Origin of the sequence: Agromyces soli, from assembly GCF_022811605.1 — a bacterium.
In the GTDB taxonomy this organism is placed as follows: Bacteria; Actinomycetota; Actinomycetes; order Actinomycetales; family Microbacteriaceae; genus Agromyces; species Agromyces soli.
This window is the reverse complement of the sequence record NZ_CP094533.1, coordinates 1,676,018-1,787,704: the sequence shown is the minus strand read 5'-3', so window position 1 is coordinate 1,787,704 and position 111,687 is coordinate 1,676,018. Positions and strand designations below refer to the sequence as shown.

Here is a 111,687-nt window from a genome sequence, read left to right as displayed (position 1 = left end):
CGCCGCTCACGCCACTCGGATTACTGGAACAGCGTGGCGTCCGCCGCGAGTCGAGTGATCTTGACCGTCGCCGTGTTCGACGACGGCGCCTGGATCCGGAGGAACACGCGGCGCGTCGAGGCGAGACCGAGCTGGAAGGTCGGGTTCGCGAAGATGCGCCCGTCGGGGCCGGCGACGGCCCGCTCCACGAAGTGCGGCGACTCCGCACCGGTCGAGACGTCGGAGAGGATGAACCAGATGTCGAGTGCCTGACCCGCCGCGGCCTGGGCGTACACGTGGCCTGTGACGAACAGACGGCCGACGTCGGGCGTCGCCGCGATGTTCGCGTCGGTGCCGTTCGCGTTCTTCAGCTGGGTGGCCTGGTTGATGGCGAGGGTGAAGTCGCCTCGGTAGTCGTCGCGGGTCGGGTAGCTCTTGGCCATGTCGTCTCCTGTTTCTGGTGCGTTGAGTCGCTGATCGATGTACGGGATGGGATCGAAGTGGTCGCTCCAGTAGGAGCCGGAGCCGCGGGTCGCGGCCGAGCTCCAGCCCATCGTGAGGTGGAGGTGGGGTGCGTAGCTGAAATCGCTCGTCGCAGTCCCGCCCACGCGACCGACGATCGCGCCGCGAGCGATGGTCTGCCCGACGCTCACGTTGCGGTCGGTGAGGTGGCAGTAGCCGCTGTAGGCGCCGTCGGCGTGTTTGATGGTGACGACGTTGCCGAGCCCCTCATACCAGGCGCTCCAGTCGACGACGCCCTCGGCGATCGCCGGCACCGGGGCGAGGTTCTGCGCCGCCGGCCCGTTGTAGTCGGCCCCTCGGTGCGGCGCCCCATTGCGGAACGGGGGCGGCGGCTCCATGCCGTACGGATCGGACGCGTCGTAGTTGGCGGCCTTGGGGAACGGATGCTGATAGCGAACCATGCGCCCTCCTTTCATTCGTGTTCGTGTTTCGTACTGTTGGGATGAATTCGGGCCCCGCGTCCGGAACCCTGTTCTTCGAAGACATGTTCGAAACTACGGAGCGGGGCGACGGCGCGCATACCCGACACGCCGCCGCGATATCCGCCCGTAGAATCGGATTCGTGCCCGCACCGCAGCAGCCCTCGACGGCATCGAAGCCCGAGCAGGCGCCGAAGCCCTCGAAGGCCGCGTCGACACGTGCCGCGATCCTCGGGGCGGCGACGGAGCTGCTGAGCGAGCACGGCGTGCGCGGGGTGACGGTCGAGGCGGTCGCCGAGTCCGCCGACGTCTCGCTCGGGCTGCTCTACTACCACTTCGAGAACCGGCAGGACCTGGTGCGGGCGGCGCTCGCGGAGGCGCTCGACCACTATGCGTACCGGCGCCCGCCGCAGGAGCTGCCGCCGGCCGAGCGGCTGCGCACGGCGCTCAGCCAGCACATCGGCGTCGACGCCGAGGCTGCCCGCCAGGACCGGGTATATGCCGAGGCGATGCGGGCGGCGGCGTTCGACCCGGCCATCCGCCCGGCCCTCGCGAGGACGCTCGAAGGCTGGAACGGCGGGATGACCCGGCTCGTTACGGCGGCGGTGCCGCAGCTCGCCGAGACGCACCCGGAGGCGCCGGCCGAGACGGCGACGGCGCTCACGGCGCTCGTCGACGGGCTGCAGCAGCGGGTGCGCTCCTCACTGCTGCCCGCCGAGCGCGGGCTCGAGCTGCTCGCCCTGGCCACGGGCGCGGTCCTCGCAGACGGGGCGACGGATGCCGACTGACGCGAAGGCGCAGAAGCCCGCCTCCAAGCGCGACCGCATCCTCGCCGCCGCGGCGCAGGTGATCGGCGAGCGCGGCCTCGACGCGTTCGTGGTCAAGGACATCACGGCGCGCGCCGGCGTCACCTCGCAGCTGACGTACTACCACTTCCCCAACCGGCAGGCGCTCGTGCGCGGGGTGTTCCAGTACGCCGCAGAGAGGGCGCCCTCGGTGAACCTGCTGCACCGCGACCGCGAGGCGAGCGGCTACGAGGCGCTGCGCGGTGCGCTGCACGCGGAGTTCGACGACTCCCCCGAGGTGCGCGACCTCAACCTCATCTGGAACGAGGTGACCGCGCTGCCCATCGAGGACCCCGAGCTCGCCGAGGCGGTGCGGCGGGCGACCGAGCGGTGGAACGAGCAGGTCACCATCGGCATCCTGCGCGGCCTCGCCGACGGCTCGATCGAGACGGCCGCGGCACCGCAGGCCGTGGCCGAGCTCCTGACGGCCCTGGTCGAGGGGCTCAGCCAGCGCTGGCTCGCCGGCCTCATCGGCCCGGACGACGCCCGCCGGACCCTCGACGTGGTGCTGTCGACGATCCGGCGGGCGTGATCAGGGCGTAAGCCGGCGAGAACCGCTCAGAGCTCGCCGTAGACCGCCTTCCCGCCGAGCAGGGTGAGCTCGACCTTGGTGTCGACGATCTCGTCGACCGGCACCTCGGTGAGGTTCTGGTCGAGCACGATGAGGTCCGCGTACTTGCCGACCTCGATCGAGCCGCTCGTGGCATCGCCGTGCATGATGCGGGCCGGGTTGATCGTCATCGCGCGGATCGCCTCCTCGATGGTGAGCCCGCGGTCCTCGCCGAGCTTGCCGGGGAAGCGGTCACCGCCCTCGGGGTTCTCACGCGTCATCGAGATCTGCAGCGAGGCGAAGGGGTTCAGCGGGTCGACCGGCCAGTCGCTGCCGTTCGCGACCTGCGCACCCGCGTCGGCGAGGCTGCCGATCGGCTCGGTGCGGGCGAAGCGCTCCGGGCCGAGAGTGTCCTGGGCGGCGTCGATCGAGTCGAACGCGGGCTTCGCCCACTGCAGCCCCATGGCGGGCAGCACGTCGAGCTCCGCGAAACGCGCCAGGTCGTCGGGGTGCACCGACTCCGCGTGGGCGATGGCGAGGGGCGTGTCCGAGTCGGACTCGGCGCGGGCGATCTCGAAGGCGTCGAGCGCGGTGCGCACCGCGCGGTCGCCGATGGCGTGCGGCTCCGGCGTGATGTCCTCGTCGAGGAGCAGCGCGACGATCGCGCCCATCTGCTCGGCCGTGTACTCCGGCTCGGGGCCGGCGTCCGTGCCGGGCTGCCAGTCGGGCGCGTCCTCGGTGCCGACGTTCACGTAGTACGGCTCGAGGAACGACGCGGTCAGCGCGGGGGCCTGCAGCACGCCGTCGAGGCCGAACTCGGCGACGTTGTTCACCGCGATGCCCGGCTCCTCGGCCGAGGCATCCGTCGCCCACTGCTCGCGGTACGCGAGCACCTCGTCGACCGCGGCGCGCGGATCGGTCTTGCCGAGCTCGGCGGAGACGTTCGGCGCGAGGAACACGCGCGTCGTGAGCTCACCGCGCTCGCGCAGCTCGGTCATGGCGGAGGCGACGTCGTCGCCCGAGAGCTGGTCCATGTACGCCGTGACGCCCACGGCGGAGAGCGCCGACATCGCGGCGGAAGCCGAGGCGACGCTCTCGTCGAGCGTGCGCGGCGGCACGATCTTGCCGCGCGCCATGAACGCCGCGCCCTCCTCGAGGATGCCGTTCGGCACCCCGTTCGCGTCGACCTCGATGTGCGGCGGGCCGGAGTGCTCCGAGGTGATGTCCGCGACCTCGAGCGCCTTGGAGTTCAGCAGCACCGAGTGCCCGTCGGTCGTGTACACGAGCACCGCGCGGTCGGTGTCGAGCGCGTCGAGCACCGTCTTGTCGACGGTGACGCCCTGCGGCTGCATCGCCTGGCGGTACCAGGTCTCGACGATGAGCGGCTTGTCGGTGTCGCCCTCCTCGTCGAGGCAGGCCTGGATCTTCTCCTGGAACTGCGGGATGGTGAGCGACTCGAAGTTGAGGTTGCAGGCCGTCAGCTTGTCGCCGCCGAGGAAGGTGTGCACGTGGGCGTCCTGCATGCCCGGCATCAGCATCTTGCCGTCGAGGTCGATCACCTCGGTGCGCTCGCCGATGAGCTGCTTCGCGCCGGCGTCGTCGCCGACGTAGACGATCTCGCCGTCGGTGATGGCGACGGCCTGCTGCACGCTGTTCTCGGCGTCGACGGTCCAGACGAAGCCGTTCGTCAGCACCGTGTCGGCGGCGTCCGCGTCGGAGGCCGGCGTCGCCGGGCTGCATGCGGCGAGGAGCCCGGTGACGACGGCGGCGGTGCCGATCGCCATGAGGCGCCTGGTGCGAGTGGGGTTGCGCATTCGCGTTCCTTTCTGGGGGTGGTTCGGGGGTCGGGGAGCGGCCGGGCGGGCTAGCGCGTCGGCACGGTGGGCGTCTCGTCGGGCGCGGATGCCTCGTCGGCATCGGACCCGTCGGCGCCGTCGGCCTCGTCGATGCCGAGCTCGGCGACGGGGCGGCGGAAGCCGCGGGTGACGGCGAACAGGATGACGAGGCCGACGGCGGTCCAGACGGAGCCGAGGATCATCGCGTCGGCGCTCAGGTGCACCCACAGCAGGCCGGTGCCGGCAGCCCCGAGGAGCGGCAGCACGATGAAGCGCACGACGTCGGCGGGGGTGCGTCGGCGGCCCTGGCGGATCGCGTAGTGGGCGATGACGGCGAGGTTCACGAAGGTGAAGGCGATGAGCGCGCCGAAGTTGATGACCGAGGAGATGAGGTCGAGCGTGGGCGTGATCGCGAGCAGCACGACGAGCCCGGCGAGCACCGTCGTGAACACCGGGGTGCGGAAGCGCGGGCTCACCGCGCCGAACCAGCGCTTCGGGGCGAGCACGCCGTTGCGTCCCATCACGTACAGCAGCCGCGAGACGCTCGCGTGCGAGGAGAGCCCCGAGGCGACGGCAGCCGCGAAGGCGACGGCCACGAAGAGGAGCTGGAAGGCCTGGCCGCCGACGAAGAGCGCGAGTTCGGGCAGCGTGTCGTCGGTGTACTCGAACCCGTCGAGCGTCGGGAACGCGGACTGCGCGAACCACGCCCCCGCGAAGAAGATCGCGCCGCCGATCAGCACGGTCAGCATCACGGCCCGCGGCACCGCGTTCGGGTTCTTCGCCTCCTCGGCGTACATGGTGACCGCGTCGAAGCCGATGAACGAGAAGGCGACGATCGTGGTGCCCGCGAGCACGGCCGTCAGCTGCACGCCGTCGTGCCAGATGGGCTGCAGCGAGAACAGCGTGCCCGTGCCCAGGCCCTTCGAGATCTGCAGCCCGGCGAGCACCAGGAACGCCGCGATGCCGGCGAGCGCGGCGATGAGCAGCACGCCGTTCACCCGCGAGGTCGCCTTGACGCTCACGACGTTGAGGCCGATGAGGAGGGCCGCGACGCCGACCACCCAGACCCACCCCGGCACCTCGGGGAAGAACTGCTCCATGTAGAGCCGGATGATGACCGCGTTCACGACGGGCAGCAGCAGGTAGTCGAGCAGCGAGGCCCAGCCGACGAGGAAGCCGAGCGCGGGGTGGATCGCCTCGCGCGTGTAGGTGTAGGCGGAGCCCGCGGCCGGGAACGCGCGCACCATCGCGCCGTAGCTGACCGCGGTGAACAGCAGCACCACGAGGCCGACGAGGTAGGCCATCGGCACCACGCCGTCGGTCTCCTCGCTCACGATGCCGAAGGTGTCGAACACGGTCACCGGGGCCATGTACCCGAGACCGAGTCCGACGATGGCCCACATGCCGAGCGAGCGCTTGAGGGTCGGTGCTGCCACTGCGCACATCCTTGTGTCACCGAGGCATCCGTCGCCCCGTCGCGGGTGCCGCGGCGGAGCCGTCGGCGTGAACGTCTGCGAGCCTAGGGTGAGTTATTGAAACGCACAACACCATTTCCTAGTGACGTTTTCAAACCGTTACGTGCGGCAACGCGAACGCCCCCGCATCCGAGCGGATGCGGGGGCGTCGGGGTCGCGCGGCGGCCTAGTAGCTCGTCATCGGCATGGTGCGCACGAACTCGAAGATCTCGGTCATGAACCACACGGTCCAGATCATCACGACGATGAAGCTCGTCACGTTGACGGCGATCACCGCCCACAGGGGCGCCAGGCCGCGGCCGGACTCCCGGCGCACGAAGACGCTGCGCCCGATGACGTAGACGAGCGCGGAGAGGAAGGTCCACGCCCAGTGGAAGCGGCGCGCGTAGCCGAGCCGCGCAAGCGCCGCGGAATCGAGGTACGCGAACCAGACGGACAGGCCGTACACGACCCAGCCGAGGATCATGAGCGTCAGATACCAGGGGTCGAAGAAGATCCCGGTGCTCGCCGCATAGGGGTTCGCGATCGAGGCCTCGAGGTAGCCGCGCACGTCCCAGAAGAAGAGCATGACGAGCGGCAGCAGCGGCAGGAACACCACGAGCCAGATCCACACCGTGCCGGTCGGCGTCCCCTCGGGCACGCGATGGGCGGGCGTCCCGTACGGCTGGTACGGCGCGGGCCCCGAGGCCGGCGCAGCCGCGGCCGGCGCGACCGGCGCCGCCGCTGCGACCGGTGCCGCCGCCGGCGCGACGTGCTCGGTCCAGCCGATCCCGTCCCACCAGCGCTGCCCGCCGCTTCCGGCGGGGTCGGGGTACCACCCAGGGGCGATCTGCTGGCCGTGCGCGTCCGTCATCGAGGCTCCCGTCTCTCTCCCGCCCATGCTAACGACGTCACGCGGCTTGACGCGGCCGCCACGCTCCACTATATCTATACCCCCTAGGGGTATTAACAACCAGATGCCCCGAGCCTCATCCGAAACGGAGCAGCACCATGTCACCCACCAGCAGATCCGGCGGCCGCCGCGGCCTCGGCCTCGCGCTCATCGCCGCGGCCCAGTTCGTCGTCATCATGGACACCTCGATCATCGGGGTCGCCCTGCCCGACATGCAGGCCGCCCTCGGCTTCTCCCCCGAGTCGCTGTCGTGGGTGTTCAACGCCTACGTCGTCGCCTTCGGCGGGCTCCTGCTTCTCGGCGGACGCCTCGCCGACGTGCTCGGCGCCCGCCGCGTGTTCATCGCCGGCTGGGCGATCCTCGCGCTCGGCTCGATCGTCGCGGGCGCCGCGCCCGACGCGGTGACCGAGATCGTCGGCCGCGCGGTGCAGGGCGGCGGCGCAGCCCTCATCGCCCCGGCGGCGCTCTCCCTGCTGATGGTGCTCTTCGGCGGCACCGCGGAGCTCCCCCGCGCCTTCGCCGTCTACGGCGCAGCCGCCCCGATCGGCGGCACCGCCGGCGTCTTCCTCGGCGGCGTGCTCACGGAGTACGCGAGCTGGCCGTGGGTCCTCTACGTCACGGTGCCGATCGCCGTCCTCGTCATCGTGCTGACCCCGGCGGCCCTGCCCGCGGTCCCCGGCGGCCGCGGCTCGGTCGATCTCGGCGGGGCGATCACCGCGACGCTCGGCCTCGCCGCCATCGTGTACGCGGTCGTCCGCGCGCCCGAGGCGGGCTGGGGCGGGCCCGAAACGGTCATCGGCCTCGTCGTCGGCGCCGTGCTCCTCGCCCTCTTCTTCGTCATCCAGGCGCGGCGGCGCACGCCGCTCCTCCGCCTCGGTCTCTTCCGCGCCCCGCAGCTGGGCGGCGCGAACCTCGCGCAGCTCCTGCTCGGCGCCGCGTGGGTGCCGATGTGGTTCTTCCTGAACCTGTACCTGCAGCAGGTGCTCGGCGCCGGCGCGTTCGCCTCGGGCGCGGCGCTCCTGCCGATGACCGCCCTCATCGTCGTCGTCATGGTGGCGCTCGCGCCCAGGCTGCAGGCGCGGTTCGGGGCGAAGCCGCTCATCGCGTGGGGCTTCGTGCTGCTCGCGGCGGGGCTCGGCTGGCTCGCCCTCGTGCGTCCGGACGGCGCGTACGCGGTCGACGTGCTGCCGGCCTCGCTCGTCGCGGCGTTCGGCATGGCGCTCGCCTTCGTGCCGTCGCTCGGCACCGCGATCAGCGCCGCCCGGCCGGAGGAGGCCGGCGTCGCCTCGGGCCTCGTGAACACGAGCTACCAGATCGGCTCGGCGGTGGGACTCGCGATCCTCACCGCGGTCGGCGCGGCGGCGACGAGCGGGACGGATGCCGCAGGGCTGACGCCCGGCTACGCGGCCGCGTTCCTCGGGGCCGCGATCGTCGCGGCGGTGGGCTTCCTCGCGGCGGTGCTGTTCCTGCGCGGCCGGGGCCGGGGCCCGGCGAGCGCGGAGCAGCCGGAGGCGGCGGAGCTCAGCTCCGGCGCCTGACCCGCTTCACCTCGATCTCGGAGGCCGCGCCGAACCGGCGGCGGTGCCAGAAGCCGATCCCCTCGATCAGCACCCAGGCGGCTGGCACCGTCCAGGCCATCGCGGTGAGCGTGTCGCGCCCCGGCATGGCGAGCTCCAGGAACTCCTGCGCGATCGGCACGACGAGCACGAGCGCGAGCCCCGCGACCATCGCGAGCACCACGCCCGCCTTGATCCAGGTGAACGGCCGCGACAGGACGCCGAGGATCCACAGCCCGATGAGCGCGAGCGTCACCATCGACGCCGTGCGCACGGCGTCCTCGGCGTCCCCCGTCGCCCGGGCGATCCCGGAGACCACGGTGATCGCCGCCGCGACCACGAGCCCCGCCGGGATCGCGAACGACAGCGAGCGGCGCAGGAAGCCGGGCACGTAGCGGCGGGAGTTCGGCAGCAGCGCGAGCAGGAACGCGGGGATGCCGATGGTCAGGCCGTCGGTCACGGAGAGCTGGCGCGGCAGCAGCGGGAACGCCCAGAGCAGGATGCCGAACAGCACCGACATCGTGATCGCGTACGAGGTCTTCGAGAGGAAGAGCATCGACACCCGTTCGATGTTCGCGATCACCCGCCGCCCCTCGGCGACCACGCCCGGCAGGTGCGAGAAGCGGTTGTCGAGGAGCACGATGCGGGCGACCGCCTTCGTCGCGGCCGAGCCCGACTCCATCGCGATGCCCATGTCGGCGTCCTTGATCGCGAGCGCGTCGTTCACCCCGTCGCCGGTCATCGCGACGGTGTGCCCGCGCTCCTTGAGCGCGTGCACCATCGCTCGCTTCTGCACCGGGGTGACCCGGCCGAAGACGCGGTGCTCGTCGAGCACCCGGCCGAGCTCGACGGCGTCGTCCGGCAGTTCGCGGGCGTCGAAGCCCTCGCCGGCGTCGAGGCCGACCTCGCGGGCGACGGCGGCGACGGTGAGCGGGCTGTCGCCGGAGATCACGCGGACCTCGACGCCCTCCTTCGCGAAGTAGCGGAGCGTGGATGCCGCGTCGTCGCGCACCACCTCGCGGAAGGTGAGCAGGGCCACCGGCACGAGCCCGCCCGGCAGCGCGGCGCGCTCGACGAGGTCCGCGTCGAGGGGCGCCGGCGCGTGCGCGAGCAGCAGCGTGCGCCGCCCGCTCGCGGCGAGCTCGCGGCCCTGCTCGAGCGCGGCGCCGGCTGCGGCGTCACGGCCGGCCGGTTCTGCCGCGAGCACGAACTCCGGAGCGCCGAACACCCACGTGCCCGCGGCGCCGTCGGCGAAGGACACCGCGCTCCACTTGCGCCCGGAGGAGAACTCGATGCGCTCCGCCGGCGCGAGGCCCTCGTCGTCGGGGAAGCGCTCGGCGAGGCATCGGGCGGTCGCGTTCGCCTCCGGCTCGGCGCCGTGCCAGGCGAGCACCCGCTCCCAGTGCGCGGGCCGGGCCTCGCCGAGCTCGTGCACCCCGTCGAAGCGCACGTCGCCCGTCGTGATGGTGCCCGTCTTGTCGAGGCAGATCAGGTCGACCCGGGCGAGCCCCTCGACGGCGGGCAGCTCCTGCACGAGCACCTTGTGCGAGCCGAGCTTCACGGCGCCCACCGCGAAGGCGATGCTCGTCATGAGCACGAGGCCGAGCGGGATCATCGCGATCACCGCCGCGACCGAGGCGGTCGCGGCATCCCGCCAGGCGCCGCTCTCGATCGCGTGCTGCCAGCCGCCCGCGGCCTGCATGTTCGCGTTCACGACGACGATCATGATCGGGAAGATCGCCCAGGTGATCCACTTCAGGATGCGGTCGACGGAGCTGCGCAGCTCGGACGCGACGAGGGAGAATCGCTTCGCCTCGGCGGTCAGCGTCGCCGCGAACGCCTGGTCGCCGACCGCCGTGACCTCGACCGAGCCCTGGCCGGCGACGACGATGGAGCCCGAGAGCACCCGGTCGCCCGGCAGTTTGTCGACGGGGTCGGACTCGCCGGTCAGCAGCGACTCGTCGGCCTCGAGGCGGAGCCCGTCGAGCACGACGCCGTCGGCGGTGACCTGGTCGCCGGCGCGGAGCACGAGCAGGTCGCCGAGCACGACCTCGCGCACGGCGAGCTCCTGCTCCTCGCCGTCGCGGACGACGCGGGCCTTCGGGGCGTGCAGGAGGGCGAGCCGGTCGAGCGCCCGCTTGGCGCGGTACTCCTGGGTGACGCCGATCGCGGCGTTCGCGATCGCGGCGAAGCCGAACAGCGCGTCCTGCCAGCGGCCGAGCGCGAACAGCAGGGCGAAGCCGCCGACGACGATGCCGTTGAAGAGGGTGAAGACGTTCGCGCGGAGGATGCTCCACAGGCTCCGGCTCGAGGCATCCGTCGCGATGTTCGCGAGCCCGGCCGCGGCGCGTCGCGCGGCTTCGGCGCGGCTCAGACCCGCGACGGGGTCGGTGGCCTCGAGGTGCCTGGCGGCGAGGTGCGTCGCGTCGTCCACCGCATCCCCCGATCCCCCGGCCGTCGGGCCCCGTCCGACGGGGTCGAGTCTGGCACAGCGCCGCCGTGCGGCGCGAGCGCCGTCGGGCGCGTGTCAAGGCCCTGTGGGCGAGCCGGCGCGGATGCGACCATCGGGCCATGGACGCAGGAAACGAGCAGCCCACCCAGTCCGAACCGATCCAGGAGGGTCACGACGACGCCGATCGCGGCCGGAAGCTCGAGGGCGTGATCGAGCAGGTGCGCGGCGACGCGCTCCTCGGCAACGTCGACGACGTGCGCCGGATGGTGGCCGAGCGCCTCGAGCAGGCCGGCCTGCCCGCGAGCGAGCACGACGTGGACGCGGTCATCACCGCGGTCGGCGACGCCCCCTCGGGCGGCTGAGGTTCGGGCTCGCCGCGCCCGGAGGATTGTGTAACAATATGCCCGGGCGACGGGACGGCGCGGCCGGGACACCGTCCCGTCCCGCCGCCCGACGATCAGACGTGCGCTGCGGTTTCGCGCACCGGTTCGGGTTCGGGCTCCACGGTGCCGAGCAGCTCCTCGGCCGTCAGCGCCGGGGCGCCGATCGGCGCGCCGTACCAGTGGTCGGCCGCCCGCGTGCAGGTGCACAGGCAGGCGATGACCTCCTCGGAATTCATGGCCCGGAAGAACTCCCGGTGCTGCACCGGTGGCGTGCGTCGTCGCATGTCCCATCCCAATCGCTCACGCTGACGGCCCGTCGGCCGTCATGGCTTCATGGAAGAGACGCGGGCGGGGCCGGATCATGACGCGGATCGCCCGAAATCCGCGACGCGGCCTCCCTAGAGCGAGCCGCCGGCGACGTCGAAGGTGTTGCAGGCGCCGGCACCGCCGTCGAAGCCCGTCTCGAACCAGCGGATGCGCTGCTCGCTCGTGCCGTGGGTGAAGGTGTGCGGCATGACCTGGCCCTGCATCGACTGCTGGATGTGGTCGTCACCGACGGCGGCCGCCGCATCGAGCGCGGAGCGGTACTCGGCGGGCGTGATCGGCTTCAGGAACGCGACGCCGTCGCCGTCCCTCGTGCTCGACGCCGCCGCGGCCCACGCGCCCGCGAAGCAGTCGGCCTGCAGCTCGACGCGGACGGCGTTCGAGCTCGGCCCGGTCTGCCCGTCGCGGGTCGACTCGAGCACGCCGGCGAGGTTCTGCACGTGGTGACCCCACTCGTGCGCGATCACGTACATCTCGGCCAGCGGGCCGCCCTGCGCGCCGAAGCGGGTGCGCAGCTCGTCGTAGAAGCTGACGTCGAGGTAGATCGTCTCGTCGGGCGGGCAGTAGAACGGGCCCGTCGCCGAGGAGGCCTGGCCGCATCCGGTCGAGGTCGCCTGGTCGAACATGACGAAGTCGTTCGGCGCGCGATAGGCGACGCCGATCTCGGGGGCCTCCGTCTCCCAGTAGGTCTCGAGCGAGGCCGAGGCGCCCTTCATCCGGCACTCCACCCGCTCGTTCGCGTCCTGCCCGGTGAGGCAGGTGTCGAGGCTCGAGTCCTCGACGACCTCCTGCTGCTGACCGGTGCCGCCGGCGAGGCCGGTGAGGTCGACCCCGAGCAGTTGCGAGACGAGGAAGAGCACGATGAGCACGCCGCCGCCGCCCGCGACCGCGATGCCGGTGGTCCGGCCCCGCTTGGAGGCCTTGCCGCCGCTGATGTCGGCGTTCGGATCGAAGGTCATGCTGCGACGCTACTCCGCCTCGGGGCGGCCCGTCTCGATGTCCGGGTCGTCGAGCTCGCTGCTGTCGTCGGGCTCGCCGCCCTCGGGCTCGATCCCGGCCGCGAAGCGGTCCGTCGCCTCGATGAGCGCGTCGAGGATGCCCGGCTCGTCGAAGGCGTGGCCGGCGTCGTCGATGATCCGCAGCTCCGCCTCGGGCCACGCGACGTGCAGGTCCCACGCGGTCATCATGGGCGTGCACAGGTCGTAGCGCCCCTGCACGATCACGGCGGGGATGTCCCGCAGGCGCACCGCGTCGCGGATGAGCTGCCCCTCCTCCCACCAGCCGCCGTGCCGGAAGTAGTGGTTCTCGATCCGGGCGAAGGCGGTCGCGAACTCCGGCGAGCCGTACGCCTCGAGGTTCTCGGGCTGCGGCAGCAGGGTGATCGCGGCGGCCTCCCAGCGCGCCCAGGCGATCGCTGCGGGCTGGTGCACGGCGGGGTCCGGGTCGCTGAGCAGCCGGCCGTACGCCTCGACGAGGTGCGAGCGCTCGCCGAACGGCACGGGCTCGACGAACTCGCGCCAGCGGTCGGGCAGCAGCGCCGCCGCGCCGCCCTCGTAGAACCAGTCGAGCTCCGCCCGGCGGAGCGTGAAGATGCCGCGCAGCACGAGCTCGGTCACCCGCTCGGGGTGGGTCTCGGCGTACGCGAGGCCGAGCGCGCTCCCCCAGGAACCGCCGAAGACCTGCCAGCGATCGATGCCGAGATGCGCGCGCAGGCGCTCGATGTCGGCGATGAGGTGCCAGGTGGTGTTCGTCGCGAGGCTCGCGCCGGGCTCGGAAGCGTGCGGGATCGACAGCCCGCAACCGCGCTGGTCGAACAGCACGATGCGGTACTTCTCGGGGTCGAAGAGGCGCCGCTGCGCGGGCTTCGTCGCGCCGCCCGGCCCGCCGTGCAGGAACACCACGGGCTTGCCGGTCCGGTTGCCCGAGACCTCCCAGTAGATGTGATGACCGTCGCCGACGTCCAGCATGCCGGTCTCGAGCGGTTCGATCTCCGGGTACAACTCGCGCATGGGGCCACGGTATCCGCGTCGGGATGCCTCGACCGCGCGCCGCGCCGATTGGTCTGACCGATTGCCCGGGCCCGAGATCGAGCGTTGCTCAGGATGCCAGCCGCGCCGCGGGCGTAGGCTCGGGGCATGGCAGCGAAGAAGCCGGTCACCGTCACCCTCACCGGGGCCGGCGGCCAGATCGGATACGCCCTCCTGTTCCGCATCGCCTCGGGCGCCCTGCTCGGGCCCGAGACGCCGGTGCGGCTGCACCTGCTCGAGATCCCGCAGGGGCTCAGAGCGGCCGAGGGCGCCGCCCTCGAACTGCAGGACTCCGCGTTCCCGCTGCTCGCCGGCGTCGAGGTCACCGACGACGCGCACACCGCCTTCTCGGGCGCGAACATCGGCCTGCTCGTCGGCGCCAGGCCGCGGACGGCGGGCATGGAGCGCGCCGAGCTGCTGCAGGCGAACGGCGGCATCTTCGGGCCGCAGGGCGCGGCCATCAACGCGGCGGCGGCGGACGACATCCGCGTCGTCGTGGTCGGCAACCCGGCCAACACGAACGCCCTCATCGCCTCGGCGCACGCGCCCGACGTGCCGGCCGAACGCTTCACGGCCCTCACCCGGCTCGACCACAACCGCGCGCTCGGCCAGCTGTCGGTCGCGACCGACACGCCGGTCGCCGAGATCCGCGGCGTCACCATCTGGGGCAACCACTCGGCCTCGCAGTTCCCCGACCTCGCGCACGCCACGGCGGCGGGCGACGCGGTCCCGGCGCTGCTCTCCGCCCGGCTCGGCCACGAGGCGTACCGGGAGTGGCTCGTCGGCGAGTTCATCCCGCGGGTCGCCAAGCGCGGCGCGGAGATCATCGAGGTGCGCGGCTCCTCCTCGGTCGCCTCGGCCGCGGCGGCCACCATCGACCACGTCCGCGACTGGGTGCAGGGCACCCCCGACGGCTGGACGAGCGCCGCGGTCGTGTCCGACGGCTCCTACGGCGTGCCGGAGGGGCTCGTCTCCTCGTTCCCGGTGGAGTCGGTCGACGGGGCGTGGCGCATCGTGCAGGGCCTCGCGATCGACGAGTTCGCCCGGCACCGCATCGATGCCTCGGTCGCCGAGCTCGTCGACGAGCGCGAACAGGTGCGCTCGCTCGGCCTGATCTGACGCCCGCGCCGCCTAGGCTGGCAGCATGGCCGATCGCGCTCCGCTCTCCCCCGCCCGCCGCAAGCAGCTCATCGTCGGCATCATCGTGGGGGCGCTCGTCGGCGTCGGGGTGAGCCTCTGGACCGGCTTCTGGCTGTGGCTGCCCGCGGGCCTGCTCGTCGGCCTCGCCACCGGCGCGATCATGCGCCCGCCGAACGACTGAACGCCGCCACGGCCTCGGCGATCTCGCGCCGCACCTCCGCGTCGTCGACCGTCGACTCGCCGTCGCCCGGCTGCACGCCGTAGTCGCCGAAGTCGGCGTGGTTGACCCCCTCGAGCTCGACGAACTCGGCGCCGGGCGGCAGCAGCCCGCTCGCCGCTTCGATCTTCGCGGGCGTCGACAGGCCGTCGTTCGAGCCCGAGACGCTGAGCGCGGCGAGCTCGGAGCCCGAGAGGTCGTTCGCGCAGTACGAGCCGAACAGCATGACGCCGAGCACCTCGGCGTCGCCCGAGGCATCCGCGTCCCCGGCCAACTGGCAGGCGCGCACACCGCCGAGCGAGTGCCCGCCCACCCACCAGGCGTCGACGTCGGGCGCGAGCGCCGTGAAGGCGGCGAGCGGCCGGGTGTCGAAGAAGGCGAGGTTCAGCGTCGGCTTCGTGATCACGACCGTGAGCCCCGTCTCCTCGACGACGCCGGAGAGCTTGAACAGGTACGCGTAGGGGTCGACCTTCGCGCCGGGGATGAAGACGAGGCCCTGGCCGCTCGCGGGCCCGGTGCCCGGATCGGCCGGCGCGATCACGATGCCCGCGTCGGCGGAGGTGATCGTCACGGCGTCGTCCTGCCAGGCCGCGAGCGCGGCGGGGCGCTCGCCCTGCATCACCGTGTGCGCGTAGGCGAGGAACAGCACGGCGAGCAGGGCGAGAACGCCCACGATCGAGACGAGGATCCGGAGCAGTCGGCGCATGCCCGAAGCCTACGTCTCGAGCGCTACTTCTTGGCGGACTTCTCCGGCACGGGCAGGGTGCCGGCCCGGCGCTGCTCGTCGAACCACGCGCGGGCCTCGTCCTGCCGCTCCTGCTCGATGCCCGTGGCGATCGTGGCGCGCAGGTGCTCCGGGCGGAAGCCGAAGGCGTCGACGAGGTCCTGCGCATACGGGCGGAGGCGCTCCACGAGGCGGTCGATGTAGGCGCCGACCGCCTGCGCCCGCTGCGGCGAGAGCCGGCCGTGCATCAGGTACCAGGCGAGGTGCTTCTCCAGCAGGCCGAGGCCGAACAGGTCGCGCACCCAGGTGAGCACCTGCTTCGTGCCCTCGTCCTCGACGCGGGCGAGCGCCCGGGTGAACGCCTCCCACTGCAGCAGCTCGCCGTGCGCGCGGGCCGCCTCGATGAGCTCGTTCTGGTTGCGGTTGAACGCGGCGGCCGCGTCGGCCTTCGGCAGCTTGCGCGCGTCGCGCAGGCGGCCGGCGATCTCGGCGATCATCGTCTCGACGCGGTCGGTGAGGAGCTCGCGCTGGGATGCCTCGTCGCGGAGCTCGCTCACCGAGCGCGCGGTCGAGCCGAAGTCCGCGATGGTCTGGCCGAGGCGGCGCAGGCCGGTGCCGTGGTAGGCGCGCTCGGCCGTCTGCGAGACGACGTAGCGGGCCATGGCGCCGGCGTCGGCGTTCTTGAACTGCTTCGAGAAGTCGGTGAGCAGGCGCTTCGCGACGAGCTGCAGCAGCACGTTGTTGTCGCCCTCGAAGGTGACGTAGATGTCGAGGTCGTGGCGGAGGCCCGTGATGCGGTTCTCGGCGATGAAACCGGCGCCGCCGCAGGCCTCGCGCGCCTCCTGCAGGGTGTCGAGGGCGTGCCAGGTGGACAGCGGCTTCAGCGCGGCCGCGATGGTCTCGAGGTCCTGGCGGTCGTCGTCGCTGTCGGCGGCGCCGCTGAACACGGCGTCGAACTTCACGAGGAACTCGTCGTGCGCGAAGTACTGCGCGTACGTCGTCGCGAGCCGCGGCAGCAGCCGGCGCTGGTGGCGCTGGTAGTCGAGCAGCACCTCTTCCTCGGTGTCGCTCGAGGCGGTGAACTGGCGGCGCTGGTTGCCGTAGGTGATCGCGATGGTGAGCCCCATCGCGCTCGCGACGGTCGCGGCGCCGTCGAGCGAGACCCGGCCCTGCACGAGGGTGCCGAGCATCGTGAAGAAGCGCCGGCCCGGGCTCTGGATGGGCGAGGAGTAGGTGCCGTCGGCGGCCACGTCGCCGTAGCGGTTCAGCAGGTTCTCGCGCGGGATGCGCACGTTCGTGAAGTGCAGCCGGCCGTTGTCGATGCCGTTGAGGCCGCCCTTCAGCCCGTCGTCCTCGCCGCCGACGCCGGGCAGGAAGTCGCCCTCGTCGTCGCGGATCGGCACGTAGAAGCAGTGCACGCCGTGGTTCACGCCGTTCGTGATGAGCTGCGCGAACACGGTCGCATGCTTGCCGTGGAGGCCGGCGTTGCCGAGGTACTCCTTCCACGCCGCGCGGAACGGCGTGTGGATGACGAACTCCTCGGTCTCCGGGTCGTAGGTGGCGGTCGTCGCGATCGCCGCGACGTCGGAGCCGTGGCCGATCTCGGTCATCGCGAAGGCGCCGGGCACCTCGAGCGACATGATCGCCGGCAGGAACTTCTCGTGGTGCGGCTTCGTGCCGAGGTGCAGCACGGCGGCGCCGAAGAGGCCCCACTGCACGCCCGACTTGATCTGGAGGCTCGGGTCGGCGATGACGAGCTCCTCGAAGGCGGCGATGTTGCCGCCGTGGTCGTCCTCGCCGCCGAGCGAGGTCGGGAAGGCGCGGTGCACGGCGCCCTGCTCGACGAGCAGCTTCAGCTGCCCCAGCACGCGCTCGCGGTGCTCGGCCATCGTCTGGCCCTCGATGCGCTGCAGCTCGGGCATCGCCGCGCGCTCGCGGGAGGCGAGGCGGATGTCGGCCCAAGTGCCGAGCAGCTGCCGGCCGAGCGCGGCGACGTCGACCTTCGGCCCCCCGGTGGAACGGGCGGCAGGGGTGGCGGGCTTCGCCTCGGTGCGCGCTGCAGTGTCAACCATCTTCGGTCTCGCCTCCGACTTCGCTTCGTGGGTGTCCCCTCACGCTACGACCGGCCCCGCGGCACCCGAAACGCTCGGTCGACCGGCGACAAGCGGGCCCGGCCGAGCGTCGTCGGCTGCTGTGCGGTGTCTACAAACGAGGCATCCGCGCCCGTTGGATGTTCGACAAGCGCGGCGGTGCCGACTCGCTCAGCCGCGGAAGAAGGCGTTCGCCCGCCCGGTCCAGAGCAGCGCGATGACGATCAGCGCGATCGCCGCCGAGAAGTACTCGCCGATGGCCCCCGCCGGGTAGGCGATCGCGAAGAAGATCGACGCGATGATCGAGAGCACCTCGATCACCGTGATCACCATGCGCGAGACCGCGCTGCCGCGCAGCAGCCCGTTCGCGACGACGATCACGATGGCGCCGATCAGGATCGACACGATCGCCGAGGCGACGAGGCCGCTCGCGCCGCCGAAGGCCTCGGCGGTCGAGACCACGCTCGTCTGGAAGAGCAGCAGGGTGCCGCCGATGATGTCGAGCAAGCCCGAGATCCACGTCAGCACCGCGACGAGCGTGACCCCGCCGGGCCGTTTGACCTGTCCCATGTCGATCCCCCCGGATCCCGCCGCCCGATGCGGCGCCTGGCCCCGATCGTAGCGACGAGTCCGGTCAGTAGGCGAGACCGTGGCCGTGCCGGAACAGCGGATCGGCCGTGTCGAAGGGCACGTCGGGCCGGTTCGCGTCGACCGCCGCCATGCTCGACGGCAGGTCGAACGGGAGCCGGCCCTTGGGCTCGGCGGCCCCCGTCAGCACGTCGAGCACGGCGCGCGGGCTCGCGCCCCAGTTGCCGGTGAGCGCCGCGAGCTCGTCCACGAAGGGGGTGAGGATCGCCGGCCGGTCGAGGAAGACGTCGACGACCGTCGGCACCGCGGCCGCGACCTCGCGCACGTGGGCGACGACGTCGGCGGGGAAGTCGAGCGAGCCGGAGTGGAAGAAGTTCTCGAAGAAGGTCGGCCGCTCCTCGTAGGGCGCCTGCAGGCGGAGCACCGCGACGTCGGCCTCGGCGGGGCTTCCCACGACCGTGCCGTACTCCCCCGCGATCTCGGCGTCGATGCCCTCGACGTAGAGCTTCAGCCCGCGGGCGAAGGGCAGCACGGGGGCGGCCGGCGCCCCGGCGACCTCGCGCTCGCGGTTCACGAGCAGCGCGATGGCCGCCCGCTGGGCCGCCTCGCCCGCCGCGACGAAGTCGGCGCGGCCGACGAGTTCGCGGGCCCGGTCGACGTCGACGAACGGCCGGTCGAAGAGGCCGAGCACGAACTTCTCGCGCAGCAGGCGGCGGGCCGAGGCATCCAGCCGCGCCTCGCTGAGCTCGCCGTCGCGCACGAGCGCGACGAGGAGCTCGGGCACCGCCTCGCCGCCGAACTGGTCGCAGCCGGCGTCGATGACCTTCTTCATCCGCTCGCGCGGCGCGAGGTGCTCGACGCCCCAGGCGCGCGCCGGGAACGGCGCGCCCATGATCTCGGAGTCGCTGATGAGGCCCCAGTCGGTGCAGACGATGCCGTCGAAGCCGTAGCGCTCGCGCAGCAGGCCCGTGATGACGGACTTGTTGAAGCCGAAGCCCACCTCTTCGTACTCGGTGCCGACGGGCATGCCATAGTACGGCATGATCTGGCTCGTGCCCGCCTCGAAGGCCGCCTCGAAGGGCTTCAGGTGCAGCTCGAACTGGCCGCCCGGGTAGACCTGCTCGCGGCCGTGCGCGAAGTGCGGGTCCTCGCCGCCGAGCTGCGGGCCGCCGCCCGGGAAGTGCTTCGTCATCGTCGCGACCGAGTCGGGCCCGAGCGTCTCGCCCTGGAAGCCGCGGATGTACGCGGCGCCGAGACGGCTGGCGAGCTCGACGTCCTCGCCGAAGGTCTGCAGGGCGCGCGACCAGCGCGGCTCGGTCGCGAGGTCGATCTGCGGGTGCAGGGCGACGCGGATGCCGACGGCCGTGTACTCCTGGCGGGCGATGTCGCCGAAGCGCTCGACGAGCTCCTCGTCGCCGATCGCCGCGAGTCCCATGGTCTCGGGCCAGACCGAGAAGGCGCCCGCGAGGAGGCCGGCGAGCGGGTTGTCGGTGTACGAGTGGCGGGGGTCCGTCGAGATGGTGACGGGGATGCCGAGGCGCGTCGAGGCGGCGAGCTCCTGCAGGCGGTTGTGCCACTCGGCGATCTGGCCGGCGTCGGCGGGCGCCTGCAGCACGTTGAAGTGGGTCAGGTGGCGGTCGAGCACGTAGTCGGTGGTGGCCGGCAGGCCGAAGGTCGCGTCGCCCTCGGAGAGCGTGCCGCCCTCGCCGATGCCGATCATCGTCTGGAAGAAGAGGCCCGCCTTCTCTTCCAGCGTCATCTGCGCGAGGAGGATCTCGACCCGTTCGGCGACCGGGAGGCTCGCGTCTCGGTAGCGGGTGTCGACGGTCGTCTGCTGCTGGTCGGTCATGCCTGCACTCCTTCATGCTCGGGCTCGGTGGAGCCAGCATAAACCGAATGCCGCTAGGTTTTCGAGTGCCGGGTCGTCACGCCGCCTGGACGACCTGGATAAGCCCCTCCCCGTAGGCCTCGCGCTTCTTGGCGCCGATGCCCGTGATGCCGTCGAGCTCGGCCAGACTGCCGGGCCGCGCGACGGCGACCGCCCGGAGCGTGGCGTCGCCGAACACGATGTACGCGGGGACGCCCTGCTCGCGCGCCACCCCGGCGCGCCACGCGCGGAGCGCCTCGAACAGCTCGGCCTGCGCGGGCTCGAGGTCGGCGGCCGCCGGGGCCGCCCGGCGTTCGCCGCGACTGCGGCCCGGGCGCTCGGGCTCGGCGCGGAAATGCACCTGGCGCGCACCCGCGAGCACCTCGGCGGACGCCTCGCTCAAGCCGATCACGCCGTACTCGCCGACGGTCTGCGCGAGCCCCTGCGCGAGGAGCTGGCGCACCACGCCCCGCCACTGCTGCTCGCCGAGCTCCTGCCCGATGCCCCAGGTCGCGAGCGAGTCGTGACCGTACTGCGCGACCCGCGGGGTGCGCTTGCCGCGCAGGATGTCGATGAGGTGCCCGGCGCCGTAGCGCTGACCGCGCTCGCGCTGCAGACGCACCACGGTGGAGAGGAACTTCTGGGCGACGACCGTGCCGTCCCAGGAGGCGGGCGGCTCGAGGCAGGTGTCGCAGTTGCGGCACGGCTCGCTCTGCTCGCCGAAGTAGGCGAGCAGGTTCTGCCGGCGGCACTGCACCGTCTCGCAGAGCGCGAGCATCGCGTCGAGGTGCGAGGCGAGGCGACGCCGATGGGCGAGGTCGCCCGGGCTCTCGTCGATCATGCGGCGCTGCTGCACCACGTCTTGCAGGCCGTAGGCGAGCCAGGTCGTCGACGGCAGCCCGTCGCGGCCGGCGCGGCCGGTCTCCTGGTAGTACCCCTCGACCGACTTCGGCAGGTCGACGTGCGCGACGAAGCGCACGTCGGGCTTGTCGATGCCCATGCCGAAGGCGATCGTCGCCACCACGACGACGCCATCCTCGCGGAGGAAGCGGTCCTGCGTGCGGCGGCGCAGCTCCGGGTCGAGGCCCGCGTGGTACGGCATGGCGTCGACGCCGTTCGCCGCGAGGAAAGCGGCGATCTTCTCGGTGCTCGCCCGGCTCAGCGCGTAGACGATGCCCGCGACCGGGCGGCCGTCGGCGTCGACGCCCTCGGTGCGGACGAAGTCGAGCAGCTGCTTGCGCAGCTCGAGCTTCGGGGCGATGCGGTACTGGATGTTGGGCCGGTCGAAGCTCGCGACGAAGTGCTTCGCGTCGCCGAGCGACAGCCGCTCGGTGATCTCGCGGTGCGTCGCCTCGGTCGCGGTGGCCGTGAGCGCGATGCGCGGCACCTCGGGCCAGCGCTCGGCGAGTTCGGCAAGGGCGAGGTAGTCGGGGCGGAAGTCGTGGCCCCACTGGGCGACGCAGTGCGCCTCGTCGATCGCGAAGAGCGAGATGCTGCCGCGCGCGAGGAAGCGCTTGGCCCCCTCGCTGTTCAGCCGCTCGGGGGCGATGTAGAGCAGGTCGAGCTCGCCCGCGAGATAGGCGCGCTCGACCTCGGCGCGCTCGGCCGGCGCCTGGCTCGAGTTGAGGTAGGCGGCCCGGACGCCGTTGCGCAGGAGCGCGTCGACCTGGTCGTGCATGAGCGCGATGAGCGGCGATACGACGACGCCGGTGCCCTCGCGCAGGAGCGCCGGGATCTGGTAGCAGAGGCTCTTGCCGCCACCGGTGGGCATCAGCACCACGGCGTCGCCGCCGCCCGCGAGCTGCTCGATGATCGCCGCCTGGTCGCCGCGGAAGTCGTCGTAGCCGAAGACCGTGCGGAGCGCGTCGAGCGCCGAGCCGAACTTCGCGGGCGCGGCGCGGCGACTCGCCGGCTCAGCGCGGGGTGCGCCGGTCGGCGGGGCGTCGGCCGGGGGCGGCGGGGCCCACTCGTCGTCGGGCGGGAGGAACTCGTCGGGGTCCCAGGGGACCTCCTCGATCCCGTCGGGCGCGCCGTGCTGAGTCATCGCATGGAGTCTACCGGCGGCCGCCGACGCCGGCCCCGGGCCATCCACCGCCCGCCCGGGCGGTCAGTACCCGAGGCGCGAGCGCAGGACGGTGAGCGCGTGCGAAGTCTCGACGGCGAGCTCGGGCGACATCGCCGAGACCACCTGGGCGAGCACGTCGCCGACGAGGATCGAGGCGAGCACCTCGGCGGTGAGGCCGGTCGGGGTGTGCGGCGCGTGCAGCGAGACGGCGACCTTCGGGGCGAGCCGCTCGTGCAGCTCGTCGGTGACGAGGACGCACTGCGCGCCGACCTCCCGGCAGCGACCGATGATCGTCTCGACCTCGGGGTTCACCCGGCCTGGGGCGAAGATCACGGCCACGTCCCCGGCGCGGAGCGGCAGCAGCCCGTCGGCGAGCCGGAAGCCGTCGGCGTCGAGGTGCGTTGCGGCGCGGCCGGCGCGGCCGAGCCGGAGCACGAGGTGAGCGGCGGCGACCGAGGAGGCGCCGACGCCGTAGCAGTAGATGCGCCCCGCCCGGGCGAGGAGCGAGGCCGCCGCGGTGACCTCCTCGACCTCGAGCGCGTGGCGGGCGAGCTCGAGCTGGTCGCTCGCCTCGTTCCAGACGCTGCCGACGATGCGCCCGACGTCCTCGCCCGCGCGGTCCAGCCGCTGCCGGACGCGCTCCTCGGGCGCGACCTCCTCGGTGAACGGCGCGGCGACCTGGCGCTTCACCTCGGCGAGCCCCGCGTAGCCGAGCTTCTGCAGGGTGCGGATGACCGTGGCGTTGCTCGTGCCGGTCTCGCTGCCGAGCTCGGCGGCGGTCGCGAAGAGGATGCGCTCGGCGGTGCTCCCGGCGAGGAGCCCGCTGACCGCGCGTTCCGCCTTGGACAGGCCGTCCCACGCGTCGCGGACGCGCGAGCGCAGCTCGATCACGCCAGGGTTGCGCGTATCACTTGTTACGAACTGCGGGTTGTGTGTATCGTTCATTCCGCGAGCATCCTAACTCGTAACACCCATTCCAAGACTGACGCCGGTGCCATGGTATCCGGCACGGGAGGACGACGCCGTCCATGACGAGCACCAGCATCCGCACCCTCGAGATCAGCGGCACCCCCGCGGAGCGGGGACGCCAGTACGGCGAGGGGGCCGCCGACCTCATCGACGCGGCCGTCGCGTACTACGAGGAGGCGTTCGGACAGCAGGCGGGGCTCGGCTGGGCCGAGGCCAGGCGCCGCGCCGCGGCCTGGGTGCCGCGCTGCACCGAGGCGGCGCCCGAGCTCGTCGCCGAGCTCGAGGGGATCGCCGCGGGCGCCGGCCGGGACCTGCTCGACCTCATGGTGCTGAACCTGCGCGGCGAGATCATCTACGACCAGGGCGGCGCCCGCCGGGCGCGCACCGAGGACCCCAGCGAGGAGCGCGACGCGAGCGACGGCTGCACCAGCTTCTCCCTCACCGCCGGCGCCTCCGGCGACGGCCACCAGTACGCCGGCCAGAACTGGGACTGGCGCACCGGCACCCGCGACACCGTCGTCATCGTGCGGGTCGTGCAGGACCCGCTGCCGACGCTCATCATGCAGCTCGAGGCCGGGCAGATCGGCCGGCACGGCGTGAACTCCGCCGGGCTCGCGCTCAACGCGAACGGCCTCGGCGGCCGCTTCGACGGCGCCGTCGGGCTGCCGCAGACCTTCATCCGCCGGATGACGCTGAACCAGAGCGAGCTGCCCGACGCGATCAACACGCTCGTGCGCACGCCGGCGCACATCGCGAGCAACGCGCTGCTCACGGACCGCTCGGGCTTCTCGATCGACCTCGAGATCACCCCGAGCGGCGTCGACTGGGTCTACCCGGTCGACGGGCTCCTCGTGCACGGCAACCACTATCAGGCGCAGGTGCCGCCCCAGCTCGCGGGCCGGTACCGGCCGGTCTCGGCGGACTCGCTGTTCCGGGTGCCGCAGGCCCGGGCCGGGCTGGAGCGCGTGCGGCACGCCGCCGACCGCGAAGCCGCGCTCGCCGGCATCCACGCCGCCATGAGCGACCACCTCGGCTACCCGGAGTCCGTGTGCACGCACCCGGACGAGCGGCGCCCCGCCGTGCGGCAGTGGTCGACGCTGCTGTCGAGCTGCGTCGACCTCACCACCGGCGACTACTTCGTCACCGCCGGCACGCCGTGCGACCACCCCTATGAGAAGCTCCCCTGGAACGCCTTCGACGGACCAGGGTCCCGCCACACCCCCGTTCACACCCCGCCAATGGAGGCACTCCGATGAACACCCCCTTCCCCCGACGCCGGCTCGCCGGCACCGCACTCGCGACCGGCGCCGCCGCGATCCTGCTGGCCGGCTGCACCGCCGCCGGGCCGTCGACGAGCGAGGCGCCCGCCGTCGAGCTGCCGTTCGGCCCGACCACCCCCGCCGCGAGCGGCCCCGTCGACTCGGTCACCTGGATGCTCCCCGCCGAGCCCGCGACGTTCGACTTCGACATCGACAGCGGCGCCGCCGAGAACACGGTCTTCGCGAACGTCTGCGAGCGGCTGATGGCCGTGCAGCCCGACCTCACGACGGTGCCGCACCTGGCCGAGTCGGCCGAGTGGGTCGACGACACGCACGTCGTCTTCACCATCCGCGACGGCGTGACCTTCCACGACGGCAGCCCGATGACCGCGGCCGACGTGCTGTGGAGCATGCAGCGGCACGCCGCCGACGGCGCCGACGAGTCCGACGAGTACGCGAACGTGGTCTCGATGGAGCAGACCGGCGAGCGCGAGATCACCGTCACCATGGCGCAGCGCGACGCCATCTTCATCCAGGCGATGGCCGGCAACGGAGGCATGGTGCTGAACCCCCGGGTCGTCGAGGCCCAGGGCGATGCCTTCGGCTCGCCCGGAACGCCGGATGCCTGCACCGGCCCGTACACGCTCGGGGAGTGGAAGCCCGGCTCGAGCCTCACCATCGAGCGCGCGGCCGACTACTGGGACGACTCGCGCGAGGTGCTCGCCGGCGAGGTCGTGTTCCGCTGGGCCGACCAGTCCGCCGTGGTGAACGCCCTCACCGCGGGCGAGGCCGACGGCTCCTACCTCGACTCCCCCGCCTCGGCGGTCCCGCTGCAGCAGGTCGCCGACGTCTCGCTCGCGCAGGGCCCCTCCACGAACGCGTGGGTGCTGCTCGCCACCGAGCGCGGCCCGCTCGCCGACGAGCGCATCCGCCAGGCGCTCTCGCTCGCGATCGACCGCAGCGGCATCACGACCGCCGCGTTCGGCGGGCTCGCCCAGCCGTGGAAGACGCCCATCGGGCAGGGCGCCTGGGGCTACGAGACCGAGGCGTTCCAGGCCGCGTACGACGAGCTCGAGGGCGCCCCGGCGAGCCCGGGCGCCGCCGACCTCGAGCGCGCCAAGGCGCTCGTCGCCGAGGCCGGCGCGCCCGACGAGCCGATCCTCGTCGCGAGCGACGGCGGCTCGGTGCGCAACGTCGTCTCGAACGCACTCGTCGCCGCGGCGAAGCAGATCGGCCTGGATGCCGAGATCGTCACGGTGCCCTCGGCCCAGTACGGCGACTTCTACTCGGACGAGGCCGTGCGCGGCCAGGCCGATCTCTTCTCCGACGAGTACTACATCTCGAAGAACGACCCGGTCGGCTTCTACAAGAACGGCGCCTCGACCGCGACGGTGAACTTCGTCGGCTTCAGCGACCCCGACTACGACGCGCTCGTGAAGGAGGCGTTCGCCGCGACCGACGACGCCGAGCGCTCGGAGCTCGCCATCGAGCTGCAGCGCCGCTGGGTCGAGGCCACGCCGTGGATCTCGATCGCGCAGAGCCCGTCGACCGTCGCCCTGCGCGCGGAGCTCAGCGGCGTGCCCGCGTCGGCCGCGTACCTGTACTACCCGTGGGCCGCCGACCTCGGAACGACCGAGGGCTGACGTGCTCGCAGCCCTGAGGCGGGTCGCGGGCATGGCCCTGACGCTGGTGGTGGCCTCGTTCATCATCTTCGCGGCCATGTACGCGGCCCCCGGGGACCCGGTGACCTTCCTCATCGGCAACCCCGAGAATCTGACGCCGGAGCGGATCGCCGCCGTCCGCGCCGAGTACCACCTCGACCAGCCGCTGTTCGTGCAGTACTGGCTGTGGCTGAGCGGCGTGTTCGGCGGCGATCTCGGCACCTCGTTCCAGTACCACCAGCCCGTCGCCGGCATCATGGCGAGCCGGCTCCCCGCGACGCTCGGCCTCGTCGCGTACGCCGCGGTGCTCTTCACGGTCGTGGGCATCGGGCTCGGCGTGTGGGCGGCGGTGCGCCGCGGCCGCGCGGCGGACTCCGCGATCGTCGGCGCCACCACGCTCGCCGCGTCGTTCCCCTCCTTCGTGATCGGCATCGTGCTCGTCTCGGTCTTCTCCGTGCAGCTCGGCTGGTTCCCGGTCGCCGGCGCGGGCGACGGCTTCGTGGACGGCATCCGCCATCTCACCCTCCCGGCGATCGCGCTCTCGATCGGCTCCCTCGCCATCGTCAGCCGCGTGACGCGGCAGTCGATGGTGGAGCAATTCGATTCGGAGCACGTCGAGGCCGCGCGCGCGACCGGCATGGCCGGCGGGATGGTCGTCGTGCGCCACGTGCTGCGCAACGCCTGGGGACCGATCGTGACCATGGTCGCCCTCGTGATCGCGAGCATGCTCGCCGGCACCGTCGTGGTCGAGAGCGTCTTCGGCATCAGCGGCATCGGTTCGCTGCTCGTCGACGCGATCAACTCCCACGACTTCCCCGTCGTGCAGGCGGTGCTGCTCTACATGGTCGTCGCCTACATGGTCGTGACGACCATCGTCGACCTGCTGCTGCCGCTGCTCGACCCTCGCATCGGAACCCGGGTGAAGACCTCATGACCACCACCGCCACCGGCGCGCTGCTGCGCCGCGACGGCCTCGCCAGGCGCCGCGACCCGCTCTACGCGGTGTCGCTCGCCTTCCTCGGCCTCGTCGTGCTCGTCGCGGCCTTCGGTCCGCTCGTCGCGCCGTATCCGCCCGACGCCATCGACTTCACCGCCATCTGGGGCTCGCCGAGCCCGGCGCACCTGCTCGGCACCGACCAGCTGGGCCGCGACCTCTTCTCGCGGCTCCTGCTCGGCACCCGGGAGAGCCTGATCGGACCGCTCGCGCTGCTCGCCGGGGCGACCGTCATCGGCGTCGCCATCGGCCTCGTCGCCGCCTGGAACGGCGGCTGGGTCGACGTGCTGCTCGCGCGCATCACCGACGTCATGTTCGCGTTCCCCGGGCTGCTGTTCGTCGTGCTCGTGATCGCCGTGTTCGGCAAGGGGCCGTGGACGGCCGTCGTGGCCCTCGCGCTCGCGTACGCCCCGGTGATCGCGAAGTTCACCCGGAGCATCGCGCTCTCCGAGCTCGCCCGCCCGTACGTGGACGCGTACCGGGTGCAGGGCGCGTCCGCCGTGCACATCGCGGTGCGGCGCGTGCTGCCGAACATGACCCCGGCGCTGCTCGGCTACCTCGTCGTGCTCTTCGGCGAGGGGCTGATGAGCCTCGCGACGCTCAGCTACCTCGGCTTCGGCGCGCAGCCGCCGAGCTCGGAATGGGGCCTCATGGTGCAGGAGGGACAGGACGGCATCGTGCTCGGCCACTTCGCGCCGACCCTCGTGCCCGGCCTCGCGATCGCCGCGGTCGTCGTGGCCGTGAACATCGTGGGCGTGCGGCTGTCCGAACGACTGGGGGCCCGCGCATGACCGCAGAGCTGCTCACGATCGAGGACCTGGACCTCGCCTACGGCTCAGCCGCCATCCTGCACGGCGTCTCCCTGACGGTGGCGCCGGGCGAGACGGTCGGGCTCGTCGGCGAGTCGGGCTCGGGCAAGTCGAGCACGGTGCGCGCCGCCCTGCGGCTGCTGCCGCCGACGGCCGGCGTGCAGGGCCGGGTGCGGATCGGCGGCCGCGACGTGTTCGGCGCGAACGACGCCGAGCTCCGACGCATCCGGGCCGAGGAGGTCGGCTTCATCCAGCAGGACCCGCGCGGCGCGCTGAACCCCGTGCGCCGCATCGGCGACTCGCTCGCCGAACGGCTCGTGAAGGTGCACGGGATGCCGCGGGCCGAGGCACGCCGCATCGGGGTGGAACTGCTCGGCGCGGTCGGCATCACCCGTCCGGAGCACCGCCTGCGGCAGTTCCCGCACGAGCTCTCGGGCGGGATGCTGCAGCGCGTCGTGATCGCGGCGGCGCTCACGACCCGGCCGCGACTGATCCTCGCCGACGAGGCGACGAGCGCGCTCGACGTCACGACGCAGGCCGAGGTGCTCGCGATCCTCCGCGATCAGCAGCGGGAGCGGGAGCTCGGCATGCTGTTCATCACGCACGACCTGCATCTCGCCGCGGCGTTCTGCGATCGGGTGCTCGTGATGCTGCGCGGAGAGGTCGTCGAGGAGCTCAGCGGCGCCGCCCTGTTCACCGGGGCCACCCACCCGTACACCCGTTCGCTGCTGCAGGCGGCGCCCGAGCTCGAGGAGCGCAGCCGATGAGCGCGTCGATGTCCACGCCCGCGCCGGCGGCACCGCCGGCCCTCGTCGAGGCTGAGCGTCTCCGTCGCGAGTTCCGGATGCCGAAGGGGCAGGACCCGGTCGTCGCCGCGAACGACGTGTCGTTCCGGATCGCCGCGGGCGAGGTGCTCGGCCTCGTCGGCGAGTCCGGGTCCGGCAAGTCGACGATCGCCCGAATGCTCGTCGGGTTGGAGCGCGCGGATGCCGGGTCGCTGCGGATCGCCGGAGCGGATCGCTTCGCCCCGGCTCGAGGCCAGGCGGCCCGGCTGGCCCGGGCCCGGCAGGCGCAGATGGTGTTCCAGGACCCGTACGGCTCGCTCGATCGCCGGCTGAGCGTGCAGCAGGCGCTGGTGGCCGCGATGCGGCTGCACGGCGTGGCCGACCGCGAGGGCGCCCGACGCCGTGCCGGCGAACTCCTCGACCGCGTGCGGCTCACCGAGCAGCAGGGCTCGCTCCGGCCGCACCAGCTGAGCGGCGGTCAGCGGCAGCGGGTGGCCATCGCCCGCGCGCTCGCGGTGTCGCCGACGCTGCTCGTGCTCGACGAGGCGGTCTCCGCCCTCGACGTCTCGGTGCAGGCGCAGATCCTCGAGCTCGTCGACGAGATCCGCCGGGAGGCGGGCATCGCGGTGCTGTTCGTGAGCCACGATCTCGCCGTCGTCGACGAGATCGCCGACCGCGTGCTCGTGCTCTACCGGGGCGACGTGGTCGAGGAGGGCCCGGCGGCAGCGGTGTTCCGGGCGCCGGAGCACCCGTACACCCGCCTGCTCGTCTCGTCCGTCCCAGGGCCGGGCTGGGATCCGCACGAGGTCATCGCGCGGCGCCGGGAGTTCGACGCCGCGCGATGACGCGCCTCGCTAGTAGGCGAGCACCGGCACCTTGAAGGAGCGCGAGCTCTCGTAGCCGTCGCCGGTGAACGAGGCCTGCAGCACGTGCAGGCCGCGGCCGAGCTTCGGCAGCTTCACGTCGACCCGACCGCGGTCCTTCGCGGTGATCTCGACCGTGGCGATGACCGTCTGGCCGTCGCTGATCGTGACCGTGCCCGCCGGGCGGCTGCCGTCGCCGGTCACGACGAGGCCGACCCAGCGGATCGTCGACTTCGACGTGAACAGCAGCTTCGAGGGCAGCCCGACGATCGCCGTGTCGACGAGGTCGGGGGCCGCCTGCACCGTGATCGGCACCGTGACGCTCGTGCCGGTGGCGGCGACGGCGATCGTGAGCGACTGCGCGCCCTCGACGCCCTCGGGGATGACGATCTCGACCGTCGCGCGACCGCCTTCGTCGCTCGTCGGCACGACCGTGCGGTCGACGGTCGCCGTGCCGAGCACGGCGTCGCCGAGCGACACGGTGACCTCGCCCGCCGCGGGCTCGCTCGTCGAGAAGTCGAGCGAGCTGAGCTGCAGGCTGAGCGACTCGCCCGGGGCGTAGGCCTGGCCGTCGGCCGGGGCCGGCAGCACGAGACCGACGGAGCGCTGCGCCGCATCCGGCGTCGCCGTGCCGTTCGCCGCGAACCAGTCGACCATGGACTGCAGGTCGACGCGGCCGGTGTCGGCCTTGTTCGTGCCCGCGCCCAGGGTGAAGAAGTTGTCTCCGCCCGAGGCGAGGAACGAGTTCGCCACCACCCGGTACGTCGCCGCCGGGTCGATCGCCGTGCCGTTCAGCGTCACCTGCGTGACGCGGGATCCGGCCGCGGCAGTCGGGTCGTAGACGACCTGGAGCTCCTTGTTGACGCCGAGCTTCAGGAACGGCCGCGACGAGCCCGCGGGCTGCCACTGCTCCTCGAGGACCTGCTTCACCTGCTCGCCCGTGAGGTCGAGCGTCACCAGCGTGTTGGCGAACGGCTGCACGCCGGCCGCCTCCTTGTAGGTGAGGTTGCCGTCGGGGTCCTCGGCGCTCGTGCCCTTGTACACGAGGTCGGTGCGCAGGCCGCCGGGATTCATGAAGGCGATGTCGGCCTTCGCGTCCTGCTTCGCCGCCCACAGCTGCACGTCGGCGACGAAGTTGCCGAGCGTCGACTCGCCGCCGCGGTTCTCCACGAGCGTCGGGTTGCCCTGGGCATCGGTGCCGGGCTGGCGGGCCCGGTTGAAGTCGCCCGTGATGTCGCCGACCTTCTGCTTGCCGAGCTGATCGGCGACCTTCTTGGCCTCGTCGACGATCGACTGCACGGCCGGCACCGCCGGGTACAGCGGCGTCGTGCCGTTCATGAGGGGCTTCAGCTCGTTCGAGATCGAGAGCAGCTCCTTCGTGACGGGGTCGACCTGCAGCTTCATCAGCCCGAAGCGCTCGCCGTACTGACCGGCCGAGACGACCGGACGGCCGTCGACGACGTGGTTGTACGGGAGGTGGGTGTGCGCCGAGACGATGGCCGCGACCGAGGGGTCGACGCCCTGGACGATCTTCGCGAACGCCGAGCCGTCGCTGAGGCTCGCGATGTCCGTCGTCGTCGCGCCCTCGTGCACGAGCAGCACCAGCACATCGGCCTCGCCGTTGGCGGGGTCGCCGTCCTTCAGCTGCTCGGCGACCGCGTTGACGGAGTCGACGACGCCGCGCACCTCGAGGTCGGCGATGCCGGCCGGGCTCACGAGCGAGTCGAGCTCCTCGGTGACCGCGCCGATGAAGCCGACGGTCACGCCGTCGAGCGTCTCGGTGTAGTACGGCGCGAGGGCCGTGTCGTCGCTGCCCTTCAGGAACACGTTCGACGAGATGTACTCCCAGTCGGCCCGGCTCTGCACCCGGTCGCGCAGGTCTTCCCAGCCCTGGTCGAACTCGTGGTTGCCCGCGGCGCTCACGTCGAGGCCGGCGGCGTTCAGCGCGTCGATCGTGGGGTTGTCGTCCTGGATGAACGAGGTGAACGTCGAGGCGCCGATGAGGTCGCCCGCCGCCGCGAAGATCGTGTTCGGATTCTCCGCCCGCACCTGCTCGACGGCGCCGGCGAGGACCGCGGCCCCCGCGGCCGGGGCCGACTGCTCGATGCGACCGTGGAAGTCGTTGATCGTGACGATGTCGATGTCCACCGGGGCGACCTCGGCCGAGAGGCCGAGGACGATCGGGTCGTGGTCGCTCGAGCGGTAGGGGGTGCCGGCCTCGGTCGCGCCGAAGGCGTAGCCCCGGTCGCCCCACTCGGGCGAGTTGATGTTCCAGACGCCCACGCCGGTCACGTCGGCGGCGACCGAGGGGCTCGCCAGCACGTGGTCGAGCGAGCCGAGCTCGCCGTTGAACGAGTAGGTGAACTGCTCGGTCTGCGACGGCACGAGGTCGGTCCAGCCGGCGCCGGTGAAGACGTCGATCGGGTCCTCGTGGGCGTAGGAGTTGAAGTCGCCGATGAGGAACATCGCGTCACTGCCGGATGCCTCGGCCACCGTGTCGGTGAAGGCGAGGAGCGATTCGGCCTGCTCGACGCGCTCGGCGTTGAAGAAGCCCTGGCCGTCGGCCGGCTCGGGCGGGTTGCCCGAGGGCGGGCTCTTCGACTTGAAGTGGTTCGCGACGACCGAGAACACCTTGCCGCTGTCGAGGCGGAACGCCTGGGCGATCGGCTCGCGGGCGATGTCCCACACCGTCTCGTCGACGACCGTGAGGCTGTCGCCGACCGGGCTCACCAGGTCGTTGCGGTAGATGATCGCGCTCGTGATGAAGTCGGTGATCGCGGCGTCGTGCAGCGCGGCCGGCGTCGGCACGTACGACCAGACGTCGGCGCCCGCCGCCTCGTTGAGCCCGGCCACGAGGTCGGCCAGCGCCTCATCGGGCGCCTCGCCGAGCTTGACCGAGTTCTCGATCTCCTGCAGCGCCACGACGTCGGCCCCGAGGCCCGAGATCGCCGCGACGATCTTCGACTTCTGGATCGCGAACTCCTCGGCGTCGGCCGCGCCGCGCGCCTGCGAGTTCACCGAGGTGAAGGTCGTGAAGTAGTTGTAGACGTTGAACGCGCCGACCTGCACGTCGCCGCCGACCTCGGGAGCCGTCTCGGGGCGCGGGTTCAGCGACTCGAACGTCGGCTTGAGCGAGGCGTCGCTCGCCGAGTCGATCGGCACCGTCGGCTGGAGGCGCCACTCGTTGAAGCCGTAGCCGAGCACGTAGCCGGCGTCGGGGAAGACGACGCGGTCGCCGTTGCGCACGACGGTGTCGGCCGTGAAGTACGGCTGGTCGTTCGGGTGCGCGGAGTTGTCGACGCGCGTCGACCAGCCGTCGTCGAGCAGGAGCCGCGAGTCGCGGTTCGCCTGCGCGATCGTCGCGTTGGCGGGGTCTGCGGCATCGACCTGCTCGGTGCTCTTCACGGGGAGCTCGTCGCCGGCGTTCAGCCAGAGCTCGCCGAAGCTGTAGAGGGAGTGGCTCGAGACGAGCCGGTACTCCCCGCTCGGGGCGACGTGCATGCCCTCGTAGGCCTCGCGAGCGGCACCGCGCACGTCATCGGGCAGCGGGGTCGCCTCCGGGACGCCGACCCCGGCCTGCACGAGCTCGACGGCGGCGGCGTTCGCGACCGAGATCTGCGTCTGCCCGCTGAACTCGTTCGGCTTGCCGGTGACGCGCACGAGGTCGCCGATCGCGCCGGGCGTCGTCGCCGCGGCGTTGCCGAGGTACACGAAGACGGCGTCGGACGCCCCGGGCGTCGCGTCGTCGGCGCCGCCGGACCCCTGCGTCTGGACGTAGATGCCGCGATAGCCACCGGTGCGGTGATCGGCGGTGATCACGCCCTCGACGGTGACGTCGGCGTTCGAGGGCAGCGGGGTGGCGGCGCCCGTCCCCTGCACCTCGGCGATGGTATGCGTGACCTCGGCCGCCTGAGCCGGTGTCGCAGCGAGCAGCCCGGTCGCGAGCGTGCCGACGGCGACGACCGCGACGGCCGGCCACCTGCGGATGGTGCGGCGTTGCATGAGTTCTCCCTCCGAGTCGCCCCCACTCGGGGGACGCACTGGACCAGAGCTTAGGAGGGCCGGGCGGCGCTGCCAAGAGGTGGTCTGCCCCGGATTCCGTTGATTTCACGCGGCGCACCCGGTGATTTCATCCGTCGTTCACGGCCGAGCGCGCAGATGAGCACTACCCCCCGGACGGGGCGCTCGGATGCGCAGCGTTCGGCGCGGCATCCTCGACCGCGCCTAGTGGGCTCGAGCCGCGCTGAGCGCCCGGAACTCCGTCGGCGTGAGCCCGGAGTGCGCTTTGAACACCCGGCAGAAGTGCGCCGAGTCGAGAAAGCCCCACCGCCGGGCGATCTCCGACACCGGCCGCTCGGCGAGCGAGGGATCGTGCAGGTCGCGGCAGCAGCGCTCGAGTCGTCGACCACGGACCCAGGAGGCGATCGTCGTGCCCTGCGCCTGGAACAGGCCGTGCAGGTGGCGGGTCGAGACGTAGTGCGCCGCGGCGATGCCGTCGGGGGTGAGCGAGGGCGAGCCCAGGTTCACGTCGATGTAGTCGAGCACCCGGTGGAACAGCGCCGCGCCGTGGCCGAGCTCGGGCGCCCTGTCGGCGAGTTCCGCAGACAGCGTCGTGGAGAGCAGGTCGAGCACGTTGTGCGCGAGCCGCGGCCCGAGCGGGCTGCGCAACTGGTCGAGGTTCGACGCCACCTGGGAGAGGAAGGGCACCACGAGGTTCGCGACGCCCGCGCGGCCCGAGATGGTGACCGCCGTCAGCCGGTCGACGAGCTCGGGCGGGAGGTCGAGCGAGCCCCTGGGGAACATCACGACGAGGGAGCGCGAGTCGTCCTCGAAGGCGAGGGAGAAGGTGCGCTGGGTGTCGTAGATCGCGAGATCGCCCGGCCGGAGGAGCGCCTGGCGGTTGTCCTGGATCAGGAGTCCCGTGCCCGACAGCTGCACGTTGACTTTGAGGAAGCCCTCGGCCCGCGCATCGATGTGCCCCGCGTCCCGCACGGCGGTGTGCCGCGACGCGGTGATCTCGGTCAGCTGCACGTGATCGGCCTCGGCCGATCTGATCCGGCTCCAGAAGCTCTCCGGGCTGAAGCTCGTCAGCTGCATCGGGATGAGCGAGCGGGCCATCGCCTCGCGGAACGCCGCGAACCCACGGCTCACGCTCGACATGCCGGCGGCGGACTCCCCGCCGCGATCGTCGTGTGGATGCATCGTCGTCACCGCCTCGTCCGGCGCCCCGGCGCGCCGTGCGGGCAGGCTAGCAGCCGCTCGACGGACGCCGTGTGCGGAGTTGTCGTTCCCAGCACACGCATTGACATCCTCGGAAACGATGGCCCGGGCACGTAGAGGCTCGCCCGCCGGAGCGGCGAAGGTTGCCGGCAGCGCGAGGTCGACGACCCCGCCCTCCCCCAGCACCGGGACGAAGGAGTTCCCCAATGTCACGCATCCCTCTCCGCCGCCGGCTCGCCGCGGCGCTCATCTCCGCCGGGCTCCTCGCGGCGGTCGCCGGCTGCGCAGCCACGGACGCCGGCGCGTCCGGCGACGAGCTCGTGCTCGGCGTCGTGGGCAACAACAAGGACGAGATCCAGCCGTACACGGCGACCTCCTCGGCCTCCGCCGACTCGCTCAGACAGCAGCTCTACGACGGACTCACCGCGTACGACGCCGACGGCGGCGTCGAGATGCGGCTCGCCGAATCGATGACGCCGAACGACGCGCTCGACGTGTGGACCGTGAAGCTCCGCGAGGGCGTGAAGCTCCACGACGGCAGCGACTTCACGAGCGAGGACGTCGTCGAGAGCGTGCGGTTCATGCTCGACCCCGAGCACGTCTACCCGGCGGCCGCCCAGATCGACTTCGTCGACCCCGACGGCGTCGTCGCCGTCGACGACACGACCGTCGAGTTCCACCTGCTGCGCCCGGCCGGCACCTTCGCCGAGACCTGGGCGTCGCGGGACCTGCTGATGCGCGGGCTCGACGAGTCCGGCGAGGTGACCGGCACCGGGCCGTTCGACCTCGAGAGCTTCACCCCCGGCCAGGAGGCGCGGCTCGTGCGCTTCGACGACTACTGGGGCGAGCAGCCGGGCTTCGAGCGGCTCCGCATCCAGTTCTTCCAGGACCAGCCCGCGATCACGAACGCCCTCCGCGGCGGCCAGATCGACGTCGCCTACTCGGTGCCGTTCACGGACGTGCCGGCGCTCGAGGCGGACCCGAACCTGAAGACCCTCGTCAGCGAGAGCGGCAGCTACCTGACCATGTCGATGCGCGTCGACCAGGCGCCCTTCGACGATCCCCGCGTGCAGGAGGCGCTGAAGCTCGTCGTCGACCGCCAGCAGATCATCGACAACGCCTTCGGCGGCTACGCCTCGCTCGGCAACGACTTCCTCGGCAACAACACGGATTGCCCGGCGCCAGACGTGCCGCAGCGCGCGCAGGACCTCGAGCGGGCGAAGCAGCTGCTCGCCGAGGCCGGGCAGCAGGACCTCCAGCTCGACCTCGTCACCGACGGCGTCTTCCCCGGGATGATGGAGACCGCCCAGCTCTACGCCCAGCAGGCCGCCGGCGCCGGCATCACCGTGACCGTGAAGAAGCTCGACACCGCGACCTTCCTGAACGGCTGGGGCGACTGGCCGTTCTTCATCGGGTACTCGGGCAGCCCCTACGTCATCACGGCAGCGACCCACTTCCTCCCGGACGGCGTCGAGAACGCGACCCACTTCGACGACCCCGCCTACACGGAGCTGGCGCTGCAGATGATGGGCACGGTCGACCACGCCGAGCAGTGCGGCATGATCACCCGGCTGCAGGAGATCGAGCGCGACGGCGGCGGCAACATCGTCCCCGCCTACCCGCAGAGCGTCGTCGCCTACCGAGCCGGCGTCGAGGGTCTCCACGCCGACCTGTACGGCCGCACCTCGATCGACTACCGCGGCGTCACGATCGAGAAGTAGCCGATGGCCGTCGAACTGCTGGCCGCCCCGGCCCCGTCGCGCTCCACGCGGCGGGCCCGGGCGGTCGCCCTCGCCGTCGCGCAGGGCGTCGGCACGCTGCTCGTCGTCTCCCTGCTCATCTTCCTCGTCACCCAGGCCATGCCCGGCGATGTCGCCCGCGTGGTGCTCGGCACCCGCGCGACCCCGGAGACGCTCGCGACGCTGCGCGAGCAGCTCGGCCTCGACCGGCCGATCTGGGAGCAGTACGGCACCTGGCTGTGGGGCGTGCTGCGGGGCGACTTCGGCACCTCGCTCGTGAACGGCATGCCCGTCTCGGAGCTGCTCGCGGGACGCATCCGGAACTCCTTGACCCTCAGCGTCGTCGCGATGCTGATCATGCTGCCGATCTCGCTGCTCGTCGGCATCGTCGCCGCGCAGCGGCGCGACCGCGCCTTCGACCAGGGCTTCCTCGGCACGTCCATCGTGGTGAACGCGACGCCCGAGTTCGTGACCGGCACCGTGCTCATCGCCCTGCTCGGCACGACGGTCTTCCACCTGCTCCCGCCCGTCTCGTTCATCCCGCCCGGCGACAGCCCGCTCGCGCACCCCGAGGCCATGGTGCTGCCCGTGCTCACGCTCGTCGTGAGCGGGGTGATGTACCTCGGCCGGCTCGTGCGGATCGCCTTCATCGACGCGATGTCGAGCGAGTACGTGCAGACCGCCAGGCTCAAGGGGCTCGGGACCCCGCGCATCCTCGCCAGGCACGCGCTGCCGAACGCGCTCGGCCCGGTCATCCCCGCGGCGAGCCTCGTCGCCGCGTACACCGTCGGCGGCGTGGTCGTCGTCGAGTACCTCTTCGCGTTCCCGGGCATCGGGGCCGCCCTCGTCGAAGCGGTCAACAACCGAGACCTCCCGGTGATCCAGGCCATCGTGCTGCTCATCGCCGCCACTTATTACGTGCTGAACCTCGTCGCCGACCTCCTGGCCGGCGGCGAGCCGCAGGGACGCTGAAAGGACCCGCCATGAGCGCACCGCCGAGGACCGAGGCCGTCGCAGCGAGCCGAGAACCGAGCGCCAGGGGCGCCGGCCTCCGCCGGCTCTGGGCCGCACCGCGAGTCCGCTGGGGCGTGCTGCTGCTCGCCGCGACGACCGCCTTCGCCTTCCTGGGCGGGCTGCTCGCGCCGTTCGACCCGAGCCAGCCGGTCGGCGCACCCTACGCGCCGCCCTCGCCCGGCATCTGGCTCGGCACCGACCAGCTCGGGCGCGACGTGCTCTCCCGGGTGCTGCACGGCGGCGCCTACCTCGCCTGGATGGCCCCGACCTCCGCCGTGCTCGCGGTCGCGATCGGCGCCGCCGTCGGCCTCGCCGCCGCCTACTGGCGCGGCTGGGTGGACACGCTGCTGATGCGCGCCATGGACGTCGTGCTCGCGTTCCCCGGGATCCTGCTGACCCTGCTCTTCGTCGCCGTGTTCGGGCCGCTGCCGTGGCTGCTCGTGACGCTCGTCGTCGTCGCGCTCGTGCCCGGCGTCGCCCGCGTCATCCGCGGCGCTGCGCTGCCGGTGATCGGACGAGAGTACGTGCAGTGGGCGAAGGCGGTCGGGATGCCGAGCGCCACCATCCTGCGGACGGAGCTGCTGCCCAACGTCTCCTCCCCGCTCTTCGTCGAACTCGGCGTGCGGCTGATGTGGGCCGTCGGCATCCTCGCCTCGATGAGCTTCATCGGCTACGGCATCCAGCCGCCCGCGGCCGACTGGGGACTCATGGTGAGCGAGAACCGCACCGGCCTCGGCATCCAGCCGCTCGCCGTGCTCGCCCCGGTCGTCATGATCGTCGTCTACACCGTCTCCGGCAACCTCATCGCCGAGGGCGCCGCCCGGGTCATCGCCCGCACCGAAGGGAGGGCGGAATGACCGCCACGCTCGAGGTCGCCGACCTCACCATCGTCCGCGACGCCGACGAGGCGCGCATCGTCGACGGGCTGTCGTTCGCGCTCGGGCCGGGCGAAGTGCTCGGCGTCGTCGGCGAGTCCGGCTCCGGCAAGAGCACCGTCGCCCTCGGGCTGCTCGCCTTCGCCCGGCCCGGCGCCCGGATCGCCGGCGGACGGGTCGTCATCGACGGCGTCGACCTGCTCGCCCTCCGCGGCGGCGAGCTGCGCGACGCGCGACGCCGCCTCGCCGCCTACGTCGCGCAGGACCCGGCGACCGCGCTCAACCCCGCGCTCGCCCTGCGCACCCAGCTCCTCGAGAGCCTCGACGGCCCGCCCGCCGAGAATCTCGACCGGATCCGCCGGGTGCTCCGCACCGTCGGCCTGCCCGCCGACGACGCCTTCCTGCGCCGGAAGCCCCGCCAGCTCTCCGGCGGGCAGCAGCAGCGCATCGCGATCGCCATGGCCGTCGTCGCCCGGCCGCGCGTGATCGTCCTCGACGAGCCCACCACGGGACTCGACGTCTCGACGCAGGCGAAGGTGCTCGCGCTCGTGAAGCAGCTCTGCGCCGACGAGGGCATCGCCGCGATCTACGTGAGCCACGATCTGGCGGTCGTCGCCGACGTCGCCGACCGGGTGATCGTCATGTACGGCGGCGAGCTCGTCGAGCTCGTCCCGACCGATGCGCTGCTCGGCGCGCCGCGGCACCCGTACTCGCGGGCGCTGCTCGCGGCTGTGCCGTCCGCGAGGGAGCGCCAGGTGCTGCATCCCATCCGCGGCCGCGCCCCCGGCGTCGGCGAGCGCGACGCCGGCTGCGTGTTCCGCGCGCGCTGCGACTTCGCCACGGACGCGTGCCTCGAACGCCCGCCGCTCGAGGCGGAACCCGGCGGGCGGCTCGTCCGCTGCGTGCGCGCGGACGAGGTGCAGCGCCTCACGCGCATCACCAGGGTCGCCGACCGGCCGGAGCGTCCCGGGCTCGTCTGCCGGCCCGCCGTGCTCGAGGCGGAGGGGATCGACGCGCACTACGGCGAGCGCCAGGTGCTGTTCAACGTCTCGCTCGAGCTCGAGCCCGGCCGGTGCCTCGCCGTCGTGGGCGAGTCCGGCAGCGGCAAGTCGACCCTGTCGCGGTGCCTGATCGGGCTGCACGAGCAGTACGAGGGTCGCTTGCGGCTCGACGGCGAGGAGCTGCCGCTGACGGCACGGGCACGACCGGCCGCCGCGCGCCGGGAGCTGCAGTACGTCTTCCAGAACCCGTTCGGCTCGCTGAACCCGAGGCGCACGGTCGGCTCGAGCATCGCGGCGGCCCTCCGGCTGTTCGGCTCGGACGGCCGCCGCACCGGCGCGGTCGTCGCGGAGGCGCTCGAGCGCGTCGAGATCTCCGCGCGCCTGGCGGAGCGGTACCCCGCCGAGCTGTCGGGCGGCCAGCGCCAACGGGTCGCGATCGCGCGGGCGCTCGCGTGCGAGCCCAAGGTGCTGCTCTGCGACGAGGTCACGTCGGCGCTCGACGTGTCCGTGCAGGCCTCGGTCATCGAGCTGCTGCGCGGACTCATCGACGAGGGCCTCGCGATGCTGTTCGTCACCCACGACCTCGCGATCGTGCGGAGCATCGCCGACTCGGTCGTCGTGCTGAGCGAAGGGCACGTCGTCGAGCGCGGCGAGACCGCTGCGGTGCTCGATCGGCCGAGCCATCCGTACACGCAGGGGCTGCTCGCCGACACGCTCGAGCTGCCGGCACTCGCCGGGTGAGGCGAGCGCCGGCGGCACGGCGGTCAGCGGCCCGCGGCCTCGGCGAGCGCGGTGACGAGAAGCTCGTGCGGGATGCCGGGCGCGGTGAAGCCGGACGCGCCGACCATCGTCGGCGAGGCGAGCATCGCGTTCAGGATCGCCGCCTCGGTGGCCTCGATCGCCGCGTAGAACAGCGGGTCGATGTGCTCGTTCGCGAGCACCTCCACCGTGCTGGTCAGCGCGCTGCCGCGGTCGAAGCCGCCGGGGACCGCGTCGTTGCCGGTGCTGAAGCAGAGCACGAGGTCGCCGCTGCCGTTCTCGCCGGCGCCGCCCATGCGCCCGATGCCGAGCGCCGCGCGCTTCGCGAGGCGTGCGCACTGGGTGGGCAGGAGCGGCGCGTCGGTCGCGACCAGCACGATGATGGAGCCCTCCTCCTCGCTCATCCGGTCGAAGAAGCGCTCGACCGGCGGCAGTTCGCGTTCGAAGCGCTCGCCGACGGGCACGCCGTTCACTCGGAGTCGGGCGCGGCTGCCGTGGTTCGCCTGTACGAGGACGCCGACCGTGTAACCGCCGGACTCGGCCGGGACGAGCCGGGAGGCCGTGCCGATGCCGCCCTTGAAGCCGTGCGCCATCATGCCGGTGCCGCCGCCGACGCTGCCCTCCTCGACCCGGCCGCCGCTCGCCGCCTCGATCGCCGCCCTGACGTGCTCGGGCCGGACATGGAAGCCGTTGATGTCGTTGAGCACGCCGTCCCAGGTCTCGCCGACGACCGGGAGGGAGAAGAAGGCGCGGTCGCCGCCCCGGCGCCTGGCCTCGTCGGCGATGAGCGCGTCGCGGACGACGCCCACGCTGTGCGTGTTCGTGAGGGCGAGGTAGCTCGTCAGCGTGCCGGACTCGCGGACCCACTCGAGGCCGGTGAGCTCCCCGTTGCCGTTCAGGCGGAACGGGGCCGCGAACAGGGGACGGTGCCACGGCTCCTCGCGCGGGATCACGACGGTGACGCCGGTGCGCACGGGCCCCTCGCCGACGCGGAGCGGCCCGTCACCGGAGATGAGGGTGGTGTGCCCGACCCGGACACCCGCGACGTCGGTGATGGCGTCGTTCGGTCCGGCCGGCAGCTCGCCGACCACGATCCCGAGCTCGCTCGCCCGGGTCATGGCCGGGCCGCCGCGACCGCGAGGTGGGAATCGGCGATCTGCTCGAAGCCGACGATGCGATCTCCTTCGACCGTCCAGACGTGCACGGTGCGCGCGTCGAGCGCGCGCCCGCTGCCGCGGTGGGTCGCGGTGTAGCGGCCGAGCGCGATGACCGTGCCGCCGTCGGCGATCGTGCGGTCGACCGAGACGGCGAAGCCCTCCCATTCGGCCGCGGTGGGGCCGAACACGCCGTCGACGACGGCGGCGGGGCCGATGTAGGTGCCCGCCGTCGGGAAGCCGGCGCACTCGGTCCAGACGATGTCGTCGGCGAAGTCGGCGATCATCCCCTCGAGGTCGCCGCGCGCGGAGGCGGCGTAGTGGGCGTTGACGAGGTCGAGACTGCTCATGGCGGCAGCGTCCTTTCGTGATGGGAGAGGGCCAGTCTCGCCGCGCCGGAGCGGCGGCGGACCCGTGCCGACGGAGACGTGCGGGGGATGCCAATCGGGCTTCGGGGAGAGTCAACCGCCGGGCGGCGGATGCTCCGTAGCCTGGAGCGACGACCCGAGAGGAGGCGCGGATGCCGCGCATCACGCAGGCCCACGACGAGCGCGTCCGCGCACTCGACCCCGCCATCGCCCCGGCCGGCGCGGAGCTCGACGAGGACGCGCCGGGCTACCTGGCGGCGATCGCGGGCGACGGCCGGGCGGAAGCGATCGCGGGCTTCGAAGCGGTCGACCCCGCCACGATCGACGCGGTCTGGGGCGCCCTGCGCCGGCACACCCTGGAGCTGCGGAGCGCCGGCGAGGACGCCGATCGGATCGCCGCGGTCGAGCGGGTGCTCGACGCCTGGCTCGAGCGGATCGCCGAGACCGAGACCCCGGGCGACTTCGACAGCAGCGCGCGCATCTCGCTGCCCACGCGGGACATCGCCCTCGTCAACGCCCTCTACGCGCGCGGCTTCGGCCCGACTGGCGTGCGCGCCGTGCGGCTCCGTCCGCGTGATGCGGCGACGACGGCTCCCGTGCTGCCGCAGCGGCTCGACGGCGCCGTCGTGCGGCTCGCGACGGCGGCGGACGCCGACCGGCTCGGCGTGCTCGATGCGCGCCTGCTCGAGCTCGACGCGCACTTCGCCGGCGTCACCGTGCGCGACGGCGCCGACACCGGCTTCGCCGCGGAGTACCGCGCGAGACTCGAGCGTGCCCCCGAGACCACCTGGGTGCTCGAGCGCGACGGCGAGATCACCGGGTACATCCACGTGATGCCGGACGCGGAGTCGCCGGAGCCCGACTCGCAGGTGCTCGCCATGGGCGGCGGCCAGTATCTCGTGGTGATGTATCTCGACGAGTCGGAGCGCGGGGCGGGACTCGGCACGGCGTTCCTGCAGCTCGCGCACGATGCGCTCGACGCCGCCGGCGCCCCGTACGTGCTGCTGAGCTACGCGGCGGCGAATCCTCGCTCAGGGCCGTTCTGGTCGCGGAGCGGCTATCGCCCCGTGATCACCGAGTGGCAGCGCCGGCCCGCGGTCTTCGCCCCGATCCCGGCCGCACGCCGCTGACGCTCGCGCTCGCGACCGCTCACGCCACCGCGGGCGCGGGCGCACGGCGCTCCTGGAGCCGCCGGCGGAACTCCCGGTCGATCGAGGTGTTGCCGGGGCGCGGCAGCTGCTCGGGGTCGAGGTGCGCCGGCGGCACGAACCAGCTGCGCCCATCGCGGATGCGCACGCGCCAGCCGTCGTCGTGCACCCGGTGGTGATGGTGGCTGCAGAGCAGCACACCGTTGTCGAGATCGGTCGGCCCGTCGTCTCTGCCCCACCAGGCGATGTGGTGCGCCTCGGTGTGCGAGGGCGGCCTCGTGCAGGCGGGCCACGCGCACCCGCCGTCGCGATCCGCCAGGGCGAGCTTCTGCGCGGGGGTGAACAACCGTGCCGATCGGCCCAGGTGCAGCGGCTCGTCACCGGAACCGACGACGAGCGGCGCGAGACCGGCCGAGCTCACCAGCTCGCGGACCGCGTCGAGCGAGACCGGCTGCTCGATGCCGTCGATCGTGGCCGAGCCCCGGCCCGCGACGAGCGCCTCGAGCTCGACCCGGGCGACGACCATCGCCTGACGGAGCACGGGCATCGCCCGGCAGCCGAGCGCGTGGCGCGACACGTCGACGAGCGCGTCGGCGTACATCTGCGCGATCGTCCGATGCTCGGCGAGGGCGGGGTCGCCGTCGACCGCCGCGTCTGCGGCGGCATGCCGGGCCCGAGCCCCGAACGGCGCGCGAGCGTCTCTCGCGCGGTGCAGCTCCGCGCCGACGAGCCCGTCGAGCGCGGAACGCAGCGCCGCGCCGCCGACGGGGTCGAGCGCGCCGCGCACGCGGATCATGCCGCTGGCGTCCTGCCAGAGGGTGAGGCCCCGACGCGCGCGGAGCTCGTCTTCGCGCGGCTTCACCCCGTCGGGGTCGAGCTGCGCCTCGAGACGCTTCACGAGCCGCGCGAGGCCGTCGGCCCCGACCGCCGTGCAGGCGGCGACGCGCTGCCCCGTGCGAGCGGCCCGCTGCACCAGGAACTCCTCGGCGGCGGCCAGCTCACCGGGATCGGCCCGCAGCTCGACCCGCTCGAGGAAGCGGCGGATGGTCTCGGCGGCCTCGACTCCGAGCTCGCCCCGCTCGACGGCCGCCGCGAGGAACGGGCGCTTCGGCGCGAGCAGCCCCCCGGTGAACGACGGGCGAGTGGCCGTGGCCCGCCCGAGCCGCACGAGCGCGGCCGCCTCGGCCTGACGCCCGCCCGTGGCGTGCGCGACGAGCCGCTCCGGAGTGCTGAACCCCATCGCCTTGGCCACGTCGTCACCGGCGATGCCCGTGCAGCGATCGTCGAGTTCCGCGGCGAGCCGCACCTGCAGCGCCTCGACCTGTCGTGCGAGCACCGCGAGCGTCTCGACGACCCGGACGACCCCGTCGTCGCTCATCGCCCGCGCATCCGCCTCGACCGAGGCGGGCGAGGACTCCCGCAGCAGCGCCCCGGCCCACACCGCGCCGACGTCTGCAGCGCGCGCCATGAGCGCCTCGAGCGCTCGGGGCACGGGCGCAGGGGCCGCGGCATCGGGTGGGCTGATCTCCATGCCTCGATTCTCCCCGAGAATCGCCCGAATTCGAAGATGTGTTCGAGCAATAGCGCCACTTCCGGCGCGATTGAGGGCGCGATCGAGCACGAGGGCCGCGCCCGGCGACCCGGGCCGCAGCGCCTGGCCCGGGTCGACGCACCCGGCCCCGGACCGCCGCACCGCGCACCGTTTGTCGGCCCGCGCACCGCGCCTTGACGGTCCCGGCACAGTGTCCGGCCCGGCCTTCCTCCCCCTCGGCGACCTCCCTAGCGTCGAACACACCGGCGCACCGGGCCGCACAGGCCCGGGCACCGGCATCCACCCGCCACGTCAAGGAGGACCCCATGGCACGCATCGACGACCTGCTCAACACCACGCTCCCGCTGCTCGACGTCGTCTGGACCGACGAGGGCGAGGCCGCCGGCCTCCCCGACCCGGAGAACCTCGGCGAGGGGCTCGAGCTCGTCGGCCGGCTCACGCAGGACGACAGCGCGATCCACATGACCTACGTCTGGATCACCGAGACCGACCAGGAGACCCCCTGGGTGCAGGAGCACGTGCACGACTACGACGAGGTGCTCATCTGGACGGGCAGCGACCCCGAGAACCCGCGCGACCTCGGCGCCGAGATCTACATGGAGATCGACGGCGAGCGCCGCATCATCACGACCTCGGGCTCGATCTACATCCCCGCCGGCGTGCGGCACTGCCCGCTCGGGTTCATCCGCGTCGACCGCCCGTTCACCTTCAGCGCGCTCTCGCTCGCCCCGCAGTACGCCTCGCGACGCGACTGAGCACGGGACGACCGGCGCGGCCGGCGCGCTACAGCCGCACGAACGCCACCTCGCCGAGCACGGCGGTGCCCGCCTCGGCCGAGGCTTCGAGATCGATCACCGCGCGGATGCGCCAGTCGTGGTCGCCGGCGGGGTCGTCCACCGTCTGCTCGGCGCGCCAGGTTCCGGTCGAGGCATCCGATTCGTCGATCGTCACGAGCCGGGGCGAGCGCGCCGCGGGTCCGGTGCCGATGGCGTCGTGCTCGGCGTAGTAGGCGTCGAGGGCGTCCGGCCAGCCGGCGTCGGGGTCGAGCTCGACGAGCTCCTCCTCGCGATCGAGGGCGGCGAGCTGCACGCGCCGGAACAGCTCGTTCCGCACGAGCACGGTGAACGCCCGCCGGTTCGTGACGACCGAGGGCGGCGCGGGCGGCACGACGGGCGCCTCGTCCTCGGGCAGGTGCGCGGCGGGGTCGATGAGCTCGGCCCACTCGTCCACGAGGCTCGAGTCGACCTGGCGCACGAGCTCGCCGAGCCACTCGATGAGGTCGAGCAGCTCCTCGTTCTTCGCCTCCTCCGGAACGGTCTGGCGGATGGCGCGGAACGCGTCCGAGAGGTACCGCAGCACGAGCCCTTCGCTCCGGGCGAGCTGGTACAGCGCGACGTATTCCCCGAACGACATGCTGCGCTCGAACATGTCCCGCACCACGGTCTTCGGCCGCAGCTCGAAGTCGCGCACCCACGGCTGGCTCGCGGCGAAGCGCTCGAACGCGTGCGAGAGCAGCTCCTCGAGCGGCTTGGGCCAGGTCACGTCCTCGAGGCGCGCCATCCGCTCCTCGTACTCGATGCCCTCCTGCTTCATCGCGGCGACGGCCTCGCCGCGCGCGCGGAACTCCTGCTGCGAGAGGATCGGCCGCGGATCGTCGAGCGTCGACTCGATGATCGAGACCACGTCGAGGGCGTAGTGGCCGGTGCCCTGTTCGCTCGTCTCCGGGTCGAGCAGTTCGATCGCGGCGAGCGCGAACGGCGAGAGCGGCTGGTTCAGGGCGAAGTTCGGCTGCAGCTCCACCTCGAGGCGGATCTCCACACCGAGCGCCGTGCCCTCGGGGTCCGGTGAGAGCGTCACGACGCCCGCGTCGCGCAGGGTGCGCAGGATGCCGAGGGCGCGGCGGGCGAGCTCGAAGCGCCGGGCCCGGGGCTGATGGTTGTCGAAGACGAGCGCGGCGACGTTCGCGGCGACGTCCCCACCGCGGGCGATGACGTTGATGAGCATCGCGGCGGTGAGCTGCAATTGCGGCACGAGCGGCTCCGGCTGGGCGGCGACGAGCCGCTCGAAGGCCCCCTCGCCCCAGCTGATCTGCCCGGCCGGCGGCTTCTTGCGCACGACCTTCTTGAGCTTCTTCGGGTCGTCGCCGGCCTTGCGGACGGCCTGCTCGTTCTCGATCTCGTGCTCGGGCGCGAGCACGACGACGGTGCCGGCGGTGTCGTAGCCGGCCCGGCCCGCGCGGCCGGCGATCTGGTGGAACTCGCGGGCGCTCAGGTGCCGCATCCGCTGCCCGTCGTACTTCGCGAGCGCCGTGATCAGCACGCTGCGGATCGGCACGTTGATGCCGACGCCGAGCGTGTCCGTGCCGCAGATGACGCGCAGCAGTCCGCGCTGGGCGAGGGTCTCGACGAGGCGGCGGTAGCGCGGGAGCATCCCGGCGTGGTGCACGCCGATGCCCGAGCGAACGAGCCGCGACAGCGTCTTGCCGAAGCTCGTGGTGAAGCGGAAGCCGCCGATCGCCTCGGCGATCTCGTCCCGCTGCTCGCGCGTGACGACGCGGATCGACGAGAGCGCCTGGGCTCGCTCCATCGCCTGGGCCTGCGAGAAGTGCACGATGTAGACGGGCGCCTGCCGCGTCTCGAGCAGTTCCTCGACGGTCTCCTGCACGGGCGTCTTCGCGTACGAGAAGCTGAGCGGCACCGGGCGCTCGACGCCGGTGACCTCGGCGGTCGTCCGGCCGGTGCGCGCCGACAGGTCCTCGGCGATCGCCGCGACGTCGCCGAGCGTCGCCGACATGAGCACGAACTGCGCCTTCGTGAGCAGCAGCAGCGGCACCTGCCACGCCCAGCCGCGCTCGGGGTCGCCGTAGTAGTGGAACTCGTCCATCACGACCTGGTCGACGTCGGCGTCGGCGCCGCGGCGGAGCGCCAGGTTCGCGAGGATCTCCGCCGTGCAGCAGACGATCGGCGCATCGGCGTTCACCGAGCTGTCGCCCGTGACCATGCCGACGTTCGCCGCGCCGAACACCTCCACGAGCTGGAAGAACTTCTCGGAGACGAGCGCCTTGATCGGCGCCGTGTAGTAGCTGCGCCCGCCCGTCGCGACGGCCGTCGCGTGCGCCGCGACGGCGACGAGCGACTTGCCGGTGCCGGTCGGCGTGGACAGGATGACGTTCGCGCCGGACACGATCTCGATGACCGCCTCGTCCTGCGCGGGGTAGAGCGAGAAGCCGCGGCCTTCGGCCCAGCCGACGAAGGCGTCGTACATCGCATCCGCGTCGTAGGGCCGCGGGACGAGGTCGAGGAGCGCGTCGGTCACCCGTCGAGTCTGTCACGGCGACCGGCAGCCGGACGGCGCTGCCCCGTCCCGGCTTGGCCCCCTCCGTGCCGGAACGGGGGGAGCCGGCCCATGACCGCGGTTCGGGTCGCGATCGGGCCGGCTCTCAGCGGACGCACCCGCCGGAATCAGTTCCCCCTGCAGTCACGGCGGGGTGCGGTCCAGTGCTCACGCTAGGGCGGGCGCGGAATGCGCCGCCTCAGTGGTGACCCTGAACTCGCCCCGGAGCGGGCACCAGGGACATCGTGCTTGCCGGCCCGTCCGCCGCGCCAGTAGCGTTCGCTCAGCCCGCCTGCCCGAGAGGAGACCGCGATGCTCATCGCCGAAGACGCCGGCCGCGAGTCGGCGAAGGCTCCGGAGCCCGGCGCGTTCGACAGCGCGCTCGTCGTCGTGCACGGCATGGGCAGCGCGTACACGAGCCAGATCCTGCTCGAGTGGGCCGAGCCGCTGCTCGAACGGATGGACTGGATCGCCCGCGACCGCATCATCGGCGGTCGCGACGAGCACGGTGTGACGATCGTCGACTCCGAGCTCACGGGCGACGTGCCGATCGTGACGGCGACGGTCGCCTTCCCGACGCGCGGCACCGGGCGCATCGAGGACGGCGCGGTGGTGGATGCCGAGACCACCCGTCGTCGCATCGCGATCGTCGAGGCGCGCTGGTCGGAGTCGTTCGTGCCGATGTCGCGCGCGCAGGTGTTCCGCTGGGCCGTGCCGTTCATGTGGCGCGCGCTCACCCGCATGCTCGGCCTCTTCCGGCAGACCCTCGTGATGCTGCCCTGGCTGACCCTCGTCGAGCACCAGCGCCCGCCGCACGACCGGCTGCTGATCGGCCGCACGCTCACCGCGATCGTGGACATCGTGCGCGTCGCGGTGCTCACCGTGGTGTTCGCGGCCGTGTGGCTCGGGGTCGTGCTGCTCGGGGTCGTGCTGACCCCGATCCTGCCGCTGCTCAGCCCGCTGCTGCTGATCCCCTGGTTCAAGGACCTCGCCCAGGGCGTGCTCGATGCGCTGGTGGGCTCGATCGGCGATGTCGCGGCCTGGAAGGAGCGGCCGGTGCGGGCCTCCGCGATGCGACTCGTCGTGCGCGACGCCCTCGCCCGGGCGCGCGAGCTCGTCGGCGACGACGGGGAGGTGCACCTGTTCGCGCATTCGCAGGGCGCCGCGGTGTCGACGTTCGCGCTCTTCGAGGAGCTCGACCCCGCCGCGTTCAACGTGCGCCGGCTGACCACCGTCGGCGCGGCCGTCGTGCTGCTCGGCCGCGAGAACTGGCGCGGCCGCAGCGACCGCTACGCCCCCGTCGCGAACTGGATCGGAGCGTCGCCTGCGCACCCGGTCGCCTGGGCGAACCACTGGGCGGTCTGGGATCCGTTCTCCGCCGGGCCGATCGCCGACACCCGGCGCGCGGCGCGCGAGCGCTGGCGCGCCGCGTACTTCCCCCGATCCGGCGACACCGCGCTCGGACCCGAGGAGCACGCGGTGCACAACACGAGCCAGCCGTTCCTCGATCACAGCGAGTACTACCGCAACGTCGTCCAGGTCGTCGATCCGACCGCCAGGCACCTGCTCGGCCCGGCGCTCGCCGCCCGACCCGCCGAGGTGGAGTACCTCGAGAACCGGCTCGCCGTGATCGACAAGAAGTCGCTCGGCACCAACCTGCTCGCGGCCCTCGTCACGGCTGCGATCCTGCCCGGGCTGCCCGCGGCATCCGCCGCCTTCGCGTGGCTCGTCGAGACCGTCGCCCTCGCGGTCGGCGCCGTCGCGGGCGTCTTCACGGGCGCGCCGGCGAGCGATGCCCTCGCCTCGGTCGCCTGGCTCGTCGACGAGGGCCGGCTGACGGACTGGGGATGGCTCATCGCGGCCGCCCTCGTCGCGGCCCTGCTGATCTGGCTGAACCAGCTGCTGAACGGCGTCACCCAGCGCTCGCTCGTCTGGCAGCGCTGCCCGATGGAGGCGCGGCGCTGGCTCGTGCTGACCGCGCTCCCCCGGGTCGGCTACGTCGCGCTCGCCGCGATGACCGTGTGGTGCGCGATCGCCGCGTGGACGACGCCGCCGCTGCCCGCGGCGGCGCTGTGGGCCTGGGGGCTCGGCATCGGGCTCGTCGCCGCCTTCGTGATCGCCGAGCCGCGCTTCGCCCCGTCGCCCGTCGTCGTGCCCGCCCGCCGCGTCGCCGGCGGAACCAGCGCGACCGCCGACCTCCAGCCGCCCATGACGATCGGGCGAGCGCTCGCGAGCCCGGCCTACCGGAACGAGCTCGCCGCGCGCCGCCGCCTGCTCGCCCCGGCGACGGCGTGGTCCCGGTTCTGGGCCCGCGTGCTGCACGGCTGGCGCAGCTGAGCCTCAGGTGCCGAGCAGCAGCGCGATGACGGTGAGCACCGGCACCGCACCCACCGTGGTCACGAAGATGGTGTCGCGCGCGAGCACCTCCGCGGTCTCGTAGCGCTGCGCGTAGTTGAAGACGTTCTGCGCCGTCGGCAGCGCGGCGAGCACGGTGACCGCGTAGAGCGAGGCGTCGTCGAGCCCGAAGACGAAGCGGCCGAGCGCCCACGCCACGACGGGCATCGCGAGGAGCTTCAGCCCGGCGGCGATGAACACCTCGACCCGTGCGCCGCCCGGTGCGAGCAGCCGGCGGCCGTGCAGCGACATCCCGTAGGAGATGAGCATGAGCGGCACGGCCGCGTGCCCGATGAGCTCGATCGGGTCGAGCACGATCGGCGGCAGCTCGATCCCGCTGACGGCGACGAGCACCCCCGCGAGCGAACCGACGATGATCGGGTTCGTGAGCGTGCCGCGCACGATCGCGGCGACCGAGGTGCGCCGCTCCACGACGGCGCCGAGCACCGCGAGCGCGACCGGGGCGAAGAGCAGGAGCTGCAGCAGCACGATCGGCACCGACAGTGCCGCGTCGCCCAGCATGTACACCGCGATCGGGATGCCGATGTTGTTGCCGTTCACGTAGCCGGAGGCGAGGGAACCGATCACCGTGTCGGCGAGCCGACGGCGGAGCAGCAGCATCGACACGAGGCCGAACAGCAGCATCATCGTCGCGGCCGCGATCGCGGAGACGGGCAGCAGGGTCGAGAACAACTGCTGCACGTTCGCGGTCGAGAGCACCGAGAACAGCAGGAACGGGGCGAGCACGTTGAAGGTGAGCTTCGCGAGCACCGGCCGGGCTTCGGGGCCGAACAGGCCAGAGCGGGCGGTGATCCAGCCGACGACGACGGCGAGCGCGATGACGACGAAGCCGGTGAGCACGCCGATCATGCGGCCGGTCCGGTCGGGTCATCCACACGCCGAGCCTACGGGTCGAGGCGTGCGCGCCATCCTGTCCACGTCATGATCGACCAGAAGCCGATGACGACGACCGCCGCGATGCAGAGCGCGAGCACGCCGATCTCGCGGCCCGCGGCGACGTCGAAGATGAGCCCCGTGACGCCCGCCGCGATGAAGGAGACGACCGCGATCTGGGCGATCAGCAGCCGGTTCGCCGTGCGCACGAGGCGCTGCTTGGCGTGCTGCCGGAACAGCGCGCGGTGCAGCATCACCGGGGCGAGCCCCAGCAGGGTCGCGAGCCCCGCGGCCACGACGAGGCAGAGGTAGAGGGTGTGGGCGTACGGGTCGAGCTCGTCGAAGCGCGGCTGGAAGGCGACCGCGAGCAGGAACCCGGAGAGGATCTGTGTGCCCGTCTGCACCGCGCGGAGCTCCTGCAGCAGCTCGTTCCAGTTGCGGTCGTACCGTTCGGTGGCGGTCTCAGTACGACCGTCGGCGGGATCGGCGTCGGCGTCGGGGCCGGCGCCCGTCGGGTGCGCCGCCATCACTCCCAGGCCGCGGTGTGCGTCCAGCCTGCGAGGTAGGCGCGCTCGTTCTCGCTGAGGCGCACGTAATCGCGCATCGGGAAGCGTTCGAGCTCGCACAGCTCGTAGATCCGGCGGACGACGACGCGGCGCAGCGGGGCGCTCGGGTGCTCCAGGATCTCGCGCTGCAGGGTGGGCTCGAGCATCGGCCACCAGAGGCCGATGGGCGGAAGCATGGCGCGTCTCGCGCCGATGGGCTGCGGTGCCTCGATGGTCATGGCGGCTCCCCTTGTTCCCCGATGTGGTGTTCCCCGAGCCGAGCGCGACGCCGCCCTCGGCAGAATGAAGCTACTCCACAGCCGCCTCGGCCGCATCGGGCTTGACCCCTTCGCCGGCCGGTGCTAGCCCGGAGGTGCGGAGCGGCCCGTGGTGGGCGGCCACCGCGGCGCCGAGCCCGGAGAGTCCGCCGGACGCGTACGCCCGGCGCTGCCGCTCGGCGCCCGAGCCGCGGGCGAGGAGGGAGCGGACGTCGCGCGCCACCGACCCCGGCGAACCGCACCAGTCGAGCGCCCACTCCACCAGCGCGCCGAGCGGGGCGACCCCCTCGCCGAGCGGATGGGGGACGCGCGCGGCGTGCCCGTCACGCGCCGCGGTCCACACCGCCGTGTTCAGCACGTCGGCGTCGATCGCCGACGGCGGCTGCGGCATCCGCATCATCCGCGCGGCGACGAGCCGGACGAAGCCGCAGATCGCGACCGTGTCGCGCACCTCGAGCTGCGCGTCGCCGAAGCGCAGCTCGATCGTGGGCAGGTGGTGCGAGAGGCGCACCGTCCAGGTGACGAGGGCCGCGTCGTCGTCGCCGACGGCGGCGAGCACCTGCGTGCGGCGGCGCGTGTAGTCCGCGAAGTCGGCGAACGGCGCCGGCACGCCGATCGAGACCCAGCGCCGCAGGAGGATCGTGCGCCAGCTGGCGAAGCCGGTGTCGCGACCGCGCCAGAATGGCGAGTTGGCGGCGAGCGCGGTCAGCAGCGGGACCCAGCCGCGCAGGCGATTCAGCGCCTCGATCCGCTGCTCGGGGTCGTCGTAACCGAGGTGGACGTGCATGCCGCAGACCTGGTGGTCGTCGAGGAGGCCCCGGATGTCGGCCGCGATCCGACGGTACCTGGCGCCGTCGGCGGGCTCCGGGGAGTCCGCCTCGTGCAGCAGCGTGCCGCTCGAGGCGACCCCGAGGCCGAGCCCGGCGGCCGCGGCGGCGAGCTCGCGCCGGGCGCGCAGCAAGAGCGGCGCCGCCGCCCTCGCGTCGTCGCAGACCGGGGTCGCGTACTCGAGCTGGTGGGCGAGGAACTCGCCCTCGATGCGGGGCGACCCGGGCAGGCTCACCTCGTCCAGTCGTTCGCGCACGGCCGCCGCGGCGTCCGCGGGCTCGAGGGTGCGCGGCACGACGAGGGCGAACTCCTCCTCGATGCCGAGCCGCGGCGCCGGGGGCGCCGTCCAGGCGGAGGCCTCCGTGGGCACTGGGTCGAACCCGGTCATCGGCGACTCCGTTCGGTCACGGGAGTCGCGGCGACGGACCCCCACCGTCCGGTCTACCCCGCTTCCGCCCTCGCCGCACGGGCTTGACGGCGTGCGCGCTGCATGCGAGCGCGCGGTCTCAGGGCGTGCGCTGGCTCAGGGCCCGCGCCGGCTCAGGCGGGCATCGCGAAGCGCGTCGCCGACCAGGCAGCGGTGACGCGACTCACCACGAGCGCGCCGTAGCCGGCGTCGCGCATGACGCCGCGCACGGCGTCCGCGCCGGGCGCCGGACCCTGCACACCGCCGTGCACCACCCAGACCGGGGCGACCACGCCGCACTCGCGCAGCCAGCCCGCGAGGCCGTGCAGCGATCGCTCGTCGTCGACGACCGCGACCACCACGTCGGCCTCCCAGGGCACGACTCGGGGCGAATCGGCGAGCGCGTCGACGAGGGAATCCACGGGAAGCCGGCCGAGCACGGACACCGAGGCATCCTCTGCGACGTCGAACTCGCCGGGCGGCGGGGGCGGCGCTCCGACGAGGCGCACCGCCGATCGCTCCGCGTTCGAGTCCCACCCCATTGCAACCCTCCCCGGGACATGATGACCCCGTCGGGGGGCGGCGCGCAATGCCCTGAGCGAGGTTGGTCGCCGGGTGACGCGAACGGGGGTGCCGGGCACCCCTGAAGCGGAGACGACTGCGCCGCTGAGCCCCGATCCGGGACCTCAGCGGCGCTGCTCCGATCGCTCAGGCGACGACGTCGTCGAGACGCGCGTAGCCCTCGGTGAGGCCGCGTTCCATGTCGCTCGCGACCATGCCGTCGCGGGCCTCGACGCTCGGGTAGACCGAGTGGATGGCGAGCCGGGTGCGGCCGCCGCCGAGGTCCTCGAACCGGATCGTCTCGATGGCCACGACGTCGGGGTAGCCCTCGAACTCGAAGGTCTGCACGGCGAGTTCGTTCTCGCGCACGGAGTGGAAGCTGCCGTTGAACGCGTAGCGCTCGCCCTGACCGTCGGTGTGGACGTAGCGGTAGCCGCCGTGGCTCACGAAGTCCCACTGCTCGATCTGCATCTCGTAGCCGTTCGGCCCGAGCCACTGCTTCACGAGCTCGGGCTCGCGGTGCGCCCGGAAGAGACGCTCGACGGGCGCGTCGAACTCTCGGACGATGTCGATGAAGGGCAGGCCCTCGGGGGCGGTGATGGTGACGGGGTTCGTCATGATGGACTCGATTCCGGTGCGGGGCCGGCGGCGCCGGCACCCGGGTCGGATGCCTCGACCGAGGCATCCTGCTTCGGGGAGGGCGACCCGCCCACTGGCGAGTCGTCGGCGAGCAGCGCGTCGAGCGAACGGAAACGCTGCTCGTGGATCAGCCGGTAGCGGTCGATCCACGCGGTGAGGGCTTCGAGCGCGGCGGGGTCGAGGTGCACGGGCCGGCGCTGCGCGTCGCGCGTGCGCGTGACGAGCCCGGCGTGCTCGAGCACCTGGATGTGCTTCGACACCGCCTGCTTGCTGATGGCGAACGGCTCGGCGAGCTCGTTGACCGTCGCGGGCCCGCGGCTCAGGCGGGCGACGATGCGGCGGCGGACCGGGTCGGCGAGCGCGAGGAAGGCGCGGTCGAGGCGGTCGTCGGACGACGGGTCCAGGATCATCTCGCGCCTCCTCTCGTTCAGTGGGTGATCAACTTATAGTTTGATCAACCTGATAGTTGATTAAGATACGCCGAGGCATCCTGCACGTCAAGCGATCTGCGGAAGTCGTCGGTTCGAATTCACGCGCACCCCTCGCGCGCGGCCCACGAGGGGAGCAGAATCGGCGCGAAACCGATTCGATCGAAGGAGCAGTGATGTCCGTCACGCTGAATCCGTACCTGAACTTCCGCGACGAGGCGCGCCAGGCGCTCGAGTTCTACCACTCGGTGTTCGGCGGCACGCTGAACATGTCGACCTTCGCCGACTTCGGCCAGGCCGACGACTCGGCCGACGCCGACAAGATCATGCACGGCCAGATCGACGGCGAGCACGGCGTCACGCTGATGGCCGCCGACACCCCCTCGCATCTGGAGTACCGCCCCGCGGCCGGCTTCTCGGTCTCGCTCTCGGGCGATGACGACGCCGTGCTGCGCGGCTACTACGACCGGCTCGTCGACGGCGGCACGGTCGTCGAGCCCCTCGTCGTGGCACCGTGGGGCGACGCGTTCGGCATGCTGGTCGACCGCTTCGGGATCAGCTGGGTCGTGAACATCTCGGGCGGCCCGCAGGCGTAGCGCGCGCGTGCGCGTGGGCCCGCGCTCCCGCGCCCCCGCGCTGGCGGCGGGCCGACTCAGTCGAAGAGCTCGGAGAGCCAGCTCTCCTTCTTCTTCTTTCGGGGGTAGCCCTGGTCGTAGCCGCGGCGGTCGTCGTAGCCGCGCTGCTCGTAGCCCTGGCCCTGGCCGGTCATCTGACGCAGCAGGTCCATCGGGTTCTGACTGCCCTGCTGCGCGGGCTGCTGGTACTGCGGCTGCTGGTACTGCGGCTGCTGCGGGGCCGACTGCTGGGGCGCCTGCGCGCCCTGCTCGCGAGCGGCGCGCTCGAGGATCTTGTCGAGCTCGCCGCGGTCGAGCCAGACGCCGCGGCAGGTGGGGCAGTAGTCGATTTCGATTCCGCTGCGCTCGCTCATCACGAGCACGGCGCCGTCAACGGGGCACTGCATCGGACTGTTCCTTCCAGGTGCGTGTCGCCGGATCGGGCGATCCGATTCCCGTGAGCGTATTGGCCGAAGCTGTGGCGACGCTGGGGCGGCGGGGCATCCGGGCGGCAGTCCGGAAACGATGAACGCCGCGGGGAGTTCACCCCGCGGCGTTCAGGTCGTTCGGTGCCGAGATCAGATCGCGCGGATCTTCTCCGCCTGCGGGCCCTTCTGACCCTGCGCGACGTCGAACTCGACCTTCTGCCCCTCGTCGAGCGAGCGGTAGCCGTTGCCGTCGATCGCGCTGAAGTGCGCGAAGACGTCAGCGCTGCCGTCGTCCGGGGAGATGAAGCCGTAGCCCTTTTCGGCGTTGAACCACTTGACGGTTCCGGTTGCCATGCTGTGTTTCCTTCGTTCGTGCCTATGGGCGGCTCGTGCCCGCCCTGCGCAGGCGACCGGACCGGTCGTCGCGCTCCGCGGACGCCCCGCGGGGGCCGAGGCGGAACGCTGGTGGCGGCCGCACTCGAATCGGGTCATGCCGCACGGATGGATCCGCCCCCGGGCAATCAACGTGGAGGCACGGGCGGACGCCCGCTGAGTTGGAGTACTGGCTAACATAGCCCACCTGTGTCTTCCATCGGAAGACTCTCCACATCACGAAATCGGCACGGGATCCGGCTGTGTGTCGGAGTGTGACGCGATCAGCATCCCGGCCCGGTGGGATTCGCCCGGCAATCGCCGTCGGTGAGCACGGTTTCGAAGGTGCCGACCAGGAACTCGAGCTCACCGGCTTCGACGGACAGGGTGCCGGGGATGCCTCGCCACCCCGAACCCGCGAATCGGTACTCGGCGGTGTAGTGCACGGTCAGGCTCACGGTGGCGCGCCCCGCGCGCTGGAGGCGGAGCGAGGTGTCGGTGCCCGCGAGCTCCGGGAGGCCGAGCGCATCCCAACTGCGGCCCGCGGATGCGGTCACGACCCGTTCTCCCGTCGACGCGGCCCACTCGAACGAGACCGGCGTGAACACGACCTCGACGGGGCGGCCCAGCAGCGTGCCGCTACGTTCGACGATGCCGGCGTCGGCGATGAGATTCACTGGCCGCCCGACGATCGCCCAGCCCGACGGCTCGCTCGCGAGCGTGGAGGACCCCGGGCTGAACGAGGCGACGTCGCGGAGCGTGAGTGCCGGCTCGGCGGCCTCGGGAGCCGGCGGGTCGGGCTCGGCGGGGTCCGGTACCGCGCAGATCGACGGGTTCATCGGGCTGCAGTTCACCGGAGGGGGTGGGGAGCTGACTGGCTCTGGGTGATCGTCTTCCTCGTCGGCTCTGGCCTCGGAGCTTGGTCGACCCGGCTCGCGCAGGCGGGCCTCGATGGCAACTCCGCCACCTTCGATCCGCGCATCCCCGAACCAGCTATCCAGCTCTATGCCTTCGCCAGAACTCATGGCAGCTCCAGCGAACAAGGATCCTACGAGCAGAAGTTCGCGCCACGCCATGCGACACTCCTGGATACGATCACGCCCGTTTCCGCGGACGGGTCACTTTCGAACTGCACTTGGAACGGCGTTACGTTGGGGCGCTCAGGGGTCACATCAGTTCCCTCCTCGTTCAGGACTCGGACGTCGGAAACATCAACACATACGTAGGTCGTCAAGCTCGCGTCCTTCTCCCCATGGGCCATCTCGACCATCGTCATTCGGTCGTACCTAGTCGTTCCGTTCGATCGAACCCCCGCTTCCTGCAACTCGTCGAAGGACCGATCGAGGTCTTTGCGAAACTCATCGCCGACGACGCCGTCGAAAGGCGTCCGATCATGCCCTCCGTCCGCACCGACAAGATCCAGCGCGCCAAGGTACGCGGCGTACGCCTCCTCGGCGGCGGCGAGGGCCTCTTCGTCGCTCGCGAAGATCGGCGGCGCCGCCGACGGGGGCGGCGATGAGGGCGGGTCGACCGGCCCCGCATCGCACCCGGCGAGCACGGCGGCCAGACCAAGCGCCAGCGCAGCGGCGGCGAGGGATCGACGGGTTCGAGGCATCCCTGCACGCTAGGCGACTCCGCCCGCCCGGGTGGCCGACTGTCCACAGGCACCGCGATGCGCTGCGCGAGAGGTGTCGGGTCGCTCTATCGGCCCTGCGCACAACGCCGCGTCGACACATGTGGCGCTTCGCAGGAGCGCCACATGTATCAGGGTGGCGAAGTGGCGGGTGAGAGCAGAACGGCACCGCATCCCAGCGCGTCGCAGCGCGACATCCGATCCCAGCGCGTCGCAGCGCGACATCCGATCTCTGACCCCCCTACGCTTGGGAGCGTGACCTCCCCCACTCGCGCCTCCCTGCTCGCCACGGCCGCGCTGACCGCGCTCGCGCTCGCCGGCTGCACCGGGCAGCCCGCCCCGTCGCCCGCCGCCACCGACGCTGCGGCCACCGAGCCGGCGACCGGCACCTGCGGCGGCATCACCGTCATCGTCGACACCGGCGACCTCGAGCTCGCCGACGACGCCTCGGTCGACAGCTGCGTGGTCACCGAAGATCCGATGATCGCGGCCGACGCGCTCGCCCGTGCGGGCGTCGAGACCGAGGGGACCGCGCAGTACGGCGACCAGGTCGTCTGCCGGGTGAACGGCGTGCCGCAGCAGGACCTCGCGATCCCGGCCGCCGACGGCAGCGAGTACCACGAGACGTGCGAGTCGATGCCGGCCGCGTTCGCCTACTGGGCGCTCTGGCAGAAGCCCGCCGACGGCGAGTGGGGCTATGCGCAGGAGGGCCTCAGCACGCTCGAACTGCAGCCCGGCGACGCCGTCGAGCTCCTCTTCACCCTCAACGACGAGCCGGCCGCGCCCGCGGAGTGATCCCGCCGGCGCCTTCCACCTCCGCGGGTCACGCCATGTTCCGATTCCGAGCCGCACCGCTGCGGCACGCGGCGATCCTCGCCGTCGGATTCATCGTCGTGCGCGTGCTGTACCGCATCCTCTTCCACGGCGTCGACGGCAGCGGTGCCGTGCTCCTCGATCTGCCGGTCGTGCGCCTGCCCGCCCCATTCGCGCACGTCACGATGCTCGGGCCGATCACGAGCGGCGGACTCTGGGACTCGGTGGAGAGCGCCCTGCCCATCGCGGCCGTCATCTTCGCGTTCGGCGCGATCAACGCGTGCATCGACCTGTCGAAGCTCTTCGCCCGCGGCGCGCGCGGCGGACCGCTCCGCGGGGCGGCGCGCACTCTGGTGATCGCCTGGGCGACGGTCCCCGCGCTCGGCGATGCGGTCCGCCAGGTCTCGCTCGCCCGCAAGCTCCGCGGCTCGCGGGGCGCCGCCGCGCTGCTCGTCCCCCTGCTCGAGCGCACCGTCGAACGCGCCGTCGCGATCGCGGCGGCGATGGAGGTGCGCGGCTTCGGCGCGCAGCGCTCGGTGGATGCCGGCACCGCGACCCCGATCGAGTTCCGCAACGTCGTGCTCGCGTACGGGGCGTGCGCGGATGCCGCGGACGCCGGACCCGGTGCGCCCGTCGAGGGCTGGACGCTCGCGGTCGAGGAGTTCGTCGTGCCCGCCGGCCGCCTGGTGCTCGTGAGCGGACCGACGGGTTCGGGCAAGTCGACGATGCTGCACGCGCTGAGCGGCCTGCACACGCACTTCGACGACGGGGAGCTGCACGGCTCCGCGCGCGTCGGCGGCATCGATCGCCGAACCGTCCCGCCGCGGGAGACCGCCGGTTTCGTCGGCGTCGTGCTGCAGAACCCGCGGATCGGCTTCGCGAGCGAGACCGTCGCGGACGAGATCGGCTTCGCCCCGACCGCCCGCGGCGTCGTCGCCTCGATCGTCTCCGCCAGGGTCGCCGAGGCCGCGGCGCGCGTCGGCGTGACGGCGTTGCTCGGCCGGGACATCCGCGCCCTGTCGGCCGGCGAGGCGACCCTCGTCGCGATCGCCGCCGCGCTCGTCGAGCGCCCGCGCATCCTGCTCGTCGACGAGCCGCTCGCCGACCTCGACGCCGAGGCACGGCTGCGGATCCGCGCCCTGCTCGACTCCCTGGCCCACGAGCACGGCGTCTGCGTCGTCGTCGCCGAGCACCGCGTCGGCGAGCTCGCCGCGGTCGCCGACGCCCGCTTCGACATCCGGGACGGCCGGGTCGCGCGCATCCCGACCGGCGCGCAGCTCGAGCCGGCGGACGAGGCGGATGCCGCGAGCGGCGACCGCGCCGCGAACGGGACGACGGGCGAGGCGCGGCTCGAGGCCCGCGGCATCCACGTCGTGCTCGGCGGCCGGGTCGCGGTCGACGAGGCATCCCTCGATCTCTGCGCGGGCGAGATCGTCGCGCTCACCGGCCCCAACGGCGCCGGCAAGTCCAGCCTGCTGCTCGCCCTCGCGCTGCCGAAGGCCGCCGGCGCCGTCCGCGTGAGCGGGACCGACGTCGCTCGGCTGCGGCGCCGGAGCCGGCGCGCGGCGGTCGCCCTCGTGCCCGAGGCCTCCGACGACCTGCTCTGCGCGACGAGCACCGAGGAGGAGTGCCGGCGGGCCGACCGCGAGGCCGCCGCGGCGAGCGGGACGACGCGCGCCCGCTTCCTCGCGTTCCTCGGCGCGGAGGACGGCACGACCACCGCCGCACGACTGCTCGCGAGCCATCCGCGGGACCTCTCCACCGGCGAGCGGCGCTGTCTCGCGATCGCGATCCAGCTGGCGGCGGATGCCTCGGTGCTGCTCATCGACGAGCCGACCCGCGGCCTCGACGCCCGCGCCAGATCGCTCGTCGCGGCGGCGTTGCGCACGGCCGCCGGCGAGGGCCGCGCGGTCGCGATCGCCACCCACGACCACGGCTTCGCGCGCGAGCTCGCCGAGCGCACCATCGGGATGCGGAACGGCCGGCTCGGCGCCGGTGCCCTGCGGACGGCGGTGCGCTCGTGAAGTGGAGCCCCCGCGTGCAGACCCCCCTCGTCTGGGGCGGGCACCTGCTCGCCGCCGCGGCCTTCGCCTGGCCGCTGTTCGCCCCGGCCGTGCCGGCGAAGGCGCAAGGCGCGGTGCCGTTCGTCGCCCTCGCCCTCGCGCCGCTCGCCGCGGTGACGCTCGTGTTCGTGCTGGACGGGAGTGTGCGCTCCGCGAAGGTGCTCGCGCTGCTCGGCACGCTCACCGCCGTCGGGGCCGCGGTGCGGGTCGTCGGCACGGGCGTCGGCGGGATCGAGGCGGTCTTCGTGCTGCTGATCCTCGCCGGGCGGGCGTACGGGGCGCGGTTCGGGTTCCTGCTCGGCGTGTTCGTCATCCTGCTGTCCTCGACGCTGCAGGGCGGCTTCGGGCCGTGGACGCCGTTCCAGATGTTCGCGTGCGGCTGGGTCGGCGCCGGGGCGGGGCTGCTCCCCCGACTCCGCGGAGCGCGGTCGAAGCTCGCCGAGATCGCGATGCTCGCGGGCTACGGCGTGCTCGCCTCGTACGCCTTCGGGCTCATCATGAACTTCTGGTACTGGCCGTTCGCGGTCGGCACCGGCGCCGGGATCTCGTACGAGCCGGGCGCGTCGCTCGGCGAGAACCTCGGCAGTTTCCTGCTGTACTCGCTCATCACTTCGACCGCGAGCTGGGACACGCTGCGCGCCATCACGACGGTGATCGGGCTGGCGGTGGCGGGGCCGGCGGTGCTGGCGGCCCTCCGGCGGGCGAAGCTGCCGCGCGACGCGCTGCGCTGAGGGTGGTTCGCTGCGTGGTTCGCTGAGCCTGTCGAAGCGGTTGCGCCCCTTCGGCGGGCTCAGGGGACCACTCAGACCGAGAAGTACTTCGCCTCCGGGTGGTGGAACACGAAGGCATCCGTCGACTGCTCGGGGTGCAGCTGCAGCTCCTCGCTGAGCTCGACGCCCATGCGCTCGGGGCGCAGCAGCTCGACGACCTTGCGTCGGTCCTCCATGTCGGGGCACGCGGGGTAGCCGAGCGAGAACCTCGCACCCCGGTACTCGAGCTTGAAGAGGCCAGCGGCATCCGTCGGGTCCTCGGCGGCGAAGCCGAGCTCCGCGCGGATGCGCGCGTGCCAGAACTCGGCGAGGGCCTCGGTGAGCTGCATGACGAGGCCGTTCAGCTCGTAGTAGTCGCGGTAGCGGTTCTCGGCGAACAGCTTCGCGGTGACCGCGTCGATGCTCGCGCCCGCGGTGACGAGCTGCACGGGCAGCACGTCGACCTCGCCGGACTCCCGCGACCGCACGAAGTCCGCGAGGCAGAGGTGCCGGTCGCGACGCTGCCGCGGGAAGCGGAAGCGCAGCCGCTCAACGCCGAGCTCGCCGCCCGAGCCGCCGTCGGGCGCGAGCAGGCCCGCTCGACCCAGCACGCCCTGGGGATCGTCGCCGTGGTGCAGGACCACGACGTCGTCGCCCTCGGAGACGACCGGGAAGAAGCCGTACGCGACGGAGGCGTCGAGCATGCCCTCGGCGAGGATGCGGTCGAGCCAGTACCGGAGCCTCGGCCGCCCCTCGCGCTCGACGAGCTCCTCGTAGCTCGCACCGTCTTCCCCGCGACCGGGCTTCAGCCCCCACTGGCCGAGGAACGTCGCCCGCTCGTCGAGGAACGCCGCGTAGTCGGCGAGCGCGATGCCGCGCACGATGCGGGTCCCCCAGAACGGCGGGGCGGGCACGGCGTTGTCGCGCGCGACGTCGGAGCGCGCGGGCATCGCGTCGGGCTCGGTGAGCGTCAGCCGCGAGCCGGCGGAGTGGATGCGCTTCTTCAGCGCCGGCAGGCCGACCTCCGCGGGGTCGGCGCCGCGGGCGACGCGCACGAGCGGCTCCATCAGCGCGAGCCCTTCGAAGGCGTCGCGGGCGTAGCGGACCTCGCCGTCGAAGAGACCGGCGAGGTCGTCTTCCACGTAGGTGCGGGTGAGCGCCGCGCCGCCGAGGATGACGGGCCAGCGTTTCGCGAGGCCGCGGGCGTTCAGCTCCTCGAGGTTCTCCTTCATGACGACCGTGGACTTCACGAGCAGCCCGGACATGCCGATCACGTCGGCGTCGTGCTGCTCTGCGGCGGCGATGATGTCCGCGATGGGCTGCTTGATGCCGAGGTTGATCACCTCGTAGCCGTTGTTCGTCAGGATGATGTCGACGAGGTTCTTGCCGATGTCGTGCACGTCGCCGCGCACGGTGGCCAGGACGATGCGGCCCTTGCCCGCGGCATCCGTCTTCTCCATGTGCGGTTCGAGCAGGGCGACGGCGTTCTTCATGACCTCGGCGGATTGCAGCACGAAGGGCAACTGCATCTCGCCCGCGCCGAAGCGCTCGCCGACGACCTTCATGCCCTCGAGCAGGTGGTCGTTGATGATGCCGAGCGCCGTCAGGCCGTCGGCGAGCGCGAGCTGGAGGTCGGCTTCGAGCCCCTTGCCCTCGCCGTCGATGATGCGGCGTTCGAGGCGCTCGCCGACGGGCAGCGCGGCGAGCTCGGCGGCGCGCTGATCGCGGAGCGCGGCGGTGTCGACACCGGCGAAGAGATCGAGCATGCGGGCGAGCGGATCGGAGGTGACGTTGCCCTCGGCGTCGAAGACGCGGCGGTCCCAGACGAGGTCGAGGGCGACCTCGCGCTGCTCGGGCGAGAGCGAGGCGAGCGGCACGATCTTGGCGGCGTCGATGATGCCGGAGTCGAGGCCCGCCTCGACCGCCTCGTGCAGGAAGACCGAGTTGAGCACGCTGCGCGCGGCCGGGTTCAGCCCGAAGGAGACGTTGGAGACGCCGAGGGTGAAGTGCAGCCCCGGGTAGGTCTCGTGCAGGCGGCGGATCGCCTCGATCGTCTCGATCGCGTCGCGCCGCGTCTCCTCCTGACCGGTCGCGATCGGGAAGGTGAGCGCGTCGAGCACGATGTCGTGCTCGTGCAGCCCCCACTCCCCGGTGAGCTCCTCGACGAGGCGGGTGGCGATGCGCACCTTGTCGTCGGCGGTGCGGGCCTGGCCCTGCTCGTCGATGGTGAGGGCGACGACGGCGGCGCCGTGCTCCTTCACCAGTGGCATGATGCGGCCGAAGCGGGAGGCGGGGCCGTCGCCGTCCTCGTAGTTGACGGAGTTCACGACGGGGCGGCCGCCGATCAGCTCGAGGCCGGCGGCGATCACCGCGGGCTCGGTGGAGTCGACGACGAGCGGCAGGGTCGAGGCGCTCGCGAGCCGGGAGACGATCTCGCGGATGTCGGCGACGCCGTCGCGGCCGACGTAGTCGACGCAGACGTCGAGCAGGTGCGCGCCGACGCGGGTCTGCTGCTTCGCGATCTCGACGCAGTCCTCGTATCGGCCCTCGAGCATGGCCTCGCGGAAGGCCTTCGAGCCGTTGGCGTTGGTGCGCTCGCCGATCGCCAGGTACGCCGCGTCCTGGTCGAAGGGCACGTGCTGGTAGAGCGAGGCGACGCCCGGCTCGATCCGCGGACGGCGGGATGCCTCGCCGACGGCGGGCCCCGAGGCATCCGCGCCGTTCGAGGCATCCGCGCCGTTCGAGGCATCCGCTCCCTCGGGCCGGAGCCGCGCGACGACCGCGGCGAGGTGCTCGGGCGTCGTGCCGCAGCAACCGCCGACGAGGGCGAGGCCGAACTCGCGCACGAACTGCTCGTGCGCCGTCGCCAGCTCGGCCGGTGTGAGCGGGTAGTGCGCGCCGTCGGCGCCGAGCACGGGCAGGCCGGCGTTCGGCATGCAGGCGACCGGCACGGGCGAGTGCTTGGAGAGGTGCCGGAGGTGCTCGCTCATCTCGGCCGGGCCGGTGGCGCAGTTCAGTCCGATCGCGTCGACGCCGAGGGGTTCGAGCGCGGTGAGCGCCGCGCCGATCTCGGAGCCCATGAGCATGGTGCCGGTGGTCTCGACGGTCACCTCGACGAGGATCGGCAGGCGGATGCCGCGGGCGACGATCGCCTGCTTGCAGCCGTTCACCGCGGCCTTCGTCTGCAGCAGATCCTGCGAGGTCTCGATGAGGAAGGCGTCGGCGCCGCCGTCGATGAGCCCTTCGGCCTGCAGGGCGAAGGTCTGCTTGAGGTGCTCGTACGTGGTGTGGCCGAGGCTCGGCAGCTTCGTGCCGGGGCCCATCGAGCCCAGCACCCAGCGGAGGCGGCCGTCGGCGCGCTCGGCGGCCTCGACGCGCTCGCGCGCGATGCGGGCGCCCGACTCGGCGAGCTCCGCGATGCGCTCGTCGATGCCGTAGTCGGAGAGGTTCGACCAGTTGGCGCCGAAGGTGTTCGTCTCGACGGCGTCGATGCCGACGGCGAGATAGGCGTCGTGGATGCCGCCGATGACGTCGGGGCGGGTGGCGTTCAAGATCTCGTTGCAGCCCTCGTGCCCCTCGAAGTCGACCTCGAGGGAGAGCTCGTGCTGCTGCAGCATGGTGCCCATCGCACCGTCGGCGATGACGACCCGGCGGCGCAGGGCGTCGAGCAGCGCCGCGGCGCGCGGCGCACGGGGCACCGCCTCGATGTCGAGGGGGAAACGCGGGGCGCTCGCGCCCGGGGCGGTGGTCAGGCCGGTCACGCGGGCGAGTCTAACCGGGAGGCCCGACGCGGGGCGCGGATGGGTCGCCGTGCGGCGTCGGCACTGGGATGCCGGTCGGAACGGAGATGGTACCCCGGGACCATGCGGCCTCCCCCGAGCGGTGGTTGCGGGATTTCTAAACACGATATATCGTGACTCCTCGTCGAACGCGATATATCGTGATTTTCCTTGCGTTCGCGGACCGCGTACGCGGATGTCGGCGGGGCGCTGCACAATGGAGCGTCCCTCCGCACCGACACGATCGAATCCCGGAGTCTCCCGTGCTTGCAAAGCTGCTCGTCAGATACCTCAAACCATACAAATGGCTCTTGCTGGGGGTGCTGGTCTTCCAGTTCCTCTCCGCGCTCGCGAGCCTCTACCTCCCGCGCCTGAACGCCGACATCGTCGACGAGGGCGTCTCCCGCGGCGACACCGCCTACATCTGGTCGACGGGCACCTTCATGCTCACGATCTCGCTCGGCCAGATCCTGTGCTCGATCGTCGCCACGTACTTCGCCGCCCGCGCGGCCATGCAGCTCGGCCGCGACATCCGCAACGACGTCTTCGAGCGCGTCTCGAGCTTCTCCGAGCGCGAGGTGTCGAAGTTCGGCCCCGGCTCGCTCATCACGCGCAACACGAACGACGTGCAGCAGGTGCAGATGCTCGCGATGATGGCGGCGACGTTCCTCGTGACGGCGCCGCTGCTCGCGATCGGCGGCATCATCATGGCGCTCCAGCAGGACGTCGGGCTCAGCTGGATCATCGGCGTCGCGGTGCCCACCCTGCTCGTGCTCGCCGCCCTCGTCATCGGCCGCATGGTGCCGCTGTTCCGCTCGTACCAGCGCAAGCTCGACGGCGTGAACCGGGTCATGCGCGAGCAGCTCACCGGCATCCGCGTCATCCGCGCCTTCGTGCGCGAGCCGATCGAAGAAGAGCGCTTCCGCGAGGCGAACACCGACATCATGGTCGTCGGCCGCAAGGTCGGTTCGCTCTTCGTGCTGCTCTTCCCCCTCTTCATGCTGATCCTGAACGTCACCACCATCGCGGTGATCTGGTTCGGCGCGATCGAGGTCGATCAGGGCGGCGTGCAGATCGGCACGCTGCTCGCCTTCATGCAGTACATCGGCATCATCCTCGGCGGCGTGCTCATGGCGAGCTTCATGACGATGATGATCCCGCGTGCGGCGGTCTCGGCCGACCGCATCGGCGAGGTGCTGCACGCCGATACCTCGCTCGCGCGCCCGGCCGACGCCGTCAGCGAGTTCCCCGAGACCGGCACGGTGGCCTTCCGCGACGCGGCGTTCACCTACCCCGGCGCCGAGCACCCCGTGCTCGAGGGCATCTCCTTCAGCGCCGCCCGCGGCGAGACCGTCGCCATCGTGGGCTCCACGGGCGCCGGCAAGACGACGCTCGTCTCGCTCATCCCTCGGCTCTTCGACGCGACGAGCGGCGAGGTGCTGGTGAACGGCGTCGACGTGCGCCGCGCCGACCTCGACGCGCTCTGGCAGACGATCGGCCTCGTGCCGCAGCGCCCCTTCCTGTTCAGCGGCACCGTCGGATCGAACCTGCGCTTCGGCCGCGAGGACGCCACCGACGAGGAGCTCTGGCACGCGCTCGAGATCGCGCAGGGCCGCGACTTCGTCGAAGAGATGCCGGGCGGGCTCGACGCGCGCATCGCCCAGGGCGGCACCAATGTGTCGGGCGGGCAGCGTCAGCGGCTCGCCATCGCCAGGGCGATCGTGCACGCGCCCGAGATCCTCGTCTTCGACGACTCGTTCTCGGCGCTCGACCTCACGACCGACGCCAGACTCCGCCAGGCGCTCTGGCGCGAGCTCCCCGAGGTCACGAAGATCGTGGTCGCGCAGCGCGTCTCCACGATCACCGACGCCGACCGCATCGTCGTCCTCGACGACGGCGGGATGGTGGGCGTCGGCACGCACGCCGAGCTCCTCGAGACGTGCCAGACGTATCGCGAGATCGTCGAATCCCAGCTCGGAGTGGAGGCCGCACGATGACCCGCACGACCCCGCAGCAGCCGGAGCTCAGCGAAGAGGAGAAGCTCGAACTCGAGCTCGCCGAGCAGGCCCGCATCTCCGCCGACGACTGGTCGGGGGCGGTCGCGCCGGGCAAGGCGAAGAACTTCCGCCAGTCCTTCGGCCGGCTCCTCGGCCTCCTGGCCCCGCACAAGTACGCCTTCGCCCTGGTCTCGCTCCTCGGCGCGGTCGGCGTGCTGCTCACCGTGCTCGGCCCGAAGGTGCTCGGCGAGGCGACGAACCTCGTCTTCGCCGGTGTCATCGGCTCGCAGCTCCTGGCGGGAACGACGACCGAGCAGGCCGTCGAGCAGCTCCGCGCCGCCGGCCAGGAGGAGATCGCGAACATCGTCGCCGCGGCCGGGGTCGTCCCCGGCGAGGGCATCGACTTCGTGCGACTCAGCCAGGTCATCATCCTGGTGCTCAGCCTGTACTTCGCGGCGGCGGTGCTCACCTGGCTCCAGGGCTACGTGATCAACGTCATCATGGTGCGCACCATGTGGCGCCTGCGCGAAGAGGTCGAGGCGAAGATCAACCGCCTGCCGCTCAGCTACTTCGACAGGGTGCAGCGCGGCGAGCTGATCTCGCGCGTGACGAACGACATCGACAACATCACCCAGATGATGCAGCAGTCGCTCTCCGGGGCGCTCACCGCCGTGCTCACCGTGGTCGGCGTGCTCGTCATGATGTTCTCGATCTCGTGGCAGCTCTCCCTCGTCGCCCTCGTCTCGCTGCCGCTCATGGCCGTGATCTTCGGCATCATCGGCCCGAAGTCGCAGAAGGCCTTCGGCATCCAATGGCGCAAGGTCGGCCGGCTGAACGCCCGCGTCGAGGAGTCGTTCTCGGGCCACGCGCTCGTGAAGGTGTTCGGTCGCGAGCAGTCGAGCCTCGAGGCGTTCAAGACCGAGAACGAGGAGCTCTACCGGGCCTCGTTCAAGGCGCAGTTCCTCTCGAACATCATGATGCCCGGCATGATGTTCATCGGGAACCTGACGTACGTCGGCATCGCGGTGCTCGGCGGGCTCATGGTGGCCGGCGGCCAGCTGCGGCTCGGCGACGTGCAGGCGTTCATCCAGTACTCGCAGCAGTTCACGCAGCCCCTCTCGGAGCTCGGCGGCATGGCCGCCGTGGTGCAGTCGGGCACGGCCTCGGCCGAGCGCGTCTTCGAGCTGCTCGACCAGGACGAGCAGGAGGCCGACGCGGCCGACGCGCCCGCCCCGACGAGCGGCGACGGCACGATCGAGTTCGAGCACGTCTCGTTCGCGTACCACCCCGACCGGCCGCTGATCCGCGACCTCTCGTTCCGCGTCGAGCCCGGACAGACGGTCGCGATCGTGGGGCCGACGGGCGCCGGCAAGACGACGCTCGTGAACCTCATCATGCGGTTCTACGAGCTGAACGGCGGCCGCATCCTGCTGAACGGGCAGGACATCGCCGAGCTCACCCGGCACGACGTCCGCGCCCGCACCGGCATGGTGCTGCAGGACCCGTGGCTGTTCGCCGGCACCATCCGCGAGAACATCCGCTACGGCCGGCAGTCGGCGAGCGACGACGAGATCGTCGCCGCGGCGAAGGCCACCTACGTGGACCGCTTCGTGCACTCGCTGCCCGACGGGTACGACACCGTGCTCGACGAGGACGCCGCCAACGTGTCCGCCGGCGAGAAGCAGCTCATCACGATCGCGCGCGCGTTCGTGTCGCAGCCCTCGGTGCTGATCCTCGACGAGGCGACGAGCTCCGTCGACACCCGCACCGAGCTGCTGCTGCAGAACGCGATGGCGGCGCTCCGCGAGGGACGCACCTCCTTCGTGATCGCGCACCGGCTCTCGACGATCCGCGACGCCGACCTCATCCTCGTGATGGAGCACGGCGACATCGTCGAGCAGGGCAACCACGAGCAGCTGATCGAGAAGAAGGGTGCGTACTACCGCCTCTACAACTCGCAGTTCGAGCAGGCGGCCACCGACCTCGACGCCGAGGCGGCGCTCGGCGACGGCACGGTCGTCACGGGCGACGCCGACGACGAGACGGTCGACGGCGAGCGCAGCGACGGCGACGGCGGCGCGACCGCCGACGCCCAGGGCGGGGCTCCGGCCTCGGCCCAGCGTTCGGCGGGCGCCGCCGAGACGAGCTAGTCGCTCACCGCACGCAGAACGCCCGCCCCTCCGAGTGGAGGGGCGGGCGTTCCGTCGTTCGCCGGAGCCGTCGGCCGCGCCGGAGCCGTCGAGCCGGGCGCGGGACCGGGCGGGCCCCCGGCGACTCAGGCCGCGGGGTAGGTGTAGAACCCCTCGCCCGTGGCGACGCCGAGCTTGCCCTGGTCGATGTAGCGCTCCTTGATGAGCGCCGCGAAGGCGCGCTGCTTCTCGTCGCCCATCATCGAGATGTTGTACGCCGTCGTCAGGCCGACGATGTCGTAGATCTGGAACGGCCCCATCGGCGCGCCGGTGCCGATGCGCCAGGTCTGGTCGATCGCCTCGGGCTCGGCGATACCGTCGACGAGCAGCTCGCCGGCGGCCTGCAGGAACGGCACGAGCAGCGAGTTCAGCAGGTAGCCGGCCTTCTCCTTCTTGATCTCGATCGGGACCATGCCGATCTTCCCGGCGAACTCGACGACCGCGCGGTACACGGCCGGGTCGGTCTGCTCGGTGCCCATCACCTCGGCGGTGTTGTGCGCCCAGACGCGGTTCGCGAAGTGCAGGGCGAGGAACTGCTCGGGCCGCCCGGTGAACGGGGCGAGCGCGCTCGGCAGCAGGGTCGAGGAGTTCGTCGCGAAGATCGTGCGGGCGGGGGCGACCCGGCCGAGCTCCTCGTAGACGGACTTCTTGATGTCGGGGTTCTCCGGCACGGCCTCGATCACGAGGTCCGCGTCGGCGACAGCCTCGGCGAGCACGTGGCTCGTGCGGATGCGCGCGAGCGCCTCCTCCGCCTTGCCGTCGGCCGCCCCGGCCACGCCCTCGGCGCGGTAGGTCTCGGCGAGCTTGGCGAAGCGCTCCTCCGCCGCGGCGAGCGCGGGCTCGTCGACGTCGTAGGCCACCACGTCGAAGCCGTGGTACGCGGTCTGGAACGCGATCTGCGAGCCGAGCACTCCGGTGCCGAGCACGGTGATGTGTTGCATGGTCATTCCTCTTCTCTTGTGGAGCTTCTGGTGGAGATGCTCGAGCGGCGGCGGGACCGCGCGCTCGGGCGACGTCAGGGGCGGGTCTCGCCCCCGGCGTCGCGGTTGAAGCGCTGCAGGTCGCGCGCGAAGCGCGCCACCTCGTCATCGCTCCAGTCGGACAGGTGGCGATCGACGACGCCCTGCAGGATGCCGATCGCCTCGTGGTAGGCGGCCCAGCCTTCCTCGGTGAGCTCGAGGGGCGTGCCTCGGCCCGAGGCGTCGGCGAGCTCGCGCACGACGCCGAGCCGGACGAGGCCGGCGAGCTGGCGGGACACCGTCGAGCGGTTCAGCCGGAACGCCTGCGCGATGTCGGTGGAGCGGGCGCCCGGGTGCTCGACGAGGTAGCCGAGGATCGATTGCTCAGTCATCGAGAGCCGGGTGCGCGCGGTCCGGGCGTCGGCGACGCCGCGGCGGGAGACGACGATGAGGGCGCTCAGGATGGCGGCGGCGTCCGCGCTGCGAGCGGTGCCGTCGGGCGTGCGCCCTGCTGTTTCGACCATCTCGACCTCCCGGTTCTGCTGTTGTCATATGCAACGCTACGCTTGTCCGTTGCATTCCGCAACACCGAATTGGCGCGGCCGCTCCCCTCGCTTGCCTCGCCCCGGCCGGGCTGCGAGGCTTGTCGCGGAGGTCACCACCAGATGCCAGCTTCACCGCCCGCGCCGCCCCATGAGCCGCCCGCCCCCTTCGACTTCGACCCCGCGAACCCCCTGCACGCCCGGGCCCTCGCGCGGCTCGACACCGACGAGGTCGCCTGGCTCGGCACGATCGACCGGCACGGCTTCCCGCACGCGGTGCCGGTGTGGTTCCTCTGGGAGGGCGGCACGATCCAGGTGCTCGTGCAGCCCGGCTCGGTGAAGACGCGCAACGTGCGCCGCGACCCGAAGGTGCTCGTGCACTTCGAGACCGACGCCGAGGGCGAGGACGTCACCGTGTTCCAGGGCATCGCCGAGCTCGGCGAGGAGTCCGCGGCCGAGTGGATGCAGCGGCTCGGCGAGCCCTATCTCGCGAAGTACCGCACCGGGCTCGACCGGCTCGGCTGGTCGCTCGACCGGATGACGGGCGACTACTCCACCGTGCTCCGCGTGCGCCCCACGAAGCTCATCGGATGGTGACCCGGGTCGCCGCCGCAGCGCCCTGGCGCATCTGGGTCGTCTGGGCCGTCGGCGTCGCGGCGTACATCGTCTCGGTCACGAACCGCACCTCCCTCTCCGCCGTCGGGGTCGACGCGGCGGAGCGCTTCCAGGCGGATGCCTCGACGCTGTCGATGTTCGCCGTCATCCAGCTCGCCGTCTACGGGCTCATGCAGATCCCCGTCGGCCTGCTGCTCGACCGCTACGGCGCCCGACCGATCATCACGATCGGCATGCTGCTGATGGCCACGGGCCAGCTCGTGATGGCGTTCGCGCCGAACGTGGGCATCGCGATCTTCGCGCGCATGCTGCTCGGCGCGGGCGACGCGGCGATCTTCCCGAGCGTGCTTCGCGTGGTCGCGACGTGGTTCCCCGCCCAGCGCTCCCCGTTCATCGTGCAGATGACGGGCATCGTCGGTCAGCTCGGGCAGCTGCTCGCGCTGCTGCCCATGGCGGCTCTGCTGCACGCGACGAGCTGGTCGGTCGCGTTCGGCAGCCTCGCCGGGCTCGGGGTGCTCTTCGCCGTGCTGACGTTCGGCGTCATCCGCAACCGGCCGCCCGGCCGCGACGCCGATGTCGCGGTGAACACCGAGACGGGCGCCATCCGCGCCGTCACCTCGGCCGCCGACCTGCGCGAGGGATTCCGCGAGAGCTGGGGGCACCCGGCGACCCGTCTGGCGTTCTGGTCGCACTTCACGACGCCGTTCGCGGGCACCGCCTTCGTGATGCTCTGGGGCTTCCCGTTCCTCACGAGCGGCGAGGGCTTGAGCCCCGCGACCGCCTCGCTCATCGTGAGCGTCTTCGTCGTGTTCGGCATGATCGTCGGTCCGGTGATCGGGCTGCTCTCGAGCCGGCATCCGATGCGCCGTTCACGGCTGCTGGTGCTGCCGATCGTCGGCATCCAGGCGCTGGTCTGGGTCGCCGTGATCGTGTGGCCCGGGCAGACGCCGCTGTGGCTGCTGTTCGGGCTGGCGCTCGCGCTCGCGACGGGCGGACCGGCCTCGATGATCGCCTTCGACCACGCGCGCACCTACAACCCGAGCCACCGGCTCAGCACGGCGAACGGCATCGTGAACGGCGGCGGCTTCATCGCGGCGCTCATCGCGATCTTCCTGATCGGCCTCGCGATGGACCTGCAGGGCGCGGGCACGCCCGAGAACTACTCGCTCGAGGCGTTCAAGATCGCATTCCTCACGCAGCTGCCGCTCTGGGCGCTCGGTGCGCTCATGATCGTCATCGAGCGCAAGCGCACCCGGGTTCACCTCGGCATCGAGGAGCCCCGCCGCCGGCGCCCGCGCTCCGACCCCGACGCCGACAGAAGCCCCCGGGCATGACGTCGGTCTTCGCGGCTCGCGAGCGTTCGGCACCCGCAGAAATCGACGTCGTGCGTCGCACGGCGGTGCGGGAGGCCGGGATCAGCCGTCGAGGAGGGCGCGCAGTTCGTCCGCGCTGAACCGCGCCTCGGCGAAGTCGACGTCATCGGGGGCGAGCGCGTCGGAGGCGAGCGCGTCGGGGGCGAGCGCGTCGGACTCGGGTGCCTCGGACTCGGGTGCCTCGGCCGGTCCCGCACCCGCTCCGAGCACGCCCGCGACCAGCTCGCCCTTTCGGGCCTGCAGGGCGAGCACCTTCTCCTCGATGGTGTCGGCGGCGACGAGCCGGTAGACCATCACCCGTTCGGTGCGGCCGATGCGGTGCGCCCGGTCGATGGCCTGCTGCTCGCTGGCCGGGTTCCACCACGGGTCGAGCAGGAACACGTAGTCCGCCTCGACGAGGTTCAGCCCGAAGCCGCCCGCCTTCAGGCTGATCAGGAACACCTGCGCCTCGCCGGCCCGGAACCGGGCCGCCTCGGCATCCCGCCGAGTCACCGGCGTCGAGCCGTCGAGCAGCGCGAAGGGGATGCCGGCCGACTCGAGCCGCGCCGCGGCGCGGGCGAGGAACGAGGTGAACTGACTGAAGACGATGGCCCGGTGCCCCTCGGCGATGAGCTCGTCGAGCTGCTCGAGCAGGGCGTCGAGCTTCGCCGATCCGAGGCCGTCGTGCGCGGGGTCGATGAGCCCGGGATCGAGGGCGAGCATGCGCAGCAGGGTGAGCGAGCGGTAGAGGATGAAGCGGCCGCTCTCGTCCTTCACGAGGTCGAGCAGCTTCTGCCGCTCGCGCTGCAGCGTCGCGTCGTAGACGCGGCGGTGGGCGGCCGAGAGCTCGACGGCGACCGTCTGCTCCTGCTTCTCGGGCAGCTCGGGCGCGACGAGCTCCTTCGTGCGGCGCAGCAGGAACGGCCGGATGCGTCGGCGCAGCTTCGCGAGGCGTTCGGCGTTGCCGTCGTCCTCGATCGGACGGCGGTAGCGCTCGTCGAAGCCGCGCCGGCTCGGGAAGAGCCCGGGGGCGACGAGCCGCAGGATCGCCCACAGCTCCCCGAGGTGGTTCTCGATCGGCGTGCCGGTGAGGGCGAGCACGAAGGGCGCGCGGATGGCCCGGGCCGCCTCGTGCACGCGCGTCTTCGGGTTCTTCACGAACTGGGCCTCGTCGAGCACGAGCCCGCCCCAGGCCACCTCGGCGAAGCGCGCCGCCTCGAGCCGGAGCACCGCGTAGCTCGTCACCACGAGGTCGGCGGAGGCCGCCGCCTCCGCGATGCCCGGCCGCCCGGCGCGCTCGGTCGTGGTGAGCCGCGCGACCCGGAGGCCGGGCACGAAGCGCGCCGCCTCCGCGACCCAGTTCGACGCCACCGACGTGGGCGCGACGACGAGGAACGGACCCGACCCCTCGTGCACGGCGTGGGCGACGAGCGCGAGGGCCTGCGCCGTCTTGCCGAGCCCCATGTCGTCGGCGAGGATCGCCCCGAGCCCCGCCGCCCGCATCCGGGCCAGCCAGCGGAAACCCTCGAGCTGGTAGGGCCGCAGCGGCAGCGCGAACTCGGCGGGCGGCTCGAGCGGGACCGGTGCGGCATCCGCCCCGTCCGAAGCATCCGCGCCGCCGACCGCGGCGACGAGCGCGCGCCAGGCGAGCGCGGGCCCCTCGAACTCGGCGAGATCCTCGAAGTCGGCGTAGAGCGCGAGCGCCTGCTCGCGCGGCAGCCTGAGGCCGGCCTCCCACTCGACCAGCCCCTCGGCTTCGGCGATGAGCGCGCGGAGCTCGTCGAACACGGGCAGCTCCAGCGAGAGGTAGCTGCGGTCGACGAGCAGCAGCCGCTTGCGCCCCTGCGCGAGCGCACGGAACAGCGGCAGGAACGGCACCGGCTTGCCGTTCACGGTGACGACGACGCCGAGGTCGAGCCAGTCGGTCTTCGGCGACTCGACCATGGTGACCCGCAGCTCGGGCGGGTCGAGCAGCTCGCGGTAGTCGGGACGCTCGCCGCGCTCCTCGATGACGAGCCGCCGCGTCCCGGCGAGGCGCTCGAGTTCCGGCAGCCGCTCGGCGACGAAGCGCGCGGCGTCGATGCCGCGCAGCACGACCGCCTCGAACGGCACCCAGCCGAGCACGTCGAGCACGCGTGCGACGAGGTCGGGGTCGCGCTCGGCATCCGTCCGGCCTTCACCATCCTCCGCGTCGGCCGCGCTCGCTTCGGCGACGCGGCCGTCGGCGAAGCGCCAGTTCCACGCGGCGCGCACGACGTCGCCCGTCTCGTAGCGCAGCTGCAGCACGAGCTCGGCGGGCGGGGCGGGCGGCGGCTCGAAACTGCCGTCGGCGCTCGCGACCGGCACCGCCTGGGCGAGGGCGAAGTAGTGCGTGCGGGTGAACTCCGCGAGCTCGGCGGCGGGGACCCGCACCGGATCGGGCCGGTCGAGGAGCGCGAGCTGCGCGGCCGACGGCGGTGCGGCGAACGGGGCCAGCTCGATCGCGCCCCGCTCGAAGACGGCGCGGTACAGGCCGTGCCGGCCGATCGGTCGCACCCCGCCGAGCGGCACCGGGGCCGGCGCCCGCTGGTCCGCGAAGCGCGCCACCGCGGCCAGGCTGAGTCCGCCGTCGTCGGCGCTCGCGTCGAGGCCGAGCTCGGCGGGCCCGAGCACGCGCACGGTCGGGGTCGCCTCGCCGCCCACGAGCGGGATGCCGAGGCGCACCGCCTCGGCGAGCAGCGCCCAGAGCACGGGGCTCTCGTACTCGTCGAGCGTGATCCAGTCGGAGCCGTAGGGGGTGTAGACGCCCGGGTTGCCGCCCTTCAGCAGCGCGAACTGGGCGAACCAGCGGGCGTGCACCGGGTCGTAGCCGCCTGCCTCGCCCTGGTAGGCGACGTTCTGCCAGGTGAGGCCCTGCTTCACCCAGGCCCCGCGGGCGCCGCGGGTCATCGGCCTGGCGGCGAGCCGGTCGACCTGGGCGAGGCGGGTGGCCGGCTCGTCTTTGGGGCCGCGCCACTGCCCCGGGCGCGGCTCGAGTCGGTGCCGCAGCTCGAACTGCAGCGCGAGCGGGGTCGGCGCCTGCCGGTTCGGCCCGGCCGACGCACGCCCCTCGGGTGCGGCCGACGCGCCGCGCACCCCCGGGTCCCGGGCTGGGACGAGTCCGTCGAGCGCCGCGCGCCAGTCGGCGGGGTCGGTCGGCGGGGTCACCCCACCATGCTCGCAGCTTCCGCCGACGCGCGTGCGCCGGGCGCGTGGGATTCGCGGGGGCGAGTTGCACGATGGATGCCGCGACGCACCGTGCGCGCAGCGCCGACCCAGGCATCCGTCCTGCGACTCGCACGCCTGCACGAGCGCGAGCCCGTGCGAGCGAGCGGGCCGTGGGGCACTTGACTCGAGCTGCCGCCCTGCTTAGGCTGAGCTTAGTTCACTGACTAAGTAAAGTAGTTCGGTGCAGACCCGGAGGTGCGACGATGGATGCCGCGACGCGCCCCCGCCCGGTGCTCTCCCTGCTGCGCGAGGCGAAGGGCTGGAGCCAGTCGGAACTCGCGGCGGCGGCCTACCTCTCGAAGGCCACCGTTTCCCGCATCGAGTCCGGCGACCTCAAGCTCAGCGAGCAGACGCGCCGGTCGCTCGCACGGAGCCTCGGCTGCCCGCCCGCCGTCCTCGCCGACGGCGCCGCGATCCCCGAAGCGGGCTGGTCCGACTGCGCACTACGCGATGCCGCGGTCGCCGCGCTGCCCGCCCGCGAACGGCGCCGACTGCACGCCACGGTGCAGCTGACCGCCTTCGGACTCGACGGCCCGGGGAGGGCGCTCGCCACCGAGCCTCCGCTCGGTCCCGCCCCCGCGTCGCGCGGCCGCTCCGCCCGATCCGTGGCACTCGCGCTCCGCGCGCGCCTCGAACTCGGCCTCGCCCCGATCCCCGACCTCGTCGGCGCGGTCGAGGCGGCCGGTGGGCGGCTCGTCGAACGCCGGCTCCCCGACGGCGTCGCCGCCGTCGCCATCCGCCGCGACCCGCGGGCCGCACCCAGCATCGTGCTGAACGCCGAGCTGCCGACGTGGGACCGGCGGGAGGCCCTCGCCCACGAGATCGGCCACCAGCTCCTGCCCCGCTCCGAGGAGGACCAGGTGATCCGCTTCGCCGACGAGCTGCTCTGCCCGAGCGAGGCCGTGCGGGCCGAGCTCCGGCCCCCGCGGATCACCGAGCTCCGCCATCTCGTCGGACTCGCCCGCGACTGGGGCGTCCCCGTCGGCTCGCTCCTCCGTCGCTCCCAGGATCTCGGCGAGCTCAGCCGCCGCCGGCGGCTCGAGCTCGAGCAGGCCGTGCGCCAGCACGGCCTCGACCTGCGCCAGGGCCACGACGGCGACGAGCGACCCCGTGCCGTCGACGCCGAGCGTCGCGCTCGCCGCTCCGCGCCGCACGCCGCCGCACGGGTCGCCTGACGGGCTTCGCCGAGCGCCTCAGCCCGCTGCGGACCCGGCCGCCCCGTCGGCCTTGTCCGATGCATCGGCTTCGTGCGCCACGTCGGTCTCGTGCTCCGCTTCCTCCGGCGCCGGCAGGATGAGCGGCACCCCGAGCGTCGAGCTCAGCGCGTGCCTGGCCGGTCCGACGAGCCGCTCGTACGTGGAGCGCGCCCGCGCGAAGCGGAGGCCCGCGCCGCCCGTGCCCTTCGCGGGGTTGGCGTCGAACGCCCGGCGCACGCGCTCGAGGAACTCCGCACCGAGCGCCGGCGCCGCGCCGCCCAGCACGACCTCGTGCGGGTCGAGCATCGCCGCGAGGATGCGGAGCAGGCGGGCGATGGCGTAGGCCCCGGCATCCAGCCGCTCGGCCGCCCCCGGCCGGGCCGCGAGGGCGTCGACCTCCGCGAAGTCGAGCTCGTCGTGGTAGTCCTCACCGAGCATCGCCGAGAGCGAGGCGACCGCCTCGACGCACCCCGGCGCCCCGCACTTGCAGATCGGCGCGTCGTCGTCGAAGACGATGCGGACATGACCGATCTCGCCCGCGCGCTGGTGCGCCCCCGGCACCACGGCGCCGTCGACCGTGACCGCGCCGCCGACGCCCTCGCCGAGACGCACGAAGAGCCGCTGCACGCCGCGGGACTCGTCGAACGCGGACTCGTTGAGCGCCTCGCCGTCGGCGTCGTTCAGCACGAACACCGGCGCGCTGATGGCCGCCTCCACGACCTCGGCGAGCGGTTCGTCGCGCCAGCCCATGAGCACGCTCTCGACGACCGTACGGCCGTCGGTGACGCCCGGCGACTGGATGCACGTCGCGAGGATCCGGCCCGTGTACTCGGCGGTCGCGCCCGCCACCGCCGCGGCGACGTCCGCCGCGTCGAGCGGACCGCCGGCGGGGATGCCCACGTCGGCCACGCAGCGCCCGTCGAGCGAGATGAGCGCTGCGCGCACCTCCCTGGGGCGGATGAGCACCACGCAGATGACGAAGCCGTCAGGGTCGAGCGCGAGCCCAGTGGCCCGCTTGCCGCCCGTGCTCGCGAGCGGCGCGGACTCGGCGACGAGCCCCAGTGCGATGAGCTCCGCCACGAGCGAGGAGGCCGTCGCCGAGGTGAACTGCGAGTCGCGGGCGATGGACGCCCGGGTGCAGCGCCCGGGGTCGGCGGCGATCAGCTCGAGGGCGCGGCGGAGGTGGCGGCGGCGGATCGTGCTCTGCGCGTCGAGCTGCTCGCCCGGGTCGGCGCCCAGCGGCGAACGGCGCAGCCGCTCGATCATGGTCGGCGCTGCCTCCACCGTTGCTCCTCCTGCCGGGCGGCTCGGCGGGATGGGTCGCTGCCCTCCCGTGCTCGGCGGAGGCAGTTTACCCACTGAGGAAAGGAGTTCCGCCCAGCCGCCCCGCACGCGCGCGCCTCCTCGCGCGAGCTCGACACCGCCGCCGGGCGCGGCCAGGCGGCCGCGGTTCACCGAACCACGACCGCCCGCGTCACCGATCACGAGGCCCCGCTCACCCCCGTCGCGGCATCCGACGGCGCCTGCGGACCACCAGCGCGGCGCCCAGCGCCGCCAGCAGGAGCCCGCCGGCGAGGAGTTCGCCGACGCCCGCGGCACCCGTCGAGGCCAGATCGCCGTCGCCCCGCCCCGGGCCGCTCGGCTCTCCGGGCCGGCCCGGTCCGCCCGGTTCACCGGGCCCGCCCGGCTCCCCCGTCGCCGCGCGGACGGTGACCGGCAGCTCCCGGCTGCCCGTCGTCCCCTCGGCGTCGGTGCCGCGCACGACCAGCGCGTGCGCGCCCGCCGGGGTGCCCGCCGGCACCGTCACCGTCGCGGCGAAGACGCCCGAGGCATCCGCCGTCCCCGTCGCGAGGCGCACCGGGTCCGAGTGCAGCTCGACCTCGACCTCGCTCCCGGGAGCGAGCCCCGAGACCACGATGCGCGCCTCGGCGCCGGCGACGAGCGTCGCCCCGCCCGGCAGCGCGATCGTGAAGTCCGGCAGCTCCGGCTCGACCGCCTCCACCGTGACGGTCGCCGTGGCGGTCTTGCCGCCGTCGGCGCTCGTCACCGTGATCGTGGCCGTGCCCTCGGCGAGCGCGGTGACCGTCGCGGTCCCGCCGCTCGCGGCGATGCTCACCACGGTTTCGTCGGAGCTCGACCAGGCGACGCCCGGCTCGCTCGCATCGGCCGGCAGCACCGTCGCGGTGAGCGCGCCCTGCTGACCGACGGTGAGGGCCAGCGCGCCCGGGTCGACGGAGACCCGCTCGACCGGCACCGGGATCGTCCCGGCGTAGGCCCGTGCGGCGTCGTCGAGTCCCGCGCGGAGCGCAGTCACGACGGCGGGGATGTCGACCTTGCCCGGGTCGATGCGCCCGCCGAAGGGGTCGGAGGCGTAGCCCGGGTTCTCCATGCCGGCCATGAGGGCGCCGAGCGACGCGGCCGCCTCGGGGCTCGCCTTGGACAGGATGCGGATCTTCTCGGCATCACGCGCGCCCTCGGTGAGCTTCTCCCAGCGGATCGAGCTCAGCGCACCCGGGTAGATCTGGGCGGTGTCGCCCGACTCCCACGTCTTGAAATCGGTCGTCTGCAGCGGGTCGGACACGAAGCTGTCGAAGGCCCAGCGCAGGAAGCCGTCCGAGCCCGTGGCGACCGTCTTCCACTGCACCCAGTCGCCCTCGGCGGGGTTCGAGCGGGTGAAGGTGTTCGGGAAGTGGCCGACGCAGCTGTAGACGCTCGTGATGAGGCCGAGCTCGCGCCGGTGGGCGGAGACCTCCGCGAACTCGGCGTCGCCGAGGTCGACGTAGTACGAGCCGAGCGAGATCTTCTCGATGCGGTCGAGGCGCGGGTCGCCGAGGCTGTTGTAGTTCATCGCTGCGCCGACCTTCAGACCCGGCGCCTTCTCGGCGATGAGGTCGACCGCCTTGATGATGTCGCTGAGCGCGCGCTCGTCCATCGCCATGTAGGTGCGGTCGAACCAGCCCTTCTCCTTCAGGTGCGGGCCGAAGGCCTCGAGGAACGCGCCCCACATGGCGTTCCACTGCGCGGTGCCGACATCGACCTTGGCGTTCACGTTCTGCCCCGTCGCCTCGTCGTAGTAGAGGATCCGGCTCGCCCAGTTCACCATCGAGTAGGCGTCGATCTGCCCGTCGATGCCGATGTCGTCGATCATGTACTCGACCCAGGCGTCGAAGGCGGAGAAGTCGAACGCCCAGCTGCCGTCTCGCTGCTTGGTCCACTGCACCATCGAGCCGTACTTGTCGTAGGTCTGCGAGGCCCAGGGATCGGCGACGACGGTCGTGGTGATGACGTCCTGGCCTCCGTCGGCGAGCATCCGGTAGTACGGGCGCATCGCGTCGAAGTGGGCCTTCGTCCAGAGCTGGTCGGCCGGGATGCCCTCCACGCGGGCGATCGCGTACGGGTTCTGCCACAGGTCGATGAACTGCTCCCACTCGCTCGGCTCGGGGAGGGTGAGGCGCAGCACCTCGAGCTTCAGCTCGAAGGCGATCTCGGCGCCCTCGGCGCTCGTCGCGGTGACGGTGCCGGTGTAGCTGCCGGGAGCGGTGCCCTCGGGGACGTCCACCGTCATCCAGACGCCCTGCACCGAGCGCGCGGCGAGGTCGAAGGGGGCGTTGCCGCCGAGGACGTCGGGGACGCGCTCCTGCGGGCGGCCGGCGGAGGGGTTCCCCTGGCCGGCGAGCACGGTGCGGATGACGTCGAGCGTCACCTCCTCGGCCGGGATGGACGCACCGCCGGGGCCGGTGAGCCCGCTCGCGGCGAGCGTCACGTCGGACTGCGCCTCGGTGCCCGTGCGGAACACGAACTGCCCGTTGACGCGGTCGCCGCGCCAGGCCGTGGCCGACCAGGTGGTGCCGGTCATCTGCACGACGTCCTCGTAGTACTTCCGCTCGTAGTCGTCGAAGGTCTTGCGCTCGACGTAGTGGAAGTTCGTGTCTCCGACGACGCCCTGCAGCCCCGACCCGATGCCGACGACCTGCACGCGGCGGGTGGCGGTCTTGCCGCCGTCGACGGTCGTCGCGGTCACCTCGGTCTCGCCCTCGGCGAGCGCGCTGAGCGTGCCGTCGGCGGCGATGGTCGCCACCGCCTCGTCGCTGCTCGACCAGCGGATGCCGCGCTCGATCGCGCCCTCGGGGAGCACCTTCGCGCTGAGCTTCGACTGCTGTCCCGTGAGCACGCGGAGCGTGGAGGCATCCAGCTCGACACCCGTGACGGGGACGTTCTCGGTGTAGACGGTCGCGAAGTCGATCTGCCCGTCGGCCCGCGTCGCCGCCGGGTTCTTCTCGCCCGTGAGCCGCAGCGTCACGGTGTGCTCCCCGTATTCGAGCAGGCCGGTGCTGTAGACCTGCTGCTTGAACAGCCGCCCGTTCGAGTAGGCGTCGACCACGATCTCGGGGCCGCCGTCGACGGACACGGCGTAGCGGCCGTGCTCGGGCGCGGTCACGCCGTGCAGGGTGGCGAGCACGCCGGTGAAGGTGAAGGTGAAGCTCGGCGTCCCCGCGGGCTTCGCCCAGTGCTCGGTGCCGTTGTGGTAGTTCGTAGTGCTGTTGCCGGCGCCCGCGACCCAGCCGGTGCCGTAGGCGAACCGGTGCGGACCGCTCGTCGTGGCATCGTCGACGATGCCGCCGACGATCTCGGTCGGCTCGGGCGCGACGACCTCGGCGGCGTCGATGGAGACGCCGATGCCGGTCGAGGCGGCGTGCTTGTCGCCGGTGACGCGGTACGTCAGCGTGTGCGCTCCGTCGGCGAGCGTCGGGCTCTCGAAGAGCAGTTGCTTGTAGGAGCGGGTGGCGGCGTAGCTGTCGGCCGGCACCTCGGGCCCGCCGTCGATCGAGACGGCGGCGATGCCGTGCCCGGGCGCGGTGACGCCGAAGAGCCGAACGGCGGTGCCGGTGAAGCGGAGCGTGAAGCTCGAGGTGCCGTTGGTCCAGTGCTCGGTGCCGTCCTGCCAGCGGCTCGTGCCGAGGCCGGTGGAGGTGGACCATCCGGCGCCGTAGTCGAACTGCCCGTCCCCCTTTCCGGTGGTGGCGTCGTCGATGACGGTGACGAGCTCGGCGGCTTGCGCAGGCGGGGCCGCGAGCAGCGCGCCGCCGAACGCGACGGCGAGGGCGACGATGCCCGCGAGGTATCGCGTGATCTTCATGTCGGTCCAATCGGGGAGAGGAGGTCGGTACCTTTAGTGACCGGCTAAACTAAGTTCCCATCAAGCTAGGGGCGCGCCCCCGCCCTGTCAAGACCCCCGCCCCACGCCTCACGCCCCGGCACGCACGCCCCACGCCTCCCGCGCTGCGCCTCCCGCCCTGCGCCTCCCGCCCGAGGATCCGCGAGTTGCACGATGGTTGCCCCGACGCGCCGGGCGCAGTCGGCGCGCCATACGACGCGTCGTGCAACTCGGCGAATTGCACGAGCGGCCGCTCGCTCGCACGCTCGGGCGCCGGGCGGGGCGGGGCGGCGCGGGGCGGGGCGGGGCGGCTCAGCCGAGCACGTCGGCGAAGAAGGCGTCGATGCGCTCGGCGAGGCCCGCGACTCGGGCCGCGACGATCTCCTCCACGGGCGGATCGAGCGGACCGCGCAGCGGCGGCTGCCGCACCCGGGCGTGGCAGCCGAGGTCCTCGCAGGCGAGCACGCCGACGGTGTCCCCGCGCAACCCGGCGGCGCCGGCGCGCGGCGCGGTGAACATCGCCACCTCCTCGAAGCGGGCGGTGAACCGGCAGAAGGTGCACATCACGGCCCGGTCGGGTCGGCCGGGCGCGCGGGCGATCGTGAGCAGCAGCCCCTCCGGCCGAGGTGCGCCCGACGACCTCGTCGCCCAGCGCACGAGGTAGCCGCGGTGGCGGGCCCGGCCATCGCGCCAGGCGAGCACGTCCCGCGCCGACCAGTCGAGTTCGCCGAGCGCGCGCGGCAGCAGCATGGTGCGGCGCGCCCGCTCGTCGGTGTTCCGGATCGACCCGCGGATCTCCGCTGGGGTCATCGCGCGCATGAGTTCGCTCCTCTCGTGATTTGGGCATATGCCCAAAATCACGCTAGAGGAGTTTTGGGCGCATGTACAATTCGAGGGTGAGCTACCTGTCGCACGACGAACGACGCAGCGAGTTGCTGCACGCCGCCGTTCGCGTGCTCGAGCGCGACGGCCTCGCCGCCGTCACCTCGCGCGCGGTCGCGACCGAGGCCGGCGCCTCCCCCGGACTCGTGCACCACCGCTTCGCGAGCACCTCCGAGCTCGCGGCCGAGGCGTGGCTCGCCTACGTCGAGCGCGAACGCACCGCCTACGAGCTCGAGACGCCCACCCCGGGCCGCGCCGCGTTGGACGCGTTCTTCGCCCCGTTCGCCGACGGCGACCTGGCCGGTCTCGCACGATGGGCGGATGCCTGGCGCCACGCCCAGAGCGACGAACGCTTCGCCGGGGCCTTCGCCGAGAGCTACCGCGCGCTCGAACGCTCCCTCGCCGCGCGCCTGCCCGGTGCGGGCGACCGCACGGCCGCCGCGAGCCGCCTGCTGCTCATCGCCTTCGGCATCGCCGGAGCGCAGCGGATCGATCCCGGCCTGCTCTCCGAGCCCGGCGCGCTCATGGCCGGCGCCATCGATCGGGAGCTCGCCACCTCCTGAGCGTTCGCGAGCTCCAAACCCCGCATGACGTCAGTATTCGTGGGTGCGCGGGCCTCGGCACCCGCAAATAGTGACGTCGCACCGGTGGCGGACGGGGTGGCCAGGAGAGGCGGGAGAGGACCCGGGGGGGGCGGCGGTGGCCGGGAGGGGCGGTGGGTCAGGCCTGCCGCTCGACGATGCCCTCGGCGTGCTCGGCGACCCAGCCGACGAGGGGCAGCATGCGCTGCATGAGCTCGTCGCCGAGGGGGCTGAGCGAGTACTCCACGCGGGGCGGCACCTCGGGATAGGAGGTGCGCACGACGATGCCGTCGGCCTCGAGCGTGCGCAGCGTCGAGGCGAGCATCTTCTCGCTGATGCCGTCGACCTCGCGGCGCAGCTCACCCCAGCGCAGCGTGCCCTCGCTCAGCGCGAGCAGCACGAGCACGCCCCAGCGGCTCATGACGTGGTCGAGCACGACACGAGTCGGGCAGCCGTGGGTGAAGATCTTCGGGCGCTCGATGCGCGGATCCGCAAGACTTACCTGCATGTGGGTACCTTACCGGAAAGTGGGTACCCTCCGGAAGGAATGCGGATGGCGAGGCATCCGGTTGGCCCATGGTGACGCCGGAGGGGCCGGCGCTTCCGAAAGGACCATCGCATGACCATCCTCGTCACCGCCGCCTCCGGCCAGCTCGGCCGCCTCGTCGTCGACGCGCTGCTCGAGCGCGGGGTCGCCCCCGCCGAGCTCGTCGCCACCGCCCGCGACACCGCGAAGCTGCAGTCCGCCGCGGAGCGCGGCGTGCGCACCGCCGTGCTCGACTACGACCGCCCCGAGACCATCACCGCCGCGCTCGAGGGCGTCGACACCGTGCTGCTCATCTCGGGCAGCGCCCCCGGCGCCCGCGCCGTCGGACACCGCAACGTCATCGACGCCGCGAATGCCGCGGGCGTCGCGAAGCTCGTGTACACGAGCGTGCCGAACGCGACCACCGCCGAGTTCGTGCTCGCCCCCGACCACAAGGCGACCGAGGAGGCGATCGTCGCGTCCGGCGTGCCCGCCGTCATCGCCCGGCACAACTGGTACACCGAGAACTACGCCGGCGACGTGAAGCAGGCCGCCGAGTCGGGCACGATCGTCGCGAGCGTCGGCGACGGCACGGTCGCGAGTGCGACCCGGGCCGACCTCGCCGCCGGGCTCGCAGTGCTGCTCACCGAGGACGGCCACCTCGGCGCCGTCTACGACTTCAGCGGCGAGCACGCCTGGGGCTACGAGGAGCTCGCCGCCGCGGCATCCGAGCTCACGGGCCGCGAGGTCGTGTACACGCCCGTGTCGAGCGAGGAGCACGTCGCCGCACTCGAGGCCGCCGGCCTCGACGCGGGCACCGCCGGGTTCGTCGCGGGGATCGACGACGGCATCCGCCGCGGCGTGCTCGCGAACGCCGACGGCACCCTCGCGCGCCTCATCGGCCGACCGACGACGTCGCTCGTCGAGGGGCTCCGCCAGGCGATCTCCGCCTGAGCCGGCCGCTCGAACGAGCCGAGGAGGGGCGGCGCCGCTCGGCGCCGCCCCTCCTCGCGGTACGCGGAACGCGGTCCGCGAACGCTCAGGCCACGAACTCGTCGGTCAGCGGCGCGGCGTGCGCGTACGGCGGGTCGATCTCGTGCGCGTCGATCCCGAGGCCGGCCGCGAGCCGGCGCACCTCGTCGCCGCGCGTCGCCGCGAGCTCGACGCCGCGGAGGTTCGCGTCGATCTGGTCGGGCCGGGTGGCGCCGAACAGCAGGGAGCACACCTCGGGCTTCGACACCGCGAAGGCGATTGCGAACTCGGCCGCCGTCACGCCGAGCTCCGCCGCGGCGGCCTGGATCGCGGGCACCCGGGCGCGGATCTCCTCCCGGATGCCGCCGATGTCGAGACCGATCTTGCGCACCGGTGCGAGCGTCCCGGTCAGGATGCCGCCCTCGAGGCTGTCCGAGGCGTGCACGCTGATGCCGGTCTCGGCGAGCACCCGCGCGTAGTCGGGCCCGTCGACCACGTTCTGCCGCACGAGCGAGTACTTCAGCTGCACCAGCTCGGGCTTCGGCAGCCCGCGCTCGCGGCAGTGCGCCCAGGCGCGGTGGATGAGCTCCGGCCGCCAGTTCAGCCCGCCCCAGGCGCGCGCCCGGCCCGAGGTGACGAGCCCGGCCGCCTCCTCGGCGAGCGCCTCGACGTCCATGCCCTCGCGCGGGTGCTCGACGATGATCACGTCGACCTGCTCGACCGCGAGGCGGCGCAGCGAGGCGTCCAGCTGCGCCGCGAGCGAGCGCTCCGGGTAGTCGAAGAACCAGACCTTCTCCGCGAGCACGATGTCCTCGCGCGCGAACGAGGCCTCCTGCAGCATCCGCCCGAAGAGCACCTCGGTGTGCGGCTTGTCCCGGTAGTAGGCGACGTCGAAGAAGCGGATGCCGCTGCGGAACGCGTGGTCGACGAGCGCCACGTTCGCCTCGAAGCTGAGCCGCGAGTAGGTGTTCCAGGAGCCGAGCGAGAGCTCGCTGACCTCGATGCCGGTGGTGCCGATGGTTCGCATGTTCGTATCGTTCACTTTCTCTTCATGGCGTTGACGAAGGCCTTCGCCCGCTCGGACTGCGGGTCGGTGAGCACCTGCTCGGGCGCGCCGAACTCGACGATCCGGCCCTGATCGAGCAGGGCCACCGCGTCGCTCACCTCGCGTGCGAAGTTCATCTCGTGGGTGACGATGAGCATCGTCATCCCGGCGTCGGCGAGCTCGCGCATGACGTCGAGCACCTCGCCGACGAGCTCGGGGTCGAGGGCGGAGGTCGGCTCGTCGAAGAGCATCACCGCCGGGCGCGGGGCGAGCGCCCTGGCGATCGCGACCCGCTGCTGCTGTCCGCCGGAGAGCATCGCCGGGTACTGCCCGGCTTTGTCGGCGAGGCCGACGCGGTCCAGGAGGAACCGCCCGCGCTCCTCGGCCTCCGCCCTCGATTGCCGCTGCACGACCCGGAGCCCCTCGCAGACGTTCTCGAGGGCGGTCAGGTGCGGGAACAGGTTGAACTGCTGGAAGACCATGCCGAAGTGGACGCGCTGCCGGCTCTTGCGCTTCTCGGCGAGCGGGTGGTAGACGCCGTCGCGCAGCTCGAAGCCGAGCACCTCGTCGCGGTAGCGGATCTCCCCCGAGTCGATCTGCTCGAGGAGGTTGATGCAGCGCAGGAAGGTGCTCTTGCCCGAACCTGAGGGGCCGAGCAGGCTGATGACCTGCCCCTCCTGCAGTTCGAGGTCGATGCCCGAGAGCACCGTGTGCTCGCCGAACCGCTTCTCGACGTCGCGCGCCCGAACGAGCGGTGCGCGCACGGTCTCAGTCGTCGACACCGCGGAACCCCTTTCCGAATCGCTTCTCGAGCTGGCGCTGGCCGAGCATCGCGATGCTGGTGAGCGCGAGGTACCAGATGCACGCCACGACGAGCAGCGGGATGGTCTGGTACGTCTCGCCGTAGATGAGCTGCACGGTGGTGAGGAGCTCCGTGTACCCGATGACGAACACCAGGGAGGTGTTCTTGAAGAGGGTGATCATCTCGTTGCCGAGCGGCGGGATCACCACCCGGATCGACTGCGGCGCGATGATGCGGCGCATCGCCTGCCAGTGGGTCATGCCCATCGAGCGCGCGGCCTCGAGCTGCCCTCGCGGCACGGAGAGGATGCCGCCGCGGTAGATCTCGCCGATGTACGCGCCCTGGATCAGGGTGAGCCCCAGGATCGCGGCGGTCGACTGGGAGATGAGGGTGTTCGTCGGCAGAGACGCGAACGGCGGCAGGAAGGGGAGCCCGATCGGGATCTGCGGCAGGAGCGCGGCGAGGAAGAAGATGAAGAGCAGCAGCACGAGCGCGGGGATGGCCCGGATGAGCCAGATGTACACCGCTCCGATCGCCCGGAAGACCGGGTTGGACGACATGCGCAGGTACGCGACGACGCCGCCCATGAGGAGGCCGGTGATGGCGCAGGTGACCGTCAGGACGATCGTGTTGCCGAGGCCGACCAGGATGTCGGGGTGGAAGAGGTACTCGGCCACGACGTCCCACTGCCAGTTGCGCCCGTTGACGAGGAAGTCGACGACGCCGAGGAGCACGAGCACGGAGATCGCGCCCGAGATCCACCAGCTCCAGCGGACCGGCCTCGCGAAGCGGTATTCGCGCCGCGCACCGGCCGCGGCACCGACGGCGGGCGCCGGTGCCGCGGTCGACTCAGAAGTCGGAGCCATTGATCTCGATCTCCTCGAGCGCGAGGCTCTCCTGCCCCCACTCGGCGAGGATCCGGTCGTAGGTGCCGTCGGCCTTCATCTCGGCGAGCACCCGGTGGATCGCCTCGGTGAGCTCCGGCTTCTCCTTCGGGACCCCGACCCCGTACGGGGCGAGGAGCTCCGGTTCGCCGGCGAGCTCGAACTCCTCGGGGCTGTCCTTGACCAGCTGATTGGCGACGGCGAGGTCGGACCACTCGACGTCGACGCGGCCGCTCTGCAGCGCGAGCGTCGCCGTGGGGCCGTCGGCGTAGCCCTGGATGTCGATGGCGGGCTTGCCCGCGGCGGAGCACGCCTGCTGCTCCTCGTCGGCGTAGCCCTGCTGGATGCTGCCCTTGACGATCGCGAGGCTGCGCCCGCAGAGGTCGTCGCGGCCGGTGACGCCCGCCGGGTTGCCGAGCTGGACCACGAGCACGACGCCGCCCTCGACGACGTCGACGAAGTCGAGGGTCTTCCGCCGCTCGGCGAAGTCGCCCGCGGCGAGCGCCACGTCGTAGCGGTTGGCGAGGACGCCCGGGATGACGGCGTCGGAGGAGACCTTCTCGAATCGGACCTCGAGGCCGAGCCGCTTCGCGTACTCCCTGGTGAGGTCGGGGATGACGCCCTTCATCTCGCCGCTGCCGCCCTCGGTGTACTTCAGCGGCTTGACGCTGCCGCTGTCGGCGGTGATCAGGACGCCGGGCTCGGCGAGGAGGCCGGCGAGGGGATCGGAGGCGTCGGCGGCCGGTTGCGCGCAGCCGGTGAGCCCGAGGGCGACGGCGACGAGTGCGCCGCCGAGCGCAGTGGAGCGACGGGGGGAAAGCTTCATTGCTCGTCCTTTCGAGAGGCGGTGTGAGGCGACCATACCCACGCCTCAGCGTGTTAGTCAATATGTGAACTAAATTGTCCGCGACTGGGTATGATCGGGGAATCGCCTGCACGCCGACGTGCGACGCAGGCCGTCAGCCAGCCGAGGAGAGGGGCGCATCCTGACCGCAGCGCAGCACGGGGTCCGCTCGTGAGCGGCCCCGACGGACAGCCCACCGCGGGGCGCTCGCCGTCACCGGACTTCGACGCCGCACCGGACGGCGAGGTGGACTACTGGTCGTTCGTCGATCACTTCGCGAAGCACGCGGGCGAGCAGCGACCCTGGCTCGATCTCGAGGCGGCCGAGTTCTTCATGACCCTGCATCGCGCGTTCGAGCTGATCGTCTACGACATCCGCGGCGAGCTCGAGCAACGGATGAGCTCGGCCGCGCTGCGGGTGCTGCTCGTGCTCACCACGGTGGGCCCGTCCACGCTGCTGCGCGTCACCGAGCTCACCGGGATGAGCCGGGCGGCGGTCTCGGCGCTGCTCAAGCGACTCGAGGCCGACGGGCTCGTCGACCGTTCGCCGTCCCCCGAGGACGGCCGGAGCATCGTCATCTCCGCCACCGCGGAGGGCAAGCGGGCCTGCGACGAGGTCTACCGCGACTACAACGCGCGGGAGTCGTTCTGGTACGCGCACCTCGACCCCGAGGAGGCCGAGGCGATCAAGCGCGGCCTGTCCCGCCTCGCCGCGAGCGTCAGCGAGGCGCGTCGCCGGAGCTGACGCGTGCTCCGAGCGGCGGACGCCCGGCGCGACGTCATGATCTGCCGGCCACCGAGCCGCGGCACCCGCAGAAGCCGACGTCATGCGGGGATGGGCGGAGCCGACGCTCAGGCGAGCCAGAGCGACGGCGCGCGGGCGACGAGCTCGCCCCGTGCCGCCCGCTCGGCCAGCCGCAGCGCGCCGTCGAGCGGGTCGCCGAGCGGCGCGCGCAGCTCGGCATCCGGTCGCAGCTCGGCGAGCGTCTCCCGGAACCGCTCGGCCAGCGCCCCGCCGGCGCCGAACAGGCCGCCCGTCGCGGCGACCCGCGGCGCGAGCCCGGGCACGAGCGCGGCGGCCGCGCTGCGCGCCGCCTCCGCCCCGGCCTCCGACACGATCGCGAGCGCGGCCCCGTCGCCGTCCGCGGCGAGCGCGACGACGTCGGGCACGAAGCCCGCGAGCACCCCGGCCCGGTCGTCGCGGGTGTAGAGCTGCGCCGGCCAGCCGGCCGGTTCGCCGAAGCGGGCCCGTGCGGCTGCGAGCAGGGCGCTGCCCGAGGCATCCACCCCGTCGTGCGCGAGGAGCGCGGCCTCGAGGGCGCGCCGCCCGATCCAGGCGCCGCCGCCGCGGTCGCCGAGCAGATGGCCCCAGCCGTCGACGCGGTGCCAGATCTCGTGCCCGTCGGAGCCGAAGGCGATCGCCCCAGTGCCGAGGGCGATGATCGCGCCGGACTCGCCGCCGAGCGCGCCGAGGTGGGCGGTGACGGCGTCGATCGCGACGGCCACGGCGGGCGCCGGGGCATCCGCGGGCCGAGGCGGCGCGAACTCGGCCCGCAGCGAAACGGCGAGACCGGCGGGGTCCGCGACGAGGCTCGCGAGGCCCGTCGCGCCGATCCCGCAACCGACGACGGCGGCGAACTCGGCCGGCCGCGCCTCACGGAGGCCGGCGAGCAGGCCGCGCGCGAGCTCGCCGGCGGTGCTGCCGTCGGCGGTGACCGCGACACGGGGCCCGTCCAGCTCGAATCGCGGTGCGCCGTCGAGCGGGGCGATCGCCGCGCGGCTGCCGGTGCCGCCGATGTCGATGCCGACGACGAAGCCGGCGGGCGCCGGGGTCATCCCTTGATGCCGCTCGCCGCGATGCCCTGCACGAAGACCCGCTGGGTCACGATGAACACGATGAGGGTGGGCAGCGAGGCGATGAGGGCGCCCGCGAGCACCACGTTCTGGTACTCGAAGCTCATCGTGTACGACATCAGCCGGTTCAGCGTCAGCACGACGGGGTACAGCGCGTCGGAGCGCAGGATCGACAGCGGCCAGAGGAAGTTGTTCCAGCTGTACACGAACATGAACACCGCGAGGGTCACGATCGCGGGCTTCAGCAGCGGCACGACGAACTGCCAGACGATGCGGAACTCCCCCGCGCCGTCGAGCCGTGCCGCCTCGATGAGCTCGTCGGGGATGTCCATGATGAACTGCCGCATCAGGAAGATGCCGAAGGCGTTCGCGAGCCACGGCAGCATGACGCCCAGGTAGGTGTCGCTCAGCCCCATGCTCGACACGAGGTAGTAGAGCGGCACGAGCGTCACGATCGGCGGCAGGAACATCGTCGCCACGACCGACCAGAACAGCAGGTCGCGCCCGCGGAAGTGGTGCTTCGCGAAGACGTAGCCGGCGAAGATGCTCGTCACCAGCACCGAGATCGTGCAGCCGCCCGCGATGATGATGCTGTTCATCATCGACTGCAGGAACGGCACCTCGGTGAGCGCGGTGACGGTCGGGTCGATCGTCGGCGAGGCGGGGAACCACGTCGGCGGGATCTGCGCGAACTCCGCCGGCGTCTTGAACGCCGAGATGACGAGCCAGTACAGCGGGAACAGCGGGATGAGCACGACGACGGCGAGCAGCGCGTAGAGCAGCGCCGTGGTCCAGGGGTTCCGCCGCCGGCGGCGGCCGGGCACCGGGCGCGCCCGCTCGACGGGGATCGGCTTCTCGGTGACGGCGGTCATCGCTTGCGTCCCTTCATGACCATGCCGAGCACCGCGCCGGCGACCACGATCATCATGAACAGCGACACGGCGAGCGCCGAGGATTCGCCGGCCATGCCGTACTGGAATGCGGTGCGCTGGATCTCGAACGACACCACGTTGGTGGAGTTCGCGGGGCCGCCCTGGGTGAGCAGGTAGATCGGGTCGAACACCTGGATCGAGTTGATGAACGTCATCAGCGCGACGAACACGAGCGAGGGCCGCAGCAGCGGGATCGTGATCGACCAGGTCTGCCGCACGATGCCGGCGCCGTCGATCTTCGCCGCCTCGTAGAGCTCCTCCGAGATCTGGGTGAGCCCCGCGATGAGCAGGATGACGTAGTAGCCGAGCATCTGCCAGACGTTGAAGATCACGAGGGAGACGAGCGCCCAGCTCGGATCGCTCAGCCAGCCCGGCGCGGGGATGCCGACCGCGCCGAGCATCGCGCTCAGCGGGCCGTAGCCGGGGGCGTAGATGTTGCCCCAGATGATGACGATCGCGATCGTCGGGATGACGTACGTCGCGAACAGGATGACGCGGACGACGCCCTTGCCCTTGATCTTCGGGAAGTAGAGGAGCAGCGCGACGAGCAGCGCGAGCGGCACGGTGATGAGCGCCGAGAGCCCGACGTAGGCGACGGTGTTCCAGATCGCCTGCACGCGCGCGGAGTCCGCGAACAGCCGGCCGTAGTTGTCGAGGCCGACCCAGCTCATCTCGGTGATGGGGGTGAACATCGACCATCGGTGGAAGCTGATCCACACCGTCATGAGCATCGGGATCAGCGTGAACACGCCGATGATGAGCAGGGCGGGGCTGAGGAACAGCGCCGACCAGCGGCCCTGCCCGCGTCGTCTGCGGGCGGGTCGGCTCGCGCGGGGCGCGGCCGCTGGGGCACCCGCCGTCGCGGGCGGGGTCTGCAGGGTGGTCACACGGGCCTCTCGGGGGAACGGTGGGGGCCGCCGGGCGGCGGCCTCCACCTCGAATACTGCTACTGCGCGGCCGCGAGCGCCGCGTCGACGTCCTTCGCCGCGTTCGCCATGGCCGTCTTCGCGTCGATCTGGCCGTTGATCAGCGCCTCGAGCTGACGCTGCAGGGCGTCGGTCGCCGCGGGGCCGCCGAGCACGGTCGGGAACGGCGTCGCCTGGGCGAGCTGCTCGACGTACGACGTGAGGAAGGGCGTCTCGAGCTGCGCCTGGTGCGCCTCGAGGTCGGAGGCGCGACTCGGCAGGATCCCCATCGAGACGAGGATGTCGGCCATCGCCGAGGAGCCGGCCTCGCCCGAGTCGGGCCCGTTCAGGTAGCTGAGGAACTTCCAGGCGGCCGCCTGCTTGGCGTCGCTCGCCTTGCCGTTCACCATCGTCATCCACGAGTACGAGATCGAGGACGACTCGGTCCCGCTCGGGCCGACGGGGATCGGCGCCGTCGCGACGTTCGCGAAGCCGTCGCCCATGCCGTCCTTCAGCGCGCTCTCCCACCAGTTCGCCATGATGATCATGCCGGTCTGGTTGTTGACGAAGGCGTCGAGGTACGGGCCGGTGGTGTTCGCGTTCGCCGGCGACTTCGCCGGGTCGGTCGAGCCGGCGTCGACGAGCTGCTGGTACAGCTCCGCCGTCTCGAGGGCCTCCGGGCTGTCGAGTGCGGACTTCGTGCCGTCCTCGTTCAGGAAGGAGCCGCCGTTCGAGGCGAGCAGCGACAGGAAGGGGTGCACCACGCCGGAGTTCCAGTTCGTGATGAATCCGATGCCCTGCTGCTCGCCGGTGGTGAGCGCGGCGGCGTCCTTCACGAGGGCGTCCCAGTCGGCGGGCGGCTCGGCGATGCCCGCGGCGTCGAACAGCTTCGTGTTGTAGTTCAGCTGGTAGAGGTCGATCTCGTTCGGGATGCCGTAGACGGCGCCCTGCTGCGAGGCCGCCGTGACGACGCCGGCGGGCCAGTTCGCCTCGACGTCGGCGGCGACGTCGTCGGGCGTCTGCGCCGCGAGGCCGTCGCGGACGAGCTCCGGCAGCCAGGCGTCGTAGATGCCGACGATGGCCGGGCCGTCGGCCGAGGCGCCCTGGGTGCGCAGCGTCGAGAGCAGGTTGCCGAACGGCACGGCCTGCACCTTGATCGTGATGTCGGGGTTGTCGGCGGTGAACGCGTCACCGGCGGCCTCGAGCATCTTCACCTGGTCGGGACCCCAGTGGGTGAGGAAGGTGAGCTCCTGCGCTCCCCCTTCCGCATCGCCCGTCGAGGCGGAGCATCCGGCGAGGCCGAGCGCGAGCGACAGGCCGAGGCCCACCGTCGCAAGGACTGACTTCTTCATGGTCTCCTTCATTTCTGTCGGGGGTGGTGCTGATGGCGGCGGTCGCGGGCTCAGGGCCCGGCGAGTGCGAACTTCTCGGTGCCGGCGGACTTGAACGCCGCGGCGCGCGGGACGCCGGCGAGGCATCCCTTCACCTGCATGAGCGCCGAGTAGTAGTCGATGAAGCGGAAGCCGTACGTCTCGCCGCGCGCGAAGGCGTGCTCGTCGATGCCGGTGCGCCAGCGCTGGTACGCCTCCTCGGGGATCTCGAAGTAGGTGTCGGCGTCGAACCCCTCCATGTCCTCCCAGTTCTCGGCGTGCAGGATCGTCGGCACCGAGTGGCGTTCGGCCTCGATCTTCTCGATGGGGATCGAGGCGAGGAAGGCGCCGCGGAGCGCGGCCTGCGCCGCGCGCTCGTGGTCGCGGTGCATGGAGTGCAGCCAGTGGGTGATCAGGATGTCGGGCTTCGCCTCGCGGATGATCGCGGCGATCTGCTCGGCGACCTCCTCGGAGTCCGGCAGGAAGCCGTCGGAGTAGTCGAGCGCCACGAACTCGGCCCCGATCGAGTCGGCGAAGTGGCGGCCCTCGCGGAGCTTCTGCTCGCGGTACACGCTCGGCGCGAGCACGGGGTGGCCGCGCTCGCCGTAGGTGCAGTCGACGATGATCGCCCGGCCGCCCTCGAGCACGACCTTGGCGAGCGTCGGGCCCGCGGTGAGTTCCATGTCGCCGATGTGGCCGCCGACGGCGATGACGGTGCTGCTCACGTCGATCCTTTCGTTGCGATGTGGCCGGCCCGCTCAGGCGAGCTCGGCGGCGAGGATGTCGAAGGTGCGGGTCGCGGCGAAGCCGGTCTTCGCGTAGAGCGCCGAGGCGGTGGAGCCCTCGTCGGCCCAGAGGAACCAGGCGCTGTGCGCGCCGAGGGCGGTCATCCGCTCGAGCGTGAGGTGCAGCAGCACCTTGCCGAGCCCCGTGCCGCGGCTCTCCGGCAGCACGCCGAAGGGGCCGAATCGCTCGATGACGGATTCGTAGGTGCCGTGCATGGCCCAGCCGAGCACCTCGCCCGCGGGGTTCTTCGCGATGATGATGCGCTCGAGCGGCATGCCGGCGACGATGCCCTCGCGGATGGCGCGCGCCCAGTCGGAGTTGAAGGCGTCGCCGGCGATGCGGATGAGCGGCACGAGGTCGTCGTTCTGCGGGGAGTCCAGGGTCCAGCCCTCGGCGCGGAGCGCGTCGACGCGTTCGCGGACGTCCTCGGGCATCGCGTAGCCGATGAGGGAGCGGTCCATCGCGCTCGGGTGCTCGATGCGGGTGAAGCCGAGCGAGGCGAGCAGGGCGGACGCCTCGGGGTAGCGTTCGGCGTCGAGGCCGGGCAGCACGTAGTTCGGGGTGTAGGCGGAGAAGACGACCCGGCGGGCGCCCTCGTCGCGCAGCCAGCCGAGGGCGCGGCCGACGAGCTCGCGGCCGAGGCCCCGTCCCCGTTCGCCGGGCACGACGAAGAAGAAGGGCAGCCAGCCGGTGTCCGGCTCGAGGTCGGCGCCGTGGTGGGCGACCCGACGGCGGACGGCGTAGGCGGCGCCGACGACCCGCCCGGCGCGCTCGGCCACGAAGAGCCCGCGCTCGTCGAAGTTGCGGTCGAGCAGCACGAGGTCGCGGAAGCGCCCCTCGGTCATGCCGTCGCGGGGCGCTGCGGCGGTCCAGGCCGCAGGGATCGCGCGGCCGTCGCCGAAGCGGAACGGCCGGATCTCGATCGCCTGGTCGAGGGTGCTCAACGTCGTCGTCCTTCCTCGCCGGCGAACGTCGCCGGCTCGATCAGTATGGCAAGAATTTTCATTCCTGTCGATCTGATTGGAGATGGTTTACACGATCGCAATGAACGAAGCCCGGCGACGGCCCTCGCGGCCGCACCATCCGCCCGCCGGACGCGACTCAGCGACCGCGCAGCGCGCGGGTGACCTCGCGGGTGCGGCGCAGCGCCTCGACGGTCTCGTCGTAGCGGCGCTGCGCGACCCCCACGAAGAGGCAGTCGATCACGGCGAGCTGCGCGATGCGGCTCACCATCGCCCCGGCCCGGAACGCCGTCTCCCGCACCGCGGTGAACAGCGCATGGTCGGCCGTGCGGGCGATCGCGGAGTCCTTCACCGCGGTCAGCGCGACCGTCGTCGCCCCGCTCTCCGCCGCGACCTCGAGGAAGCGCACGCACTCCACCGTCTCGCCGAGGTGCGAGAAGCCGATCGCGACGGTGCCGGGGATCTGCAGCGACGCCGCCGCGACGGCCTCGTGCGGGTCGGAGAGCACGACCGCGTTGCGGCCGAGGCGGAGCAGCTTGTGCCCGAGGTCCTCGCCGACGAACTGGCTCGCGCCGACGCCGTACAGCAGGATGCGGGACGCCCCGTCGAGGGCGTCGACCACGCGCTCCGCCACGGCGAAGTCGAGGTTGCCGAGCGTCTCCTCGATCGCGAGGATCTCGAGCGAGGCGAGCTTCGCCGCCATCTGCGGCAGGGTGTCGTCGCGGCCGAGGTCGGCCCCGAAGTCTGCCTGCCCGACGAACTGCGCGGACTGCCGTCCGAGCTCCGTGGCGAGGGCCATCCGGAGCGGGGCGTAGCCGGCGAAGCCGATCGCGTGGCAGAAGCGCACCACCGAGGCGACCGAGGTGTCGCAGGCCGCGGCGAGCTCGTTGATCGTGTTGTCGATCACGATCGACGGGTTGTCGCGGACGACCGCGGCGATGCGGGCGAGCGACGGGGAGAGCGAGGCCGCGGCGGCGTCGATCGTCGACTGGATGCTCACTGGTTCCCCCGTCTCGGCCGGTCGGTCGCTCCAAGTATGCCCGCCGCGACCCCGGCTCGGCGCCCGGAGCGCTGCGCGTCTCGAAAATCAGTTACATTGATTGCGCATCCACCGTAGACTCTTTACATGGCCGAGCGCATCGGCCCGACCCTCCAGGAGCCTGTCATGCCCCAGTCACCGGCGGCCGACCGCAGCGAGCCCGTTCTGGGCGCCGACGAGCTCGAGGCGCTGATGGACGAGCTCGCCACGCTCACGACCGAGCAGGCGGAGCAGCGCGGCGACCTCGACCTGCTCGGCACCGAGGAGCTCGTGCTCGCGATGAACGCGGAGGACCGCCGGGTGCCGGAGGCCGTCGCGGCGCGGGCGCCCGAGATCACCAGGGCGATCGACGGCATCGTCGAGCGGATGCGCCGCGGCGGGCGCCTCGTCTACCTGGGCGCAGGAACGGCGGGCCGCATCGGCGTGCTCGACGCGAGCGAGTGCCCGCCCACCTTCGGCACCGACCCCGCGCTCATCGTCGGCCTCATCGCGGGCGGCGACACCGCCATCCGCGAGGCCGTCGAGAACGCCGAGGACGACGAGGACGGCGCACCCGCGCAGCTCGCGGCGCTGGCCGTCGGCCCCGCCGACGTCGTCGTCGGCATCTCCGCCTCCGGCCGCACGCCCTACGCCGTCGGTGGACTCCGCTACGCGCGCGAGCACGGGGCCCTCACCATCGCGATCGCCTCGAACGCCCCCTCCGCCATCGGCGCCATCGCCGACATCGCGATCGACGTCGTCGTGGGCCCAGAGTTCGTCGCCGGATCCACCCGCCTGAAGTCGGGCACCGCCCAGAAGCTCGTCGCGAACATGCTGACGACGATCTCGATGATCAAGCTCGGCAAGACCTACCAGGGCATCATGGTCGATCTGCAGGCCACGAACCGCAAGCTGCACGCGCGCTCGGTGCGCACCATCATGGCACTCGCAGAGGTCGACGCCGACACGGCGAGCGAGGCGCTCTCCGCCGTGGGCGGCTCGGTGAAGCAGGCGATCCTCGTGCTCCGCACCGGCCTGCCCGCAGCGGCCGCCCCGGCCGCCCTCGACGCGGCCGACGGCGTGCTCCGCGCGGCGATCGCCGCGAACTCGGCCGCCTGAGCGCAGACGGAGCGGGGCGGCGCGCCGTGCGCACCGCCCCGCTCACCGTCTCGCCACGGCCAGCTCGCCGCTCGCGGCTCAGCTCGCCGCGACCTCCTTGGGCGCATCCGCGCCAGCCGCCTGTCGGACCTCGACCTTGCGCGGCTTCGCGCGCTCGGAGACCGGCAGGAGCACGCTCAGCACGCCGTTGTCGTAGTGCGCGCTGATCGATGCGGTGTCGATGCCCTCGCCGACGCTGAGCTGCCGGAGGAACGAGCCGCTCGGTCGCTCGTGCGCGAGCCACTTCACCCCCTCGTCGCCGCGGAGCGTGCGCTCGGCGCGGATGGTCAGCAGCTGGCCGTCGATGTCGATGTCGATCGAGCCCGGGTCGACGCCGGGGAGATCGGCGGAGAGCACGTAGTGATCGCCGTCGCGATGCAGATCGATCGGCATCATGCGCGGCCCCTGCCGCGAGTCGAGCATGGTCGCCGCGAGCCGGTCGAGGTCGCGGAACGGGTCCCAGGTCAGTGCCATGAGCGTCTCCTCTCACTCGTGCGGGCCGCGGGTAGGCGGCCCGAGGTTTCAGAGTTGAGTCGCATCGACTCAACACCGCCAGATTAGCACTCGACCCAGGAGAGTGCCAACGCCGAGGCGGCTCAGAACAGCCGCCGCTGCGCCACCACCTCGGCGCCCTCGAGCTCGAGCAGCGTGCGCTTGCGCTCGAGCCCGCCCGCATAGCCCGTGAGCGAGCCGTCGGCGCCGACGACCCGGTGGCACGGCACCAGGATGCTGATCGGGTTGTGCCCGACCGCGCGCCCGACCATGCGGGCCAGATTCCGGTCGCCGAGCCGGAGCGCGAGCTCGCCGTACGTCGTGGTCACCCCGAACGGGATCTCCCGCAGCATCGCCCAGACCCGGTGCTCGAACTCGTCGCCGCCGGCCGGGTCCATCGGCACGTCGAAGTCGCGGCGCCGCCCGGCGAGGTAGTCGTCGAGCTGCCGCGCGAGCTCCGTCAGCAGGGGGTCGGCCGCGGCATCCACCGCCGCGCCCAGCGAGCCCGCGGCAGGCGGGTGCCAGTGGGCCGGGAAGTAGAGCCCGGCGATCCCGCCCGCATCCGCGACGACGAGCAGCTCGCCGAGCGCGGTCGGCAGGGTGGCGTGGCGGCGGGTCATGCCCCCATTCTCGCCGCGTCGAAACCGCCGAGGGCCCGATCGAGCAGCGGATTTCGGACCTCTGCGCCGGACTAGGCTGAGCGGATGCCTCAGCTCCCCCGCGTCGCCGGCGCGCACCTCGTCGGATCCGTCAACCAGCCCACCGCCGAGGCGGTGTTCCGGCTCGCCGCGGGCGAACTCGGGGCGGCGCTGCCACGGATCCCCGACGGCGAGGTCGGCGAACGCTTCCACTGGATCCTCTTCCAGGGCGCCGCGTTCGACCGCGTCGCCGGACTCGTGCGCGCGCCGATCGACCCGATCGTCGTCGCCGGCTTCGACCTGCGGCCCCTCCTCCTCGACGGCACCGTGCCGGCCGCCGAGCTCGTCTTCGGCCCGCTCGGCTACGCCGCCGCCGCGGTCGAGAGCCACGCCGAATTCGTGCGGTTGCGGGAAGCGGACGTCATCCCCGCGGGCACCCGCTTCCAGGTCTGCCTGCCCTCGCCGCTCGCCCCGGTGACGAGCTTCGTCGCCCCGGCCGACCGGGCCGCCGTGTATCCGGCCTACGCCGCGGCGCTCGTCGCGGAGCTCCGCGCGATCGCCGCCGCCATCCCCGCGGAAGACCTCGCGGTGCAGCTCGACCTCGCCACCGAGTTCGCCTACCTCGAGGGCATCAGCCTCGGCGGCGGGCCGCTCGAGGCCTTCTTCGCGGCAGCGGAGGGTGCGGATGCCGACGCCCTCGCCGCCGAGGTCGCGCAGCTCGTCGCGGGACTCGCCGACGCCGTGCCGGCGGGCGCCGAGCTCGGCTTCCACCTCTGCTACGGCGACGTCGGCGAGAAGCACTTCGTCGAGCCGCAGGACGCCGGGCGCCTCGTCGCCGTCGCCAACGCGCTCGGCACGGCCGTCGCCCGGCGCATCGACTGGGTGCACCTGCCGGTGCCGATCGAGCGGACGGATGCCGCCTACGCGGCCCCGCTCGCCGGCTGGGCGCTGCCCGCCGCGACGACCCCGTTCCTCGGACTCGTGCACCACGAGGACGGGGTCGACGGCGCGCTCGCCCGCCTCGTCCCCGCGCGCGAAGCGCTGGCCGCTGCGGGCGTCGCCGAGTTCGGCATCGGCACCGAGTGCGGTTTCGGCCGCGGGCCCGCCGAGCGCACCGCCGGGCTGCTCGCCCTGCACCGGGAGATCCTCGCCGCCGCGCAGTAGGCCCGTCAGGTGTCGCAGGCTGCGAGGTGCACGACGATCGGCCCGGCGCGCCGGGCGGAGTGGCGCAGCGCGGCATCCGTCGTGCGACTCGCACCGCAAGCCGAGCGCGGCGACCGAGCGCACCGCGGGCGGGCGAGCGCGGCGCATGCAGGCCGGGCGAGCGTCGGCGGCGGGCGTTACGCTCGGCGCATGCGCATCCGATTCGAGGCCGAGATCTACGAGTGGGCGGCCCGGCGCAACTGGTTCTTCGTCGATGTGCCGCCCGAGCCGAGCGCCGACATCTCCGAGCAGCCGCGCATGCCCCGCGGCTTCGGGGCCGTCAAGGTCACGGTCTCGCTCGGCGGCAGCACCTGGAGCACCTCGATCTTCCCGAGCGGCGGGGTCTACGTGCTGCCGTTGAAGCGGGCGGTGCTCCGCGCCGAGCAGGTGGGCGAGGGCGACACCGTCCTCGTCTCGCTCGACGTGCACGACGGTTGAGGGGTGTCTGCGGGCGCGGGTAGCGTCGCCTCCATGGACGAGATCTCGGGTACGACGAGCGGCGGGGTCCCCTACACGGCGCGCGCGGCGACGCATCCCGACGCCCCCGTCGTCGTCGCCTGGCACCTGCTCGACCCGCCGAACACGCCGGCGGCCATGGCCGCCGCGCTCCCGCTCGCCGGGTTCGACGCGCACGTCATGTACCTCGGCCTGCCGCTCAGCGGTGCGCGCGCCGTGCACGACGACTTCGAGGCGCTGCTCGACAGCGGCATCGACCTGGTCACCGAGTTCTTCGGCCCCATGCACGAGCAGGCGCAGGCCGAGTTCCCCGCCGCGTTCGCCGAGATCCGGCAGCGGCTCGGCGCGAGCCGCTCGGCTCCGCTCGTCGCGCTCGGCGGCTCCGCGGGCGCGTCCGTCGCCGCCGAGGTCGCCGTCGCCCACGGCGCGGCGCTCGGCCTGCGCGCCACCGTCCTGGTGAACCCGATGCTGCGGCTGCGGCCCATGATCGACGCGATGGCCGAGTTCCTGCCCGAGCCCTATCGTTGGACGGATGCCTCGAGCGCCGTCGCCGCCCGCATGGACTTCGTGGCCCGCGCCGACGAGCTCCGCCAGCTCGGCACGCCCCTGCTCGTCGTCGAGGGCGATGCCGACGAAGCGCCCTTCCTCGACGCGGTGCGCGCGTTCAAGCGGCTCGAGCTCGCCGAAGTGCGCTACGTGCCGGGCGTCGAGCACGCCCTCGCCGAATGGCCGGGCACCGAGCCCGCGCCGCAGACCGACGCCGCCCGCGCCTACGACCGGATCGTGGTCGACTGGCTGGGCGCGGTGCTCGCCCGCTGATCCCCCGGACGGGCTACAGTGGAGCCGTCAGCACCGGGGATGCCAGACCGGGGGGACCATGTCGAAGCTTCGCACCGCCGCACTCGCCACGTGCGCGCTCGCACTCGCCGCACTCACCGCGTGCACCGCGCCGCCCGCGGCGAGCCCGGCTCCGAGCGCGCCTCCGACCGCGACGACCACGCCCCAGCTCCCGGCCGGTGAGCTCGAGGTGGTGTACCAGGCGCCGCAGCTCGCCGACGTCGACCGCAGCACGAGCCCGATCCTGCAGCCCGGCATCTCCGTTTCCGAGAAGTGGATCGCCGTCGTCTCCCCGCCAGACGGCACGCTCACCGTCTTCGACCGGGCCACGCTCGAGGAGGCCTGGTCCGCGTCCGGCGGGCCGACCGACTGGGGTCCGTGCGACGCGCCGTACTTCCTCTCCGAGGAGCGGCTCGTGCTGCTCACTGGCATCGAGGGCGGCGGGCCCTGCTCGCGCTTCGTCGTCTACGACCTCGAGAGCGGCGAGGCGGTCGACGGCTTCGAGTTCGTCACCGCGGAATACCAGGGCACCAAGAGCTACGAGCAGGTCACCGGCACCGCGGCCGTCGACGGCCGACTGTGGTTCGTCACCTCGTTCCATGGCCTGGGCTTTCTCGACCCGAAGACGGCCGAGCCCGAGGGCGTGCTCGATTCCGCCGAGCTCGGCGCCTTCACCGACGACCAGGGCGGGCGCGCGCACGTGAGCTCGCTCGCCGTCGATCCCGAATCCGGGCTGCTCGTCACGACCCTGCTGCACGGCGAGCTGATCGGCGACGCGCCCGCCGCCGACGTGTACGGCATCCGGGTCGATGGCGCCGAGGCCGAGGTGGTCTGGAAGTTCGGCGACACCATCGACGGCAACGCCACGCTCGGCGTCGGCGAGCTCGACGCAGCCGACCCGTTCCTCGTCGTCGACGACCGCGAACCGGGCGCGCTCGCCATCGCCGAGCTCGCCGACGGCAGCGCGGTGCTCGGCCGCCTCGATCCCGAGACCGGGCGCATGCCGGCGCCCATCTCGCCGACCACGCCGGTCGAGTTCGCGGCGGGGCTCGCGGACGGCCACGGCGCCTACGAGGTCGTCGGCGATCTGCTCGTCACCGGCGCGACGGGGCCGGACGGCGGCTCGCTCGACGTCGTCGGCTACGACCTCGTCACGGGCCAGGAGCGTTGGCGCACGACGCCGCCCGCACCGTTCACCGCGACCGTGCAGGACGTCAGCGTGGGCACCGACGGGCAGCTCTACGCGCTGAGCATCGGCCTCGTGAACGGCGACGCCGCGCTGAACCGCATCGACCGGGAGACCGGCGAGAGCACCGAGACCTGGCAGATCCCCTCGGGGCTCTTCGGCGAAACCGGCGTCACGGCGCGGGTCGTCGACGAGGCCGTCGTGCTCGCCTTCGAGAGCAATCAGACGATCGCCTTCCCGACGTCACCGCTCGTCATCCTGGCCGCGCCGCAGCGCGACTGAAGCACCCGGGAGGGCCCCCGTGCGCGGGCGCGGCTCTGCGTCGCGACGGCGCGGCTACGCGGCGCGCTCGGCCTTCGCGAGGTTCGCGACGAGCTCGTCGCGGGTCTGCGCCCCGGCCGAGTACGCGGGCTGGTCGCGCTCGACCCGCCAGCTCTCCGCGAGCGGCCCGACGTTCACGGTGTCGTAGCCGAACTCGTCGTAGAGGCGGGCGACGGCGGCCGCGGCATCCTCGTGATCGCTCGCCGTGGCGAGCGCGCGGCGACCCGGCGCACCCGCCGGGCGACCCTCGGTGGTGATGTCGGCGGCGGTGATGTGGTTGAAGCCCTTCGCGACGCGGCTCGTCGGCAGGTGCGCCTGGAGCATGCCGCTGACGGTGTCGCGCCCCTCGTCGAGCGCGGGCACGTGCCCGTCGCGCTCCCAGTAGTAGTTGTTCGTATCGATCACGATCTTGCCGGCGAGCGGCTCGACCGGCACCGCCGGGTAGGCCTTGAACGGCACCGTCACGACCGCGAGGTCTGCGGCCGCCGCCGCCTCTTCCGCGGTCGCCGCGCGCGCCTGCGGGCCGAGTTCGGCCACGAGCTCCGCGAGCGTCTCCGGACCGCGCGAGTTGGCGATCACGACCTCGTAGCCGTTCGCCACCGCCGCTCGCGCGATCTGGCTGCCGATGTGTCCTGCACCGATGATTCCGAGGGTCGTCATGCAGAGGAGGAACGCTCGGGCGGGGCGATTGCTTCCCCGATCGCGTCATCCCGGCGATGTCGGGTGACGAGATAGGAGCCGAGCAGCACGAGGACGAAGCCGACGACCGTCCACACCGTGACCCGCTCGCCCAGCACCAGCACACCCGCGACGATCGCGACGGCCGGGTTCACGTAGGTGATCGTGGTCGCCTTCACCGGGCCGATCTCGGCGATGAGCCCGACCATCAGCAGGAACGCGAGCGCGCTGCAGACCACGGCGAGCACGAGCACGGCCACGATGACCTGCGGTGAGGGCCAGCTCGTCGGCACCCCGCCGGTGAGCAGCACGAACGGCACGAACACGACGGCGGCCCCAGCGAGCGAGACGGCGACGATGCCGACGCCCGGCAGGTCGGACATCCAGCGGGCGAGGATGGCGGGGCCGAGCGCGTAGCCCACGACGACCACGCCCATCTCGGCGACGGCGAAGAGGTCGGAGCCCGCGACGTCGAGGCCGACGAGCGCGGCGACGCCGAGCATGCCGAGCAGGATGCCGAGCCAGTTCACCCCCGAGAGGCGCTCCGGGCGACCCATCAGGAAGGCGATCGCGACGCCGGCGAGCGGGACCGCCGCGAGCAGGAGCCCGGCGGTCGAGCTCGGCAGGTGCTGCTCGGCGGAGCTCAGGAAGTACCAGGGGAACACGATCTCGACGAGGGTGTACGCGAGCATCGGCTTCCACCGCTTCAGCACCGGCCAGACCTGGTGCCGGAAGAGCGCGAGCGGCAGCAACAGGATGGCCGCGAGGCCCGAGCGCGCGAGCACGACCATGCCGGGGTCGAGTTCCGACACCGCCACCTTGATGAACAGGTAGGGGATGCCCCACGCGATCCCGAGCGCGGCGAACAGGAGGATCCCCCGGCGAGTCACCCGCCCATTCTGCAGCCTCGGGGGCCGGCGCGCGCGGGCGTGGCTGCCGTCCTCCCGCGACATCCGGCCACCTCGGGGTGGGATCCGGCCGGCTTGCCGTCAATAGTTGCGGGTGCGTCCGCGCCGGCACCCACAAATACTGACGGCTTGCCGCGGTGGATGGTTCGCTCAGAGAGCCGGGGGGTCGTCGGCGAGGGCGACGTAGGCCTGCAGCGGCACCGGCTTCACCGGGATGTGCGCAGCGAAGCGCCCGGCCTGCCCGACGCCGGTGCCGCGCGCCTTCGCGACCAGGCCGGCCACCGCCGATTCGCAGTACCGCCCCTGGCACGGGCCCATGCCGCTGCGGCAGGCGAGCTTCACGGCATCCGCGGTGCCGGCGAAGGGGTTCTCGTCGAGGAAGCCGTCGATCGTGCCCCGCGTCACCGTCTCGCAGCGGCAGATCTCCGTCGCGGGCGTCGCGAGTTCGAGCAGGGCCTCGCGGCGCGGCGCGAACATCCGCTGCACCACGCCGGAGAAGCGCGAGGCCGAGCGGATGCGCCGACGAGCGCCGGCGAGCGCGCGCTCGGGCACGGGGCGGCCGAGGGCCGCGGCGATCGTGAGGCCGGCGAGCTCCCCCTCGGCGCGGGACTGCTCGGCCCCGGCGACGCCGCTCGGCTCCCCCGCGACGTGCACGCCGGCGACGGTCGTCTCGAGCTGCGCGTCGTGGCGGACGATCCAACCGCCCTGCGCCGAGTCCCAGTCGAGTCCGCAGCCGAGCTGACGGGCGAGCTCGGTCGAGGGGTGGAAGCCGTAGCCGAGCACGAGCGCGTCCGCGTCGACCGTGCGCGCCGGCCCGGTCTGCCGCCAGCCGCGGTCGGCACGGGCGAGGCGCACCCCCTGCACGCGGCCGTCGCCGAGCACCTCGGTCGGCACCGTGCCGGTCGAGATCCGCACGCCCGCCCGCAGCAGCCGCAGCACGCAGCCGGCCAGTTCGCCGAGGAGGCGCACGTGGCCGGGCACCGCAGGAAGCGCCCGCAGCAGCTCGACGGGTGAGGGGAGGCCTCGGGCGATCGCGACCTCCTCGATCCGCGCGCCGGCCGCGAGCAGCTGGTCGGCGACGATCAGGAGGAGCGGGTGGGAGCCGGCCAGCACCACGCGGTCGGCGACGCGCAGCCGCTGCGACTTCAGGAAGCCCTGCACCGCGCCCGCCATCATCACGCCCGGCAGCGTCCAGCCCGGGATCGCGACGGGCATGTCGTAGGCGCCGGAGGCGATGAGCACCCGTCGCGCACGCACGCGGCCGGAGCGGGCGGGATCGGCCGGATCGCTCGTCAGCACGTCGAAGCCCGCCGAGCCGGGCCCCGCCGAGGCATCCGCGCCAGCCGCGGCATCCACCGCGACCGGGAGAATGCCGAACACGGTCGCACCGTGCCGCCAGGCGATGCCCGGGTGCGAGCGCGCGCGGTCGAGGAGCTCCCCGGCCCACGGGTAGCCGGTCGGCAGCTTCCGCCGCCCGCCGAACTCCGGCGGCGTGGTGCGGAAAATCTGCCCGCCCGCGGCGCGCTGCTCGTCGACGACGAGCACGTCGAGGCCGGCGTCGGCGGCGGCGAGCGCGGCCGCGGCACCCGCGGGACCGGCCCCGACGACGACGAGGTCGTGGGCGGCGGTCATCGTTCGCTCGTCTCGACGCGCATGCCGTCGCGCACGGTGGTGAGGCAGGAGCGGGTCAACGGCACGCCGTCGACGGTCACGCCGCACTCGAAGCAGGTGCCCATGTTGCACAGCGGGATGCGCGGCTCGCCGTTGCGGTGCGAGAACGCGGGCACCCCGGCGGCGAGCATCGCCGTGGCGACGGTCTCGCCGGCGAAGCAGCCGACGGGGCGGCCGTCGACGGTGATCTCCGCGGGCTCGCCCCGCTCCGAAGGCAGGCGCGCGGCGCGCCCGCTCGTGGCCTCAGCGTCGGGCATGGCTCAGCCTTTCGAATCGTGCGGGGTCGTAGGGGTGCAGATCGATCCCGGGCGGCCGCCCGTCGGCGAGGGCGATGAGCGAGCGCGCGAAGCTCGGCCCGAGGGTGAAGGCCGAGCCGCCCGTCGCGACGAACACCCCGGGCCGGCCGGGCACCTGCCCGACGAGCGGCAACTGGTCGGGGGTCACAGTCGTCGTGCCGACCCAGCTGCGCACGATCGGCAGCGAGGCGGTGCGCGGCACGACGCCGATCGCGGCGGCGGCGTTGCCGACGAGGGAGGACTGCAGCAGCGTCGGCCGGCGATCCAGCTCGGGGGTGCCGTCCGCGGCGAGGGGCAGGCGGGCGGGCCAGCCGCCGCCGATGAGCACGGTGCCGTTGCCGGTCTGCTTCAGGGAGAGCTTCGTGCCGGCGTGCTGCACGAGGTGCGGCACGAACGGCGCGGTCGGGGCGCTGACGCTCATCATGAGCGCGAGCGGGATGGTCGGCAGCGAGACGTCGAGCAGCTGCCCGAGCCGGGTCGTCCACACCCCGGCGGCGAGCATCACCGTATCGGCCTCCAGGCGGAGCATCCGCTCCCCCGCGTCGCTGCGCTCGACCGCGTGCACCGCCCAGCCGGAGCCGGCGGGCACCAGGTCGACGACCTCGGTGCGGGTGCGCACCTCGGCGCCGAGCCGCAGGGCGCCGCGGGCGAGCGCCGGGCCGGCGATGCGGGTGTCGGCCTTCCCCTCGAGCGGGCAGAACGCGGCGGCGAGCACCGAGTCGGAGAGGTACGGGGCGAGGCGGCGGGCCTCCTCGCCGTCGAGGAGGCGCACGTCGAGGCCCCACTCCTGCTCCAGCGCGGTCTTGCGCCGCAGCACCTCCACCTGCTCGGCCGTCTCGGCGAGCATGAAGCCGCCCTGCTGGGCGACCCCGAGCGATTCGCCGAGCTCGTCGCCGAGCGCCGCCCACTCGCGGGCGGCCTCGAGGTGCAGCGGCATCGCCTCGGCGGCGGTGCGCGCGGACTCCCAGCCGTGCTCGACCATGCGGTACTCGAGCTGGAAGTGCAGGCTGCCCGCGTTCTGGCCGGAGGCGTGCTGGTTCAGCTGGTCGCGCTCGAGGAGCGCCACCCGGGCGCCCTCGCGGGCGAGCATCCAGGCGAGCGCGGCGCCGAGCAGTCCGCCGCCGACGACGATGCTGTCGTATCGCTCGCTCACGAGAGTGGAACGGTCGCGATCCCCAGGTCCTCGAGGGTCGAGCGGACGATCGAGACCTGCGCGTCGTCGAGCTCGAGGAGGGGGCGCCGGACATAGCCGGCCGAGACGCCGCGGAGGCGCAGCGCCGTTTTCATGATCGCCTGCTGGTTGCCGAACTTCGCGCCGTAGTCGGGGCCGAACCACCGGGTCATGACGACCCGGTCGCGGGCGCCGAGCTCGATGGCGCGCTCGCGCTCGCCGGCGGCGAGCGCGTTCCAGAAGTCCGGGTGGTCGCGACCGAGCGGGGCGCCGGAGCCCATCAGACCGTCGCCGCGGCCGAGGGCGGCGAGGTCGGCGCCGAGCTCGCTCGTCGGGATGCCGAAGTAGCGCACCCGGTCGCCGAGGGCGTACAGGCCCGCGAGGAAGCCGGCGAAGTTGCCCGTGGAGTTCTTGATCGCCACGACGTTGTCGATCTCGGCGAGTTCGCCGAGGGTGTCCACGTCGAGGTCGACGATGCAGCCGCGGGGCCAGTTGTAGACGCAGATCGGCAGCTCGGTGCCGGCGGCGACCTCTCGGTAGAACTCGACGATCTCGGCGCGGCTCGGCACGAGGTAGGGCGGCGGGGTGAGCAGGATGCCGTCGAGCCCGGCCCGCTCGGCGGCGCGGGCGTGCCGGATCGCCTCGGCCGCGGTGAAGGCGTTGCAGCCGCCGAGCACGCGCATGCCGGCGCCGAGCCGGGCGCCCTGCGCGAACAGCTCGGCCCGCTCGTCCTCGTTCAGGCTGAACCATTCACCCGAGGTCCCGGCGAGGATGACGCCGTGCATGCCCTCGTCGGCGAGCCAGCCCATCTGCCCCTCGAAGGCGGCGACGTCGAAGTCGCCGTCCCGGGTGAACGGGGTCGTGATGGCCGGGATGTAGCCGTGCCAGTCGACGCTCGTGCGATCCATCTTCCTCGTCCTCTCAGTTCGCGCCGTCGGCGGGCAGGTCCTGCGCGTGGTGGTGCACGATGCGCCAGCCCTCGTCGCCGTGGCGGAGCACGTCGGTCACCCGCACCCGTTCGAGCAGCCGGCCGTCGGCGGGGTCGCGCACCTCGAGCACGTAGCGCACGAGACCGGTGCCGGCGCCGAAGTCGTCGCTGACGATCTCGACGGGGCGCACCTCGGGCAGCGGCTCGGCGCGGTCCTCGGGCGCGACGGCGGGGCCGCGCAGTTCGTCGAGCTCGGCGATGCCGCGCATGAGGGTCGGCCACGGCGTCTCCCACACGGTCACCGCGGGGTCGAGGCGGGCGTCGAAGGCGGCGCGGTCGCCGAGTTCGCGGTAGAGGGCGACGACGAAGTCGTCGAGGGAGGCAGAGGTCATGGTCGGTCCGTCGATTCGGTGGTGAGCAGGTGCTGGAGCGGTCCGAGGCCCATGGGGCCGTAGGACAGCGCTCGGTGGTGGAAGTCCTTCGCGGCGATCCCGGATGCCTCGGCGGTCGCCCGCGCCTCGGTCCAGAGCTTCGCGCCGACCTTGAAGGCGAGCGCCTGCCCCGGCCAGGCGAGGTAGCGGTCGACCTCGAAGCCGGCCGTCCTGGGGTCGACGAGGGCGAGTTCGGCGAGGAAGCGGCGACCGAGCTCGGGCGTCCACGGGCCGGTCGCGCCGAGCGGGTTCGGCCGCAGCTCGCGGCCGGTGTGCAGGCCGAGGTCGACGACGATCCGCACCGCGCGCCAGATCTGGCCGAGCACCATCCCGAGCTGCTCGGCGGAGTCGCGCAGCAGGCCGATCGAGTCGGAAAGCTGCTCGGAGTAGTGCGCCCAGCCCTCGGCATAGCCGTGGATCTCGCAGAGGTAGCGCTGCCACGGGTGCAGGCCCGCGTTGCTGCGGTTGATCGTGTGCTCGAGGTGGTGCCCGGGAACGCCCTCGTGGTGGAAGCTCGTGACCTCCTGCCAGGTGCCGATCGCCTCGGCGCCCTCGGGGATGGTCCAGACGATCTTGCTGCGCACGGAGCCGTCCGGGGCGCCCGGGGTGTAGTAGACGACCCCGCTCGCGGCGGTCGGCACGACGACGTCGACCTCGCGGATGGCCCGGGGCAGGTCGAAGGCGACGCCGTCGACGCGGGCGAAGGTGTCCTCGAGGCGGTCCTGCAGCCAGGCGACGATGCGCTCGTGCCCCGCGACCCGGTACCGCGGGTCGGCGTCGAGCAGGCGCGCCGCGGCGCGCACCGCCTCGGTGCCGTCGGGGCTTGCGCCGCCCAGCACGATCGCGGCGAGGCGCCGGGCCTCGCCGAGGAGCCGCTCGAGCTCCGACCAGCCGTAGTCGTAGACCTCGTCGAGGTCGAGCCGGGTGCCGAGGAAGCTCTGCGCGGTCTGCCGGTAGACGTGCTCGCCGACGGCGTCCTCGACGGGCGCGCTCGGCAGCAGCTCGGTGCGGAGCCATCCGCTCAGCTCGCCGAAGGCGCGCGTCGCCCGCTCGCCGGCCCGCGCGAGGGCCGCGGCGCGCGGCGCGCTCAGCGGTGCGGCCGAGATGCGGGAGAAGTAGTCGAGTCCCGCCGGGTCGATCCAGGTGTCGATCTGACCCGCGACGACCTCGAGCTGACGCGCCGCAGCGACCCCCGAGCCGCTGAACCGGCCGGCGCGTCCCGCGTCGCGCGCCCACTCGAGGCGGCGGCGGAGCTGGGCGATCGCGGGTTCGACGGCGGCGAGCCGTTCGATGACCGCGTCGCCCGCCTCGTCGTCGGTGACGGTGACGTCGTCGAAGCGCTCCCGGATCTCCTGCACGGGCGAGGCGAGCGGGGCCAGCAGCCGCGCGGTGAAGCCCGTGTCGAAGAGCTCAGCCTCGCTCGCGGCGCGCTCCGCGAGCGCGGCGTCGAGGGCGGCGTCGGCGGCGCGCTCCTCGGCGGGCAGCGCGGCCAGGGCGGCGGCGGTGCGGCCGAGCAGCGCCCGGCGCTCCTCCGCCCACTCGGGGCCGTAGTCCGCGAGGCGCGCGGCGGCGTCGCGGCCGAGCGCCTGCGCCGCGGCGGGCTCGTGCTCGGCGAGCGCCGCGAGGTGCGCGTCGGCGACGGACCGGACGGTGGCGCGACCCGTCATCGGGCGCCGGCCCGGTCGTCGCGCACGACGACGCCGTCCTTCATGACCCAGTCGATGCCGCGCAGCGCGGAGACGTCGCGCGTCGGGTCGTCGTCCGTGACGATGAAGTCGGCGTGGGCGCCGGGCTCGATGACGCCGATGCCGGGCGCGCCGAGGAGCTCCGCCGCCCGCCCGGTGGCCGAGCGCATCACGTCGAGGTCCGTCATCCCGGCCTCCACCATGAACTCCATCTCGCGGACCGTGGCCGTCGTGCCGTCGAAGTCGGCCGCCGGAGGCATGTCCGTGCCCATCGCGATCGGCACGCCGCTCGCGATGGCGTGCTGCAGGCTCTCCCAGTGCCGGGGGCCCGCACCGAGGGCGCGCTCCTTCATCCAGGCGGGCACGCCCTGCGCGTCGAAGAACTCCTCGCAGCGGCTCACCGTGATGGTCGGCACGTACCAGACGCCGCGCTCCGCCATGAGCTCGGTGATCTCGCGGGTGAGCTGGTAGCCGTGCTCGACGCAGTCGAGGCCGAGCTCGATCGCGCGGCGCAGCGTCTCCGAGGGGCCGACGTGCGCGGTGACCTTGCGGCCCCAGTCGTGCGCGACCTGGATGATCGAGGCCATCTCCTCGTCGGTGAGCTGCGGGGTGTCGATCTGCTCGTGCTCGCCGGCGATGCCGCCCGAGATGCAGACCTTGATGAGGTCGGCGCCGTGCCGGATCTGCAGCCGGGCGAGCCGGCGCAGCTCGTCGGCGCCGTCGCCCTCGAGGGCGTCGGAGTCCCAACCGTGGCCGCCCGTGCAGCACAGCGCGTGGCCGGCGGTGAAGATGCGCGGGCCCGGCACGATGCCCGCGTCGATACCGCGGCGCAGCGCGAAGTCGAGGTAGCGGCTCTCGCCGACGAGGCGGGTGGTCGTGACGCCCGCGTGCAGCGTGCGCTTGGCGCCGTCGGCCATCACGAGGAGCAGGTCGGGGTCGGACTTGCTCGCGATCGCGGCGCCCGCCGTACCCGGCAGGGCGAGGCCGAGGTGCACGTGCATGTTCACGAGACCGGGGCTGAGCACCCGGCCGGCGAGCTCGACGACGCGGGCGTCGGCGGCGTCGGGACGGGCGCGCAGCTCCGTCTCGGGGCCGACCGCCGCGATGCGGCCGTCGGCGGCCACGAGCACCGCGGCGC

At 72.7% G+C, this 111,687-nt stretch carries 97 protein-coding genes (1 of these 97 running past the window's edge); 36 read left to right on the top strand and 61 right to left on the bottom strand.

The features are described 5' to 3' along the window. Positions 1–20: 20 nt before the first annotated feature. Positions 21–902, bottom strand: a complete 882-nt coding sequence (locus MTP13_RS08555) for a M23 family metallopeptidase (RefSeq protein ID WP_243570650.1) — start codon at positions 900–902, stop codon at positions 21–23. A gap of 161 nt (positions 903–1,063) precedes the next feature. Here MTP13_RS08555 and MTP13_RS08550 point away from each other — a divergent pair, with 161 nt between their 5' ends. Then, positions 1,064–1,708 (top strand): TetR/AcrR family transcriptional regulator, encoded by a 645-nt coding sequence (locus tag MTP13_RS08550; protein WP_243570648.1) that lies wholly within the window; start codon positions 1,064–1,066, stop codon positions 1,706–1,708. Beyond that, positions 1,698–2,297: a TetR/AcrR family transcriptional regulator gene (locus MTP13_RS08545; RefSeq protein WP_243570647.1), complete on the top strand. Its 600-nt coding sequence runs from the start codon at positions 1,698–1,700 to the stop codon at positions 2,295–2,297. The genes MTP13_RS08550 and MTP13_RS08545 overlap by 11 nt, the downstream gene beginning before the upstream one ends. 26 nt (positions 2,298–2,323) lie before the next feature. On the opposite strand, the gene MTP13_RS08540 is transcribed toward MTP13_RS08545, so the two are convergent. The 3 genes from MTP13_RS08540 to MTP13_RS08530 form a co-directional block, all read right to left on the bottom strand. Next, positions 2,324–4,129, bottom strand: a complete 1,806-nt coding sequence (locus MTP13_RS08540; protein WP_243570644.1) for an amidohydrolase — start codon at positions 4,127–4,129, stop codon at positions 2,324–2,326. Between the two features lie 50 nt (positions 4,130–4,179). Next, positions 4,180–5,595 carry an APC family permease gene (locus MTP13_RS08535; protein WP_243570643.1) on the bottom strand — a complete coding sequence of 472 codons (1,416 nt, stop codon included), beginning with the start codon at positions 5,593–5,595 and terminating at the stop codon, positions 4,180–4,182. Positions 5,596–5,791: 196 nt separating this feature from the next. Next, positions 5,792–6,478, bottom strand: a complete 687-nt coding sequence (locus MTP13_RS08530) for a DUF2510 domain-containing protein (protein WP_243570641.1) — start codon at positions 6,476–6,478, stop codon at positions 5,792–5,794. Positions 6,479–6,615: 137 nt separating this feature from the next. On the opposite strand from MTP13_RS08530, the gene MTP13_RS08525 reads away from it, so the two are divergent. After that, complete coding sequence (locus tag MTP13_RS08525) at positions 6,616–8,055, top strand: MFS transporter (protein ID WP_243570640.1); 1,440 nt, start codon at positions 6,616–6,618, stop codon at positions 8,053–8,055. Here MTP13_RS08525 and MTP13_RS08520 read toward each other — a convergent pair. Next, positions 8,039–10,507, bottom strand: a complete 2,469-nt coding sequence (locus tag MTP13_RS08520) for an HAD-IC family P-type ATPase (RefSeq protein WP_243570639.1) — start codon at positions 10,505–10,507, stop codon at positions 8,039–8,041. The genes MTP13_RS08525 and MTP13_RS08520 overlap by 17 nt on opposite strands. Positions 10,508–10,644: 137 nt before the next feature. Between MTP13_RS08520 and MTP13_RS08515 the strand changes: the two genes are divergently transcribed. Further along, positions 10,645–10,887, top strand: coding sequence for a hypothetical protein (locus tag MTP13_RS08515; RefSeq protein ID WP_243570638.1), 243 nt, complete (start codon positions 10,645–10,647; stop codon positions 10,885–10,887). 95 nt (positions 10,888–10,982) lie between these two features. Here MTP13_RS08515 and MTP13_RS08510 read toward each other — a convergent pair whose 3' ends face one another. From MTP13_RS08510 to pip, 3 genes are all read right to left on the bottom strand, one after another. Continuing rightward, positions 10,983–11,192 carry a hypothetical protein gene (locus MTP13_RS08510; protein ID WP_243570636.1) on the bottom strand — a complete coding sequence of 70 codons (210 nt, stop codon included), beginning with the start codon at positions 11,190–11,192 and terminating at the stop codon, positions 10,983–10,985. Positions 11,193–11,306: 114 nt separating this feature from the next. Further along, positions 11,307–12,191 (bottom strand): KPN_02809 family neutral zinc metallopeptidase, encoded by an 885-nt coding sequence (gene ypfJ, locus MTP13_RS08505; protein ID WP_243570635.1) that lies wholly within the window; start codon positions 12,189–12,191, stop codon positions 11,307–11,309. A 9-nt stretch (positions 12,192–12,200) separates the two neighbouring features. Then, complete coding sequence (pip, locus tag MTP13_RS08500; protein WP_243570633.1) at positions 12,201–13,241, bottom strand: prolyl aminopeptidase; 1,041 nt, start codon at positions 13,239–13,241, stop codon at positions 12,201–12,203. Between the two features lie 126 nt (positions 13,242–13,367). On the opposite strand from pip, the gene MTP13_RS08495 reads away from it, so the two are divergent. Both MTP13_RS08495 and MTP13_RS08490 read left to right on the top strand, forming a co-directional pair. Continuing rightward, entirely contained in the window at positions 13,368–14,378 is a 1,011-nt protein-coding gene (locus MTP13_RS08495; RefSeq protein ID WP_243570631.1) for a malate dehydrogenase, read from the top strand. A 25-nt stretch (positions 14,379–14,403) separates the two neighbouring features. Continuing rightward, positions 14,404–14,580: an HPP family protein gene (locus MTP13_RS08490; RefSeq protein ID WP_230764025.1), complete on the top strand. Its 177-nt coding sequence runs from the start codon at positions 14,404–14,406 to the stop codon at positions 14,578–14,580. Here the strand turns inward: MTP13_RS08490 and MTP13_RS08485 are convergent. The 6 genes from MTP13_RS08485 to MTP13_RS08460 form a co-directional block, all read right to left on the bottom strand. Continuing rightward, positions 14,558–15,322 (bottom strand): alpha/beta hydrolase, encoded by a 765-nt coding sequence (locus MTP13_RS08485; RefSeq protein WP_243570630.1) that lies wholly within the window; start codon positions 15,320–15,322, stop codon positions 14,558–14,560. The two genes, MTP13_RS08490 and MTP13_RS08485, sit on opposite strands and share 23 nt — an antisense overlap. Before the next feature lie 23 nt (positions 15,323–15,345). Then, a complete protein-coding gene (locus MTP13_RS08480) occupies positions 15,346–17,412 on the bottom strand; it encodes an acyl-CoA dehydrogenase family protein (RefSeq protein ID WP_243570628.1) in 2,067 nt (688 codons plus the stop codon). A gap of 189 nt (positions 17,413–17,601) precedes the next feature. After that, entirely contained in the window at positions 17,602–18,000 is a 399-nt protein-coding gene (locus MTP13_RS08475; RefSeq protein ID WP_243570626.1) for a DUF7144 family membrane protein, read from the bottom strand. 64 nt (positions 18,001–18,064) lie between these two features. Beyond that, on the bottom strand, positions 18,065–19,867 hold the full coding sequence (locus MTP13_RS08470; protein WP_243570625.1) for a glycoside hydrolase family 3 protein: 1,803 nt from the start codon (positions 19,865–19,867) through the stop codon (positions 18,065–18,067). A 76-nt stretch (positions 19,868–19,943) separates the two neighbouring features. Continuing rightward, positions 19,944–21,929, bottom strand: a complete 1,986-nt coding sequence (gene recQ / locus MTP13_RS08465) for a DNA helicase RecQ (protein WP_243570623.1) — start codon at positions 21,927–21,929, stop codon at positions 19,944–19,946. A gap of 63 nt (positions 21,930–21,992) precedes the next feature. Beyond that, entirely contained in the window at positions 21,993–22,895 is a 903-nt protein-coding gene (locus MTP13_RS08460) for a MurR/RpiR family transcriptional regulator (RefSeq protein WP_243570621.1), read from the bottom strand. A gap of 83 nt (positions 22,896–22,978) precedes the next feature. Here MTP13_RS08460 and MTP13_RS08455 point away from each other — a divergent pair, with 83 nt between their 5' ends. Genes MTP13_RS08455 through MTP13_RS08430 form a run of 6 tightly spaced genes read left to right on the top strand, consistent with a single transcriptional unit; the run spans position 22,979 to position 29,272 of the window. Further along, a complete protein-coding gene (locus tag MTP13_RS08455) occupies positions 22,979–24,175 on the top strand; it encodes a C45 family autoproteolytic acyltransferase/hydrolase (protein ID WP_243570620.1) in 1,197 nt (398 codons plus the stop codon). Next, positions 24,172–25,821, top strand: coding sequence for an ABC transporter substrate-binding protein (locus tag MTP13_RS08450; protein WP_243570618.1), 1,650 nt, complete (start codon positions 24,172–24,174; stop codon positions 25,819–25,821). Before MTP13_RS08455 ends, MTP13_RS08450 begins: the two co-directional genes overlap by 4 nt. 31 nt (positions 25,822–25,852) lie before the next feature. Further along, on the top strand, positions 25,853–26,773 hold the full coding sequence (locus MTP13_RS08445) for an ABC transporter permease (protein ID WP_230764009.1): 921 nt from the start codon (positions 25,853–25,855) through the stop codon (positions 26,771–26,773). After that, entirely contained in the window at positions 26,770–27,624 is an 855-nt protein-coding gene (locus tag MTP13_RS08440; protein ID WP_243570617.1) for an ABC transporter permease, read from the top strand. The genes MTP13_RS08445 and MTP13_RS08440 overlap by 4 nt, the downstream gene beginning before the upstream one ends. Next, a complete protein-coding gene (locus MTP13_RS08435; RefSeq protein WP_243570615.1) occupies positions 27,621–28,409 on the top strand; it encodes an ABC transporter ATP-binding protein in 789 nt (262 codons plus the stop codon). The genes MTP13_RS08440 and MTP13_RS08435 overlap by 4 nt, the downstream gene beginning before the upstream one ends. Further along, complete coding sequence (locus MTP13_RS08430) at positions 28,406–29,272, top strand: ABC transporter ATP-binding protein (RefSeq protein WP_243570614.1); 867 nt, start codon at positions 28,406–28,408, stop codon at positions 29,270–29,272. Before MTP13_RS08435 ends, MTP13_RS08430 begins: the two co-directional genes overlap by 4 nt. 9 nt (positions 29,273–29,281) lie before the next feature. Here the strand turns inward: MTP13_RS08430 and MTP13_RS08425 are convergent, their stop codons facing one another. Together MTP13_RS08425 and MTP13_RS08420 are read right to left on the bottom strand one after the other, a co-directional pair. After that, positions 29,282–33,292 (bottom strand): ExeM/NucH family extracellular endonuclease, encoded by a 4,011-nt coding sequence (locus MTP13_RS08425; protein ID WP_243570612.1) that lies wholly within the window; start codon positions 33,290–33,292, stop codon positions 29,282–29,284. A gap of 222 nt (positions 33,293–33,514) precedes the next feature. Further along, positions 33,515–34,492 carry an AraC-like ligand-binding domain-containing protein gene (locus MTP13_RS08420; RefSeq protein ID WP_243570610.1) on the bottom strand — a complete coding sequence of 326 codons (978 nt, stop codon included), beginning with the start codon at positions 34,490–34,492 and terminating at the stop codon, positions 33,515–33,517. Between the two features lie 224 nt (positions 34,493–34,716). Here MTP13_RS08420 and MTP13_RS08415 point away from each other — a divergent pair, with 224 nt between their 5' ends. The 4 genes from MTP13_RS08415 to MTP13_RS08400 are packed head-to-tail and all read left to right on the top strand — an operon-like array spanning position 34,717 to position 39,880. Then, a complete protein-coding gene (locus MTP13_RS08415) occupies positions 34,717–36,231 on the top strand; it encodes an ABC transporter substrate-binding protein (protein ID WP_243570609.1) in 1,515 nt (504 codons plus the stop codon). Positions 36,232–36,234: 3 nt separating this feature from the next. Then, entirely contained in the window at positions 36,235–37,221 is a 987-nt protein-coding gene (locus tag MTP13_RS08410; RefSeq protein WP_243570606.1) for an ABC transporter permease, read from the top strand. Between the two features lie 11 nt (positions 37,222–37,232). After that, positions 37,233–38,120: an ABC transporter permease gene (locus MTP13_RS08405; protein ID WP_243570605.1), complete on the top strand. Its 888-nt coding sequence runs from the start codon at positions 37,233–37,235 to the stop codon at positions 38,118–38,120. Continuing rightward, positions 38,117–39,880, top strand: coding sequence for an ABC transporter ATP-binding protein (locus MTP13_RS08400; RefSeq protein ID WP_243570603.1), 1,764 nt, complete (start codon positions 38,117–38,119; stop codon positions 39,878–39,880). Before MTP13_RS08405 ends, MTP13_RS08400 begins: the two co-directional genes overlap by 4 nt. A gap of 23 nt (positions 39,881–39,903) precedes the next feature. Here the strand turns inward: MTP13_RS08400 and MTP13_RS08395 are convergent, their stop codons facing one another. Both MTP13_RS08395 and MTP13_RS08390 read right to left on the bottom strand, forming a co-directional pair. Further along, on the bottom strand, positions 39,904–41,016 hold the full coding sequence (locus MTP13_RS08395; RefSeq protein ID WP_243570602.1) for a DmpA family aminopeptidase: 1,113 nt from the start codon (positions 41,014–41,016) through the stop codon (positions 39,904–39,906). Then, the gene (locus MTP13_RS08390; RefSeq protein ID WP_243570600.1) at positions 41,013–41,402 is read right to left on the bottom strand and encodes a nuclear transport factor 2 family protein; all 390 of its coding nucleotides are present in this window, start codon (positions 41,400–41,402) and stop codon (positions 41,013–41,015) included. Before MTP13_RS08390 ends, MTP13_RS08395 begins: the two co-directional genes overlap by 4 nt. 170 nt (positions 41,403–41,572) lie before the next feature. Here MTP13_RS08390 and MTP13_RS08385 point away from each other — a divergent pair, with 170 nt between their 5' ends. Next, complete coding sequence (locus MTP13_RS08385; RefSeq protein WP_243570599.1) at positions 41,573–42,550, top strand: GNAT family N-acetyltransferase; 978 nt, start codon at positions 41,573–41,575, stop codon at positions 42,548–42,550. 19 nt (positions 42,551–42,569) lie between these two features. Here MTP13_RS08385 and MTP13_RS08380 read toward each other — a convergent pair whose 3' ends face one another. After that, positions 42,570–44,099 (bottom strand): HNH endonuclease signature motif containing protein, encoded by a 1,530-nt coding sequence (locus MTP13_RS08380; protein ID WP_243570598.1) that lies wholly within the window; start codon positions 44,097–44,099, stop codon positions 42,570–42,572. Between the two features lie 326 nt (positions 44,100–44,425). Between MTP13_RS08380 and MTP13_RS08375 the strand changes: the two genes are divergently transcribed. Then, complete coding sequence (locus MTP13_RS08375; RefSeq protein ID WP_243570597.1) at positions 44,426–44,875, top strand: hypothetical protein; 450 nt, start codon at positions 44,426–44,428, stop codon at positions 44,873–44,875. 28 nt (positions 44,876–44,903) lie between these two features. On the opposite strand, the gene MTP13_RS08370 is transcribed toward MTP13_RS08375, so the two are convergent. After that, positions 44,904–47,384, bottom strand: coding sequence for a DEAD/DEAH box helicase (locus MTP13_RS08370; RefSeq protein WP_243570787.1), 2,481 nt, complete (start codon positions 47,382–47,384; stop codon positions 44,904–44,906). Between the two features lie 381 nt (positions 47,385–47,765). Here MTP13_RS08370 and MTP13_RS08365 point away from each other — a divergent pair, with 381 nt between their 5' ends. Then, positions 47,766–49,790, top strand: a complete 2,025-nt coding sequence (locus MTP13_RS08365; protein ID WP_243570596.1) for a hypothetical protein — start codon at positions 47,766–47,768, stop codon at positions 49,788–49,790. A 3-nt stretch (positions 49,791–49,793) separates the two neighbouring features. On the opposite strand, the gene MTP13_RS08360 is transcribed toward MTP13_RS08365, so the two are convergent. The 7 genes from MTP13_RS08360 to MTP13_RS08330 all read right to left on the bottom strand — a co-directional run bounded on the left by MTP13_RS08360 (position 49,794) and on the right by MTP13_RS08330 (position 54,408). Further along, positions 49,794–50,717, bottom strand: coding sequence for an AEC family transporter (locus MTP13_RS08360; RefSeq protein ID WP_243570595.1), 924 nt, complete (start codon positions 50,715–50,717; stop codon positions 49,794–49,796). Between the two features lie 35 nt (positions 50,718–50,752). Then, positions 50,753–51,268: a DUF6328 family protein gene (locus MTP13_RS08355; protein ID WP_243570594.1), complete on the bottom strand. Its 516-nt coding sequence runs from the start codon at positions 51,266–51,268 to the stop codon at positions 50,753–50,755. Continuing rightward, a complete protein-coding gene (locus tag MTP13_RS08350) occupies positions 51,268–51,525 on the bottom strand; it encodes a hypothetical protein (protein WP_243570593.1) in 258 nt (85 codons plus the stop codon). The genes MTP13_RS08355 and MTP13_RS08350 overlap by 1 nt, the downstream gene beginning before the upstream one ends. Positions 51,526–51,595: 70 nt before the next feature. After that, positions 51,596–52,780 (bottom strand): carboxylate-amine ligase, encoded by a 1,185-nt coding sequence (locus MTP13_RS08345; RefSeq protein ID WP_243570592.1) that lies wholly within the window; start codon positions 52,778–52,780, stop codon positions 51,596–51,598. Between the two features lie 152 nt (positions 52,781–52,932). After that, the gene (locus MTP13_RS08340) at positions 52,933–53,340 is read right to left on the bottom strand and encodes a hypothetical protein (protein WP_243570591.1); all 408 of its coding nucleotides are present in this window, start codon (positions 53,338–53,340) and stop codon (positions 52,933–52,935) included. 166 nt (positions 53,341–53,506) lie between these two features. Continuing rightward, a complete protein-coding gene (locus tag MTP13_RS08335; RefSeq protein ID WP_243570590.1) occupies positions 53,507–53,977 on the bottom strand; it encodes an SRPBCC family protein in 471 nt (156 codons plus the stop codon). Then, positions 53,974–54,408, bottom strand: coding sequence for an ArsR/SmtB family transcription factor (locus MTP13_RS08330; RefSeq protein WP_243570589.1), 435 nt, complete (start codon positions 54,406–54,408; stop codon positions 53,974–53,976). The genes MTP13_RS08335 and MTP13_RS08330 overlap by 4 nt, the downstream gene beginning before the upstream one ends. Positions 54,409–54,602: 194 nt before the next feature. On the opposite strand from MTP13_RS08330, the gene MTP13_RS08325 reads away from it, so the two are divergent. Beyond that, positions 54,603–55,022: a VOC family protein gene (locus MTP13_RS08325; RefSeq protein ID WP_243570588.1), complete on the top strand. Its 420-nt coding sequence runs from the start codon at positions 54,603–54,605 to the stop codon at positions 55,020–55,022. A 56-nt stretch (positions 55,023–55,078) separates the two neighbouring features. On the opposite strand, the gene MTP13_RS08320 is transcribed toward MTP13_RS08325, so the two are convergent. The 4 genes from MTP13_RS08320 to MTP13_RS08305 form a co-directional block, all read right to left on the bottom strand. Continuing rightward, the gene (locus tag MTP13_RS08320; RefSeq protein ID WP_243570587.1) at positions 55,079–55,447 is read right to left on the bottom strand and encodes a TFIIB-type zinc ribbon-containing protein; all 369 of its coding nucleotides are present in this window, start codon (positions 55,445–55,447) and stop codon (positions 55,079–55,081) included. A gap of 171 nt (positions 55,448–55,618) precedes the next feature. Next, on the bottom strand, positions 55,619–55,822 hold the full coding sequence (gene cspE / locus MTP13_RS08315) for a transcription antiterminator/RNA stability regulator CspE (RefSeq protein WP_189083548.1): 204 nt from the start codon (positions 55,820–55,822) through the stop codon (positions 55,619–55,621). A gap of 302 nt (positions 55,823–56,124) precedes the next feature. Further along, positions 56,125–56,679, bottom strand: a complete 555-nt coding sequence (locus tag MTP13_RS08310) for a hypothetical protein (protein ID WP_243570586.1) — start codon at positions 56,677–56,679, stop codon at positions 56,125–56,127. 209 nt (positions 56,680–56,888) lie between these two features. Further along, positions 56,889–57,455 (bottom strand): hypothetical protein, encoded by a 567-nt coding sequence (locus tag MTP13_RS08305; protein WP_243570585.1) that lies wholly within the window; start codon positions 57,453–57,455, stop codon positions 56,889–56,891. 273 nt (positions 57,456–57,728) lie between these two features. Between MTP13_RS08305 and MTP13_RS08300 the strand changes: the two genes are divergently transcribed. From MTP13_RS08300 to MTP13_RS08290, 3 genes are read left to right on the top strand one after another with little or no spacing between them, the layout of a single operon-like run. Then, a complete protein-coding gene (locus MTP13_RS08300) occupies positions 57,729–58,268 on the top strand; it encodes a hypothetical protein (RefSeq protein WP_243570584.1) in 540 nt (179 codons plus the stop codon). A gap of 35 nt (positions 58,269–58,303) precedes the next feature. Beyond that, positions 58,304–60,310: an ATP-binding cassette domain-containing protein gene (locus MTP13_RS08295; protein WP_243570583.1), complete on the top strand. Its 2,007-nt coding sequence runs from the start codon at positions 58,304–58,306 to the stop codon at positions 60,308–60,310. A 14-nt stretch (positions 60,311–60,324) separates the two neighbouring features. Further along, positions 60,325–61,080, top strand: coding sequence for an ECF transporter S component (locus MTP13_RS08290; RefSeq protein ID WP_243570582.1), 756 nt, complete (start codon positions 60,325–60,327; stop codon positions 61,078–61,080). Positions 61,081–61,151: 71 nt separating this feature from the next. On the opposite strand, the gene metH is transcribed toward MTP13_RS08290, so the two are convergent. Next, a complete protein-coding gene (gene metH, locus MTP13_RS08285) occupies positions 61,152–64,850 on the bottom strand; it encodes a methionine synthase (RefSeq protein ID WP_243570786.1) in 3,699 nt (1,232 codons plus the stop codon). Between the two features lie 290 nt (positions 64,851–65,140). Between metH and MTP13_RS08280 the strand changes: the two genes are divergently transcribed. Beyond that, complete coding sequence (locus MTP13_RS08280) at positions 65,141–66,874, top strand: ABC transporter ATP-binding protein (RefSeq protein ID WP_243570581.1); 1,734 nt, start codon at positions 65,141–65,143, stop codon at positions 66,872–66,874. Then, a complete protein-coding gene (locus tag MTP13_RS08275) occupies positions 66,871–69,024 on the top strand; it encodes an ABC transporter ATP-binding protein (RefSeq protein ID WP_243570580.1) in 2,154 nt (717 codons plus the stop codon). The genes MTP13_RS08280 and MTP13_RS08275 overlap by 4 nt, the downstream gene beginning before the upstream one ends. A 125-nt stretch (positions 69,025–69,149) precedes the next feature. On the opposite strand, the gene MTP13_RS08270 is transcribed toward MTP13_RS08275, so the two are convergent. Beyond that, positions 69,150–70,004 carry a 3-hydroxyacyl-CoA dehydrogenase gene (locus tag MTP13_RS08270; protein WP_341681542.1) on the bottom strand — a complete coding sequence of 285 codons (855 nt, stop codon included), beginning with the start codon at positions 70,002–70,004 and terminating at the stop codon, positions 69,150–69,152. A 74-nt stretch (positions 70,005–70,078) separates the two neighbouring features. Next, positions 70,079–70,546 carry a MarR family winged helix-turn-helix transcriptional regulator gene (locus MTP13_RS08265; protein WP_243570578.1) on the bottom strand — a complete coding sequence of 156 codons (468 nt, stop codon included), beginning with the start codon at positions 70,544–70,546 and terminating at the stop codon, positions 70,079–70,081. Positions 70,547–70,687: 141 nt separating this feature from the next. Between MTP13_RS08265 and MTP13_RS08260 the strand changes: the two genes are divergently transcribed. Together MTP13_RS08260 and MTP13_RS08255 are read left to right on the top strand one after the other, a co-directional pair. After that, positions 70,688–71,161 carry a TIGR03618 family F420-dependent PPOX class oxidoreductase gene (locus MTP13_RS08260; RefSeq protein WP_243570577.1) on the top strand — a complete coding sequence of 158 codons (474 nt, stop codon included), beginning with the start codon at positions 70,688–70,690 and terminating at the stop codon, positions 71,159–71,161. Next, positions 71,155–72,513 carry an MFS transporter gene (locus MTP13_RS08255; RefSeq protein WP_243570576.1) on the top strand — a complete coding sequence of 453 codons (1,359 nt, stop codon included), beginning with the start codon at positions 71,155–71,157 and terminating at the stop codon, positions 72,511–72,513. Before MTP13_RS08260 ends, MTP13_RS08255 begins: the two co-directional genes overlap by 7 nt. 81 nt (positions 72,514–72,594) lie before the next feature. Here the strand turns inward: MTP13_RS08255 and MTP13_RS08250 are convergent, their stop codons facing one another. Next, positions 72,595–75,717 (bottom strand): DEAD/DEAH box helicase, encoded by a 3,123-nt coding sequence (locus tag MTP13_RS08250; protein WP_243570575.1) that lies wholly within the window; start codon positions 75,715–75,717, stop codon positions 72,595–72,597. A gap of 263 nt (positions 75,718–75,980) precedes the next feature. Here MTP13_RS08250 and MTP13_RS08245 point away from each other — a divergent pair, with 263 nt between their 5' ends. Continuing rightward, entirely contained in the window at positions 75,981–76,952 is a 972-nt protein-coding gene (locus tag MTP13_RS08245) for a helix-turn-helix domain-containing protein (RefSeq protein WP_243570574.1), read from the top strand. 18 nt (positions 76,953–76,970) lie between these two features. On the opposite strand, the gene MTP13_RS08240 is transcribed toward MTP13_RS08245, so the two are convergent. The 3 genes from MTP13_RS08240 to MTP13_RS08230 form a co-directional block, all read right to left on the bottom strand. After that, on the bottom strand, positions 76,971–78,257 hold the full coding sequence (locus MTP13_RS08240) for an ROK family protein (protein ID WP_243570573.1): 1,287 nt from the start codon (positions 78,255–78,257) through the stop codon (positions 76,971–76,973). Between the two features lie 211 nt (positions 78,258–78,468). Further along, complete coding sequence (locus MTP13_RS08235) at positions 78,469–82,110, bottom strand: glycoside hydrolase domain-containing protein (RefSeq protein WP_243570572.1); 3,642 nt, start codon at positions 82,108–82,110, stop codon at positions 78,469–78,471. Positions 82,111–82,440: 330 nt separating this feature from the next. Next, entirely contained in the window at positions 82,441–82,947 is a 507-nt protein-coding gene (locus tag MTP13_RS08230) for an FBP domain-containing protein (RefSeq protein WP_243570571.1), read from the bottom strand. A gap of 77 nt (positions 82,948–83,024) precedes the next feature. On the opposite strand from MTP13_RS08230, the gene MTP13_RS08225 reads away from it, so the two are divergent. After that, the gene (locus MTP13_RS08225) at positions 83,025–83,573 is read left to right on the top strand and encodes a TetR family transcriptional regulator (RefSeq protein WP_243570570.1); all 549 of its coding nucleotides are present in this window, start codon (positions 83,025–83,027) and stop codon (positions 83,571–83,573) included. Positions 83,574–83,730: 157 nt separating this feature from the next. Here MTP13_RS08225 and MTP13_RS08220 read toward each other — a convergent pair whose 3' ends face one another. Then, on the bottom strand, positions 83,731–84,099 hold the full coding sequence (locus MTP13_RS08220) for a winged helix-turn-helix transcriptional regulator (protein WP_243570569.1): 369 nt from the start codon (positions 84,097–84,099) through the stop codon (positions 83,731–83,733). A 111-nt stretch (positions 84,100–84,210) separates the two neighbouring features. Between MTP13_RS08220 and MTP13_RS08215 the strand changes: the two genes are divergently transcribed. Then, the gene (locus tag MTP13_RS08215; RefSeq protein ID WP_243570568.1) at positions 84,211–85,071 is read left to right on the top strand and encodes an SDR family oxidoreductase; all 861 of its coding nucleotides are present in this window, start codon (positions 84,211–84,213) and stop codon (positions 85,069–85,071) included. Positions 85,072–85,156: 85 nt separating this feature from the next. On the opposite strand, the gene MTP13_RS08210 is transcribed toward MTP13_RS08215, so the two are convergent. Genes MTP13_RS08210 through MTP13_RS08195 form a run of 4 tightly spaced genes read right to left on the bottom strand, consistent with a single transcriptional unit; the run spans position 85,157 to position 88,646 of the window. Next, complete coding sequence (locus tag MTP13_RS08210) at positions 85,157–86,116, bottom strand: aldo/keto reductase (protein ID WP_243570567.1); 960 nt, start codon at positions 86,114–86,116, stop codon at positions 85,157–85,159. Between the two features lie 11 nt (positions 86,117–86,127). Beyond that, complete coding sequence (locus tag MTP13_RS08205) at positions 86,128–86,916, bottom strand: amino acid ABC transporter ATP-binding protein (protein ID WP_279399771.1); 789 nt, start codon at positions 86,914–86,916, stop codon at positions 86,128–86,130. Then, entirely contained in the window at positions 86,903–87,802 is a 900-nt protein-coding gene (locus MTP13_RS08200; RefSeq protein ID WP_243570566.1) for an amino acid ABC transporter permease, read from the bottom strand. Before MTP13_RS08200 ends, MTP13_RS08205 begins: the two co-directional genes overlap by 14 nt. Beyond that, the gene (locus MTP13_RS08195) at positions 87,786–88,646 is read right to left on the bottom strand and encodes a transporter substrate-binding domain-containing protein (protein ID WP_243570565.1); all 861 of its coding nucleotides are present in this window, start codon (positions 88,644–88,646) and stop codon (positions 87,786–87,788) included. The genes MTP13_RS08200 and MTP13_RS08195 overlap by 17 nt, the downstream gene beginning before the upstream one ends. 189 nt (positions 88,647–88,835) lie before the next feature. Between MTP13_RS08195 and MTP13_RS08190 the strand changes: the two genes are divergently transcribed. Next, a complete protein-coding gene (locus MTP13_RS08190; RefSeq protein ID WP_243570564.1) occupies positions 88,836–89,408 on the top strand; it encodes a MarR family winged helix-turn-helix transcriptional regulator in 573 nt (190 codons plus the stop codon). 107 nt (positions 89,409–89,515) lie between these two features. Here MTP13_RS08190 and MTP13_RS08185 read toward each other — a convergent pair whose 3' ends face one another. From MTP13_RS08185 to MTP13_RS08155, 7 genes are all read right to left on the bottom strand, one after another. Then, complete coding sequence (locus MTP13_RS08185) at positions 89,516–90,499, bottom strand: BadF/BadG/BcrA/BcrD ATPase family protein (protein WP_243570563.1); 984 nt, start codon at positions 90,497–90,499, stop codon at positions 89,516–89,518. Continuing rightward, positions 90,496–91,389, bottom strand: a complete 894-nt coding sequence (locus MTP13_RS08180) for a carbohydrate ABC transporter permease (RefSeq protein WP_243570562.1) — start codon at positions 91,387–91,389, stop codon at positions 90,496–90,498. Before MTP13_RS08180 ends, MTP13_RS08185 begins: the two co-directional genes overlap by 4 nt. Further along, complete coding sequence (locus tag MTP13_RS08175) at positions 91,386–92,336, bottom strand: carbohydrate ABC transporter permease (protein ID WP_243570561.1); 951 nt, start codon at positions 92,334–92,336, stop codon at positions 91,386–91,388. Before MTP13_RS08175 ends, MTP13_RS08180 begins: the two co-directional genes overlap by 4 nt. Before the next feature lie 59 nt (positions 92,337–92,395). Beyond that, entirely contained in the window at positions 92,396–93,706 is a 1,311-nt protein-coding gene (locus MTP13_RS08170) for an extracellular solute-binding protein (RefSeq protein ID WP_243570560.1), read from the bottom strand. 50 nt (positions 93,707–93,756) lie between these two features. Next, a complete protein-coding gene (locus MTP13_RS08165; protein ID WP_243570559.1) occupies positions 93,757–94,449 on the bottom strand; it encodes a PIG-L deacetylase family protein in 693 nt (230 codons plus the stop codon). A gap of 33 nt (positions 94,450–94,482) precedes the next feature. Continuing rightward, on the bottom strand, positions 94,483–95,454 hold the full coding sequence (locus MTP13_RS08160; RefSeq protein ID WP_243570558.1) for a GNAT family N-acetyltransferase: 972 nt from the start codon (positions 95,452–95,454) through the stop codon (positions 94,483–94,485). A gap of 157 nt (positions 95,455–95,611) precedes the next feature. Continuing rightward, on the bottom strand, positions 95,612–96,472 hold the full coding sequence (locus tag MTP13_RS08155) for a MurR/RpiR family transcriptional regulator (protein WP_243570557.1): 861 nt from the start codon (positions 96,470–96,472) through the stop codon (positions 95,612–95,614). Positions 96,473–96,598: 126 nt separating this feature from the next. Between MTP13_RS08155 and murQ the strand changes: the two genes are divergently transcribed. Continuing rightward, on the top strand, positions 96,599–97,609 hold the full coding sequence (murQ, locus tag MTP13_RS08150) for an N-acetylmuramic acid 6-phosphate etherase (RefSeq protein WP_341681528.1): 1,011 nt from the start codon (positions 96,599–96,601) through the stop codon (positions 97,607–97,609). 78 nt (positions 97,610–97,687) lie between these two features. Here the strand turns inward: murQ and MTP13_RS08145 are convergent, their stop codons facing one another. Next, positions 97,688–98,122 (bottom strand): Hsp20/alpha crystallin family protein, encoded by a 435-nt coding sequence (locus MTP13_RS08145; protein ID WP_189083493.1) that lies wholly within the window; start codon positions 98,120–98,122, stop codon positions 97,688–97,690. A 122-nt stretch (positions 98,123–98,244) separates the two neighbouring features. Further along, positions 98,245–98,760 (bottom strand): methylated-DNA--[protein]-cysteine S-methyltransferase, encoded by a 516-nt coding sequence (locus MTP13_RS08140; RefSeq protein ID WP_243570556.1) that lies wholly within the window; start codon positions 98,758–98,760, stop codon positions 98,245–98,247. A gap of 84 nt (positions 98,761–98,844) precedes the next feature. On the opposite strand from MTP13_RS08140, the gene MTP13_RS08135 reads away from it, so the two are divergent. The 4 genes from MTP13_RS08135 (at position 98,845) to MTP13_RS08120 (ending at position 102,742) form a co-directional block, all read left to right on the top strand. After that, positions 98,845–99,942, top strand: a complete 1,098-nt coding sequence (locus MTP13_RS08135; RefSeq protein ID WP_243570555.1) for a hypothetical protein — start codon at positions 98,845–98,847, stop codon at positions 99,940–99,942. Positions 99,943–100,131: 189 nt separating this feature from the next. Further along, the gene (locus MTP13_RS08130) at positions 100,132–100,419 is read left to right on the top strand and encodes a DUF1905 domain-containing protein (RefSeq protein WP_243570554.1); all 288 of its coding nucleotides are present in this window, start codon (positions 100,132–100,134) and stop codon (positions 100,417–100,419) included. Between the two features lie 33 nt (positions 100,420–100,452). After that, positions 100,453–101,256 (top strand): alpha/beta hydrolase family protein, encoded by an 804-nt coding sequence (locus MTP13_RS08125; RefSeq protein ID WP_243570553.1) that lies wholly within the window; start codon positions 100,453–100,455, stop codon positions 101,254–101,256. A 58-nt stretch (positions 101,257–101,314) separates the two neighbouring features. Beyond that, on the top strand, positions 101,315–102,742 hold the full coding sequence (locus tag MTP13_RS08120; protein ID WP_243570552.1) for an NHL repeat-containing protein: 1,428 nt from the start codon (positions 101,315–101,317) through the stop codon (positions 102,740–102,742). A 54-nt stretch (positions 102,743–102,796) separates the two neighbouring features. On the opposite strand, the gene MTP13_RS08115 is transcribed toward MTP13_RS08120, so the two are convergent. From MTP13_RS08115 to MTP13_RS08070, 9 genes are all read right to left on the bottom strand, one after another. Beyond that, a complete protein-coding gene (locus MTP13_RS08115) occupies positions 102,797–103,441 on the bottom strand; it encodes an NADPH-dependent F420 reductase (protein ID WP_243570551.1) in 645 nt (214 codons plus the stop codon). Next, positions 103,438–104,349 carry a DMT family transporter gene (locus tag MTP13_RS08110; protein WP_243570550.1) on the bottom strand — a complete coding sequence of 304 codons (912 nt, stop codon included), beginning with the start codon at positions 104,347–104,349 and terminating at the stop codon, positions 103,438–103,440. Before MTP13_RS08110 ends, MTP13_RS08115 begins: the two co-directional genes overlap by 4 nt. A gap of 168 nt (positions 104,350–104,517) precedes the next feature. Further along, on the bottom strand, positions 104,518–105,999 hold the full coding sequence (locus MTP13_RS18200; RefSeq protein WP_279399770.1) for an FAD/NAD(P)-dependent oxidoreductase: 1,482 nt from the start codon (positions 105,997–105,999) through the stop codon (positions 104,518–104,520). After that, positions 105,996–106,295 (bottom strand): (2Fe-2S)-binding protein, encoded by a 300-nt coding sequence (locus MTP13_RS08095; protein ID WP_243570549.1) that lies wholly within the window; start codon positions 106,293–106,295, stop codon positions 105,996–105,998. Before MTP13_RS08095 ends, MTP13_RS18200 begins: the two co-directional genes overlap by 4 nt. Beyond that, on the bottom strand, positions 106,282–107,487 hold the full coding sequence (locus MTP13_RS08090; RefSeq protein WP_243570548.1) for an NAD(P)/FAD-dependent oxidoreductase: 1,206 nt from the start codon (positions 107,485–107,487) through the stop codon (positions 106,282–106,284). The genes MTP13_RS08095 and MTP13_RS08090 overlap by 14 nt, the downstream gene beginning before the upstream one ends. Next, entirely contained in the window at positions 107,484–108,413 is a 930-nt protein-coding gene (locus tag MTP13_RS08085; RefSeq protein ID WP_189083482.1) for a dihydrodipicolinate synthase family protein, read from the bottom strand. The genes MTP13_RS08090 and MTP13_RS08085 overlap by 4 nt, the downstream gene beginning before the upstream one ends. 13 nt (positions 108,414–108,426) lie before the next feature. Further along, complete coding sequence (locus MTP13_RS08080) at positions 108,427–108,825, bottom strand: nuclear transport factor 2 family protein (protein WP_243570547.1); 399 nt, start codon at positions 108,823–108,825, stop codon at positions 108,427–108,429. Continuing rightward, a complete protein-coding gene (locus MTP13_RS08075; RefSeq protein ID WP_243570546.1) occupies positions 108,822–110,531 on the bottom strand; it encodes a DUF885 domain-containing protein in 1,710 nt (569 codons plus the stop codon). The genes MTP13_RS08080 and MTP13_RS08075 overlap by 4 nt, the downstream gene beginning before the upstream one ends. Then, positions 110,528–111,687: the 3' portion of an amidohydrolase family protein gene (locus tag MTP13_RS08070; protein WP_243570545.1), read on the bottom strand. The gene runs 79 nt beyond the window's last position; 1,160 of the gene's 1,239 nt are visible here — the last part of the coding sequence; its start codon lies beyond the right edge, outside the window; it ends in the stop codon at positions 110,528–110,530. Before MTP13_RS08070 ends, MTP13_RS08075 begins: the two co-directional genes overlap by 4 nt.

What these genes read in the sequence shown, in the direction of transcription:
- MTP13_RS08555 (WP_243570650.1), bottom strand. Translation starts at nt 902, where the DNA reads ATGGTTCGCTATCAGCATCCGTTCCCCAAGGCCGCCAACTACGACGCG.
- MTP13_RS08545 (WP_243570647.1), top strand. Translation starts at nt 1,698, where the DNA reads ATGCCGACTGACGCGAAGGCGCAGAAGCCCGCCTCCAAGCGCGACCGC.
- MTP13_RS08540 (WP_243570644.1), bottom strand. Translation starts at nt 4,129, where the DNA reads ATGCGCAACCCCACTCGCACCAGGCGCCTCATGGCGATCGGCACCGCC.
- MTP13_RS08535 (WP_243570643.1), bottom strand. Translation starts at nt 5,595, where the DNA reads ATGTGCGCAGTGGCAGCACCGACCCTCAAGCGCTCGCTCGGCATGTGG.
- MTP13_RS08530 (WP_243570641.1), bottom strand. Translation starts at nt 6,478, where the DNA reads ATGACGGACGCGCACGGCCAGCAGATCGCCCCTGGGTGGTACCCCGAC.
- MTP13_RS08525 (WP_243570640.1), top strand. Translation starts at nt 6,616, where the DNA reads ATGTCACCCACCAGCAGATCCGGCGGCCGCCGCGGCCTCGGCCTCGCG.
- MTP13_RS08515 (WP_243570638.1), top strand. Translation starts at nt 10,645, where the DNA reads ATGGACGCAGGAAACGAGCAGCCCACCCAGTCCGAACCGATCCAGGAG.
- MTP13_RS08510 (WP_243570636.1), bottom strand. Translation starts at nt 11,192, where the DNA reads ATGCGACGACGCACGCCACCGGTGCAGCACCGGGAGTTCTTCCGGGCC.
- ypfJ (WP_243570635.1), bottom strand. Translation starts at nt 12,191, where the DNA reads ATGACCTTCGATCCGAACGCCGACATCAGCGGCGGCAAGGCCTCCAAG.
- pip (WP_243570633.1), bottom strand. Translation starts at nt 13,241, where the DNA reads ATGCGCGAGTTGTACCCGGAGATCGAACCGCTCGAGACCGGCATGCTG.
- MTP13_RS08495 (WP_243570631.1), top strand. Translation starts at nt 13,368, where the DNA reads ATGGCAGCGAAGAAGCCGGTCACCGTCACCCTCACCGGGGCCGGCGGC.
- MTP13_RS08490 (WP_230764025.1), top strand. Translation starts at nt 14,404, where the DNA reads ATGGCCGATCGCGCTCCGCTCTCCCCCGCCCGCCGCAAGCAGCTCATC.
- MTP13_RS08485 (WP_243570630.1), bottom strand. Translation starts at nt 15,322, where the DNA reads ATGCGCCGACTGCTCCGGATCCTCGTCTCGATCGTGGGCGTTCTCGCC.
- MTP13_RS08480 (WP_243570628.1), bottom strand. Translation starts at nt 17,412, where the DNA reads ATGGTTGACACTGCAGCGCGCACCGAGGCGAAGCCCGCCACCCCTGCC.
- MTP13_RS08475 (WP_243570626.1), bottom strand. Translation starts at nt 18,000, where the DNA reads ATGGGACAGGTCAAACGGCCCGGCGGGGTCACGCTCGTCGCGGTGCTG.
- MTP13_RS08470 (WP_243570625.1), bottom strand. Translation starts at nt 19,867, where the DNA reads ATGACCGACCAGCAGCAGACGACCGTCGACACCCGCTACCGAGACGCG.
- recQ (WP_243570623.1), bottom strand. Translation starts at nt 21,929, where the DNA reads ATGACTCAGCACGGCGCGCCCGACGGGATCGAGGAGGTCCCCTGGGAC.
- MTP13_RS08460 (WP_243570621.1), bottom strand. Translation starts at nt 22,895, where the DNA reads ATGAACGATACACACAACCCGCAGTTCGTAACAAGTGATACGCGCAAC.
- MTP13_RS08455 (WP_243570620.1), top strand. Translation starts at nt 22,979, where the DNA reads ATGACGAGCACCAGCATCCGCACCCTCGAGATCAGCGGCACCCCCGCG.
- MTP13_RS08450 (WP_243570618.1), top strand. Translation starts at nt 24,172, where the DNA reads ATGAACACCCCCTTCCCCCGACGCCGGCTCGCCGGCACCGCACTCGCG.
- MTP13_RS08445 (WP_230764009.1), top strand. Translation starts at nt 25,853, where the DNA reads ATGGCCCTGACGCTGGTGGTGGCCTCGTTCATCATCTTCGCGGCCATG.
- MTP13_RS08440 (WP_243570617.1), top strand. Translation starts at nt 26,770, where the DNA reads ATGACCACCACCGCCACCGGCGCGCTGCTGCGCCGCGACGGCCTCGCC.
- MTP13_RS08435 (WP_243570615.1), top strand. Translation starts at nt 27,621, where the DNA reads ATGACCGCAGAGCTGCTCACGATCGAGGACCTGGACCTCGCCTACGGC.
- MTP13_RS08430 (WP_243570614.1), top strand. Translation starts at nt 28,406, where the DNA reads ATGAGCGCGTCGATGTCCACGCCCGCGCCGGCGGCACCGCCGGCCCTC.
- MTP13_RS08425 (WP_243570612.1), bottom strand. Translation starts at nt 33,292, where the DNA reads ATGCAACGCCGCACCATCCGCAGGTGGCCGGCCGTCGCGGTCGTCGCC.
- MTP13_RS08420 (WP_243570610.1), bottom strand. Translation starts at nt 34,492, where the DNA reads ATGCATCCACACGACGATCGCGGCGGGGAGTCCGCCGCCGGCATGTCG.
- MTP13_RS08415 (WP_243570609.1), top strand. Translation starts at nt 34,717, where the DNA reads ATGTCACGCATCCCTCTCCGCCGCCGGCTCGCCGCGGCGCTCATCTCC.
- MTP13_RS08410 (WP_243570606.1), top strand. Translation starts at nt 36,235, where the DNA reads ATGGCCGTCGAACTGCTGGCCGCCCCGGCCCCGTCGCGCTCCACGCGG.
- MTP13_RS08405 (WP_243570605.1), top strand. Translation starts at nt 37,233, where the DNA reads ATGAGCGCACCGCCGAGGACCGAGGCCGTCGCAGCGAGCCGAGAACCG.
- MTP13_RS08400 (WP_243570603.1), top strand. Translation starts at nt 38,117, where the DNA reads ATGACCGCCACGCTCGAGGTCGCCGACCTCACCATCGTCCGCGACGCC.
- MTP13_RS08395 (WP_243570602.1), bottom strand. Translation starts at nt 41,016, where the DNA reads ATGACCCGGGCGAGCGAGCTCGGGATCGTGGTCGGCGAGCTGCCGGCC.
- MTP13_RS08390 (WP_243570600.1), bottom strand. Translation starts at nt 41,402, where the DNA reads ATGAGCAGTCTCGACCTCGTCAACGCCCACTACGCCGCCTCCGCGCGC.
- MTP13_RS08385 (WP_243570599.1), top strand. Translation starts at nt 41,573, where the DNA reads ATGCCGCGCATCACGCAGGCCCACGACGAGCGCGTCCGCGCACTCGAC.
- MTP13_RS08380 (WP_243570598.1), bottom strand. Translation starts at nt 44,099, where the DNA reads ATGGAGATCAGCCCACCCGATGCCGCGGCCCCTGCGCCCGTGCCCCGA.
- MTP13_RS08375 (WP_243570597.1), top strand. Translation starts at nt 44,426, where the DNA reads ATGGCACGCATCGACGACCTGCTCAACACCACGCTCCCGCTGCTCGAC.
- MTP13_RS08370 (WP_243570787.1), bottom strand. Translation starts at nt 47,384, where the DNA reads ATGTACGACGCCTTCGTCGGCTGGGCCGAAGGCCGCGGCTTCTCGCTC.
- MTP13_RS08365 (WP_243570596.1), top strand. Translation starts at nt 47,766, where the DNA reads ATGCTCATCGCCGAAGACGCCGGCCGCGAGTCGGCGAAGGCTCCGGAG.
- MTP13_RS08360 (WP_243570595.1), bottom strand. Translation starts at nt 50,717, where the DNA reads ATGATCGGCGTGCTCACCGGCTTCGTCGTCATCGCGCTCGCCGTCGTC.
- MTP13_RS08355 (WP_243570594.1), bottom strand. Translation starts at nt 51,268, where the DNA reads ATGGCGGCGCACCCGACGGGCGCCGGCCCCGACGCCGACGCCGATCCC.
- MTP13_RS08350 (WP_243570593.1), bottom strand. Translation starts at nt 51,525, where the DNA reads ATGACCATCGAGGCACCGCAGCCCATCGGCGCGAGACGCGCCATGCTT.
- MTP13_RS08345 (WP_243570592.1), bottom strand. Translation starts at nt 52,780, where the DNA reads ATGACCGGGTTCGACCCAGTGCCCACGGAGGCCTCCGCCTGGACGGCG.
- MTP13_RS08340 (WP_243570591.1), bottom strand. Translation starts at nt 53,340, where the DNA reads ATGGGGTGGGACTCGAACGCGGAGCGATCGGCGGTGCGCCTCGTCGGA.
- MTP13_RS08335 (WP_243570590.1), bottom strand. Translation starts at nt 53,977, where the DNA reads ATGACGAACCCCGTCACCATCACCGCCCCCGAGGGCCTGCCCTTCATC.
- MTP13_RS08330 (WP_243570589.1), bottom strand. Translation starts at nt 54,408, where the DNA reads ATGATCCTGGACCCGTCGTCCGACGACCGCCTCGACCGCGCCTTCCTC.
- MTP13_RS08325 (WP_243570588.1), top strand. Translation starts at nt 54,603, where the DNA reads ATGTCCGTCACGCTGAATCCGTACCTGAACTTCCGCGACGAGGCGCGC.
- MTP13_RS08320 (WP_243570587.1), bottom strand. Translation starts at nt 55,447, where the DNA reads ATGCAGTGCCCCGTTGACGGCGCCGTGCTCGTGATGAGCGAGCGCAGC.
- cspE (WP_189083548.1), bottom strand. Translation starts at nt 55,822, where the DNA reads ATGGCAACCGGAACCGTCAAGTGGTTCAACGCCGAAAAGGGCTACGGC.
- MTP13_RS08310 (WP_243570586.1), bottom strand. Translation starts at nt 56,679, where the DNA reads ATGAACCCGTCGATCTGCGCGGTACCGGACCCCGCCGAGCCCGACCCG.
- MTP13_RS08305 (WP_243570585.1), bottom strand. Translation starts at nt 57,455, where the DNA reads ATGCCTCGAACCCGTCGATCCCTCGCCGCCGCTGCGCTGGCGCTTGGT.
- MTP13_RS08295 (WP_243570583.1), top strand. Translation starts at nt 58,304, where the DNA reads ATGTTCCGATTCCGAGCCGCACCGCTGCGGCACGCGGCGATCCTCGCC.
- MTP13_RS08275 (WP_243570580.1), top strand. Translation starts at nt 66,871, where the DNA reads ATGACCCGCACGACCCCGCAGCAGCCGGAGCTCAGCGAAGAGGAGAAG.
- MTP13_RS08270 (WP_341681542.1), bottom strand. Translation starts at nt 70,004, where the DNA reads ATGCAACACATCACCGTGCTCGGCACCGGAGTGCTCGGCTCGCAGATC.
- MTP13_RS08265 (WP_243570578.1), bottom strand. Translation starts at nt 70,546, where the DNA reads ATGGTCGAAACAGCAGGGCGCACGCCCGACGGCACCGCTCGCAGCGCG.
- MTP13_RS08260 (WP_243570577.1), top strand. Translation starts at nt 70,688, where the DNA reads ATGCCAGCTTCACCGCCCGCGCCGCCCCATGAGCCGCCCGCCCCCTTC.
- MTP13_RS08255 (WP_243570576.1), top strand. Translation starts at nt 71,155, where the DNA reads ATGGTGACCCGGGTCGCCGCCGCAGCGCCCTGGCGCATCTGGGTCGTC.
- MTP13_RS08245 (WP_243570574.1), top strand. Translation starts at nt 75,981, where the DNA reads ATGGATGCCGCGACGCGCCCCCGCCCGGTGCTCTCCCTGCTGCGCGAG.
- MTP13_RS08235 (WP_243570572.1), bottom strand. Translation starts at nt 82,110, where the DNA reads ATGAAGATCACGCGATACCTCGCGGGCATCGTCGCCCTCGCCGTCGCG.
- MTP13_RS08230 (WP_243570571.1), bottom strand. Translation starts at nt 82,947, where the DNA reads ATGCGCGCGATGACCCCAGCGGAGATCCGCGGGTCGATCCGGAACACC.
- MTP13_RS08220 (WP_243570569.1), bottom strand. Translation starts at nt 84,099, where the DNA reads ATGCAGGTAAGTCTTGCGGATCCGCGCATCGAGCGCCCGAAGATCTTC.
- MTP13_RS08215 (WP_243570568.1), top strand. Translation starts at nt 84,211, where the DNA reads ATGACCATCCTCGTCACCGCCGCCTCCGGCCAGCTCGGCCGCCTCGTC.
- MTP13_RS08210 (WP_243570567.1), bottom strand. Translation starts at nt 86,116, where the DNA reads ATGCGAACCATCGGCACCACCGGCATCGAGGTCAGCGAGCTCTCGCTC.
- MTP13_RS08200 (WP_243570566.1), bottom strand. Translation starts at nt 87,802, where the DNA reads ATGGCTCCGACTTCTGAGTCGACCGCGGCACCGGCGCCCGCCGTCGGT.
- MTP13_RS08195 (WP_243570565.1), bottom strand. Translation starts at nt 88,646, where the DNA reads ATGAAGCTTTCCCCCCGTCGCTCCACTGCGCTCGGCGGCGCACTCGTC.
- MTP13_RS08185 (WP_243570563.1), bottom strand. Translation starts at nt 90,499, where the DNA reads ATGACCCCGGCGCCCGCCGGCTTCGTCGTCGGCATCGACATCGGCGGC.
- MTP13_RS08180 (WP_243570562.1), bottom strand. Translation starts at nt 91,389, where the DNA reads ATGACCGCCGTCACCGAGAAGCCGATCCCCGTCGAGCGGGCGCGCCCG.
- MTP13_RS08170 (WP_243570560.1), bottom strand. Translation starts at nt 93,706, where the DNA reads ATGAAGAAGTCAGTCCTTGCGACGGTGGGCCTCGGCCTGTCGCTCGCG.
- murQ (WP_341681528.1), top strand. Translation starts at nt 96,599, where the DNA reads ATGGCCGAGCGCATCGGCCCGACCCTCCAGGAGCCTGTCATGCCCCAG.
- MTP13_RS08145 (WP_189083493.1), bottom strand. Translation starts at nt 98,122, where the DNA reads ATGGCACTGACCTGGGACCCGTTCCGCGACCTCGACCGGCTCGCGGCG.
- MTP13_RS08140 (WP_243570556.1), bottom strand. Translation starts at nt 98,760, where the DNA reads ATGACCCGCCGCCACGCCACCCTGCCGACCGCGCTCGGCGAGCTGCTC.
- MTP13_RS08135 (WP_243570555.1), top strand. Translation starts at nt 98,845, where the DNA reads ATGCCTCAGCTCCCCCGCGTCGCCGGCGCGCACCTCGTCGGATCCGTC.
- MTP13_RS08130 (WP_243570554.1), top strand. Translation starts at nt 100,132, where the DNA reads ATGCGCATCCGATTCGAGGCCGAGATCTACGAGTGGGCGGCCCGGCGC.
- MTP13_RS08125 (WP_243570553.1), top strand. Translation starts at nt 100,453, where the DNA reads ATGGACGAGATCTCGGGTACGACGAGCGGCGGGGTCCCCTACACGGCG.
- MTP13_RS08120 (WP_243570552.1), top strand. Translation starts at nt 101,315, where the DNA reads ATGTCGAAGCTTCGCACCGCCGCACTCGCCACGTGCGCGCTCGCACTC.
- MTP13_RS08115 (WP_243570551.1), bottom strand. Translation starts at nt 103,441, where the DNA reads ATGACGACCCTCGGAATCATCGGTGCAGGACACATCGGCAGCCAGATC.
- MTP13_RS18200 (WP_279399770.1), bottom strand. Translation starts at nt 105,999, where the DNA reads ATGACCGCCGCCCACGACCTCGTCGTCGTCGGGGCCGGTCCCGCGGGT.
- MTP13_RS08095 (WP_243570549.1), bottom strand. Translation starts at nt 106,295, where the DNA reads ATGCCCGACGCTGAGGCCACGAGCGGGCGCGCCGCGCGCCTGCCTTCG.
- MTP13_RS08085 (WP_189083482.1), bottom strand. Translation starts at nt 108,413, where the DNA reads ATGGATCGCACGAGCGTCGACTGGCACGGCTACATCCCGGCCATCACG.
- MTP13_RS08080 (WP_243570547.1), bottom strand. Translation starts at nt 108,825, where the DNA reads ATGACCTCTGCCTCCCTCGACGACTTCGTCGTCGCCCTCTACCGCGAA.
- MTP13_RS08075 (WP_243570546.1), bottom strand. Translation starts at nt 110,531, where the DNA reads ATGACGGGTCGCGCCACCGTCCGGTCCGTCGCCGACGCGCACCTCGCG.